The following is a 111200-nucleotide window of genomic DNA, read 5'->3' as shown; positions in this document are numbered from 1 at the left end:
CAATGGGACAGCTTCTCGCGTTGGTTATCGTGGCCGTCGTCGTCATCGGCGTGGCCAAGCTGGTGCGCATCGTGCCGCAAGGCTACGAGTGGACGGTGGAGACGTTCGGCAAGTACACCCGCACGCTGAGTCCCGGGCTGCATTTCCTGATCCCGATCTACCAGGCGGTCGGGCGCAAGATCAACATGATGGAGCAGGTGCTGGACGTGCCCAGCCAGGATGTGATCACCAAGGACAACGCGGTGGTGCGCGTCGACGGCGTGGTGTTCTACCAGGTGCTGGACGCGGCCAAGGCGGCGTATGAGGTGGCCAACCTCGAAGGCGCCGCGCTGGCGCTGATCATGACCAACATCCGCACCGTGCTCGGTTCGATGGACCTGGACGAAAGCCTGAGCCAGCGCGACGCGATCAACGCCAAACTGCTCGGCGTGGTCGACGAGGCGACCCACCCGTGGGGCGTCAAGGTCAACCGCATCGAGATCAAGGACATCTCGCCGCCGCGCGACCTGGTCGACGCGATGGCGCGGCAGATGAAGGCCGAGCGCGAGAAGCGCGCCAACATCCTCGACGCCGAGGGCTTCCGCCAGGCGGCGATCCTCAAGGCCGAGGGCGAGAAGCAGTCGGTGATCCTCGCCGCCGAGGGCGAAAAGGAAGCCGCGTTCCGCGCCGCCGAGGCGCGCGAGCGGTCGGCCGAGGCCGAGGCGAAGGCGACCACGATGGTGTCCGAGTCGATCGCCAACGGCAACGTCAACGCGCTGAACTACTTCGTCGCCAACAACTACGTCGAGGCGTTGAAAGAGATGGCCAAATCGCCGAACCAGAAGATGCTGCTGCTGCCGATCGAGGCCACCGGCATCCTCGGTTCGCTGGCCGGCATCGCCGAGCTGGCGAAGGAGTCGCTCGGCCAGCAGCAGAAGCCGGTGGCGATCCAGCCGCCGCTGCGCTGAGGGCACGCCGATGTGGGAGCTTTCGACGCATTACCTGTGGTGGATCCTGGCGCTGCTGCTGATCGCCGGCGAGCTGCTGCTGCCCGGCTATTTCCTGCTGTGGATCGGCCTGGCGGCTGCCGCGATGGGTGTGGTGCTGTGGGTCGATCCGACGCTGGGCCTGCTGGCGCAGGCGATTCTGTTCGGCCTACTCGCGTTTGCCGCGTGCGTCGGTTACGCGCGCTGGCTGCGGCCGCGGCTGGAACGCCGCGCTCCGGGCGGCGAACGGCTGAACCGCCGCGCCGAGCAGTTGATTGGGCAGCGCTACGAGCTGGTCGAGCCGATCGTCAACGGCCGCGGCAAGGCCCGCGTGGGTGACGGCCAGTGGCTGGTCAGCGGGCCGGACCTGCCGCTGGGCACCACGGTGGAGGTAGTCGCGGTGGAAGGCACCACGCTGCAGGTGCGCGCCGCGGCATGAGCGCGGGCGACGCCATCAGTCCGCAGCAGTTCGCCACCACCGCGCCGGCCACGCGCATCGCGTTCGTGCTGGAACTGGCGCGGCGGTTGCACCAGTACGGCACCTCGGCGCCGCGGCTGGAAATGGCCATCGCCGGCGCGGCGCAGCGGCTGGGGCTGTCCGCCGACGTCTGGTCCAGCCCCACCGCGATCATCATCTCGTTCGCCGACCTGGCCCAGGGCGAGGAAGGCGTGGCGCAGACCACCCAGGTGATGCGGCTGGCGCCGGGCGAGGTGAACCTGGAGCGGCTGTGTCAGGCCGACGACATCGCCGACCGCGCGATCGCCGGCGAGCTGGGCCTGCGCGAGGGTTTCCGCCGGCTGCGCGAACTGGGCCGGCCCGACACGCGGCGCGAGAAGATCGGCTCGATCGCCAGCTACGGCCTGTCCGCGGCCAGCATCGCGGCGCTGTTCCTGCACAGTTCCTGGGTGGACCTGGTGGTGGCCGGCGTGATCGGTGCGGTCATCGGCTGCATCACCCTGCTCGCGGCCAGCCGGCCGCGGCTGGCGGTGGCCAGCGACGCGATCTGCGCGCTGGTGGCGACCACGGTGGCGATCGTGGTGAGCGCGTTCGTGGTGCCGCTGGCGATCAAGTCGGTGGTGCTGGCCAGCCTGATCATCCTGGTGCCGGGCATGTCGCTGACCAATGCCGTGCGCGAGATTTCCAGCGGGCACCTGGTGTCCGGCATGGCACGCATGGGCGGCGCCATGTCGACCCTGCTCAAGCTCACCTTCGGCACCATCGCGGCGACCCAGTTGTGCGCCGCGGTGGGCATCACGGCGCGCGATTTCGCGCTGCCGGCGTTGCCGACCTGGACCGATTACCCGGCCCTGCTGGTCGCGGCGATCGCGTTCGCCATCCTGTTCCGCGCGGCCCGACGCGACTGGCCGGTGGTGATCGTGGCAGTGGTGGTGGGCTACCTGGCCACGCGCTGGGGCGGGGCGATCTCCGGCTCGCTGCCGGGCGCGCCGGTGGGCGTGTTTCTGGGCGGCCTGCTGCTGGGCGCGCTGGCGAACGTCTACGCGCGCTTCGCGCATCGCCCGGGCGCGGTCATCCGCGAGCCGGGCATCCTGCTGCTGGTGCCGGGTAGCGTGGGCTTCCGCAGCGTGTCGTTCCTGCTCGAGCGCGATGCCACGCTGAGCCTGGACACCGGTGTGCTGCTGGTGACCCTGCTGGTCTCGCTGGTGGCGGGGCTGATGTTCGGCGACCTACTGGTTTCGCCGCGCCGGTCGCTGTAGGAGCGCACCCTGTCCACGAGGGACTTCCTTCGGTCGTGCGCGATGCCTTTTGCCACGTCAACGAAAAGCCTCGCGCACAGGCTGCGCTCCTGCAAGAACGGCCGGCCATGCCGGCAGCCCGCACAAAAAAACGCCGGCGCAAGGCCGGCGCTTTCTTGTGCGGACGGCGGGCAATCAGATCGCCAGGTCCTTTTCCTTCTTGCCGGCCTTCAGCGCATCGTTGAACCAGTGCGGGCGCTTGCCGCGGCCGGACCAGGTCTGCGCGGGGTTGGCCGGGTTGCGGTATTTCGGCGGAACCGTTCCGGTGCTGCGCTTGGCCTTGCCGCGCGTGCTGCCGAAGATGTCTTCGAAGGCGTAACCCTCGGCCTTGATCAGTGCATGCACTTTCTCGCGCAGCTTGACGACCTTTTCCTTGCGCAATTCATTCTGGCGCAACTGGGCCTTGCTGATCAGGTCGTTGAGCTGGTTGTGATTGAGGTTCTTGATATCGACGGCCATGACGGACTCCCGGTAAGTGTCGGCAATAAAAAACAGGGTGCTGGTCGGGCTATTATCGAAGCGGTGCCCGGCAGGTGGAATCGGCTGCAGTGGCGATTCTCGCTTATTTGCGGAATATTTGTAAAGCGAACGGCGTCACGTGAAATGCGTATTCACATTATCGCCAGTTAATGGCGTGGCGGGTTTTGAATTAGCCTGTTCGACTGGTTCAGGCATCGGCCTGGCAAAGCAACGGCCGCACTGGGGCGGCCGTTGCAGTTAATGCCGGGAGGTGGTTTCAGCCGAGCAGGGCAAGCAACTCGTCCTCGGTCAGGGAGCGGCTTTCGCTGTCGCCGCGGGCGCGGTATTCCAGTGTGCCCGCGGCGAGCCCGCGCTCGCTGACCACCACGCGGTGCGGGATGCCGATCAGCTCCATGTCGGCGAACATGCTGCCGGCGCGCACGCCGCGGTCGTCCAGCAAGGCTTCGATGCCGCGCTGGCGCAGCGCCTGGTACAGCGCTTCGGCGGCCGCGCTGACGGCGGGCGCGTTTTTCGGGTTGATCACGCATACCGCCACGCGCCACGGCGCCATGGCTTCCGGCCAGAGGATGCCGGCCTCGTCGTGACGCTGCTCGATCGCGGCGGCGACGATGCGACTGACGCCGATGCCGTAGCAGCCCATGGTCATCACCTGCGGCTTGCCGGTTTCGTCCACCACGGTGGCGCCGAGCGCCTCGGCGTACTTCGTACCCAGCTGGAACACGTGGCCGACCTCGATGCCACGGGCGATGTGCAGCACGCCGCTGCCGTCGGGCGACAGGTCGCCTTCGACCACGTTGCGCAGGTCGGCGACGCGGGTGATGCGAGCGTCGCGCTCCCAGTTCGCGCCGGTGCAGTGCGTACGGTCGACGTTGCCGCCGCAGACGAAGTCGGCGAGCACGGCCGCGTCACGATCGACGATCACCGGGATCGATGCCGGCAGGCCGACCGGGCCGATGAAGCCGGGCCGCGTGCCGGTGGCGGCAAGGATTTCATCCTCGCTGGCGAGCACCGACTCGCCCGGCAACTCGGCCAGCTTGCCGGCCTTGACCTCGTTGATCTCGTGGTCGCCGCGCAGGCACAGCGCGACCAGACCGTCGCGACCGCGTACCAGCAGGGTCTTCACGCATTGCCGCGGGCTGAGCTGGAGGAAGCCGGCAATGTCGTCGATGGTCTTCTGGGTGGGCGTGTCGACCCGCTGCAGGGCGGCGGCCGGCGCAGGGCGTGCCGCGGCCGGTGCCAGCGCCTCGGCTTTCTCGAGATTCGCGGCGTAATCGGAGCCGTCGGAAAACGCGATCGCATCCTCGCCGGAATCGGCCAGCACCTGGAATTCGTGGCTGGCATTGCCGCCGATCGCACCGGTATCGGCCTGCACCGCGCGGAAGGTCAATCCCAGACGGGTGAAAATGCGCACATAAGCCTGGTACATCGCCGCGTAGGTTTCGGCCAGCGAATCCTGAGTCAGGTGGAACGAATAAGCGTCCTTCATCAGGAATTCGCGCGCGCGCATCACGCCGAAACGGGGGCGGATCTCATCGCGGAACTTGGTCTGGATCTGGTAGAAGTTGATCGGCAGTTGCTTGTAGCTTTTCAGCTCGTTGCGGGCAAAGTCGGTAACCACTTCCTCGTGGGTCGGGCCGTAGCAGAATTCCTGGCCCTTGCGGTCCTTGATTTTCAGCAACTGGCCGCCGAATTTCTCCCAGCGGCCGGTTTCTTCCCACAATTCCCTCGGCTGCACCGACGGCATCAGCATTTCGATCGCGCCGGCGCGGTCCATTTCCTCGCGCACGATGGTTTCCACCTTGCGCAGCACGCGCAGGCCCAGCGGACTCCAGGTGTACAGGCCGGAGGCCAGCTTGCGGATCATGCCGGCGCGCAACATCAGCCGGTGACTGGCGATTTCGGCGTCGGCAGGGACTTCCTTGACGGTGGCCAGGTGAAATTGGCTGAGGCGCATGCGGCTGGTTCCGGCGTGATGAAGACGTCCATTGTAGCGGCCTGCCGGTGCTGTCGCAGGCCGAGCCGGCACCGCCTGGCGCAGGCTCGGCGGTGTCGTCGCGGCTTACCGGACCTGCTGGCAGAACTGGTCGTAGTTCGCCTGCGCCGAGGCGATCTGCTGCTTGCGCTGGGCGTCGTCGAGCGCGACGGTCTTGCCGTTTTGCTGCATCACCACCGGACCGCCGCCCTGCAACGCGGCGAGATTGGTTTTCAGCGCCGCGCACATCTTGTCGCGGTTTTCCGGCGTGTTGGCCACCGGCCTGGCCGGTTCGGCCGGGGTCTCGCTGCCGGGCGCCGTTCTGGCGGTGGCCGGCGCGGCCAGTGGTTCCACCGTGCCGGTGGTGGTCACCTTCTGATACTTCGTGCCCTGTGTCGGTGGCGCTTCGGCGTAGTGCACGGTGCCGCTGGCATCCGTCCACTTGTAGACCTGGGCGGCGGCCAGCGGGGCAAGCAGCAGCAGCGCCACGGCAATCAGCGAACGATGCATGGTGTTCTCCATTTCGCGGGGATATGACGGTTCACCTTGTTATCACTCCGGCGTGCCGGACTCAAGCAGCCGATGGTTTACACTGCGCGCATCCCGTCACGGTCTTGATTCATGAGCGAGCCACCGCCCGTACGCCCGCCTCGTCACCGGGGTATTTACCTGCTGCCGAACCTGTTCACCACGGGGGCGATGTTTGCGGGTTTCTACGCGATCATCGCCAGCATCGGCGGCCGTTACACCGAGGCGGCGGTCGCGGTATTCATTGCCGCGCTGCTGGACGGCATGGACGGCCGCGTGGCGCGCATGACCGGCACCCAGACCGAATTCGGCGTGCAGTACGACTCGCTGTCGGACCTGGTCAGCTTCGGCCTGGCGCCGGCGCTGGTGATGTATACGTGGTCGCTGTCCACGCTGCGCGATTTCGGCCCGCTGTGGGGCAAGCTGGGCTGGGCCGCCGCGTTCATCTACGCCGCCTGCGCCGCGTTGCGGCTGGCGCGCTTCAATACCCAGGTCGGCGTGGCCGACAAGCGTTACTTCCAGGGGCTGGCCAGCCCGGCGGCGGCGGCGGTGTGCATGTCGTTCGTGTGGAGCGTGGACAAGTTCGGCCTGGCCGGCAGCGATTTCTGCTTCATCACGCCGGTGATCGCGATCGTGGTCGGCCTGCTGATGGTCAGCCGCTTCCGCTATTTCAGCTTCAAGTCGCTGCCGATGGGCGATCGCCAGCGGGTGCCGTTCGTGTGGATGGTGGTCGCGGTGCTGCTGCTGGCCTTGCTGATCCTGGACACGCCGCGCGTGCTGTTCGCCGGCTTCACGCTCTATCTGTTGTCCGGCCCGGTATGGACCATCTGGAGCCTGGCCACGCATCGGCGCCGGGTGCGGCGCAGCGCGGCATGAACGCGGCGGCATGCCAGCACGCCGATGCCGGTCATCGCGCCCGCGTGCTGCGCGCGCTGGGCGTGACGCCGTGGCAGCGTCGGACGACGCCGGCGGCGATCGCTGCGGCTGCGCCGGAATCCGTCGCTTCCGCGGCCCTGGACGCGGTGGCGGGCACGCGCTGTGTGGTGGTGTTGCCGCAGGGCTGCAGCGCGCGCGAACTCGACTTGCTCGGTCGCGCGTTGAGTGCATGCGGCGCCGCGCTGGCGCGTGCCGCGCGGGTCACGGTGAGCGGCGGCCAGCTGGCTGCCGGCGTGCCCGAGGCCCGCGCCTACCTGGTGCTGGGTGAAGCCCAGGCGCATGCGCTGGGCCGTGCATTGCCGGCGGCGGTGATGCACCAGGCGCAGATCGTGCTGGCCGACGAGCCGGCGCTGCTGCTTGCCAGTGCCGGCGCCAAACGGCGGCTGTGGAACGCGCTGCGCAGCGTGCGCCGTGCACTGGCCGCTGCGAGCGGCTGAGCGTCATGGTCGCGGTGATCAAGCCGGTGATCCAGGTGCGCGGCATGCGGACCGAGGACCTGGACACGGTCAGTGCACTGGAAAATGCCTCCTACGAGTTTCCGTGGTCGGCGGGCATCTTCAGCGACTGCCTGAAGGCCGGTCATCCGTGCTGGGTGTTGTGCGTGGACGAGGCGATCGCCGGCTACGGCATCCTGTCGACGGGCGCCGGCGAGGCGCACGTGCTGAACCTGTGCATCGGACCGGACTGGCGTGGCCGTGGCCTGGGCCGCCACCTGCTGGGCCGGCTGCTGGACATCGCGCGCTGGAACGGCGCCGGGCGGGTATTCCTCGAGGTGCGCCCGTCGAACCCGCTGGCGAAGGCGCTGTACGAGTCGGTGGGCTTCCGCGAGATCGGCCGCCGGCCGCGCTACTACCCCGCGCGCCACGGGCGCGAAGATGCGATCGTGATGGTGCTGGAGCCGCAGCTCCCCTAGCGTGGGCGTCCGGCGGGGCGCTGCAACCCGGCTTGCCATGCGGGCGGGATGGCGGCGGGTGTTAGCATGCAGCCCGCGTTCCGCACCGGGTGTCGTCCATGCAAGAGCAGTTTTCGACCGACTGGTTCCACCACAACATCCCGCATTGGGAGCAGTGGCTCGCTTCCTTGCGCGGCAAATCCGGCCTGCGCGCCCTGGAGATCGGCAGCTTCGAGGGGCGTTCGACCCTCTGGCTGTGCGAGAACATTCTGACCGCCACGGACAGTTCGATCGACTGCCTGGATTTCTTCCAGGTCGATCCGGTCTATGGCGACTACCACGCCCGCTTTCGTGCCAACACGGCGGCCTGGCGCGAACGGATCCGGGAGTTCCAGGGATCGAGCTTCGACTCATTGCGGCGCGTCGAAGGTCCCTACGACATCGCCTACATCGACGGGTGGCATTCCGCCTTTGGTGCACTGGCTGACGGCGTCATGGCGTGGCCCCTGCTCAAGGTTGGTGGCGTGATGATCTTCGACGACTACCTATGGGTGCCGCCGAAGCTGGGGCCGCCACCGCGTCCAGGCTGGTTGGCGCGCAAGTGGCTGCGCTGGTCGGGTCGCCAGTGGCGGACCGAGGGACTGAAGAAGCAGATCGAAAGCGTGAAGACCGAAACGCCCAAGCTCGGTGTGGACGGGCTGCTGGCCACGCTGGACGGCTATTACGAATTGCTGGGCATCAGCAACCAGCTGGCGGTGCGCAAGACGCGCGACTTCTCGCCCGGGCAGGTCGGCCACGACACCTGAGGTCCGGGCGGGCGGCGGGAAGCAATCCGTTGCAGCCGCCCGCGCGTCACCGAGCGGCAGCAACGAGCCCGCCGCCTGCTCAACCCAGCTTCTGCGCCTGCTCGCGTAGCGCGCCCAGTGTGCTGTTCCAGTCAGCGACGCGCTGGCGCTCCTGCGCGACCACCTCGGCCGGTGCGTTGGCGACGAAGCTGGCATTGCCGAGCTTGCCTTCGCACTTCCTGATCTCGACTTCGATGCGGGCGATTTCCTTGGCCAGCCGCGTCTTTTCGGCGCCGAGGTCGATCAGCCCGGCGAGCGGGATCAGCACGCGCAGCGTGCCGACCACGGCGGCGGCCGCGGCGGGTTCCGCAGCCCCGGCTTCGATCCACCACGGCGCTTCGGTGCGGGCAAGGAAGGCGATCTGGGCAGCGAACTTCGCCACGCGGGCACGGTCGCCGGCGTCGCCGCCGGCAAGCAGCAGCGGGATCGTCTTGCCGGGCGAGATGTTCATTTCGGAACGGATCTTGCGGACGCCCGAAAGCACGTTCTTGAACCACTCGATTTCGGCTGTGGCCGCGTCGTCGGCAACGATGTCTTCGGCACGCGGCCACGGTCGCTGCATCAGGCTGCCTTCGCCGAGGCCGAGCATCGGCGCCACCGACGCCCACACTTCCTCGGTGATGAACGGGATCACCGGATGCAGCGCACGCAGCACGCTTTCCAGCACCACCAGCAAGGTGTGGCGGGCCGAGGTGGCCGCCGCGGTGTCGTCGCCGTTCAAGGCCGGCTTCGACAGCTCCAGGAACCAGTCGCAGTACTCGTTCCAGACGAATTCGTACAGTGCCTGCGCCAGCAGGTCGAAGCGGTAGCTGACGAAGTGCTGCTCGACCTCGCCCAGCGTCTGCTTGAGGCGGGTGAGGATCCACCGCTCGGCTTCGGTCACCGGCGCACCGGCCGGTGCGGCGATCGCGCCTTCCGGCAGGTTCATCAGCACGAACCGCGCCGCGTTCCACAACTTGTTGCAGAACGCCTTGTAGCCTTCGGCGCGCTTGATGTCGAAGTTGATGGTGCGGCTGTAGCTGGCCAGCGCGGCGAAGGTGAAGCGCAGCGCGTCCGTGCCGATCGCGGGGATGCCGTCGGGGTAGTCCTTGCGGATGCGCTTTTCCACTTTGGCGCGCACCTGCGGGATCAGCAGCGACCGGGTGGATTTCTCCACCAGCGGTTCCAGCGCGATGCCGTCGATCAGGTCCAGCGGGTCCAGCGTGTTGCCCTTGGACTTGGACATCTTCTGGCCTTCCGCGTCGCGCACGATGGCGTTGATGTAGACCTCGCGGAACGGGATGCGGCCGGTGAAATACTTGGTCGCCATCACCATCCGCGCGACCCAGAAGAAGATGATGTCGAAGCCGGTGACCAGCACGGCACTGGGCAGGAAGATCTGGTCCTGCTCCCAGTTCGCGACGATCTCGCCGCGCTCGTTCTTGACCGGGCCGTTCGCCGGCCAGCCCAGCGTGGAGAACGGCCACAGCGCGGAGCTGAACCAGGTGTCCAGCACGTCGTCGTCCTGGCGCAGCGCACCGACCGGCGCGGTGCCGGCGCTGGCGCGCGCATCCGCCTCGTCCTCGCCGACGAAGATGTTGCCCGCCTCGTCGTACCACGCCGGGATGCGGTGGCCCCACCACAGCTGGCGGCTGATGCACCAGTCCTGGATGTTGTCCAGCCATTGCGTGTAGGTGGTCGCCCAGTTCTCCGGCACGAACTTGATGTCGCCGTTGCGCACGGCGTCCAGCGCAGGCTGGGTGATCGCCTTGCGGCCGCCGGGACGTCCATCCTTCTGCACGTCCGAAGTCAGATCGACGAACCACTGGTCGGTCAGCATCGGCTCGATCACCGCGTCCGAGCGCTGGCTCACCGGCACCTGCAGCTTGTGCGGCTTGGTTTCCACCAACAGGCCGGAGGCTTCGAGGTCGGCCAGCACGGCCTTGCGCGCGTCGTAGCGGTCGAGGCCGCGGTATTTCGGCGGCGCGTTGTCGTTGACCTTCGCATCCAGCGTGAAGATGGTGATCGGCGGCAGCTGGTGGCGCTGGCCGATCGCGTAGTCGTTGAAGTCGTGCGCCGGGGTGATCTTCACGCAGCCGGTACCGAAGTCCTTGTCGACGTAATCGTCGGCGATCACCGGAATCTCGCGATCGGTCAGCGGCAGCTTCAGCGTCTTGCCGACCAGGTGCGCGTAGCGCTCGTCCTCCGGGTGCACGGCCACGGCGACGTCGCCCAGCATGGTTTCCGGCCGGGTCGTGGCAACCACCAGGCTGTCATCGCTGCCGGTGACGGTATAGCGGATCGACCACAGGTGGCCGTCGCGCTCGACGTTGTTCACCTCGAGGTCGGAAACGGCGGTGCCCAGTACCGGATCCCAGTTCACCAGCCGGTTGCCGCGATAGATCAGTCCCGCGCGGTACCAGTCGATGAACACCTTGCGCACCGCGGCCGACAGCCCCTCGTCCATGGTGAAACGCTCGCGCGACCAGTCCGCGGCGGCGCCGATGCGGCGCATCTGGTTGGTGATGGTGGAGCCGGACGCTTCCTTCCACTGCCACACCCGCTCGACGAACGCGTCGCGGCCAAGGTCGTGCCGGGTCTTGTCCTCGGCCGCGAGCTGGTTCTCCACGATCTTCTGGGTGGCGATGCCGGCGTGATCGGTGCCGACCTGCCACAGCGTGTTGAAGCCGCGCATGCGGTGGTAGCGCACCAGCATGTCCATCACCGTCTGCTGGAACGCATGCCCCATGTGCAGCGTGCCGGTGACGTTCGGCGGCGGCAGCAGGATGCAATACGGCTCGCCCTGGCCCGACGGCCTGAACGCGCCACTGGCTTCCCAGCGTGCGTACCACGTCGACTCGATCCGGGCGGGTTCGAAACTCTTGTCCATCAGGGGACTCGCAATGGCGCGCCGTGGCCGGCGCGTGAGGGTAGAAGCAAAGAGGGCAATTGTACGGGGCGGGCGGCTGGCTGCCAAAAGCCCGCCCAGCCGCTCAGGGCAGCAACTCGATGCCGAAGCGGCGTACCAGCAGGGCGAACAGGCCAAAGCAGGCCACGGTGATCAGCACGCAGGCGAGCAGGGTAGGCCAGAAGCCGAGACGCGGCAGCAGCGCCGGGAAGGCCAGGAACATCGGCAACGTGGGCACCACGTACCAGAACGTGTACCAGGCGTGGTTGGCGATCTTCGCCGGCGATTGATGTTCCAGCTGCAGCCAGATCAGGGCCAGCACGGTGACCAGCGGCAGCGCGGCGATCAGGCCGCCGAGGCGATCGCTGCGCTTGGCTGCCTCCGAGACGATCACCACCACGGCGGCGGTGATCAGGTACTTGCTGACGAGCCAGGCCATGCGCCGCTCCTCCGCTCAGGCGCCGCGCAACGCGCGCCCGTAAGCATGCACTTCATCGACCAGCACCTTCAGGTGCTCGGGATCCACTTCCGGCGTGATGCCGTGGCCGAGGTTGAACACGTGGCCGGGGTGGTTGCCGTAGCTGTCCAGCACGGCACGGGCCTCGCGGCGGATCACTTCGGGACTGGCGCGCATCACGGCAGGGTCGAGGTTGCCTTGCAGGGCGACCTTGCCGGCCACCGCACGGCGGGCGTCGGCGAGGTCGATGGTCCAGTCCACGCCGAGCGCGGCGCAGCCCGAGTCCGCCATCTCGGCCAGGTGCATGCCGGCGCCCTTGGAGAACAGGATCACCGGCAGCTCGCGTGCGGTCGGGTCGGCCTTCAGCGCGGCCACGATCTGCGCCATGCTGCGCAGCGAGAATTCGCGGAACGGTGCCGGGCCGAGCAGGCCGCCCCAGGTGTCGAAGATCATCAGCGCCTGCGCACCGGCTTCGGCCTGCGCGATCAGGTAGGCGGCGACCGCGCGGGCCAGCGTGTCGAGCAACTGGTGGGCGAGCTTCGGCTCGTTCCAGCACATCGCCTTCAGCGTGGCGAAGTCGCGCGAACCGTGGCCTTCGACCATGTAGCAGGCCAGCGTCCACGGGCTGCCGGAGAAGCCGATCAGCGGCGCGCGGCCATGCAGCTCGCGGCGGATCAGCCGCACCGCGTCCATCACGTAGCGCAGCTCGCCGTCCATGTCGGGCACGGCGAGTTTGTCGATGTCGGCCGCCGTGCGCAGCGGGCGCGCGAACTGCGGGCCCTCGCCGTGGGCGAACGACAGGCCCAGGCCCATCGCGTCGGGGATGGTGAGGATGTCGGAGAACAGGATCGCCGCATCCAGCTCGAAGCGCTCGAGTGGCTGCAGGGTCACTTCGCAGGCGTATTCGGGATGCTGCGCCAGGCCCAGGAAGCTGCCGGCGCGTTCGCGGGTGGCGCGGTATTCGGGCAGGTAGCGGCCGGCCTGGCGCATCACCCAGATCGGCGTGGTGTCGGTGGGTTCGCGGCGCAGTGCGCGCAGGAAGCGGTCGTTCTTCAACACGTCGGTCATGTCAATCAGCGTCCGTACGGGCCTTCCAGCCCCTGGGCAAACATCAGGCGGAAGCCACGCTTGAGCTGGGCGTCGCGGGCTTTCTCGAAAGCGGCGACGGCCTCGTCGCGCTCCAGGAACTGTTCGCGCTTCATCGTGGCGCGGCCGCCCTGGGTGCCCGATTCGCGGTACAGCGTCCAGCCGCCGAGCAGGTCCTGTTCCAGCGTGATCTGGACGTAGCGGGGTGCGTCGGCACTGCCGGGCACGGTTTGCAGGTAGAGGCGCATGGGTTCCAGGGTGCAGCACGAACAGGCGCGTGGCCGGACGACACAGTTTATAGGATTTGCGCGCAGACACCCGCGGCCCGCCCGGGCCATGGCGTCACACGCGGCGATTCATCCCGCGTCTTGCAGCACGGCCAGTACGTCGGCCTCGTGCACGCCGCCGACGATCTCGGCCCGGCCGATGCCACGCCACAGGATCAGCCGCAAGGCGCCGGCGGTGTTCTTCTTGTCCAGCCGCATCAGTGCCAGCAACTGCGGCGGATCCACCCCGGGTGGGATCGCCACCGGCAGACCGAGGCTTTCCAGCAGGCGCTGCAGGCGGGCGGTAGCGGCCGCGTCGCTCATGCCGAGGCGCTCGGACAGCCGGGCGGCCAGCCGCATGCCGATCGCCACGCCCTCGCCGTGCAGCAGGGCGGTGTAGTGGCCGGCGGTTTCCAGGGCGTGGCCGAAGGTGTGGCCGAAGTTGAGCAGCGCGCGTTCGCCTTGCTCGGTTTCGTCGCGCGCAACCACGCCGGCCTTGTAGGTGACCTTGCGCGCGATCGCTTCCATCACTGTGGCGGGATCCCGCGCGGCGAGTGCGGCGGCGTGCCGTTCCAGCCAGGCGAAGAACGGCTCGTCGCCGATCGCCGCACCCTTCACCACCTCGGCCAGGCCGGCGCGGTATTCGCGCTCGGGCAGGGTCGCCAGGGTGTCGATGTCGGCGATCACCGCGCGCGGCTGGTGGAACGCGCCGGCGAGGTTCTTGCCGACCGGCAGGTTCACGCCGGTCTTGCCGCCGACCGAGGAGTCGACCATCGCCAGCAAGGTGGTCGGCATCTGGATGAAGTCGATGCCGCGCATCCAGCACGCCGCGCTGAAGCCGGCCAGGTCGCCGACCACGCCGCCGCCCAGCGCGATCACGCAGGCGTCGCGGGTGGCGCCGAGTGCGCCCAGTGCTTCCAGCGCGCGGCCCACGTTGGCGAACGTCTTGTGCATCTCGCCGTCGTCGAGCAGGAACGACGACCAACGCAGCCCGTCCAGCCCCGCCTCGATGCGCGGCAGGTACAGCGGCGCCACCGTGGTGTTGCTGACCACCAGCGCGTGCCGGCCGCGCAGCATCGCGCGCCAGCGCGCGTGGTCGCCGAGCAGGCCGGCGCCGATCCACACCGGATAGCTGCGCTGGCCGAGGGCGACGGTGATGGTCTGTGGTGTGGAGTCGTTCATGCCGTCTGCCTGGGGGCCGCGCCGCGGCGCTGCCAATGGTGGTCGATCAGCGCGATGCAGCGTTCGCCGGCGGTGGCGACGCTGCCGTGCTCGCCGGGTACCGCGAGATCGGCCAGTTCGCGGTAGAGCGGCTCGCGCACCTGCGCCATCGCCTGCAGCCGCTCGCGGCGGTCGGGTACCGCCAGCAGCGGGCGGCGGTGGTCGCGCTCCAGCCGTTCCAGTTGCTGTTCGATCGTGGTCTGCAGCCACACCACGTAGCCGCGCTCGCGCAGAAGCTGCCGGTTGGGGGCGGTGAGCACCACGCCGGCGCCGGTGGCCAGCAGCACGCCGGCGCGACGGCTGCATTCGTCCAGCAACGCACTCTCGCGCTGGCGGAAACCCGCCTCGCCCTCGATCTCGAACACCCTGTTCACGTCCACGCCGCAATGACGCTCGATCTCCTGATCGAGATCGACGAAGCTCAGGCCATAATGCGCGGCAAGCCGTCGCCCGATCGAGGTCTTGCCGGCACCGGTGGGACCGATGAGGAACAGGTTGGACGACGGGTTCATGGGCAGATGCTAACAGGGCAGGTCGGCCCGGGCAGCGCAACGGGAGGATGGTGGTGAGCGAACGTGTCCTGCTGGCCGGGTGCGGCGATCTGGGCGAACGCGTGGCGCAACGCCTGCGCGCGCGCGGCGACGAGGTCTGGGCGCTGCGGCGCCGGCCGCCGGCGCGCGGCGGGCACGGCATCCACTGGCTGCGCGGCGACCTGGCCGATCCGGCCAGCCTGCATGGACTGCCGGCCGGGATCACCCGGCTGGTCTATCTGCCGGCGCCGACGACGCGCGACAAGGCGACGTACCGCGCGATCTTCGTCGATGGCCTGCGCCACCTGCTCGACGCGCTCGATACCCGCAAGCTGGCACAGGTGCTGTTCGTCTCGTCCAGCGCCGTATACGGCGAGCACGACGGCGACTGGGTCGACGAGACCACCGCGACCGACCCGCCGGGATTCAACGGTGCGGTGCTGCTCGAAGCCGAGCAATGGCTGGCGCAGCAGCCGCTGCCGGCGACCGTGCTGCGGCTGGCCGGGTTGTACGGGCCGGGCCGGCTGCAGCTGATCGAGCGGCTGCGCACGGGGCAGGCGCGGGTGCCGCGCGAGACGCCGCACTGGGCCAACCGGATCCACGTCGACGATGCCGCCGCGGCGATCGTGCACCTGCTGGGCCTGAAGTCGCCGCAGCCGTTGTACCTCGGCGTGGACGACACGCCGATGCCGCTCGACGAACTGTATGACTTCCTCGCCGTGCTGATCGACGCGCCGCTGCCGGCCGAGGGCGCGGCGCCGACCGGCGTGGGCAGCAAGCGGCTGAGCAACGCCCGGCTGCGCGCCAGCGGCTGGGCACCGCAATGGCCGGATGCGCGCGAAGGCTACGCCATGCTGCTCGACGGCTGAACCATCCACCGAAGGAGAACCGCCATGGCCAACACCGTTCCGCATCACCAGGTCAGCACCGCCAACGAGATTCCCGGCTGCCGCATCGTGCGTTCGCTCGGCATCGTGCGCGGCATCACCGTGCGTTCGCGCAGCGTGGTCGGCAACCTCGGCGCGGCGCTGCAGACCATCGTCGGCGGCAACATCTCGATCTATACCGAGCTGTGCGAGAAGGCGCGCGAGGAGGCGTTCGAGTTGATGTTGCGGCACGCCGCCGCGATGGGCGCGAACGGCGTGGTGGCGATGCGCTACGACGCCAACGAGGTGGCCCAGGGCGTCACCGAGGTGCTGGCCTACGGCACGGCGGTGCAGGTGGAAGCGTCAACGTGAGGTGATTTTGCAGTGCGGCTTGCCCCCGCGGACGGCGGCGGAACAGACTCGGGTTTCGGGGCGGGGGAGCGTCGCGTGCCGCTTGCACGATTCCACCGGAGATTGACGCCATGTCGGTAGCCAAGGTCATCGAAATCAATGCCTCGTCCAGCAAGAGCATGGAAGACGCCGTGCAGCACGGCCTGAAGAAGGCCGCCGAGTCGGTGAAGAACATCAAGAGCGCCTGGGTCAACGAGATCAAGGCGGTGACGAAGGACGACGGCACGATCACCGAGTGGCGCGTCAACATGAAGGTCAACTTCATCGTCGACTGAGCGCCCCGCACCGGCGGAGTCGACGCAACGCACGCTTCGCCGGTATCCGGCTCAGCCGTGGCTGAGGCCGGTGACGTGGCGGTCGTCGTCGTACTCCACGCAGGTGTCGGCCAGCGCCGGCAGAGTGGCCAGGGCGTGCCGGCTGAGTCGCTCGAAGTGCGCCAGGAACCGCTCCATCGCGCTCGCGTCCATCGCCAGCGGCGCGTGCCGCGCCAGCAGTTCCTGTTCCTGCTCGCCGCGCCAGCGGCGCACGATCTCCCAGCTCGGCGCCTGCAGCACGATCAGCGCGTCGAACTTGCGCCACAGCGGCTGGTAGCCGCGCAGCTGCTTGTTGACCCAGTGCCGCCAGCTGCTGTCGGGATCTTCGCTGCGCTCCAGTTCGTTGACCGGCCGGGCCAGCGCGGCCTGCAGCTGCGGCCGGATGCCCAGCGCCCAGCCTTCCACGATCACCAGCTTCGGCGGCCGCGTGGTGCGCGGCCAGCGCGATGGCGGGAAGCGGGTGTCGCGGCCCTTGTCGAAGCGCGGGTGCGATACCGGCAGCTTGTCCGAGGCGTGCGGCAGGGCGGCCAGCACCGACATCAGCAACTCGATCTCGTGCGTGCCCGGTACGCCGCGGCTGCGCAGCAGCGGGTGCACGTCGCGCGCCAGCGCCTCGCGCTCGCTGCGGGCGTAGTAGAAGTCGTCCAGCGAGAGCACCTCGGTGGCCCAGCCGCGGGCCTCGGCCTGCGCTTTCATCACCCGCGCCAGGGTGCTCTTGCCGCTGCCCTGCAGGCCGGACAGGCCAATGATGTACGGGCGGCGCGAGCGGGCGATGCGCCCGGCGTACTGGTCGAGCAGGTGGCCGGCGAGGGCCTCGTTCTGCAGGTCGGCGTGGGACGTCATCCGCGGCACACCGTGGTTCCGGGAGGGATTTCCGCCACCGGCAGGCCGCGGCGGCGGAGCTTGGTGCCGGTGGGCATGTCGCTGCCCTCTTCACGTTTCGTGGCGGAAGATGGCGTCGCCATCCGGGCCGGTCGGGTACTGGAGGGATGGGGCATTGCACTATTATCGGTCGGATTCATCCGCGCCATGATGGCGCGTGTCGGCCACGATGCAAAAGGAAAGTTTCAGACACCATGCTCAAATTCGAAATTCTAGACACCTTCCAGCGGCTGCTGGAGGAAGCCAGGGCCAGTGGCGACCGCGAACCGACCGCGATGAACCTGGCCACCGTGGACGGCTCCGGCCGGGTCGCCTCGCGCATCGTGTTGCTCAAGGGCGCCGACGAGCGCGGCTTCCGCTTCTACACCAATTACCAGAGTGACAAGGGCGGCCAGCTGGAGGCGCATCCGCAGGTGGCGCTGTGCTTCCACTGGAAGCAGCTGCGCGAGGGCGTGCAGGTGCGCGTGGAAGGCGTGGCGCGCAAGCTGCTGGCGGAAGAGTCGGACGCCTACTTCGCCAGCCGCCCGCGTGGCAGCCAGATCGGCGCGTGGGCTTCGCTGCAGTCGCAGACCCTGCCTGACCGTGACACGTTCGAGCAGCGGGTGGCGCGCTACGAGCAGCAGTTCGACGGCCTTGAGGTGAGCCGGCCGCCGCACTGGGGTGGTTTCGTGGTGGAGCCGGACATGGTCGAGTTCTGGTACGGCGCCGAGTTCCGCCTGCACGAGCGGGTGCGCTGGGACCGCCACGGCCAGACCTGGACCAGCCGGATGCTCTACCCGTGACCCGCGCGCTGCCTGCCGAACACGTGGCGCAGGGCAGCTTCACCGTGCACACGCGCGGGCGCGGTTTCAGCGAGATCACTACGGAGGTCGGCGACGCGGTGGCAGCCAGCCACGTGCAGACCGGCATCGCGCACGTGTTCACGGCACATACCAGTTGTTCGTTGCTGATCAGCGAAAATGCCGACCCCACGGTGCGCGACGACCTGGAGCGCTGGTTCGCGCGCGCGGTGCCGGACGGCGACGCGATCTTCCGGCACGACGCGGAAGGCCCGGACGACATGCCGGCGCATGTGCGGTCGATCCTCACCGGGGTCAGCCTCAGCGTGCCGGTACACGGCGGCAAGCCGATGCTGGGCGCCTGGCAAGGCATCTACCTGTGGGAACACCGCCTCGACCCGCACCAGCGCAAGGTGGTGGTGACCGTGCTGGGGAATTGAGCGCATGGATCACGCCGCAGCGGCTGCCGCTTTGTCCGATCACTTTCCGCAACGCATCGTTTGCCTCACCGAGGAGCCGACCGAGGTGCTGTACGCGCTCGGCGAGGAGCGGCGCATCGTCGGCATTTCCGGCTTCACCGTGCGACCGCCGCGCGCACGCAGGGAGAAGCCGAAAGTCTCGGCGTTCACCAGCGCGAAGATCGGCGAGATCCTGAAACTCGCCCCCGACCTGGCGATCGGTTTCTCCGACATCCAGGCCGACATCGCGCGCGAGCTGGTCAAGGCCGGCGTCGAGGTATGGATCAGCAACCACCGCAGCGTGGACGGCATCCTGGCCTACATCCGCCGGCTCGGCGCACTGGTCGGCGCGCACGAAAAGGCCGAGGCCTACGCGCTGCGCGCCGAGCGCCATCTCGCCGAGATCCGCGCTGTGGCCGCGCGGTTGCCGCGGCGGCCGAAGGTGTATTTCGAGGAGTGGGACGAGCCGATCATCACCGGCATCCGCTGGGTCGCCGAGATCATCGACATCGCCGGCGGCGACGACTGTTTCCCTGAACTGGCCCGCGAGCCGCTGGCGAAACAGCGCATCCTGCCGAACGGCGACGAGGTGGTGCGGCGTGCGCCGGACATCATCCTCGGTTCCTGGTGTGGCAAGCGCTTCCGCCCGGAGAAGGTGGCGGCGCGGCCGGGCTGGGACACGATCCCCGCCGTGCGCCACGGCGACCTCCACGAGATCAAGTCGCCGATCATTTTGCAGCCGGGGCCGGCCGCGCTGTTCGACGGGTTGGACGAGATCCATCGGATCATCGCGAAATGGGCGCTGCGCTGAGCCTTCCGCTTCCTGGTTGCTGCAGGATTGCAACCTGTGCGCGATGCTCTTGCTTCATTCAAGGCGAAGAGTTTTAGAGCAAAGAGCTTTCGTCTGCCTGCGGCAGCCGAGTTACTTTCTCTTTGCGTGGCCAAAGAGAAAGTAACCCAAGAGAAAGGCCACCCCTGCGGGGCCTTTCCTCCGCCCACCCGCCGCGCCATAGGGGCCCCGGGTAGAGCAGCGTGCTCCCAGCGCGCACTCTTCAGAGGAGCCAGATCAAGAGCAGGAGCGAAGCCACAGCAACGCGACGCTTTGCTGTGGCTGTTGCTTGTCAGCTTCATCACCGAGTGCGGGCCATGATGGCCCGCTGCTCTACCCGGGGTCCCTTGCGCGGCGGTGAGTCGGGAACGACAGGCCGCACAGCGGGCGAGTCCATGGATGGACTCGCCTTTTCGCGCGGGCACGATGCCCGCTCGAAAAGCCCGGCCCCGGCTCACGGACTTGCCGGGCAGGAGGCCCGGCAAGCGCCAAGCGGGGTGGCCTTTCTCTTTGGTTATCTTTCTCTTTGGCCACGCAAAGAGAAAGTAACTCGGGCGCCGAAGGCGCACGAAAGCTCTTCGCTTCAAAGCTCTCATTCCACGAACGGACAATCGTCCGCTACACAGCGAGGAAAACTCAGGCGCCCATGGCCAGTCGGGCACCGAGGTCAATCAGCGGGGCGGCGATCAGCAGCCGCGCCAGCAGCAGCACGATCATCACCGCCATCGGCGCGAAGTCGATCTGGCCGGCGATCAGCCTGCCGTGCAGCGGGCGCAGCAACGGGGCGACGATGCTGCCGGCCAGCTGCAGCATGGGGTGGCGGCGGTCCACCGCGAACATGCTCAGCAGCGACCAGCCGAAGATCAGCACCAGATAGCACAGCAGCACGAAATCGAGCAGTTCGGCCAGCGCCAGCACGATCAGTCCGAGCGGGTGCGGCATCGCGCCGAGCAGGGCGAACAGCAGCAGGCGCTTGAGCAGCATCGCCAGCCACGCCAGCAGCAGGGCGGCCAGGTTGATCCGGCGCCAGTTCGGCAGCACGCGGCGGATCGGCGCCAGCACCGGGTTGGTGGTGCGGTAGACGAACTGGCTCAGCGGGTTGTGGAAGTCCGCGCGGCAGGCTTCGGCGGCCGCGCGCAGCAGCAGCAGCGCGGCCACCGCATCGAACGCCAGCTCGATCAACATGGACAGCGCATTCAGCAGATAGCTCACGGCAGTTGGTCCAGTTCGGCGGCGAGTTCCACACCGCGGCGGGTGGCGGCGGCGACGGCGCGGGCGACGATGTGCGGCAGGCCGTCGGCGGCGAAGCTTTCCAGCGCAGCCTGGGTGGTGCCATGCGGCGAAGTGACGCGCTGGCGCAGCGCGGCCGGGTCCTCGCCGCCCTCGACCAGCATGCGGCCGGCGCCCAGGCAGGTCTGCGCGGCGAGCGCGCGTGCGGTATCGCGCGGCAGGCCCTGCGCCACCGCGGCAGCTTCCAGCGCCTCGACCAGGGCGAAGAAGTACGCCGGGCCGGAACCGGACAGCGCGGTGACCGTGTCCATCAGCGCCTCGTCGTCGATCCAGCGGGTGATCCCGGCGGCATCGAGGATGTGCTGCGCCTGCGCCTTCTGCGCCGGGCTGACCCGGTGGTTGGCGCACAGGCCGGTGGCGCCGGCGCCGATCAGCGCCGGCGTGTTCGGCATGCAGCGGACGATCGGCAGGCCGCTGCCGAACCAGCGCTCCAACTGGTCCAGCCGCACGCCGGCGGCGATCGAGATCAGCAGCGGCCGGTGGCGCTGCAGGATGTCGCGCAGGTCGGCATGGATCGCCGGCATCACCTGCGGCTTCACCGCCAGCAGGATGACCTCGGCATCCGCCACGGCCAGCCGGTTCTCGGCGTAGCAGGCGATGCCGAAGTCGCGGCCCAGCGCCTGGCGCGCCTCGGCCAGCGGCTCGGCCACGCTGAGGGTGGCCGGCGCCACGCCGGTGTTCAGCAGGCCGCCGATCAGGCTGCGCGCCATGTTGCCGCCGCCGATGAAGGCAAGTCGTGTCATGCAGGGCTCCTCGTCCGTCCAGACCACGTACCTTACCGGAGCCGGCGCGACGGCGACGGATTTTGCCGGATGGGCTGTCGGCGACAGCTCGCCGCAGGCAGCCTGGTCGGATCGGCTGGCGATTTTTCGACCGGGTGCGCAAACCGGGTCGACAGTTTGCGCGTGGGCGGTGGAAAGACTGGCCGCACAGCCGCTTGCGCGAGTAGTATCGACGCGGCTACAGGGGGGCTGCGGGTAGTTCGTCCAGGTGGTGTCGTGGCACCGGATGCCATGCGCTTCGGCGCACCACGCCTGCGAATGTCATCCGACCCCGGATGTGGCATACGCATTCATGCCATCCAGACGATCGGTTGAGGGGAAACGACTTCATGGACATTGCCGAACTGCTTGCCTTCTCGGTGAAGAACAAGGCCTCGGACCTGCACTTGTCCGCCGGGCTGCCGCCGATGATTCGCGTCGATGGCGATGTCCGCCGGATCAACATCCCCGCGCTCGAACACAAGCAGGTGCACTCGCTGATCTACGACATCATGTCGGACAAGCAGCGGCGCGACTACGAGGAGTTCTACGAGACCGACTTCTCGTTCGAGATCCCCGGGCTGGCGCGCTTCCGCGTCAATGCGTTCAACCAGAACCGCGGCGCCGGCGCGGTGTTCCGCACCATTCCCTCCGAGGTGCTGACGCTGGAGGACCTGGGTTGCCCGCGCATCTTCAAGGAGCTGATCGAGCAGCCGCAGGGCCTGATCCTGGTGACCGGCCCGACCGGCTCGGGCAAGTCGACCACGCTGGCGGCGATGGTCGACCACATCAACAAGAACGAATACGGGCACATGCTCACGATCGAGGACCCGATCGAGTTCGTGCACACCTCGCAGAAGTGCCTGGTCAACCAGCGCGAGATCCACCGCGACACGCTCGGCTTCAACGAGGCGCTGCGTTCGGCGCTGCGCGAGGATCCCGACTACATCCTGGTCGGCGAGTTGCGCGACCTGGAGACCATCCGCCTGGCGCTGACCGCGGCGGAAACCGGCCATCTGGTGTTCGCCACCGTGCACACCAGCTCGGCGGCGAAGACCATCGACCGCATCATCGACGTGTTCCCTGCCGGCGAGAAGCCGATGGTGCGTTCGATGCTGTCCGAAAGCCTGCGCGCGGTGATCTCGCAGTCGCTGCTGAAGAAGGTCGGCGGTGGGCGCATCGCGGCGCACGAGATCATGGTCGGCATCCCGGCGATCCGCAACCTGATCCGCGAGGACAAGGTGGCGCAGATGTACTCGTCGATTCAGACCGGCCAGCAGTTCGGCATGCAGACGCTGGACCAGTGCCTGCAGGACCTGGTCAAGCGCGGCCTGGTGACGCGCCAGCAGGCGTCCGCCTACGCCAAGAACAAGGACAGCTTCAAGTGAAGCCGGGAATCGGAAACGGGAAGCCGCGAATCGCTGAAGAGCGGAGGGCCGCGCCTGCCTTCGGCCTGAACGTGCTGGCTCCCGCAACCGGTTTGCGGCATGCGTGGGTTTCTCGATTCCCGATTCTCCATTTGCGACTGCCGGGGTAGTGCCATGAGCGACTTCGATTTCACCTCATTCCTGAAGCTGATGGTGCACAAGAAGGCCTCCGACTTGTTCATCACGGCGGGCGTCGCCCCCTCGATGAAAGTGCAGGGCCGGATCGTGCCGATCACGCAGAGCCCGCTCAGCGTGCAGCAGGCGCGCGACATGGTGCTCAACGTGATGACGCCGGGCCAGCGCGAGGAGTTCGAGAAGACCCATGAGTGCCAGTTCGCGATCTCCGCGCAAGGCGTGGGCCGTTTCCGCGTGTCGTGCTTCTACCAGCGCAACTGCGTGGGTATGGTGCTGCGCCGGATCGAGTCGAAGATCCCCACCATCGAGGAACTGACGCTGCCGCCGGTGATCAAGCAACTGGCGATGACCAAGCGCGGCATCATCGTGTTCGTCGGCGCCACCGGCTCGGGCAAATCGACCTCGCTGGCGTCGATGATCGGCTACCGCAACCAGAACTCGACCGGTCATATCATCACGATCGAGGACCCGATCGAGTACGTGCACAAGCACGAAGGCTGCATCATCACCCAGCGCGAGGTCGGCATCGACACCGACAGCTGGGACAACGCGCTGAAGAACACCCTGCGCCAGGCCCCGGACGTGATCATGATCGGCGAAATCCGCACCCGCGAGGGCATGGACCACGCGATCGCCTTTGCCGAAACCGGTCACCTGGTGCTGTGCACGCTGCACGCGAACAACGCCAACCAGGCGATGGACCGCATCCTGCACTTCTTCCCCGAGGACCGCCGCCAGCAACTGCTGATGGACCTGTCGCTCAACCTGAAGGGCATCGTGGCGCAGCAGCTGATCCCCACGCCCGACGGCAAGGCGCGCCGGGTCGCGGTGGAGATTCTGCTGGGCACGCCGCTGGTGCAGGACTACATCCGCCAGGGCGAGATCCACAAGCTGAAGGAGGTGATGAAGGAGTCCACTCTGCTCGGCATGAAGACCTTCGACCAGAGCCTGGTCGAGCTGTACCACGCCGGCGAGATCAGCTACGAGGACGCGCTGCGCTACGCCGACAGCTCCAACGAGGTGCGCCTGCGCATCAAGCTGGCCCAGGGCGGCGACGCGCATACCCTGTCGCAAGGCCTGGAAGGCGTCGAGCTGGAGGAAAGCCGCGACGCGCAGAACTTCAGCAGCAATTTCCTCAACCGCTGAAGCGGCTGCCCCGGCAAAAAAGGCGCCTGCGGGCGCCTTTTTTGCGCTTCGCCGGTGCATCGCCGGCTACTTCTCCGCGGGCGGCGTGCCGCCGACGGTCAGGCCGCTGGCGTCCACGCTCTTCACGCCCTTGACGCGCTGGGCGACACGTTCGGCGTGCTCCTTCTGGGCCTGCGAGGCGACCGTGCCGCTGAGCGTGACCACGCCGTCGTGGGTCGACACCGAAATGTCGGTGGCCGGGATGCCCTTGGTCGTACCGAACTCGGATTTCACCTTGGTGGTGATCCAGGCGTCGGCCGCCTTGTCCGGCACGGTCTGGTTCTCGGAGGACTGCTGCATGCGCGCACCGGCGTCCTGGGCAGCGACCTGGCCGAACGGGATGGCTGCGAAGGCGAACACGAGGGTGGTGGCATACAAGCTGTGGCGGATCGTGGAAGTGCGCATGGCGATCTCCTTGGTGGGATGACGATGCCCGCCGGCCGGAGCGACAGGCGGATGCGGTCATCGCCATGGCAACAGCCGGGCCGTGAACGCTGCGTAGCTTGCGCGGGCACCGGTTCAGCGCGGGATTACGGAGGCGAAAGGCAGGTCACGGCGATGTTGCCATCGCGTTGGATGTCGTGCGTTGCGCATGAAAAGCCGGGGCGCCGCTGTGCCCCGTTCTACGCGGAAGTATGGGGATCGAACAAGGACGAGGCGCCGTCAGCGCGTCGGCTTGGGGGAAGGCGGCTGCCGAGCGGCGTCAAAAAGAAGAAAGGGCGCCGGTCGGGCGCCCTTGCCTTGGTTCCTGTATCAATCAGAACGTCAGATTGAGACCCAGACGCACCGCTCGGGGCGAACCCGGCATGATGTTGTTGTTGCTGTGGGCCGTCGCGTAGTACTTCTTGTCCAGCACGTTCTCGACATTCAACTGCAATTTGAAGCTGCTGCTGACGGTGTAGAACACTGCGGCATCCACCCGCGTGAAGCCCGGCAGGACGACGGCGTTGTCGGTCGACACGAACACCTTGTCCTGATAGACGGCTCCGAGGCCTACGCCCCACTGCGGGTTGAAATCAAGGCGGTTCCAGATCGAAGCCGAGTTGCGCGGCACCTGGCCGAGCTCTTTGCCGTTGGTTGCGCCCGGGGTCTGCACCTCACTGTTCTGATGGGCGTAGCCGGCCATGATCTGCCAGGAATCGGTGACCCGGCCGGCCAGGCCCAACTCGACGCCCTTGACCTGCTGGCCGTCGACCAGGATCTGCTGCGCCGGGTTGTTCGGATCCACGATCGCGACGTTCGTGCGGTCGAGGCGATAGATCGCGGCGGTCGCCGACATGCGGTCGTTGACGTCCCACTTCGCGCCGATCTCGACGTTTTTGAAACGCTCCGGGGCGAGGTTGCGATTGGTGGCCGTCAGCGACGCCAGCTGCTCGCCAGCGCGCGGGACGTAGGCGATGGAGTAGCTCGTGTACAACGAAACGTTTTCCTGCGGCTTGAAGATCAAGCCCGCCCGTGGCGAGAGCAGGTTGTCGCTGCTGGACAGCTCGACGCCGTTGCGGTTGTTGTGCAGGGTGACATCGACGCGGTCGAAGCGTGCGCCCAGGATGGCCTTCCACTTTGGGGAGAACTCGATCTGGTCCTGGACGTAGGCGCCGGCTGTCTTGGCCACGCTGCGGTTGTCGGCGTCGCTGGCGACCTGGCGGAACACGACCGGGCCGGCGTAGATCGGGTTCTGGATCGTGACGAAATCGCCCCGTGCGTCGGGGCCCACCGCCGGGAAGAATGCCGTGTTGCGGAAATTGTCGGTTTCCTGGCGGTTGAGTTCGAGGCCGACGAGGAATTCGTGACTGAGCGAGCCGGTCCCGGCCGAGAAGGTCAGGTCGGTCTGGTTCTGGAAGTTCTTGCGGCCGGTCAGATTGTTGTAGCCGCTGATCGCGACGCGGCCGCTGGCTGCCGTGTACGCGCCGGGGAATACGTTCTGGTAGAACTTCTCGTAGTCGGCGATGCGCGTGGTGTTGGTGAGCCTGGCGCCGCCGCTGAAGTCGTGCGCAATCACCGAGTTCAGCGCATCGATGCGCACCCACATCGGGCTGTCGGACGGCTTGCCGAAAAAGGTCGAGCTGCCGGTCGGCAGCGGACGGCCGAGCAGCGGCAGTTGGGACGGGATGCCGCGATCGGTCACGCGGTCGTCCTCGAAATGCTCGTAGCCGAACGCAAGCGTGGTGGCGTCGCTGGCGCGGATCGTCAGGGTCGGGTTGATCGCCCAGCGCTCGACATGCGCGAAGTCGCGATAGCTGTCCGCGTTCTCGTACATGCCCGTGACCCGGAACGCCACAGATTCCTTGACCACGTGGTTGAAATCGCCGGTAACGCGGCGACCGTCCCACGAGCCCAGTGTGAGATTCAGGCTACCGGCATCGGTCCAGCTGGCCTGCTTGGTGACGCGATTGATCAGTCCACCGGAACCGCCGCGGCCGAAGATCATGCCGCTCGGACCCTTGAGGACTTCGACCCGCTCGACGTTGTACAGATCCCGGTAGTACTGGACGTCGTCGCGCACGCCGTTGAGGAAGAAGTCGGCAGTGGAGGTGTTGCCGCGCAGGATCGGCGCGTCACGGTGGCCTTCGCCCTGCGCCATCTGCACGCCGGGCACGTAGCGAACGACATCGCCCATGGTCTGCATCGACTGGTCGCGGATCAGGTCGTCGGTGACGACCGTGATCGACTGCGGCACGTCCAGCAATGGCGTGTCGGTCCGGGTGGCCGTCGCGCTGCGTTTTACGTCATAGCCCCGGTACTCGCCCTGGACTTTCACGGTACCCAGCGTTTTGACATCGCGGGCCGTGTCCGCGGCCGCCGCATCAAGCGCCATCGCAGGGGCCGCGTATGCGGCAGCCAGGAGCGGCAGGCCGTACAGGGCATGGCGGATGGCGCGAGCGACAGCACTCGTCGAGGGGCGCGAGAGAGAACTCATTGAGATGCTCCGGAAGGGATGAAAGGCAGGTTCAAGCGGGGATGAAGACAAGAATGATTCGTATTAAGATGCGCGCTGTGATGTCGGATTTTTGTCGGAGACAGCCCGCTGGCGGGTCCCCGGTGTCCCACGTGTGCTCTTGTCTGGCCCGGCATTCCGGCCTGCTTCTTCCTGGCCCTCTCGCCTTTGGATACCCATGCTCAGTCGGTTATTGGTCGTCGAAGACAACCACGGTCTGGTCTCGAACCTGTTCGCGTTCTTCGAGCCGCGCGGCTATACGCTCGACGCAGCGCCCGATGGCGTTGTCGGCCTGCAATTGGCGCAGACGGGCAACTACGACGCGATGGTCCTGGACTGGACGCTTCCGCGCCTGGAGGGCAAGGAAGTCGCCCGGCGGCTGCGTGCGTCGGGGTCGGACCTGCCGATCCTGATGCTCACCGTGCGCGACGAACTGCCCGACAAGCTGGCCGGTTTTGGCGCCGGCGTGGACGACTACCTCACCAAGCCCTTTGCCTTCGACGAACTCGCTGCGCGAGTGGAAGCGTTGATAGCGCGGTCGCAGGGCCGTGTTGCCGGCAAGACATTGCGAATCGGCGACCTGAGCTTCAATACATCGACGCAGGAGATCGATCGGAACGGAACGGCACTTCAACTCAACGCCAGCTGCAAGAAGATACTGGCGCTGTTGATGACAGCCAGTCCCCTGGTCGTCGCCCGCGGCACCCTGGAGTCCGCGCTGTGGGGCGACAACCCGCCGGATTCCGACTTGTTGCGCTCGCATGTCTATGACTTGCGCAAGGCCATCGACGGACCCCACGAAAACAAGTTGATCCAGACGGTGCCGAAAATTGGCTATCGGATCATTGCTTCGGAGGCCATTGATGGGTAGGGAGACCAGCCTCAAGCAGCGGATGGTCAGCGGCATCGTCATCTACAGCCTGTTCCTGACCCTGGCGCTGTTGGCGTACGGCTACCTCGTCAACGAGCGGGCCGAGACATTGGTCTGGGAATCCCTGCTCAATACGGAGCTGGACCATTTCCTGGAACGTCACCGACTCGACCCCGACTACCGGTGGAACGACTCCGAGACCTTGACGCTCTACGGCACGCTGGTGGGGCACGAGCCGCCCATCGAATTCCGTTCGCTCGATGTCGGGGTGCATGACGAGGTCGTCGTCGGCAGCAAGGAGTTCGTCGTCCTGGTGCGTGCGATCGGAGGAGACCATGCGGTCCTCGCGCTGAACATATCGGGCATGGGATCCAGCAGATCGGGTCTGAATGCGCTTGTCATCGGTTCAGCCGCCGCCATGGTCGCGCTCTTGACCTTTGCCACCGCCATGGGCGTTGGACGGCTGACCAAGCCACTGGGCGATCTGGCTCGTCGCATCGTCGACCTGAGGCCGGCGATATCCGGCCAGAGGCTGGTCATCGCCGAGGGCGAATCCGCCGAGATCGGTGTGGTGATGAGGGCGTTCAATGACTATCTCGGACGGATGGACCAGGCCGTGGAACGCGAAAGAACGTTCCTGAATATGGCCAGCCATGAACTGCGCACGCCAGTGGCGGTAATCCGCAGTTCGACCGAACTCGCTCTCTCGCAGCATGACATTTCCGCAATGACGCAGCGTTACCTGCAGCGCATCCGCCAAACGGCCGAAGGCATGGACGAGCTGCTGGCCCTGGTCCTGGTCCTGGCGAAGGACCCCGTGCGATTGCTGAAACATTCCGAAATGACGGACCTGGGTGCATTGATTCCGGAGATAGTGAACGACCACCGCCCCCTGATGAGCGGCAAGGCTTTGGCGTTTGAAATAGGGACATTGCCGAGCGTCTGGATCGAGGCACCGCCGCAGATCGTACGGGCAGCCATCGGAAACTTGATTCGCAACGCGATCGAGAACAGCGATGCCGGCACGATTCGGGTGAGCCTGGAGCTGCCGGCCCAGGTCGTCATTTCCGACCCCGGCCATGGAATGACGGCGGTGGAGATCTCCCGCGTCTATTCACGGCACGCCAGGGAGATTGGACTGGGCCGCGATGGCATCGGTTTGGAACTCATAGGACGCTTGTGCGAGCACCTGGGCTGGACGCTTGAACTGACTTCGGGCGGAGGCACTGGCACGACGGCATCGCTGGCTTTTGCGCACTAGGGACGCCCTGATCCACCCAGCTGTTTCAGGGCATTGCCGAGACGAAGAAGGGTGCCGGTGGTGCAAGGGCCGCGTTCGACGCCGGGCGCAGCGCATGAAAAAGCCGGGGCGCCACAGCGCCCCGGCTTCCCGTCGGGTACCGGCGCCTACTTCAGCGCGGTCTGGCTGGTGATCACCATGCCGCCGTTGTCCACGTGCATTTCGGCGTCGATGCGGTCAACGCGTTCGGCCTGGGATTTCATGGCAGCGAACTGGGCCTTGGAGCGGGCCAGTTCGGCGGCGGTCTCGGCGGCACTGTCGCCCGAGTCGTCGATCGACGGCTCGTCGCTCTTGCCGATCGCCGCGGTGGCGGCGGCCAGGCTGTCGATCTTCTGCTCCATCAGCTGCAGCCAGCTCAGGTACATCGCGCCGCTGATGTGCATGCGGGCCATCCGGCCGGCGTCGCCGATCGGGTCCTTCAAAGTGTCGCTCAGGCGCGTGTCCTCGCCGGCACCGATGCCGAAGGCCAGTGCCTTCTCGCCCATGGCCACCCAGGCCGGCTGGCCCAGCATGCCGGTCGCGTCCTTCGGCAGCGGCAGCGGCTTGCCGTCATGGCTCGGTTTCAGCGCGACCAGCGCGGGCACCATCATCTGGCCCATCGCGAACAGGCCGTCGGGATTGCCGGTGCCGATCAGCACGCGTCCGCTGAACGTGGGCAGGCCGGCGTCCTTGCCCGCTACCAGCGAATCCAGCGCGATGCGCAGACCGAGCATGTCGCCGAACGGCGGGATCGCCGCCTTCTGCATGGCCGGGCCGAGCTTGGCGAAGCTGTCGTTGAGATCGGTCAGCGAGGGGCAGCTGAATGGCTTGGCGGCCACCGCGTCGGCCTGGGCTAGCCAGAACGTGCGTGCCTCGGCGACCGGCAACGCCAGGCTCAGGTCGAACGGCGCGGTGCCGCTGCCGCCCAGTCCGGGCAGCGCCACCTTCAGCCCGGCGAAGGCGTTGCTGATGTCGTCGGCCAGCGCGACGTCGAAACGCACGTCCTGGTGTTTCGTGTCCAGCCTGGTGTAACCGAAGCTCATGGCGGGGACCCGCGCGGCGATGCGCGCGGCATCGGCGCCGCAGCTCGGCGAAGTCTGCAGCTGGGTGGCGACCGGCTCGCCGGTCTTGGCCGCGATGGCTTCGGCGTGCGCCTTCTGGATCGCGCTGATCAGCGGGTCCTTGCCGCTGATCGCCAGCGGCAGCGCGCGGGTCAGGTCCAGCTCGCCGACCAGCCACTTCTGGTAACCCTTGGCCCTGGCCAGCGTCTTCAGTCGGCCATCATCCTGCAGGCTCTGCGGCGGCCGATCCAGCCCTAGCGCCTGGCGCAACAGCGCCGGCGAGGCATCCGCCGGCAGCAGCGCCGCCACCGCCTGCTTGTTGACCGTGGCCAGCACCACCTCGGTGCCGGAGGCGGGGAACGCGTACTTGCGGTAGCTCTGCTTGTCGACGAGGGCGACATCGAGCTTCTTGCCGTAGGCGGTTTCCAGCCGGCCGACGAAACCCTCGAAGGCGCCCGGATCGTTCAGCTGGAAGCGCAGCACCGGGGCCAGGCCCAGGCCGTAGAACGCGGAGTAGCCCTTGAGGTTCAGGCCGGCACCCTGGGCGAAGCTCTCGATGGTCTTGCCGTTGAATTCGGTGCGCAGCGCGTGCAGCAGTCGCGCGCCGTCGGGATCCTTCCTGGCCAGTCGCTCGGCGCTGGCATCGAGCTGGGCCAGCTGGGACGGCAGCTGCGCATCGGCCTGGGCGAGCAGGGCGCCGCGGGTGGCGTCGTCCATGATGTCGAGGTTGGCCACCACGTACGGCGTATCCGCCGGTACGAAAGCCAGCGGTGCATCCTTGTCCTTGTGCCCGCAGGCCGCCAGCATGACGCCGGCGAAACCCAGCGCGATGTATCGCGTCGTCGATCGCATGGTGATCCCCAGTGTGGTGAGTGGTGCGCCGGCCATTATGCCCGCTTGCCCGGGGCGCTGCCGTGGCTGGCGGCTGGCTGCCGCCGGCCCGGCGAGGCGGTTCAGCGGGCCAGCACTTCGTTGAGCACGGCCATGCGCACGAACACGCCGTTGCCGACCTGTTCGAGGATGCGCGACTGCGCGCCGTCGGCCACGTCGGAGGCGATCTCGATGCCGCGGTTGATCGGGCCCGGGTGCATCACCAGGCAGCCCGGGGCGGCCAGGCCGAGACGCCGCCGATCCAGCCCGTAGTGGGCGAAGTACGCCGCCTCGTCCGGCAGCTCGATGCTGGCCATGCGCTCCTTCTGCAGGCGCAGCATGATCACCGCGTCGACGCCCTCGATCGCCTCGTCGAAGTTGCCGTAGCGGCGAATCTGCGGCGCTTCGTCCGCCGGCAGCATCAGCTCGGCCGGCCCGCACAGGCGGATTTCCTTCACCCCCAGCGCGGTGAACGCGTTGAGGTCCGAGCGGGCCACCCGCGAATGCTTGATGTCGCCGCAGATGAGCACGCTGAGCTTGTCGAAGTCCGGCCGGTGCTGGCGGATGGTCAGCGCGTCCAGCAGGCCCTGGGTGGGGTGCGCGCGGTTGCCGTCGCCGGCGTTGATCACCGAGACCCCGCTCATCGCGTGGCGCACCAGCATGTCGGGCGTGCCCGACTGCTTGTGGCGCACGACGATCGCGTCCAGGTGCATCGCCTCAAGCGTGTGCAGGGTGTCGAACAGTTCCTCGCCCTTGCTGGTGGAAGACAGTCCGATGTCGAAATTGATCACGTCCGCGCCCAGCCGCCGCGCGGCCAGCTCGAACGAGGTGCGGGTGCGCGTGGACGGCTCGAAGAACAGGTTGAGCACGGTGCGCCCGGCCAGCACGTCGAGCTTGCGGGTGCCGTGCGCGCAGGCATCGCGCAGGGACTCGGCGCGGTCGAGCAGGCGCTCGATCGTCTCGCGCGGCAGGTTTTCCAGGGAGGTCAGGTGGCGCAGGCGAGGGCTCATGGCGGCGGGTCTGGAGGTGGAAGGGAGAAGTCCGGTCAGCGACCGGGAGTGTCGGCCGCCGGCGTGTCGGCGCCGGCAAGCCAGCGTTCAAGGATGACCGCGGCCGCTTCGGCGTCGATGTCGGTAGCGTCGCGGCGGCGTTTGAGCCCCACCGCGCGGGCAGCGGCGAACCGCTGTGCAGCTTCCTGCGAGCTGTGCCGTTCGTCGACCAGCACGACCGGCAGGCCGTAGCGCTGCTGCAACTGCACGGCGAACTGGCGGGCGCGGCGGCTGGCGGGCTGTTCGGCGCCGTCCAGGGTCAGCGGCAGGCCGACCACCAGGGTGTCGGGCTGCCACTGCTGGCGCAGCGTGTCGAGGCGGGGCCAGTCCGGATTGTCGTCACGCACCGCGAGGGTGGCCAGCGCGCGGGCGCTGGCGGTGTAGGTATTGCCGATCGCCACGCCGGTGATCCGACTGCCGACGTCGAAGCCGAACACGCAACTCATGCGTGACCCGCGTAGCCGGACAGCTGGCGCGGGTCGACCCCGACCAGCCCGGCGGCGGCGCTCCAGCGTTCCTCCAGCGGGGTGTCGAACACCACCCGGCCGCAGGCCTCGGCGGTGAGCCACGCGTTCGCCATCAGTTCCTGTTCCAGCTGGCCGGCGTCCCAGCCGGCGTAGCCGAGCACCATGATCGCCTGGCGCGGGCCTTCACCGGCGGCCATCGCCACCAGGATGTCGCGCGAGGTGGTGACCGACCAGTGCTCGTTGATGCGGTAGCTGGAATCCCAGTCGCCCGGCTCGCGATGCAGCACGAAGCCGCGCTCCTGCTGCACCGGGCCGCCGATCAGCACCGGCGCGTCCGCCAGTTCGCTGTCCTGGCATTCCAGCTTCATCTGCGCCAGCACGTCGCCGAAGCGATACTCGGACAGCTGGTTCACCAGCAGGCCGACCGCGCCGTCCTCGTCGTGCTGGCACAGCAGCGCCACGCCGTGCGAGAACGGCGGATCGGCCAGGTTCGGCATGGCGATCAGGAAGTGCCCGGTGAGGGTCGAGGGCTGCACGGCGGTCATGCGCGCATTGTAAGCGCAGCGCACGCCGTGCGCAGGCATCCGTCGCCTTCGTTCAGCGTGTCTGCAGCACGTTGTCCGGCTGGAAGCGCCAGGTGCGGGTGATGTTGAGCTCGTCGATGCGTTCGGCGCTCCTGGGCGCCGGCGGGAACGGCGCGGCCAGGCGCACGATGCGCTCGGCGGCGGCGTCCAGGATCTTCTGGCCGGAGCTCTGGATCACCTCGATGCTCTTGATGCTGCCGTCGAGGTCGAGCACCACGGTGAGCAGCACGTCGCCGTGCAGGCCGCGGCGACGGGCCTCCTCCGGATAGTTGAGGTTGCCGACCCGCTCGACCCGGTCGGACCAGCCGCGCATGTAGGCGGCGTACGCGTATTCCCGCGTGCTGGCAGTGAGGTATTTCACCTTCGGCCGCTTGGCGTAGTCCACCTTCTTCTTGCGCAGTTCGGCGGCCAGCTGGGCGATCGCCTGCTGGCGCTTCAGTTCGGCGGCGGTCGGGGTCTGTTCGTGTGGGGCGACCTCGGTCTGCGCGGTGTCGCTGGTCACGCGGAAATCGCTGGCGCCGCGGGTGGTGACCATGCGTGTCGGGGTGGCCTCGCGTGGCCGCGGCGTGGCGGCTTCGACCGGCTGCGCGGCGATGCCGGGGTCGGGCCGCGGGATCGCGCCGGAAAACAGGTCCGACGGCCGCGCCGCGCGATCGCTGCGACCGCCGCCGGTGTTGTTGGCCTGGGCCAGGAAGTCCGCCTTGTCCGGTGCCTGCTGGTTGGCCACGTTGACCAGGGTGACGTCCAGCGTGGGCAGGCTGGGCGTGGGCTTCACGAAGTGGAAGGTGATGCCCAGCAGCAGCACGCCATGCAGCAGCAGCGAGAACAGCAAGGTGGCGCCGATCGGGTCGGGCGGCGAAGGGACGGTTGCGGTGGCGCTCACGCTCGACGGTTTCCGGTGACGTGCTGTTCGATGACGTCGAACAGCTGGCCGGCAATGTTAAGCCCGAACTGCGCGTCCAGTTCGCGCACGCAGGTCGGGGATGTGACGTTGATCTCGGTCAGGTAGTCGCCGATCACGTCCAGCCCGACGAACAGCAGGCCGCGCCGGCGAAGTTCGGGCGCTACCTGGCTCACGATCCAGCGGTCGCGCTCGGACAGCGGCACGCCGACGCCGCGCCCGCCCGCGGCCAGGTTGCCGCGGAACTCGTCGCCTTGCGGAATGCGCGCCAGCGCGTACGGCACCGGCTCGCCGTCGATCACCAGGATGCGCTTGTCGCCGGCGCTGATCTGCGGGATGTACCTTTGCGCGACCGTGAATTGCCGCCCTTCGCCGTGGGCATCGCCGCCAAGCAGGGTTTCCAGCATCGAATTGAGGTTGCCGTCGCCGGTCCTGGCCCGGAAGATGCCGCGCCCGCCCATGCCGTCCAGCGGCTTCAGCACCACCTCGCCGTGTTCGGCGGTGAACCGGCGCAGTTCACCCGCATCGCGCGAGACCATCGTCGGCACGATGCACTGCGGGAATTCCAGCGAGAACAGCTTCTCGTTGCAGTCGCGCAGCGAGCGCGGGTCGTTGACCACGGCGACGCCGCCGCGCTGAGCCGCTTGCAGCACCATCGTGTCGTAGATGAACTGGGCATTGACCGGTGGATCCTTGCGCATCAGCACCACGTCCAGTTCGCGCAGGTCGCGCCAGGACGCCGGGCCCAGCGTGTACCAGCGCTGCGGGTCCTCGCGCACGTCGAGCGGGGCGATCCGCGCCCACGGTTCGCCGTCGCGCAGGGCCAGGTCGCCCTGCTCGAAGTAGTGCAGCGAATGGCCGCGGCGACGGGCTTCGAGCAGCATCGCGAAGCTGGTGTCCTTGGCTGCCTTGATCGCGCCGATGGGGTCCATCAGCACGCCGACCGAAAGGGTCATCATGGTTCTCCGTGGGTGACGCGCCGCGGGGCCGGCATGCGTCGCAAGGCCGTTATAGCAGGCCGATATACTAAGGCGGCGGCTGCCGGGGCTGTCGAATTGCGACAAGGCCGGCAGACCTGCGCTGTCGCCGGTGGCCAGATGGTGCCACTATGGGTCACCCGGCAGCGGCAGCCGGTGGCGCGGCGATTATTGCTTGACAGTCTTGGCGGGCAGGCAGTAAACAGCAAAGTCACTGGATTCACCGTCTTAGAGCGGTTGTTGTTGGCCTTTTCGACATTTTTTTACATGCATACCATCCGGCATGGCTGTTGCATGTCTTGTTGACTATCCTGAGCTCGGGCGGGCCGCAGGGGGAGTGAGTGAATTTGAACATGAGCGCTAACGAGTTGGACGGTCTGAAGGTCATGGTGATCGACGACTCGAAGACCATCCGCCGCACGGCGGAAACCCTGCTGAAAAAAGAGGGTTGCGAGGTGCTGACCGCCGTCGACGGCTTCGAGGCACTCGCCAAGATCTCCGACCAGAAGCCCGCCATCATCTTCGTCGACATCATGATGCCGCGGCTGGACGGCTACCAGACCTGCGCGCTGATCAAGAACAATCCGCAGTTTCGCGCCACGCCGGTGATCATGCTGTCCTCCAAGGACGGCCTGTTCGACAAGGCGCGCGGCCGCATCGTCGGCGCCGAGCAGTATCTGACCAAGCCGTTCACGCGGGACGAACTGCTTGGTGCCATCCATCGCCACGTCAGCACGGTATCGAGCCACTGACTGCAGATTCCGAGGGGGACCAGTGGCCACCATTCTCATCATCGACGACTCGCCGACCGACGTGCGCGTGTTCACCACGCTGCTTGAGCGGGCCGGGCACCAGGTCGTTGCCGTCAGCAGCGCCGAGGAGGGCATCGAGCGCGTGCGCACCGACATGCCCAACCTGGTCATCATGGACGTGATCATGCCCGGCATGAACGGTTTCCAGGCCACGCGTACGCTCACGCGCGACCCGAAGACCCAGAACGTGCCGATCGTGATGATCACCACCAAGTCGATGGAGACCGACCGCGTCTGGGGGCTGCGCCAGGGCGCCCGGGCGTTCATCACCAAGCCGGTGAACGAAAAAGAGCTGCTGGCGTGCATCAACGAATTGCTGCCGAGCGAGAAATGAACCCGTACGTCAACCGCACCCCGTTCGAGATCCTGGCCCGTTACGAGCGACTGTCGCTGGCGCATGCGTCGGATACGCAGGACAAGCTGGAAGCGCCCGGGTTGTGGCGCGGCATCGGTTTCCGGGTCGGTTCGCGGCTGCTGGTCAGCGGCATCGACGAAATCAACGAATTGCTGGCGGTGCCGGTGCTGACCCCGGTGCCCGGCACCCAGCCGTGGCTGCTGGGCGTGGCCAACGTGCGTGGCAACCTGGTGCCGGTGATCGATTTCGGCCGCTTCCTGTTCGGCGATCGCACCCAGCACACCGACCGTACCCGCCTGCTGGTGGTGCGCCAGGGCGGCGGCAACGTGGCGCTGCTGGTGGACGAGGTGTTCGGTCAGCGCACGGTGGACGAAGAGCAGCGGCGCGAGGCGGGGCGCGAGGAAGATCCGCGACTGGCCCGTTTCGTCGACAGCCGGGTAGGCGAGCAGCAGTTGGCCGTTTTCAGCATGAACCGGCTGGTGCGCGCACCGGACTTCCGGCAGGCCGCGGCCTGACATCGGGGCAGGGCCGCAGTGACATGAAGGGCCGGCGCCCGCGTGGGCCGGAAACGTGGGACAAGCATTCCCTGGCCGGTACCCACTGCGCGGGGCCGGCAGCGTAATCAGTTAGACGGATGAGGTGAACATGAGCACTACAGGGGGCGTCAGCAGGGAACGCGGTTATACCGCACTCATTGTCCTGCTGCTGATTGCGATCGGTTTTGCGGCGCTGGACTTTTTCCTGCTCAACCAGAAGAACGGCGAGGATCGCCAGGCGATCGCGCTGACCACGCAGATCCAGGTGCTGTCGCAGCAGACGGCGAAGTTCGCGCTGGAATCGGCAGACGGCAACACCGACTCCTTCAAGGAGCTCGAATCCACCCGCAACGCGATCGACTCCGCCGTGCAGCGACTGGACAAGGGCGACCCCAAGAGCGGCATGCAGCCGTATTCGGACAACAACGCCACGCCCGCCGGCCGTGCGGTGAGCGCGCTCGACGCTTCCTGGAAGCAGCTCGATGCCGACATCGGCAAGATCCTCTCCAACAAGGCGGTGGTGCTCGACTCCGGCCAGCGCGCAAGTACCCTTTCGCAGCAGATGCCACTGCTCAACTCGAGCATGGAGCAGGTGGTCAACATCCTGCAGCAGCGCAACGGCAGTTCCGAACAGATGCTGGGCACCTCGCGCCAGATGCTGTCCGCTGACCGCATCATCCGCCGCGTGCAGGAAGTGCTGCAGGGCGGCGACAGTGCCCAGTCGGCGGCCGATGGCCTGTCGCGCGACGCGCAGCTGTACGGCAGCGTGCTGAAGGGCCTGATCGAGGGCAACCCCGACAGCGGCGTGCGGCCGATCAACGACGCCAATGCGCGCAAGATCCTCACCGACATGGACGCCAGCTGGGCCCAACTGGCCGACCCGGTGGCCAAGCTGGTCGCCGCCGCCGGCAACATCGCCGACGTGAAGCGCGCGGGCAACCAGGCCTCGCTGGATTCGCAGACCGTGCTGCTGCGCGCGAACGACCTGTCCGAGCAGATCGGCAAGCTGCCGCTGCGCCGGCTGTTCCCGAACGTGTGGTGGGGCCTGCTTGGTGCGATCGCCGCGGTGGCGTTCGCCCTGCTGCTGGTCATCACCCTGGTGCGCGACCAGCGCCGCCGGTTCGCCCAGAGTACCGAGCTGAACCAGCGCAACCAGGAGGCGATCATGCGCCTGCTGGACGAGATGGGCTCGCTCGCCGAAGGCGACCTGACCGTGAAGACCACGGTGTCGGAGGACATCACCGGCGCGATCGCCGACTCGGTGAACTACGCCATCGACGAGCTGCGATCCCTGGTGACCACCATCAACGAGACCTCCGAGCAGGTGTCGTCCTCGGCGCAGGAAACCCAGACCACCGCCCGCCACCTGGCCAACGCGGCCGAGCAGCAGGCGCAGCAGATCAGCACCGCGACCTCGGCGATCAACCAGATCGCCAGCTCGATGGATGATGTGTCGAAGAATTCCGCCGAGTCGGCCGACGTGGCCGAACGCTCGGTGAAGATCGCCTCCCACGGCGCCGAAGTGGTGCGCGAGACGATCTCCGGCATGGACTCGATCCGCGACCAGATCCAGGAAACCTCCAAGCGCATCAAGCGCCTGGGCGAATCCTCGCAGGAGATCGGCTCGATCGTGGAACTGATCAACGACATCGCCGAGCAGACCAACATCCTGGCCTTGAACGCGGCGATCCAGGCGGCCTCGGCCGGCGAGGCGGGCCGCGGTTTCGCGGTGGTGGCGGACGAAGTGCAGCGACTGGCGGAGCGCTCGACCAGCGCGACCAAGCGCATCGAGACGCTGGTGCAGACCATTCAGTCCGATACCAACGAAGCGGTGAACTCGATGGAGCAGACCACCGCCGAAGTGGTCGCCGGTGCGCGCCTGGCCGAGGATGCCGGCAGCGCGCTGGGCGACATCGAGCGCGTGTCGCACGACCTGTCCGCGCTGATTCAGAACATCTCCACCGCGGCGCGCGAGCAGTCCGCGGCGGCAACCGATATCTCGGTATCAATGAACGCAATTCAGGAGATCACTTCGCAGACCTCGCAGGGCGCGAGCCAGACCGCCGACTCGATCGGTACGCTGGCCCAACTGGCGAGCGACCTGCGGCGATCGGTGGCGCACTTCAAGCTGCCGGGTTGACATCGGCCGGGCCGGTTGCCGGCCCGATTGAGCAAAGCACAAGACAGGGGGCAGTCTCGGTGGTTGCAGGATGCTTGCGTTGTGCAACCGTTGAGAGAGGCGCATGAGACTTCAAGACCACATCGATTTCACCACGCTGCAGTGGGTCAAGCCGGAGCTCGACGACACCTTGTCGATCGCCCGCGAGGCGCTGGAGTCGTACGTCGACAACCCGGGCAAGCGCGACTACATGCGCACCTGCGCGGATCACCTGCACCAGGTGCAGGGCACCTTGCGGATGGTCGAGCTGTACGGCGCGGCGATGGTGACGGCAGAGATGGAGGCGCTCGCCATCGCCCTGCTGGGGGATCACGTCACCTATCGCGAGGAAGCCTACGCCGCGCTGATGCGCGGCCTGATGCAACTGCCCGACTACCTGGAACGGCTGTCCAGCGGCCACCGCGACGTGCCGGTGGTGCTGCTGCCGTTGCTCAACGACCTGCGTGCCAGCCGCGAGCAGGAACCGCTGCCCGAATCGGCGATGTTCCACCCGAACCTCGATGCGTTCCTGCCGGAGCAGGCGCCCGCGGCGATGAGCGAAGCCTACGCCGAGGCGCATCGCGGCGAACTGGTGGACCTGCGCCTGCGCTTCCAGCAGCAGTTGCTGGGCTGGTTCCGCGGGCAGAACGCCGCGCAGCAGCTGGTCAACATGCGCAAGACCCTGCTGGCGATCACCGCGCGCTGCCATCACGTGCATGGCCGGCGCCTGTGGTGGATCGCCGCCGGCGTGCTGGAAGGCCTGGAGCAGGGCGCGCTGAAGGGACAGGCCGGCGAAATCCGCCAGCTGATCGGCAAGGTCGACCGCCACATCCGCCTGCTGATCGAGCAGGGCGAGGACAGCCTGCGCGGCGGCGAAGCGGACGACGTGGCCTGCAAGCTGCTCTACATCGTGGCCCAGGCCAAGCAACGCAGCCCGCAGATGGAGCTGTTGCGCGGCACGTACGCGCTGGACGGCCTGCTGCCCGATGCCGGCGAACTGGAACACGCCCGCGGCTCGATGGCCGGGCACAACCGCGCACTGCTCGATTCGGTGTCGCGCGCGCTGAAGGACGACCTGCTGCGCGTCAAGGAGGCGCTGGACCTGTTCCTGCGCCAGCAGAACGGCGATCCGGCGCAGCTGGCCGCGCAGGGCGAAGTGCTCGAGCGCGTCGGCGACACGCTGGGCATGCTGGCGCTGGCGGTGCCGCGCCGGGTAGTCACCGAACAGCGTCGGGTGCTCGACGAGATCGCCAACCGCATGCGCGCGGCCGACGAGGAGACCCTGCTCGACGTGGCCGGCGCGCTGCTGTACGTCGAGGCGTCGCTGGACGACCACATCGAAAGCCTCGGTTCCGAGGAAGAAGCAGGCACGAACGACGCCATGCCCAGCCTGCCGCGCAGCGAAGCGCTGGGCGTGGTCACCACGCTGATGCAGGAGGCGATCGCCAACACCGGCAGGGTCAAGGACGCGATCGTCGCGTTCGTCGAATCCGGCTGGGAGCATGATCGCCTGGCCGGCGCACCGGCGCTGATGGAAGAAGTCGCCGGCGCCATGCACATGCTGTCGTCGCCGCGCCCGGCCGAGCTGGCCCAGGGCGTGGGCCGTTTCATCGGCAACGAATTGCTGGATGACCGGCGCGTACCGAGCGGCGCACAGATGGACCAGCTGGCCGATGCGCTGGCGGCGCTGGAGTACTACCTGGAGGCGGCGCGCGAGCATCGCGGCGGACTGGAACACATACTCGACGTGGCCGAGCACAGCCTCGGCCTGCTCGGCTATTGGCCACTGCCGTCGGCACGCGCGGCGTCTGCCGCGCCGACGGCACCCGAGGCAGCGCCGGTCGAATCCGCCGCTGCGGGCGAGCAACACCCCGAACTGTCCGAGTCCGTCAGCCTGCTGCCGGGCGAGGACCTGGGGCAGCTCTTCGTCGGCGACAGCCATACCCCCGCCGCACCCACCCACGACCTGGACGGGCTGCGCCTGGCGCAGACCGAAACCACCGCGCCGACCGCCCTGGATCACTCCGCGGCCGACGCGTCGGGCGAGGACTGGATCGAGATCGAGGAGGAGGTGGTCGAGCAGGTGCCGGTGCGCGACGCGCTGGCGGCGAACACCAGCTTCAACGTCAATGCCGAGGGCATCGACGACGACATCCGCGAGATTTTCCTGGAGGAGATGCAGGAGGAAATCGACAACCTGCGCAGCGCCGAGAAACTCTGGCTGGCCGATCCCGCGCAGATTTCGTCGCTGGTCGGCATCCGCCGTTCGTTCCACACGCTGAAGGGCTCGGGCCGGTTGGTCGGTGCCGGCGTGCTGGGCGAGTTCGCGTGGAAAGTGGAGGACATGCTCAATCGCGTGCTGGACAACACCATCCAGCCGGACGACAACGCGCAGGCGCTGGTGCGGCATGCGATCGATGCGCTGCCGCAATTGCTGGCCGCGCTCAAGGGCGAGGGCGCACCGGGTGCACCGCTCGGCGCGATCATGCATACCGCCGAACAGCTCGCGGCGGGCAACCCCGCGCGGGTGGAGGATCACGCACCGCGGGCGATGGAGACGGTGCGCCGCGTGGTGCGCCGGCGCGTGCCGCGGATCGACACGGCGGCCGAGGCCATACCCACGGCAGGTCTGACCGACGCGAGTGCCGCATCCGTCACGCCGGAGCCGGCCGAGTCCGTGCAGGCCATGGCGATGCCGGTGATGCCGCCGGTGGATCCGGTGCTGCTGGAGATCCTGCGCAGTGAAGTGGCGCAGTACCTGCAGACCATTCGCGCCGCGATCCAGCGCAGCGACGACGAGTTGCCGATCGGCGAGGAACTGCTGCGCGCCGTGCACACGCTGCATGGGGCGATCGCGATGGTCGACATCCCGCTGCTGACGCAGCTGCTGTCGCCGCTGGAAGGCCTGTTCAAGCGTCTGCGCGCCGCCAACCTGCCGCTGTCCTCCGAGGGCCTGCGCCTGCTGGGCCAGGCGGTCGACGCGGTCGACCACGTGATGGGCCAGTTCGACGCGGTCGAGCCGCAGCTGCCGGACGCCGATGCGCTCACCGCGCAGATCACCCGCATGCGCGACCGCTATCCCGAATCGAAGGTGGCGCACGTCGTGTTCGAGCCGCAGGCCGAAGAGGCCGAGTCGGCAGAAACCACCGACACGATGGACAACGTCGACGCCGAGCAGGCGATCATGGCCGACTCGCTGGAAGCCGGCATGGCCGAGGTCGCGGCGGCACGGAACGAAACGGCATCCGCCGACGTGCCAGCCGACACCGACGAAATGTCGGACATCCATCCGGATGATGCGCGCCACGCCGAGCTGACTGCCGAACTGGTGGCGGCACTGGGCGCCTTTGAGCCCGAGCAGACCGTCGCCGAAAAGCTGGCGGCCGAGCAGGCCGCGGCGGCGCAGGTCGCAGCGGAGAANCTGGCGGCCGAGCAGGCCGCGGCGGCGCAGGTCGCAGCGGAGAANCTGGCCGCCGAGCAGGCCGCGGCGGCACAGGTCGCAGCGGAGAAACTGGCTGCCGAGCAGGCCGCGGCGGCGCAGGTCGCAGCGGAGAAACTGGCCGCCGAGCAGGCCGTGGCGGCACAAGCCGCAGCGGAGAAGCTGGCCGCCGAGCAGGCCGCGGCGAGCCGTGCGACGGAGGAAGCGGATGCCGCGACGCCGCCGGAGCCCACGTATGCCCTGGCCGGTTCCGGCCAGATCGACGCCGACCTGCTGGAAGTCTTCATCGACGAGGCACGCGAGATCCTCGACCACGCCGACGACGTGCTGGCCCAGTGGCATGCCGAGCCGGCCGAACTGGCGCACGTGCCGGAGCTGCAGCGCGACCTGCATACCCTGAAGGGCGGTGCGCGCATTGCCGGCCTGGCTGCGATGGGCGATCTCAGCCACGCGATCGAGACCCTGCTGGAGAAGCCGATCCGCGATACGTCGAAGACCGGGTCGCTGATCGCCGCGCTGGAGGCCAGCTTCGACCAGTTGCACGCCCTGGTGCAGCAGGTGGCACAGGATCGGGCGATTGATTACCCGCGGGCGATGATCGACCAGCTGCTGGCGCTGGCCGGCGAAACGACGCTGGCCGACGACCTGGTGCCGATGGCGGCCGCGATGCCGGCGCCGGTTGCGGCCGCGCCGTCGCCGGCGGTTCCCGCGGCAGGTGAGCTCGGGCTGCCCGAACTGATGCCGGAGACGGAGGAGGAAGTGCGCTCCTCGCAGGAGCAGATCCGCGTTCGCGCCGACCTGCTCGACAATCTGGTGAGCCATGCCGGCGAAGTGGCGATCTACCGTTCGCGGCTGGAACAGCAGGTCGCCGGCTACCGCTTCAACCTGGTCGAACTGGAACAGACCGTGGCGCGCCTGCGCAGTCAGCTGCGCATGCTGGAAATCGAGACCGAGGCGCAGATCATCGCGCGCTTCCAGCGCGAGCATCGCGAGGCGGGCATGGCGGCGTTCGATCCGCTCGAGCTCGACCGCTACTCGCAGCTGCAGCAATACTCGCGTGCACTGGCCGAGTCGGTATCCGATCTGGTGTCGATCCAGAACATGCTGGACGAACTGACCCGCCAGGCCGAGACCCTGCTGATCCAGCAGTCGCGGGTCAGTACCGAACTGCAGGACGGCCTGCTGCGCACGCGCATGCTGCCGTTCGACACGATGGTGCCGAACCTGCGCCGCACGCTGCGCCAGGCCGCGCAGGAGCAGGGCAAGCACGCCCAGCTCCACGTGGACGGCGCCCACGGCGAAATGGACCGCAACCTGCTCGACCGCATCAAGGCGCCGTTCGAGCACATGCTGCGCAACGCGATCGCGCACGGTATCGAGACCCCGGCCGAACGGCGCAAGGCCGGCAAGCCGGTCGAGGGCGCGGTGAACATCACGGTCGCGCGCGAGGCCACCGAAGTGGTGATCCGGGTCAGCGACGACGGTCGCGGCCTGAACCGCGAGGCGATCCGCAAGCGCGGCGTCGAACGCGGCCTGCTGCGCGCCGAGACCCGGCCGACCGACAACCAGCTGCTCTCGCTGATCACGCAGACCGGCTTCTCCACCGCCAGCCAGGTGACCCAGCTGGCCGGTCGCGGCGTCGGCATGGACGTGGTGGCGAACGAGATCAAGCAGCTAGGCGGTTCGCTGTCGATCGAGTCCGAAGAAGGCAAGGGGACCACCTTCGTCCTGCGCCTGCCGTTCACCCTCGCGGTGACCCAGGCCATCCTGGTGCGCATCGGCGAGGCCACGTTCGCGATCCCGATGACCTCGGTGCAGGGCGTGGCGCGGGTCAATCCGGACGATCTGACCGCGCTGATGGCCGAGGACGAACCCTCGTTCCAGTACGGCAACGAGGCGTACGGCATCCACGACCTGGCCGAATTGCTGGGCCTGCCGCCGGGCCTGCCGACCGAGGACGAGCAGCAGCCGCTGCTGCTGACCCGCGCCGGCGACCTGCGTGCGGCGATCCGCATCGACGCGGTGCTCGGTTCGCGCGAGATCGTGGTCAAGTCGGTCGGCCCGCAGATCAGCTCGGTGCCGGGCCTGCTCGGCGCGACCATCATGGGCGATGGTTCGGTGCTGATCATTCTCGACCTGGCGCCGCTGGTTCGCCACGGCATGATCCGGCGCGAACAGCGCCTGGCCGAAGGCCTCAGCGCGGTCCAGGCGCCGGTGGTCGAGGAAGTGGCGACGAAGCCGCTGGTGATGGTGGTGGACGACTCGATCACCATGCGCAAGGTCACCAGCCGCGTGCTGGAGCGTCACGAGTACGAGGTCAGCACGGCGAAGGACGGCGTCGATGCACTGGAGAAACTGCACGAGCGCGTGCCGGACCTGATGCTGCTGGACATCGAGATGCCGCGCATGGACGGTTACGAGCTGGCGACCCACATGAAGGCCGATCCGCGGTTGCGCGAGGTGCCGATCATCATGATCACCTCGCGCAGCGGCGACAAACACCGCCAGCGTGCGTTCGACATCGGGGTGGACCGCTATCTCGGCAAACCGTACCAGGAGGCCGAGTTGCTGGTGCAGATCGGGGAGGTGCTGGAACAGCGTGCAGTGGAGCCGGTTCATGACTGACACGGCTCCTGCGGTGGCCCTGCTGTTCGACGACACCGAACTGGGCAGCCAGTTGCGCGAGGCGCTGCACGAGCGCGGCGCCCGGATCGTGCACGAAGGCGGCGTCGCCAGCCTCAGTCGCGAGTTGCTGCAGCAGGTCGGCGTCGACGTGCTGGTGGTCAACCTGGACGACAGCGCGGACGACGCACTCGATCGCCTCTACGAGGTGATCGACGCCGATCGCCCGCGAGTGGTCTTCAACGACGCGCAAGCCAGCCGCGCGCTGGTCGGCTGGGATCGTGCCCGCTGGGCGCGTCACCTGGCGGTCAAGGTACTGGCGGAGGGCGACATCGACCCGCCGCGACCGGGCGGCGCCCCCGGCGTCGAGGCGCCGGCGCAAACGGCGGCGGTCGAACCCGTCATGGCGGCCGATCCCGGCACGGCAGCCGATCCCGGCACGGAATCCGCTTTTCCGGCGCATGAGGACCCCGACGGTCAGCGCGGGCAGATCGCGGCGGCGGAATCGGAAAGTCTGGCGGCGGAGCTGGAAGCGCTGCTGGCCTCCGGTGAACTGCCGGCCGATGACGACGTGTCAGCTGGTCCGGGCCTGCGTTTCGTCGACGACGAGGAGCCGCCGTCCCTGCATGACGGGAACTTCGGTGCGCCGCCGGCGGCGTTCCAGGCGGACCCTTCGCCATTGTCGTCGCTGACCGACGCCGCGGTCGCCATCGCGCCGGCTTCGGCGGCAGCGCCGGCAGCGGCCGTCGGCGCAGCGCCGGTGGACGCTCCGGAGGGCTGGGCGCTGGTCGACGACGATGCCGCGCCGGAGACTCCGGAAAGGCTTGATGCCCAGGTGTTCGGGATCCAGAAGCTGAGCGCTGCCGACTTTCTTGCGCCCGATGTCGAGGCGGTCGCCGCCGACGTCCAGCCGCGCATGAGCCTCGAACTGGTGTCGATGGAGGAAGCCATCGCGCCGCAGGCGTACGTGCACGAGCACGAACATGAACACGAGATGGTGCTGGACGACCTCAGTGGCGCATTGAGCAAGGTGGTGCTGCTCGGCGCCGCCACCGACGGCATCGACGCGGTATGCACCTTTCTGGCCGCGCTGCCGGCGTCGACCCGGCAGACCTTCCTGCTCACCCAGCATCTGGGCCGGCAGTCGGATGCGTCGCTGGTGGCGGAGTTTTCCGCGAACTGTGCGCTGCCGGTGCGACTGGCCAAGTCCGGTCGCGCCAAGCCCGGCGAGGTGCTCTTGGTGCCGGCCGGGCAGCAGGTGCGGTTGCGCCGTGACGGCAACATCGACCTGCAGGCGAACGACGCCGATGCGCCGCCGGAGCCGTCGATCGACGCCAGCCTGACCATGGCCGCGAATGCGTTCGGCCGCGACGCGCTGGCCATCGTGTTCGCCGGGCGCGGCAACGACGCCGTGGCCGGCGCGCAGGCGGTCCACGATCGCGGCGGGCAGGTCTGGGTGGAGTCGTCATCCGGCGAGCATTTCGCCGACATGGTCAGCGGCATCTTTGCCGAACGACTGGTCAGTTTCTCCGGTACGCCGTCCGAGCTGGCGGCGCACCTGATCGAGGTGTTTCCATGAGTGATCCGCTGCCGCGTGAAATCCGCTGCGTCCTGGTGCCGGTAGGCAACCTGCGCCTGTTGCTGCCCAACGCCACCATCGCCGAGGTGATCACCCAGAGCACGCCCGAGCCGGTGGCCGGTGCGCCTGCCTGGCTGCTCGGCCGGATCGCCTGGCGCGGCTGGCGCGTGCCGCTGGTGTCGTTCACCGAACTGGCCGGTACCGAGGAAGGCGACGCCGAGCTGAGCGTGCGCGTGGCCGTGCTGAAGGCGCTCGGCGGCCATCCGAAACTGCCGTTCATCGCCGTGCTGACCCAGGGTTTCCCGCGCCTGACCACGCTGAACGCGGAGCTGATCATTCCCACCCACGACGGCAAGCCGCTGCCGCCGGGCGTGCGCGCGCACGTGCTGGTACGCGACGATGTGGCGATGATCCCCGACCTGGAATGGATCGAGGCCACCCTGCTGGAACTGCTCGATGCCGCCGAGCCGGCGGCATCGGTGGCATCGTCCGGTTCGTTCGATTCGGAAGACTGAAACCCCGCCAGGCGGCGCGTCTAACCGTCGCCGTGCAGCGCCTGCAGCGCCGCCAGCGCGGCCAGCCCCGCCGTCTCGGTGCGCAGGATGCGCGGCCCCAGCCGCAGGCCCTCGAAACCGGCGGCGCTGAGTGCGTCGACATCGCGTTCGCCCAGGCCACCCTCCGGGCCGACCACCAGCAGGCCGCCGGCCGGGCCGAATTGCAGCTGGCGCGGCGAGCGGTCGGCTTCCGGCAGCAGGGCCAGGCGCAGCGTGCCGTCGTCGGCCAGACTGCCCAGCCACGCCGCCAGCGGCAGCGCCGGGGCGACCTCGGGCAGGCGTGCGCGGCCGCTTTGCTCGCAGGCGCTGGCCACCACCGCACGCCAGTGCGCCAGCCGTTTTTCCGCGCGGGCCGCGTCCAGCCTCACTTCCGAGCGTTCGGTCAGCAGCGGCACGATGCGCGCCACCCCCAGCTCGGTCGCCTTCTGCACGATCAGGTCCATCTTCTCGCCGCGGGCGACGCCCTGGGCCAGGGTCAGCGCCAGTGGCGACTCGTTCCGCAAGGCCTGCTTGGACTCGACCCTGACGGCCACCTCGCGCTTGCCCACCGCGAGGATGACCGCGGCGTAGTCGTGGCCGTCACCGTTGAACAGGGTGAGCGGGTCGCCGGGGTTCATGCGCAGCACGCGCCCCACGTGTTCGGCGGCTTGTGGCGGCAGGTTCGGTTCGGCGTAGACGACGAGCGGCTGGTCGACGTGGATACGGATCGTGCGCATCGGAGCGGGTTGGGTCTGGACGGCCGCCCAGCATAGCGCGGCTCACGCCTGCCATGCCCGCGGATGAACGGGCGTGAGACCGCCGGGCGCCGCCGCTTGCTCCTGTTGCCGCGTCGTATCAACATGGATCGCACTCCCCATGCGCGCTCGCCGCATCCGTATCTGCGAGCCGGAGGCTCCATGTCCAGGTTCGTTTTCGTTTCCGCCATGCTGCTGGCGGGCAGCGGCGCAAGCACCATGCTGCTGGCACAGGATTCGCCGAATTCGCCGCCCTCCGCTGCATCATCCGGCCAGCAACGGGCCGCCCGAGCGGACGACCACAACTGCATCCGCGAGACCGGCAGCCATATTCCGGCGAAGAAGGGACAGTGCCTGCCGGTGAACGGACGCAGCTACAGCCAGCAGGACCTGCAGCGCACGGGCGAGCCCGAACTGGGCCGGGCGCTGCAGAAGCTCGACCCCCGCATCACGGTCCACGGGCACTGAGCCGCGCCGGGTTCAGTCCGCGACGGCGCGCTCGATCCCGGCGATCGCGGTGTCGACCAACTGGTCGATCTCGGCTTCGCTGACCACGTAGGGCGGCATGAAATACACCACGTTGCCCAGCGGGCGCAGCAGCGCGCCGTGCTGCAGGCCGTGCAGGTAGACGCGCAGGCCACGCCGCTCAGCGGCAGGGTACGGTCGCCGGCTGGCCTTGTCGGCGACCAGCTCGATCGCCGCGATCAGGCCGGTCTGGCGCACGTCGGCAACGTGCGGGTGCGCGCGCAGCGGCTGCAGCCGGCGGGCCAGGTGGGCGGCCAGCTGGCGGTTGTGTTCCAGCACCGGTTCGTCGCGGAAGATCGCCAGCGTCTCCAGCGCGACCCGGCAGGCCAGCGGGTTGCCGGTGTAGCTGTGCGAATGCAGGAACGCCTTGCCGGCGTTGTATTCGGCGTAGAACGCCTGGTAGACCACGTCGCGGGTAAGCACCGCCGACAGCGGCAGGGTGCCGCCAGTGAGCCCCTTCGACAGGCACATGAAATCCGGCGTCACCGCCGCCTGTTCGCAGGCAAACAGCGTGCCGGTGCGGCCGAAGCCCACCGCGATCTCGTCGGCGATGAAGTGCACCGCGAACTCGTCGCACAGCGCACGCAGGCCGCTGAGGTAACCGGGGTGATACATGCGCATGCCGCCGGCGCATTGCACCAGCGGCTCGACGATCACCGCACAGGTTTCGTGTGCGTGCCGTTCCAGCAGCGTGCGCAGCTCGCCGAGGCGGCGTTTGGCCGTCTGTTCCGGTGACTCGCCGGGTTCGCCTTCGTACGCATCCGGCGACGGCGCCAGGAACGGCGTCAGCAGCAGCGGTGCGTAGGTCTTGCGATACAGCGCCACGTCGCTCACCGACAGCGCGCCCAGTGTCTCGCCGTGATAGCTGCCGGTCAGCGCGATGAAGCGGGTCTTCTCGCCATGGCCCTGGTTGAGCCAGTAGTGGAAGCTCATCTTCAGCGCCACCTCGATCGCCGCCGAGCCGTTGTCGGCGTAGAACACCCGATCCAGCCCGGGCGGCGTGATCCGCACCAGTTCCTCGGCCAGTTCGATCGCCGGTTCGTGGGTGAAGCCGGCGAAGATCACGTGCTCCAGCGTGCGCGCCTGCTCGGCCAGCGCGGCGGCGAGGCGCGGGTTGGCGTGGCCGAACAGGTTGGTCCACCACGAACTGATGCCGTCCAGGTAGCGCCGGCCGTCGGCGTCGATCAGCCAGGCGCCTTCGCCGCGCACGATCGGCACCATCGGCACGCTCTCGTGGTCGTGCATCTGCGTGCAGGGGTGCCAGACGTGTCGCAGGTCGCGCGCGGCGAGCGCGGCGTTGCCGCTTGCGGAGTTGTTCATCCGGCTATCATCGACGCTGCACGACGGGCGCTCAAGCCCGCACATCGCTCATCCCGGGAATCGATGCTTGAAGCCACTGCGTAAATGCCTGATCGGCCTCGGTGTGCTGGCGCTGGCCGCCGCCGTGCTGCTGTGGTTCCTGCCGGCACGCTGGGCGATGCCATGGATCGAGCCGCAACTGCACGGACTGCAGCTGCAGCAGGTGCAGGGCACGTTGTGGCATGGCCGGGCCGACGAGGTGGTGGCCGCCGACGGACAGGCGCTGGGGCGACTGCAGTGGCGATTGTCGCGTCGGGCCCTGCTCGGCCAGGTGCGGCTGCAGTTGCAGTTCGAAGGGCCTCGACTCGCGTTTTCCGGCGGAGTGCGGCGGCTGCCGGACGGCCAGGTCGAGGTGAGCGACGCGAGCGTGCGTGCGGAGCTCGCGGCATGGACCCATGCCGCGATGCCGCCATGGGGGCAGCCGCGCGGCGAACTGCAAGTGGCGATCGGCCACGCCCTGCTGCAGGGCGGCTGGCCCATGCAACTGCAGGCGCAGGCGCAATGGCCGCAGGCACTCATGCACACGACGCAGGACGGCGACGTGGCGCTGGGCATGCTGCAGGCACAGGCGAGCGCGCAGGGCGGGGTGATCCGCGCGCAACTGCACGACGACGGCCGCGGCCCGCTGCATGCCGACGGCAAGCTGCAGCTGAGCCCGCTCGGCTGGCGACTGGACGCGACGCTGCGCGCCCGACAGACTGACCCGGCCCTGCGCCGCTGGCTGGCCAGGCTGGGTCCGCCGGCGGCCGACGGCAGCGTGCGCCTCCAGCGCCGCGGCGGACTGGCCGGCAGCGCGCCGGCCCCATCCACGAACTGAAGGACGCGAGACGAGCATGAATCCGGATATCGCCGCCACGGCCCTGACGGCCGCACGCGAGGCCGCCGCCGCTGCCGCCGAGGTGATCGAACACTACTGGCGGCGCGGCGTCGAGGTGGAACTGAAGTCCGACGCCACGCCGGTGACGATCGCCGACCGTGAGGCCGAGCAGGCGATCCGGCGGGTTCTCCAGATGGCGCTGCCGCAGGCGTCGATCTACGGCGAGGAGTATGGCCTGGACGGCGAACGCGGCGGCCTGCTGTGGCTGGTCGATCCGCTCGACGGCACCAAGAGCTTCGTGCGCCGCACGCCGTTCTTCTCCACCCAGATCGCGCTGATGGACGGCGACGAGCTGGTGCTCGGCGTGTCCAGCGCGCCGGTCTACGGCGAGACGATGTGGGCCAGCGCCGGCAATGGCGCCTGGTTCGAGGGCGAGCGCGTGCGCGTGGCGGACACGGCGCGCCTGGCGCAAGCCTCGATCTCCACCGGCAACGTCAAGACGCTCACCGGTGACAGCCGCTGGGACGCATTGGGCGCGCTGATCCGCGACAGCAACCGGATCCGCGGCTACGGCGATTTCTGCCACTACCACCTGCTGGCGCGCGGCAGCCTGGACCTGGTGATCGAGTCGGACGTGAACATCCTCGACATCGCTGCGCTGGCGGTGATCGTGCGCGAGGCCGGCGGCGTGTTCACCGACCTGGACGGCGCGCCGCCGACGCTGGACACGACCAGCGTACTGGCCGGCACGCCGGCGATCCATGCACAGGCCCTGCAGCGCCTGCGGCGCTGAACGGCAGAGGTTAGAATCGCCGGATGCGCAAACTACCGATCATCCACGCCACGCGCGACGTCAGCGACAGCCACTTCCTGCACGTCGAGCAACTCGACCTGGAATTCTCCAACGGTGCGCGCCGCACCTACGAACGCCTGAAAGGCAGCGGCCTGGGCGCGGTGATCATCGTGCCGATGCTGGACGACGACACCGTGCTGCTGGTGCGCGAGTACGGCGGTGGCGTCGGCCGCTACGAGCTGGGTCTGCCCAAGGGCCGGCTGGACCAGGACGAGACCGCCGAGCAGGGCGCCGAGCGCGAGATGAAGGAAGAGATCGGCTACGGCGCACACAAGCTCAAGATCCTGCACAACCTGTCGCTGTCGCCGTCGTACATGACGCACATGGCGCACGTGGTGCTGGCGCAGGATCTGTACCCCGAGAAGCTGGTCGGCGACGAGCCGGAAGAACTCGAAGTGGTGCCGTGGAAGATGTCCGAACTGCATACCCTGCTTGGCCGCGACGATGTCACCGAAGGGCGTTCGATTGCCGCGCTGTTCATGGCCCGCGAGTATCTCGCCGGGCGCTTCTTGCGCACATGAGCATGCCGCCCGGAACCATGCCGCCCGAGCTGGCCCGACAGGTCGGTGCGATCGCCCGTGCCGCCGGCGCGGCGATTCTCGACGTCTACCACGGCGACTTCGCGGTGCAGACCAAGGCCGATGCCTCGCCGCTGACCGCTGCCGACCTGGCCGCCCAGCAGGTCATCATGGCCGGTCTGGCGGCGCTCGAACCGGTGCTGCCGGTGCTGTCGGAAGAAGCGAAGGCCTTGCCGTGGTCCGAGCGCCGGCACTGGCCGCGCTACTGGCTGGTCGATCCGCTCGACGGCACCCGCGAGTTCATCAAGCGCAACGGCGAGTTCACCGTCAACATCGCGCTGATCGATGACCACCGCAGCGCGCTGGGCGTGGTGCTGGCGCCGGTCAGCGGCGAGCTGTATGTCGCCGCGCAGGGGCAGGGTGCTTGGCTGCAGACGCAGGCCGAGGCACCGTGGCAGCGCATCCGCAGCCGCCCGCTGGGGCAACCGGCGCTGGTGGCCGGCAGCCGTTCGCACGGCGGCGTGCAGGGCGACGTGCTGCAGCAACTGGTCGGCGACGACTACCAGCTGATACCGCTGGGCTCGTCGCTGAAGTTCTGCCTGATCGCGCGTGGCGCGGCGGACCTCTACCTGCGCCTGGGCCTCACCAGCGAATGGGACACCGCCGCCGCGCAATGCGTGCTGGAGGAGGCCGGCGGCGCGGTGCTCGACCTGGCCGGCCAGCCGTTCCGCTACAACCGCGGCGAGTCGCTGCTGAACCCCGAGTTCGTCGCGGTCGGCGACACCACGATCGACTGGACCGCGCGGTTGCTGGCGCCATGAGCGACTCGCCCCGGCACAGCCTCGACGACTTGCTCGCCATCATGGCGCGCCTGCGCGATCCCGAGCGCGGCTGCCCGTGGGACGTGCAGCAGGATTTCGCCTCGATCGCGGCCTACACCATCGAGGAAGCCTACGAGGTGGCCGACGCGATCGACCGCCGCGACTGGCCCGACCTGCGCGACGAGCTCGGCGACCTGCTGCTGCAGGTGGTGTTCCACGCGCAGATGGCCTCCGAACGGGGCCTGTTCGATTTCGCCGACGTCGCCCACGCGATCAGCGCGAAGATGCTGCGCCGCCACCCGCACGTGTTCGGCGACGTGCGCTACGCCGACCTGGCGGCGCAGATGCAGGCATGGGAGGCGATCAAGACGGCCGAGCGCGCGGACAAGGGCGAGCCGGCCGACGCCAGCGCATTGGCGGGCATCTCCAGCGGCCTGCCGGAATGGAAGCGCGCGCAGAAGCTGCAGCAGCGTGCCGCGGCCACCGGTTTCACCTGGCCCGATCCCGCGCCGGTGCTGGCCAAGCTGGCCGAGGAAGTGGACGAGGTACGCGCGGAGTTCGCCAACGGCGCCGATCCGGCGCGCCTGCAGGACGAGATCGGCGACGTGCTGTTCGTGATGGTGAACCTGGCGCGCCATGCCGGGGTCGATTTCTCGCAGGCATTGCGGCATGCCAATGGGAAATTCGAACGGCGTTTCCGCCGGATGGAGCAGCTGGCCACGGCCGACGGCGCGGCATTTGGCAAACGCACGCTGGGCGAGCAGGAACAGCTGTGGCAGCGCGCCAAGCAGGGCGAGGGCAACCACTGAACGACGCGGTGGCCGGGGTCACCGCGTCGTCGTGGCTCTGGCGATCGAACTTACTTCGCCGGCGGCGCCGCCTCGCCAGCGCGCTGCTGCCAGGCGGCGCGCATCTTCTCACGCTCGGCACGCCTCTTCGCCTCGTTGGCCAGGTTTTCGTCCAGCCCCTTGCGCAGCGTGGCGATCGCCTGGTCGACGTTGGCCGGCTGCGCCTGCAGGCGGGCCAGGCGCTGGTAGACGTAGTCGCGCACGCGCGGATCCTGCGACCTGGCCAGCACGTCGTTGTAGATCGACGCCATCTCCTTGCTGCGGCCGGCCTGCATGTACAGCCGCTCCAGGCCGTGCAGGTCGCCGATCACGCCGTTGCGCTGATGGTCGAAGCGGTGCATGCGCATGCCGTGGTCACGGTCGCTGTGATGCGCGCGCAGGTCCTTGCCGGCCATCGCGGAGGGTGCCGGCGACGGTGGGGGTGGCGTTTGCTGGGCCATGACGAGCGCGCTCGATCCGGCGATCAGCACGGCCAGCGCGGAAGCAAGCAGGGTTTTGCGGTGCATGGCGGTCTCCTCGGTAGGTAAACTGGAAAACGCGGCCGATGCCGGCACGTTGACTGGCCGGTTCATGCATGCCGTCATGCTTGCAACCTTTCTGCCGCCGGCTGCATCCCAGCTGGGTCGACCACCCCAAGGAGAGTTCCATGCGCCGTCTTTTTACCGCAGCCCTGCTGCTCGCCCCGTTCGCCGCGTTTGCCGCCAACCCGTGCAAGTACGAAGCACCACGCAACCTGCAGCTCGACCTTGCCGGCGTGCGCAGCGTGCAGATCGACGTGCACAGCCAGGACCTGCACCTGACCGGCAGCGCCAGCGCCAGGGGCCTCACCCTCACCGGCCGCGCCTGTGCCTCCGAGCAGGCGGCGCTGGACAAGCTGCAGGTGACCCAGCGGCGTGAAGGCGACCAGTTGCTGATCGACATCGGCGACACCGGCAGTTTCAATTTCAGCCTGTTCGGCGGCAGTAACTATTCGAGTCTCGAGGTCACCGTGCAACTGCCGGCGAACCTGCCGGTCACCGTGCGCGTGGGCTCCGGCGACGCCGACGTCGGCGGCGTGCAGCAACTGCAGACCAGCGTGGGTTCGGGCGACCTGCACGTGCGCCAGGTATCCGGCAAGTTCGGCACCAGCGTGGGTTCGGGCGACGTCGACGCCACCGACGTCGGCAGCCTGGAGCTGGGCTCGGTGGGCTCCGGCGACTTCAAGGCCGATGGCATCAAGGGCGACGCCCGCATCGGCAGCATCGGTTCCGGCGACGTCACGCTGCGCAACGTCGGCGGCAGCGTGCGCGCCGATACGCTGGGCTCCGGCGACCTGAGCGTGAACGGCGTCGGCGGCGATTTCAGCCTCGGCGCCAAGGGCAGCGGCGACGTCAACCACTCCGGTGTGAAGGGCAAGGTCAGCGTGCCGCACGACGACGATTGAGCGCAGCCGTCAACCCAGCCAGCGCCAGGCCAGATACACCAGCGGCGCGCACACCAGCAGGAACGGGATCGACACCAGGTGCAGCAGCCGCAGGCCATGCGGCTGCTTCGCCAGGCGCAGCGCGATCAGGTTCGCCAGCGAACCGATCGCCACGCCGAAGCCGCCCACGTTTACCGCCACCGCCAGCGCGATCGCGTCGGGCGTGCGTTCGAGCAGCAGCACCGTCGCCGGCACGTTGCTGATCAGCTGCGAGGCGACGATGCCGCTGGCATACAGCGTCAGCGGCTGGCCGAAGTCGAGCCGGTCCAGCGCCTGGTGCACCAGCGGCAAGTTCGCGAAGTGGCCCAGGCCCAGGAAGATCGCGGCGAAGGTGAGCAGCAGCAGCCAGTCGATCCGCGCCAGGCTCGATCGCGCCAGCAGCGCGAACAGCGCCAGCAACAGCAGCGCGCCCAGCGGAGCCTGGCCGTATTCCATCAGCAGCACCATGCCGAGCAGCGCGGCCATCGAGCACGTGCCGAGACGGTTTGAAGCCACCACGCCGTCGATCCGTTCCGGGCTCAACGCCACGCGATCGCGCGGCAGCCACAGCAGCGTGAACGCCGCCACCAGCACGAACATCACCGCCGCAGCCGGCAGCATGGCTGCCGCGAAATGCAGGAACGGCAGTTGCGAGTGCTGCCACAGCAGCAGGTTCTGCGGGTTGCCGATCGGGCTCAGGGTGGAACCCGCGTTCACCGCCAGCGCCTCCAGCACCACCATGCGCAGCACCGGCAGGTTCGAGACGGCGCCGATCGCCAGGGTCAGCGGCACGATCAGGAACAGGCTCACGTCGTTGGTCAGCACCATCGACAGCAGCGCCGTCGCGGACACCAGCAACAGGCCCAGGCCGCGCAGCGAATGCGCGCGTGCCACCATGGCCACCGCCGCGTGCTGCACCAGGCCGCTGTCGCGGATGCCCTGGATCGCGATCAGCAGGCCCATCATGCCGGCCAGGGTGGGCAACTGCAGCCAGCGCCGGTAGCTCGCCAGCGGTTGCGGATCGAGCACCGCCAGCGCGATCGCCAGCGCCGCGAACAACCACAGCAGCCATTCCTCCTTGAGGCGCTGTCGTGTGCGGCTTGCAATCATCGGGAAGTCCGGTGGGGCGTCGACGTACTTTATCAGCCCGTCCTTCGATGCCGGCTCAGCCCTCGCGCAACAACCGCATCGGCGGCGTGCGGCTGACCTTGCGGGTGCCGGCCAGGCCCAGCAGCATCACCACCAGTCCGGCGCCGACGGCACCGCCGACCAGTGGCCACAGCGGCGGCACGAAGTGCTCGATGTGGAACACCGCCTGGCCCAGCCACACGCCGGCGCCGGCGGCGCCGAGTGCGGCGGTGAGGCCGGCGACCAGGCCGAGCAGGGCGAACTCGCAGGCGGCGGCCACGCGCAGCTGCGCGCGGCGTGCGCCCAACGTGCGCAGCAGCGCGGCTTCGTGGCGGCGTTCGGCGGCGCTGGCGGCCAGCGCGGCGGCCAGCACCAGCGCGCCGGCGAGCAGGCTGAAGCCGAGGATCCAGCGCACCGCGTTGCCGACCCGGTCGACGATCTCGCGCACGCGGTCGAGCAGCGAGTCGACGTCGACCAGGCTGAGGTTGCTGTAGTCGCGCGACAGTTGCGCCAGTCCGGTCGCATGCCCGCGCGGCAGGTGGAAGCTGGCCAGCCAGGTATGCGGCAGCTCGCTGGCGTGGGCCGGGTCGAGCAGCAGGAAGAAGTTGACCCGGAACGAACTCCAGTCGACCTTGCGCACGCTGCTGACCTTCGCATCGATGCGGCCTTCGCCCACGTCGAAGCGCAGCGTGTCGCCGATCTTCAGCGCGAACATGTCGCGCCACATGGTGTCGATCGAGACCTCGGCCTGCGCCGGCTGCGCGCCGTGCCACTGACCGGCGATCACCTGATTCGACGGCGGCAAGGCATCGGCCCACGACAACCGCAGCTGACGGTCGGTCCAATCCTTCGCGCGTTCGTCGGCGAAGGCGAGCTGGTCGATCGGGCGGCCGTTGATTGCGGTGAGTTTGCCCACCGCCAGCGGCAGCATGTTGAGCTGGTCGCCGCCGACGGTCACCAGCGCCTGCGTGAAACCAGCGCGCTGGTCGTCCTGCAGGTTCAGCGCGAACCAGTTCGGCGTATCCGCCGGCAGCTCCTGGCGCCAGCCCTGCAGCAGCGCCGGCGCCACGATTGCCAGCAACAGCAGCGCGCACAGGCCCAGGCTGAGCGCGGTGGCCTGGATCACGCTCAGCGCGGGTCGCCGCGCCAGCGCGGCCAGGCCCAGCCGCAATGCCGGGTGCGCGCCCGGTGCAATGCGCCGGGCCAGCCACAGCAGCGCTCCGGCCAGCAGCGCCGCGATCAGCGCCACGCCGAGCAGACTGGCGGCGAGGATGCCGGCCAGGGTGAGCGAGCTGCTCTGGCTCCAGATCAGGCCCAGCGCCACCAGCGCGGGGATCAGGTACAGCGCATCGAAACGCCGCACCCGCCGCTGCATGCTCTGGCGAAATACGGCAACAGGGGCGACCTCGGCCAGCCGCGCCAGCGGCGGCAGCGCAAAGCCGACCAGCACGGCAATGCCCATCGCGGCGGCGGCGAACGACGGCGCCAGCGGCAGCACGGTCGGTACGTTGCCGAACAACTGGCTGGCCAGCAGCCAGGCCAGCTGCGACAAACCCAGCGCGAGCAGCATGCCGAGTGCGGTGGCCGGCACGGCGAGCGCGCCCAGCGTACCCAGCAGCAGGCCCAGCACGCGCCGGCGCGGCGTGCCCAGCGCACGCAGCAGCGCCACTTCGGCGGTCTTGCGCCGCGCGTAGCGCTGCGCGGACAGCGCGATCGCGATGCCGGCGAGCAAGGCTGACAGCAGGGCGGTGAGGCGCAGGAATGCGCCGGCGCGATCGAATGCCGTGCGCATGCGCTCCTGGGTCTGCTCCGGCGTGATCAGTTCGGCGCCCTGCGGCAGCGCGGCCGCCTGCGCCCAGTCGCGCCAGGCCTGCACGGCGGCCGGCGCGCCGGCCAGCAGCAGGCGGTGGCGGGCACGGCTGCCGGTGCCGAGCAGGCCGGCCTGCTCGGCGTCGGCCAGACTCATCAACGCGCGCGGCGCCAGCGCCAGCAGCTCGCCGCCGTCGGGCTGGCGCAGCAGTTCGGCGGCGATGGTCAGCTCGCGGCCGCCGAGTTGCAGCGGCTGGCCGACCTGGAGGCCCAGCGCCACCAGGGCACGGTGGTCGAGATAGACCTCGCCCGCGGCTGGGGCGTGGCCGTTGCGCGTGCGGCCGGCGGCGTCGCGCAGCTCCAGCTTGCCGCGCAGCGGATAGTGCGCATCGACCGCCTGCACGTCGAGCAACTGGGTCTGCTCATGGGCGAACGCCACGCTGGGAAAGCTGGCGGTGCGGGCGAGCTGCAGGCCGTCGCGACGCGCGCGCTCGGCGAATACCGGCGGCAGGGCCTGTGGCGACGATACGCCGATGTCGCCGCCGATCAGTTCGGCGGCGCTGGCCAGCATGCCGCGCTCGATCCGCGTCGCCAGCGTGGCGACCACGCCCAGCGCGACCACCGCCAGCACCAGCGAGGCGGCCAGCGTGCGCAGTTCCGGCAGATGCCATTCGCGACGCAGGCTGCGCAGGGCAAGCAGCAGCATCTTCATGCCGGCACGTCCGTGCCGGTCGAGACGACGCGGCCTTCCTCCAGCTCGATCCGGCGGTCGCAACGCGCGGCCAGGGCCGCGTCGTGGGTGACCAGCACCAGGGTGGTGTGGTGGTCGCGGTTCAGTGCGAACAGCAGGTCGCAGACGTGGTGGCCGGTGCGCTGGTCGAGGTTGCCGGTGGGTTCGTCGGCGAACAGCACGCGCGGGCGGTGCACGAACGCACGGGCGATCGCCACGCGCTGCTGCTCGCCGCCGGACAACTGGGCCGGATAATGCCGCCGCCGCGCGTCCAGGCCCACCGCGTCGAGCGCGGCGCGGGCGCGCTGGCGCGCATCGCTGCTGCCCTCCAGTTCCAGCGGCAGCATCACGTTCTCCTCGGCGGTGAGCGCGGGCAGCAGGTGGAACGACTGGAACACGAAGCCGACCAGGCGCCGGCGCAGGTCGGCGCGGGCCTCCTCGTCCAACTGCTGCAAGGCATGGCCGTCCAGCGCGATGCTGCCGCCGTCCGGCGTGTCCAGCCCGGCCAGCAGGCCGAGCAGGGTGGTCTTGCCGGAACCGGAGGCGCCGACGATGGCGAAGCTCTCGCCCGGCTGCACCTGCAGGCTGACCTGGCTGAGGATTTCCAGCCTCCCCTCGGGACCGTTGACCGACTTGCTAACATCGCGGGCTTCAAGAAGCGGCCGGGAAGAATCACTCATGCGTCAGTGCCTGTGGTGGCTGGTTTTTCTGTGCGGCATCGGCAGCGCCCAGGCGGCGGCGCCGAAAACCGTGCTGGTGCTGGGTGACTCGCTGTCCGCCGCGCACAACATCCCGGTCGAGGCCGGCTGGGTGCATCTGCTGGATGCGCGTCTCAACCAGATGGTACCGAAGTGGCGCGCGATCAATGCCAGCATCAGCGGCGAGACCTCGCTGAGCGGGCGCCACCGCCTGCCGGCGCTGCTGGCGACGTACCGGCCGGCCGTGCTGGTGCTGGAGCTGGGCGCCAACGATGGCCTGCGCGGCCTGCCGCTGCCGGCGCTGCGCGACAATCTGGACGCGATGGTCGTGGCGGCGCAAAAAGCGAAGGTGCGCGTGCTGCTGGTCGGTATCGAGCTGCCGGTGAACTACGGCCCGCGCTACCGCGACGGGCTGCGCGCGGTCTATGCGGAGCTGGCGCAAAGCCGCCACGTCGCGCTGGTGCCGTTCCTGCTCGAAGGCGTGGCGCTCGATCCGGCGCTGATGCAGGCCGACGGCCTGCATCCGGTGGCTGCCGCCCAGCCGCGGGTGCTGGATACCGTGTGGAAACCGCTGCGGCCGCTGCTGCGCTGAAACCGAATCGGTTCTGAACCGCCGGCGCCGTTTTCACGCGGCCGTCACTTGCGCACCGGTTAGCTCTTCACGTATGTGAAGGCACGGAGGTAAGGACAATGACGGTACATGACGAACAGGCGGGCCTGATCCTGCTGGTCGAGGACAACCGCCAGATCGCCGAGATGGTCGGCGAATTCCTGGAGCGGCGCGGCTACTCGGTGGATTACGCCGCCGACGGCGTGAGCGGGCTGCACCTGGCGGTGTCCAACAGCTATGACGTGCTGGTGCTGGATCTGATGCTGCCGGGCCTGGACGGGCTGGAGGTCTGCCGCAAGCTGCGCCGCGAGGCCAAGAAGGCCACCCCAGTGCTGATGCTGACCGCCCGCGACACGCTGGAGGACAAGCTGATCGGGCTGGAGGCCGGCGCCGACGACTACCTGGTCAAACCGTTCGAGGTGCGCGAGCTGGAGGCGCGGCTGCGTGCGCTGATCCGCCGCGACCGCCGCCAGGTGTCCACCGAGGTGCTCAGCGTCGGCGACATGATGCTGGACACCGCCACGCTGCGGCTGACCCGCGACGGCCAGGAACTGACCGTGTCGCCGATCGGCCTGAAGCTGCTGGCGATCCTGATGCGCGAGTCGCCGCGGGTGGTCAGCCGGCGCGACATCGAGCGCGAGATCTGGGGCGACACACTGCCCGATTCGGACACCTTGCGTTCGCACCTGTACAACCTGCGCCGGGTCATCGACAAACCTTTCGCGCGGCCTTTGCTACACACGATCCACTCGGCGGGCTATCGTCTTGCGGATCTTGAGTCGGAAGTGGCCTCTTCGCCCCAGACGGCCTGATATCGACACGGCGCATACAGGTGGGCGCACGCAGGTAATGGATAGCAGGGTCAACGCAATCACGTTTCGTGTGGGGGCTTTCCGCCGGCGCATCGCGTGGGTGTTTGCCCTGCAGTTCTTGATCGTGGCGATCGTCTGCGTCCTGGGCATCTACAACGTGGCGCACACCGCGGTGGTGATCGCGGTGATCGTGCTCACCACCGCGCTGGCCTGGCTCGCCATGCGGCGCGAATGGCGTCCGGTGCGTGCGCTGGCCCGGGTGGTGAGCCGTTGGGATGGCCAGTTGCTGGATCCGGAGTCGCTGCACCTGGAGCAATTGTCCGCCCATGCCGATGCCGACGTGGCTTCGCTGGCGCGGGGGCTGCACGGTTTCGCCACGCGCCTGGCCAGCTACAACCAGCGCGAGCGCAATTTCACCCGCGACGCCAGCCATGAGCTGCGCAGTCCGCTCACGGTGATCAAGATGTCGGTGGACATGCTGGCCGAGGAGGAAGGCCTCAGCGAATTCGGCCTGCGCTCGGTGCGCCGGATCAAGCGCGCCACCCGCGAGATGGAGGTCCTGGTGGATGCGCTGCTGATCCTCGCGCGCGAGACGGGCAGCGCTGCCGACGAGCAGTGCTTCGTCGTCAACGACGCGTTGCACAGGGAACTGGACTTTGCCCGCGAGCTGCTGATCGGTCGGCCGATCGAACTGCTGCTGGAGGAGCCGGCGCGCTTCGCGCTGCAGGGTTCGCCGCAGGCATTCTCGGTGTTGTGCTGGCAGTTGATCCGCAATGCCTGCCAGCAGACCGAGCAGGGCAGCGTGGTGGTCAGCGTGCTGCCCGGCAGCATCAGCGTGCGTAACCGGATCACCTCGCAGGCGCCCGGCAGCGGCTACCCGGTTCGCGCCCGGGGTGCCGACCGGCACGGCTTCGAACTGGCCATAGCGCAGCGCATCAGCGAACGCTTCGCCTGGCCACTGGAGCTGCAGGCGGGCCAGGGTCAGGAAAACATCGCCCGCATCCGCTTCCCGCATCCGCTGCCGGCCGACGTGCCGGAGCGGAGTTTCAGCGAATCGTAGGAGCGCAGCTTGTGCGCCGGGTGCGCTCCTGCACCGGCGTCAACCGGCCGGCAGCGCCACCGCGAACGCGCAGCCGGTCTTCGCCTTCACTTCGTCCAGCGTCACGCCGTCGTTGAGCTCGATCAGGGTCAGGCCCTTGCCTTTCTCCACGGAGAACACGCACAGGTCGGTGATGATCAGGTCCACCACCTGCTTGCCGGTGAGCGGCAGGTCGCACTGGCTCTTGACCTTCGGCGAGCCGTCCTTCGCGGTGTGTTCCATCAGCACCACCACGCGCTTGACGCCGCTGACCAGGTCCATCGCGCCGCCCGGACCCTTGACCATCTTGCCCGGCACCATCCAGTTGGCCAGGTCGCCGGTGCAGGACACTTCCAGCCCGCCGAGAATCGACAGGTCGATGTGGCCGCCGCGGATCATCGCGAACGACTCCGCGCTGGAGAAGAAGCTGGAGCCGGGCAACGTGGTGATGGTCTGTTTGCCGGCGTTGATCAGATCGGGATCGAGCTGGTCCTCGGTCGGGAACGGGCCGATGCCGAGCAGGCCGTTTTCCGACTGCAGGGTGACGCTGACCCCATCGGGGATGTAGTTCGCCACCATGGTCGGGATGCCGATGCCGAGGTTCACGTAGAAGCCGTCGCGCAGTTCCTTCGCGGCGCGCCTGGCCATCGCCACGCGGATCGGGCTTTCCTTGCCGCCGGCCACGCCGGCGATGGTGCGGAACTCGATGCGCTTCTCGTACTTCGCGCCCTGCACGATGCGGTCGACGTAGATGCCCGGCACGTGGATGTTGTTCGGGTCCAGCTCGCCCACCGGCACCAGCTGCTCCACCTCGGCCACGCAGACCTTGCCGCAGGTGGCGATCATCGGGTTGAAGTTGCGCGCGGTTTCGCGGAACACCAGGTTGCCGTGCGCATCGCCCTTCCAGGCCTTGACGATCGACAAGTCGGCGGTAATGGATTCCTCCAGCACGTATTCCCTGCCGTTGAAGACCTTGGTTTCCTTGCCCTCGGCCAGCTTGGTGCCGAACGCGGTACGCGTGTAGAAGCCGGGAATGCCGGCGCCGCCGGCGCGCAGCTTCTCGGCCAACGTGCCCTGCGGGGTCAGGTGCAATTCGAGTTCGCCGGCCAGCACCTGGCGCTCGAACTCCTTGTTCTCGCCGACGTAGGAGGCGTACACGCGCTTGACCTGGTGCGTCTTCAAGAGCGGGCCCATGCCGAAATCGTCCACGCCGGCGTTGTTGCCGACGATGGTCAGGCCCTTGGCGCCGGCTTCCAGCAGCGCGCCGATCAGGTTCTCGGGGATGCCGCACAGGCCGAAGCCGCCGGCGGCGATCGTCATGCCGTCGCCCAGCAGGCCGTCAAGGGCTTGCGCCGCGCTCGGATAAACCTTGTTCATCGCTGTGCCTTCCTCAGGGAGAGTCAGCTGCCAAGGATACGACGGTTTGGCCCGAGCCGGCCTTGTACCAAGGTCGCAAGCCCGCCAGTGCGACCGCCTGCCCGGGCTTGACGGCATCATTTACGCGTGTAAACATTACAATCACTTACACGCGTAAACGGTGACCCATGGCGATCAGCGAAGCCGAGGCGGTGGTGATGGACGTGCTGTGGCGCGAGGCGCCGCGCACGGCCGAGGAGATCCTGGCCGAAGTCGGTCCGGCACAGCGCTGGCAGGAAGGCACGGTGAAGTCCCTGCTCAACCGCCTGCTCCGGAAGAAGGCCGTGCATGCCGAGCGCGACGGTCGCCGTTACCTCTACACGCCGCTGCTGACGCGCGAGCAGTACGTGCAGCAGGAGAGCAAGGGCCTGCTCGACCGCCTGTTCGGCGGCCGCGTGGCGCCGCTGGTGGCGCACTTCTCCGAGCAGCGCAAGCTGTCGAAAAAGGACATCGCCGAACTGCGCAAGCTGCTCAAGGAGCTCGACGATGAGCAGTGTTGAGCTGACCGGAATCGACTGGCTCGGACGCGGCTGGCTGCTGATCCTCGCCTTCACCGCCGCCGCGCTGATGGCGGCCGCGCTGCGCCGGCCATGCCGCCGTCTGTTCGGCGCCGAGCGCGCGTTCCAGCTGTGGCTGCTACCGCCGCTGGCGCTGCTGGCCAGCCAGCTGCCGCATGCGACAGCAGCACCGGCCGTGATGTTGTCGCCGGTGGTGGTTGCGATCACCTCGGCAGCGACCGCGTTGCCGGTGTACGCCGCTGGACCCAGTGCGACCGACTGGCGCGTGTGGACCATGCTGCTGTGGCTGTTGGGCAGCATGGCCAGCCTGTTGCAAGCCGTTCTCGCGCAGGCGCGTTACCGCATGCGGCTGCGTGGCGCCACGAGCGTTGTCGATGCGCAGTCGCGCTGGCCAGTGCTGCGTGCGCCCGGTGCGGATGTCGGTCCCGCCCTGATCGGCGCCTGGCACGCGCGCATCGTGCTGCCGGCGGATTTCGAGCAGCGCTACGACGCTGGCGAACGCGCGTTGATCCTGGCCCACGAGACCGCCCATGCGCGCCGCGGCGACGGCTGGTGGTGCCTGCTCGCGCGAGTCCTTGCTGCGCTGTTCTGGTTCCACCCGTTGGCATGGTGGGCACTGGCCGCGCTGCGTCACGACCAGGAACTGGCCTGCGACGCCGCCGTGCTGCGCGAGCACGGCGCACAACGGCGCAGCTATGCGAATGCGATGTTGAAGACCCAGTCGGCCGCGTTCGCGCTGCCGGTGGGGTGCACGTGGTCCCCTCGCCATCCACTCACGGAGCGTATTGCCATGTTGAAACTGCCTTCACCGAACCGTTGGCGTCGGAACACCGGAATGATCGCCGGCATTGCCGTCGCCATCCTGGTGGCCGGCTCGGTCTATGCCGCCAGTGCGCCGCAAGGAGAGCGCCCGGCGTGGGAAGTCCAGGCAGACCATGCGACCTGGAAGGTCCGGGGTCAGGAGTATCAGTTGGACATGCAAGTCGAACTTTCAACCGACGCTGGTCACGAGCGTCATGCGGAAAATGTGGCCCTGGCGCTGTGCATGGCGCCGGGCAAGGCAGCGATGGCAAGCGTGGGGACCCTGAGGGTGGAAGCGACCACCGTGCCCGCCGGCGATCGGCAGGTGCGTATCGACCTTGCCGTGGGCAATACAGGTGAGTCGCCGCTTGCGCATAGCCAGCTGCTTGGCGCGCTTGGTCATAAATTGCACGCCGCCGGCACGGGGGGCGACGGCAAGCATGCGTATGTCATCGACGTTACGCCGCAGGCTGGCTGCCCCGCACGGGCGGTTGCCGAAGCTTCCCCGGTCAAGGTCACCGGGCACGTCACGAACAGCACGGCGCGTGCCGTGGCGGAATCGATAGCGGCGAAGGCGGGCTGGACGCTCGCCAATCCGGAGGCGCTGGGCCATGCTCCGGTCACGTTGTCGTTCAACGACATGCCTGCGGGCACGGCGATGCAACGGGTGGCCGACCTTGCCGGCATGAAGCTGGTGCTGGATGGCGAGCGGGTGCGCTTCACGCCCAGGTGACCAACCGCGTCCCGGTATACTCATGCTGTTGTCCGGGAGAACACCCACGTGAGACCGCACCATCTGTTCCTTGCCCTGGCCACCCTCGGAATCACCGGCATGAGCCACGCCGCCGTTTCACCCGTGCTGGTGATCCATGGCGGCGCCGGCGTGATCAAGCGCGACATGACGCCGGCGAAGGAGCAGGCGGTGCGCACGGCGATGGCCCACGCGCTGCAGGATGGCTACGCCCGGCTCAAGGCGGGCGGCAGCGCGCTGGACGCGGTGGCCGCGGCGATCACCGTGCTGGAGGACGATCAGAACTTCAACGCCGGCAAGGGCGCGGTGTTCACCCATGACGGCAGCAACGAGCTGGACGCGGCGATCATGGACGGCAACACGCTGCGTGCCGGCGCGGTGGCCGGGGTCGAACACGTGAAGAACCCGATCCTGCTGGCGCGCGCGGTGATGGAGCAGTCGCCGCACGTGATGCTGTCCGGCACGGGCGCCGAAGCCTTCGCGAAGGAGCACGGCATCGCCCTGGTCGATTCGTCGTACTTCCGCACCGAAGCGCGCTGGCAGCAGTTGCAAAAGGCGTTGAAGGAGGACGCCGCGAAGCAGCCGCACGCGGACGTCGAGACGGCCAAGCACTTCGGCACGGTCGGCGCGGTGGCACTGGACGCGCAGGGCCGCCTCGCTGCCGGAACCTCCACCGGCGGGATGACCGACAAGCGCTGGGGCCGCATCGGCGACTCGCCGATCATCGGCGCCGGAACCTACGCCAACAGCGGCTGCGCCGTGTCCGGCACCGGCTGGGGCGAGTTCTACATCCGCACGGTGGCCGCGCACCAGATCTGCATGAAGGTCACCCAGATGCGCGTGCCGCTGAAGCGCGCCGCCGCCGAGGTGATCAACCAGGAAATCCCCTCGATGGGCGGCAACGGCGGCGCGATCGCGCTGGATGCGCAAGGCCACATCTCGATCCCGTTCAACACCGACGGCATGTACCGCGGCTGGATCGGCGCCGACGGCGTGCCGCACGTGGCGCTCTACGGCGACGAGGACGACGGCACCGCGGAGTTGCCGGCGCCGGCGCCGGCCGATAGTGTCGCGCAGCCGTAGGTCGCACCACCGCCGCTGTTGCCGTAGGAGCCCGCTTGCGGGCGATGCTCTTTCGGGATTCGGGAAGGCATCGCCCGCAAGCGGGCTCCTACGGAAGCTTGCGCAGCTGCGCGGGTGTCAGCGCGCCGCTGATGCCGCGCCGGCTGCCGTCCGCGCGGATCACCAGCACGCGCGGCGTCTCGCCGCCCCAGTGCGGGTCGAGCAGGAAGTTGGTGCGTTCGGGCGAGGCTTCGGCGTAGGCACGCGCGGGATAGCCGTCCATTTTCATGCTGCGCAAGCGTGCCTCGATCGTCTGGCGCAGCTCGATGCTGTCCGTCGTCACAGTGACCAGTTCGATGTTGCCAGGATCGGCGCGTTGAACCCTGGCCAGCGCCTCGAGGTTCGGTTCGCAGTAGGCGCAGTCGAGCGACCACAGCGCAAGGATGCGCGCGCCGTGCGCCGGCGGCTGCAGCAGCGCGGGAACGTCGGCGGCCGCCAGCGGCTGCAGCGAGCCGGCGCTGGCCAGCGCCGGCAACCACAGGGCGAAGGCGAGCAGCAGGCGTTTCATTGCGGCAGCTCGACGAGGCGGAAACTGGTGGCGGTGTTCCACGCCACGAACGCGCGGCCCTGTTTCAGCAGCAGCTGCGGCGAGCCTGCCGCGCCGCTGCTGCGGGCGATTTCGCGGGGCGCGTCGAAGTGCGCGCCGTTGTCGGACGAGCGGCGCAGCATCAGCGTATAGCCGTCCGCACTTACCTGGTTCCAGGCCACCCACACGATGCGGCCGTGCACGGCCACGTCCGCGTGGCCGGCACCGGCGCCGGCGATCGCCAGCGGATGCTCCGGCGCGTGGCCGGGATCGAGCTGGCCGTACCAGATCGTGGGCTGGCCCTTGGCTTCGTACCACACGGCGTGACGGGTACCGTCGCCGCCGATCGCCAGGCCGGGACCATGGTGCGGGCAGCCGGCGATCTGCCAGTCGCTGAAGGTGGCACGGGCGACCGGGCTGGTCTGGCCGTCCGTGCGCAACACGGCATACGCGTGGTCGCGGATGTTGTCGCCGTAGATGCTGCGGAAGAACGCGGCGACTTCGCCAGCGGGCATGCGTGCCAGCGCGATGCGGCAGCATTCGCAGCTCTGGTCGACGAGCTTGCGCTCGGCCACGAAGCTCTTGCCGCCATCGTCCGACCAGCTGTAGTAGATCGCGGCGCCCAGGTACGGCTTGCCGTGGGCATCGGCGGCGAGCAGGTCGCGCTTGTCGATCCAGGCGACCACGATGCGGCCCTTGTCGTCAACGGCGAGCGCATCGAAGCGATGGGTGATCTCGGCACGGTCGCGGTGCACGGTCAGCGGTTCGCTGAAGTGTTCGCCGCGATCCAGCGAGCGGGCGAAGCGCACGAAGCCGGTCCACGGCGCGGCGCGCGGTTGCGACCAGCTTACGTAGATTTCGTCGTGCGGGCCGAACGCGAGCTTCGGGCGGTTCTCGCCTTCGGCGTAGATGCTCTCGGCCGCGGCGTTCACCTCGACCGGCGCACTCAGCGTGCGGCCGTCGTCATCGGAATGGCGCAGCCGCACGTGGCCGTCGGCCGCGTCCACCAGCCACAGCCGGCCGTGGCTGTCGAACGCGGTGCTGGCGCCCAGCTCGGGGCCTTTCGGCATCTCCATGCGCATGCCGTCGTGCGCGAACAGCGTGGGCGACAGCAGGCAGAACAGGGCGATCAGCAGGTAACGCATGGCGGTTCCTCACAGCTCCCAGTGCAGCTCGCCGAACCAGGTACGGCCGGCGTAGGGATGGTAGACCCAGTACTGCTCGTTGGTGAGGTTGTCGACGCCGAGCGCGGCGGTCCAGCCTGGCGCGAACTTCCAGCGCAGCTTCGCGTCGGCCACGGTGAAGCGGCTCACCGCGCCGTAGCCGTCCACGTAGTCGCTGTTGTCCAGCGTGCCGTACTGGCGGCCGGAGTGGCGGATGCCGAGCGAGGCATCCCATTGCGGCGCGAAGCGGTAGTCGGCGAACACGCTGGCGCGGACTTTCGGAATGCGCGGGAAGGTCTTGCCGTTGGCCAGCGGGTACTGGCGGTCCTCAAGCGTCTTCGCATGGTTGAAGGCGAGGCTGGCCTGCAGGTCGAGGCCATCCAGCCAGAGGTCGGTGAGGGCAAGCTCGCCCTCGATGCCGCGGCTGCGCATCCTGTCGATGTTCTGCACGCTGGTGACGGTGGGGGTGACGGTGATGTCGGTCTGCGAGTACAGCGAATCGGCGATGCGGTCCTGGTACAGCGAGACGCGCCAGTGGCCGTGCGCCAGGTGGCGGGTCAGGGTGAGGTCGGTGGACTCGTCGGTCTCGGGCTTCAGCGCGGGATTGTTGTTGACGATCGCGTTGGCCGACAGGCTGCCTTGGAACAGTTCGGTCACGGTCGGGTAGCGCACCGCCTTGCCGTGGGCCAGGCGCAGCTCCCAGCCGTCGGCGAGGTCCCAGCTCAGCGCCGCCTTGGGCGAGAAGTCGGTGCGCCGGCGATCGGCGTAATGCACGGCGTTGACCGCATTCGCGCGCAGGCCGCCGTAGGCGCGCCATTGCTCCAGCCGGCCGCCCACGGTCAGCGCCCAGGCGTCGGCGAAGCTCCACACGTCCTGCAGGTACAGCGCGCGGGTCTGCGTGCGGCCGGCGAACGCGCTGACCTGCGCACCGTCGGCATCGCCGCGCCAGTCGCTGGCGCTGCGCACGCGGCTGTCCAGTACGTAGCGGTCGCCATGCGCGCCGGCGTACAGCATGTGGCGCTCGCCGAGCGGCCCGGAACTGCGCAGGTCCAGCGTGTCCCAGCCGGAACCGGCCTTGTCGGCGATCGTGCCGGGCCCGCCCGTGGGCACGCCGGGTTCGGCCAGGTTGGCGGTGGCCGCCTGCGAGCGCAGGAAGTCGTAGTGGCTGGCCACCGCGGTCCAGCGCCAGCCGTTGTCGAGGTGGCCGTTCAACTCGACGCCGTACAGCAGGTGGGTGTCGCTGGCCGAGGAGGGCGCCAGGCCGCTGGCCGGCAGGGTCCAGGTCTGTCCGGCCGCGCTGATCGCGCCGCCGGTGACCGGGTGGCCGGCAGCATCGCGGATCAGGCTGCGGGTGCGATCCTCGGCGCGATTGTGCCACCAGCCTACGGTGAACAGCGCGGCAACCTGTTCGTTGATGTCCACGCCGACCTTCAGCTTCGCCTGGTCCTGCACCGTGTGTTCGATGCTGTTGGCGCCGTACACCAGCCGCGGCGAGCCGTTCGGGTTGCGGTCCGGTACGGCGCCGCTGACCGGCACCGCCGCGGCCGCATTGCCGCCGGCCTTCGCGGTGGCGTATTGCATCGGCTGGCCATGGTTGTCGAGCCGGCTGAATTCCAGCAGCCAGCTGAAGCGCCCCTGTTTGTCGCCCAGCGTGGCGGCAGCCTGATGGCCGTTGTAGTGGCCGCCGGCGCCGTACGCGTCGCGGTAATCCTGGCTGAAGAACTGGGTGCTCACGCTGGCCGTCAGCTGCTGCGGCAGCACGGTGTGGACCAGCACGGTGCTGCCCAGCGAGTTGCCCGGGTACAGCGCGGAATACGGTCCATAGAGGATGTCGACGGCGCCGATTTCCTCGGGCGCCACCATGCCCCAGCGCGGCGCGCCGTCCCAGCCGTTGGTCATCAGGTTGGAGAGCAGCAGGCCGTCGGCGTAGACCAGGCTGCGCGCGCTCTGCAGGGTGCCCGCGTTGCGGCCGCTGATCACCGCGTTCGGATCGCCGATGTAGCGCTTGCGCACCATCATGTTCGGTGCGTACTTGAGTGCGTCGGCGCTTTCGGTGAGGTTCTGCTGCTGCAGCTTTTCCCGTTTTAGGCGGACCTGCACGCTGGGCGTTTCCATCACCATGGTGTCGCTGGCGTGTACCGAGATCGGGGCGAGGGTGGTGGCGGGGGCGGGTTCATCGGCGGCCAGCAGCGAGCTGGCGGACACGGCGAGTGCGACTGCACAAAGGCCGAGGGGTAGGGTGTTCAAGACGACACTCTGGATGGGGGTCTAGGGTTGCAAGGATAGTCCGCTGCCGTGCGCGCGACAGATGGCGCGTTGTCGCAGCGAGGGCGGCGATGGGACGCATGGGCACGGCGAAAGGTGCCCGGCGCGCTCCTGCGAATGCGGTCTAGTCTTCCCGGTCGGGGCGTTCGCGTACCGGGTGCTTGCTCAGCTTGCGCTGCAGGGTGCGGCGGTGCATGCCGAGGCGGCGGGCGGTCTCGGAGATGTTGCCGTCGCATTCGGTCAGCACGCGCTGGATGTGCTCCCATTCCAGCCGGCGCAGCGCCAGCGGCTGTTCGGGCGCGTCCGGCAGGTCGCCGTCGCTGTCGCTCTCGTTGTCGCCGTCGAGCAGGGCGCGCACCACGGCGTCGGCGTCGACCGGCTTGGCCAGATAGTCGTGGGCGCCGCGCTTGATCGCCTCCACCGCGGTGGCGATCGAGGCGTAGCCGGTCAGCAGCAGCACGCGGAGGTCCGGCACCAGAGTGTGCAGCTCGGGAATCAGGCGCAGGCCGTTCTCCTCGCCCAACTTCAAGTCGAGCACGCAGTAGCGCGGGCTGTGCCGCCGCGTCAGCGCCCGCGCCTCCTCGAAGTTGCTGGCGGTGATGACTTCGAAGCCGCGCGAGCCGAGCGCGCGCGCCAGCACACGCAGGAAGGTGGTGTCGTCGTCGACCAGCAGCAGCGGGCGGGCCGTGGCGGCATGAGGCAACTCGGTCATCGGCGGTGTTTCCTGGAAGTGGATCAGGCGCCCATTCTTGCCGGAAGCGGCGGCACTTGCACGTCCGGCAGGTTATCTCTCGGCGATCACCGCCAGTGGCAGGCGCAGACAGACCTCGGCGCCGCGCGCGGTATTGCTGGCAATCAGCTCGCCGTTGAGCCGCTCGGCCGTGGCTTCGGCCAGGGCCAGGCCGATGCCCAGCCCGGTCTGCTTCCGCGAGTAGCCAAGCAGGGTCAGCTCGCCTTCGGTGTCGAAGCCGGGGCCGTGGTCGCGCACGCTCAGCTGCAGCCACTCGCCGTCGCGCGAGACGTGCAGCGCCACCGCGTTGGAATGGTTGATGGCCGAAGCGTCGGCGGCGTTGTTGAGCAGGTTGAGCAGCGCGTGACGCAGGCCTGGCGGGGTCCGCAGCACGATCCGGGCGACGTCCTCGTCCAGCGGCAGGGTCACTTCGGCTTCCGGCCGCAGCAACTGGAAGCGCTCCAGGCAGCCGTGGATGAACACCGCCACCGTGAGCCGTTCCGGCTCCTGCGACAGCTGCGCCTTACCGAAGGCGACCATCTCGCGAAGGATCGTGCGGCAGCGGTCGACCTGGCTCTCCAGCAGCGCCAGGTCCTCGGCCAGCGTCTCGTCGTCGGCATGCTCGCGGCGCAGTTCGGGCAGCAGGGTGCGCATGGTGGACAGCGGCGTGTTGAGCTCGTGCGCCGCACCGGCGGCCTGGGTGGCGATGGCCAGGATGCCCTCGTCGCGCAGCGCGCGTTCGCGCACGCGCTGCACTTCGAGCTGCTGCAGGCGCAGGACATGCGCCAGTCGGCTGATGAAGAAACTCAGCAGCAGCGCCATGATCACGAAGTTCACGCCCATGCCGACCACGTGCAGCGTGAACCGGCTGGGCGAATCGGCGGCCATCGGCAGCGGCAGCGGCACGTACGAGTAGAGCAGGCTCACGTAGGCGACGCCGGCCAGCGCGGCCACCGTCAGTACCGCCCGGCCGGGCAGCGCCGCCGCGCTGAGCGCGATCGGCACCAGCAGCAGGGTGATGAAAGGGTTGCTGGCGCCGCCGGTGAAGTACAGCAGGTAGCCCAGCACCAGCGTGTCGAAGGCGATGTGGCCGACCGCCTCCCATTCGCGCAGCGGCCACGGCTGGGTCAGCCGCCACGCGGCGAACACCGAGAACACCGCGAGCAGGCCGATGCCGAGCAGCAGCGGCAGCAGCGGAATGGCCAGCTGCATCCACCAGGCGCACACCAGCACGGCGGCGCTCTGGCCGGCGATGGCGCAGATCCGCAGCCAGGCCAGCGTGCGCGTCAGCGCAAACAGGCCGATGCGTTGGGTGGATCGGTGCGGCATGGCGATCTTCCGGGCTTGCTGAAAACGGCGTGCCCGCCGCGCCGTGCGCGACGGGCACGGCGGCTCACGTCGGCGTGTTGAATTCCTCGCTGCGCACGGGCGGCAGCGGGTTGTTGGCGACGGAGTCGGAATGGCTGCTCGACAGCTTCTTCATCAGCGGCAGCATCGCCAGCGCGATCACCGTGCAGGCCACGCCGGCGAAGCCGAGCTTGTTGAACAGCGCGGTATAGATCGGCAGCGACACCAGCGGATCCTTGATGTCGGTCGGGATGCTGGCGAAGTTGGCCACCACGCTACCCAGGTACTGCGAGATGCCCGAGGCCACATAGTAGGCGCCCATCATGAAGCCGCCCATGCGCGCCGGCACGTAGCGCGCGATCATCGCCAGGCCGAGGCCCGACACCAGCAGCTCGCCCAGCGAATACAGGCCGTAGCCCCACACCATGATCCACGACGAAACCTGGCCGTTCACCGCGAAGCGGGCACCGACGCCGTAGATGAAGAAGCCGATCGCCACGGCGGCGAAGCCCCAGGCGAACTTGGCCGCCACCGACGGATTCTTGCCGACCTTGCCCATGGTGTTGTAGGCGAGCACCAGCACCGGGCTCAGCAGCACGATCCAGATCGCGTTGAGCGACTGGAACTGCTCGGGAATCCAGTTGAACAGATGCAGGCCGAACAGGCCGAACGAGAGGTCGACGTTGCGCTGGGCGAACAGGTTCAGCGAGGTCGACATCTGCTGGTAGAAGATGAAGAAGAAGATCGTCTGCACGGTCAGCACCAGCGCGGCGACCAGGCCGGCCCGCTCGTGCGGCTCACTGCTGCGGATCAGGTGCACGAAGATGCCCAGGATCACCACGCCGGCGGCGTACACGCACCATTGGGCGACCGTCTGGTCCTGCAGGATGAAGGCGGAGACGAACACCATGCCGATCGCGGCCAGCAGCACGGTGCCGAGGCGCTTGACGTCGACCGGCTTGTCGTCGGCCGGCGAGCCGATGTGCGCCAGCGTGCGGTGCATCAGCGTGTAGTTGACCAGGCCGAGCACCAGGCCGACCGCGCAGACGCCGAACGCGGTGTGCCAGCCCCAGGCGTCGCCGTATTTGGCGCCCACGTAGTCGCGGATCCACGGCGTCAGCAGCATCGAGATGGTCGAGCCGATGTTCACCGCCATGTAGTAGATGGTGAACGCGCTGTCGATCTTGGTGTCGTCGCCCTCGTAGATCTTGCGCACCAGGTTGCCGGCGTTCGGCTTGAAGAAGCCGTTGCCGACGATGATCACGCCGAGCGCGACGTACAGGAAATAGGCGTTGTTGGTCGGAATCCACAGCATCGCGTAGCCCAGCGTCAGCACCACGGCGCCGAGCAGCATGGTGCGGCGGGTGCCGATCAGCTTGTCGCCGACCCAGCCGCCGATCGCCGGCGTGGCGTAGATCAGCGCCGCGGCGGCGCCCCAGATCAGGTTGGCCTTGCTGTCTTCAAAGCCGAGCTTCTTTACCATGTAGGTGACCATCAACACCTGCATGCCGTAGAAGCCGAAGCGCTCCCACATTTCGATCAGGAAGACGGTGCTGAATGAGCGCGTCTGCGAGACGGGCGGGTTCTGGGTTGCCATAGGTTTTCCGTACGAGATTCGAACCGTGGCGCATGCGGGCACGCGCCAGTGCCATGCGGCCCATGGACGGACCACAACCGACGAAGCGTAACCCATTCGCCATCAGGGCGTAGCTGCACTGCGGCAAGACACCGAAGCTGCGGCGGGCGCCCGCTGCCGGCGCTTGTGGCATCATCGGCCGCTCGAACCGGCCTGTTCCAGGGAGTCTTGCCGTCCATGTCCATCGCATTGATACCGCCGCGGCGCTTGCGGTCGGCCGGGCGGCGCCGCTGATGGCCGCCGAGGGTTTTCGCGGCCCGAAACAGGTCTGGAACGCGTTTCTGTGGTCGATGAAGGGGCTGCGGGCCGGCTGGCGGCACGAGGCCTCGTTCCGGCTGGAAGCGTGCCTGGCGGTGGTGCTGATCCCGCTCGGCCTGTGGCTGGGCCATGGCGGGCTGGAGAAATTCGCGCTGATCCTGGCGCCGATGCTGGTGTTGTCGGCCGAGCTGCTCAATTCGGCGATCGAGGCGGTAGTCGACAAGGTCAGCCCGGAGTTCAACGAGCTGGCCGGACGGGCCAAGGACATGGGTTCGGCCGCGGTGTTCGTGCTGCTGGTGCTGGTGGTGCTGAGCTGGGGCTTGATCCTCGGTCCGCGCCTGTTCGGTTAGCGCGCGCGTTCACCCCGTGCTGACACGATTGCGGCAAGCGGCATGGGATGATGGAATGGCCTTCCACCGGATCGGAGCGATGCCATGAAACTTCTGCGCAACCTCGTGCTGTTGCTGCTCGCCTTCGGCCTCGGCGGCTGCGGCTACAACGCCATCCAGAAGCAGGACGAGGCAGTCAAGGCGGCCTGGTCCGAGGTGCTGAACCAGTACCAGCGCCGCGCCGACCTGGTGCCGAACCTGGTCAACACGGTCAAGGGCTACGCCCAGCACGAAGAGAAGGTGTTCACCGAGGTCACCGAGGCGCGCGCCAGGGTCGGCAGCCTGCAGGTCAACGCCGATTCGCTGAACGATCCGCAGAAGCTCAAGCAGTTCCAGGCCGCGCAGGGCGAGCTGGGCAGTGCGCTGTCGCGGCTGATGGTGGTCAGCGAGAACTACCCGCAGCTGAAGGCCGACGGCCTGTTCCAGAACCTGCAGGCGCAACTGGAAGGCACCGAGAACCGGGTCACCGTGGCGCGCAACCGCTACGTGCAGGCGGTGCAGGCATACAACGCGATGATCCGCACCTTCCCGAACAACATGACCGCGAAGATCTTCGGCTACCAGGTCAAGCCGAACTTCACGGTCGAGAACGAACAGGCGATCTCCACCGCGCCGAAGGTGGATTTCGGCACCACCGCGCCGGCGCCTGCCGCGACGCATTGATGATGCCCGGGCGCTTCCCGCGCCGCTGGCTGCTGCTGGCGCTGCTGCTGCCGGTGCTGCTGCACGCGGCCGCTGCCGTGCCGAAGCTGGCACGGCACGTCACCGATCTCACCGGTACGCTGAGCGCGCAGCAGGTCGACCAGCTCGACGCACAGCTGGTGGCGCTGGAACAGGCCAAGGGCGCGCAACTGGTGGTGCTGATGGTCGGCAGCACCGGCGAGCAGGACATCGAGAGCTATTCGCTGGCAGTGGCCGAGGCGAACAAGGTGGGCCGCAAGGGTACCGACGACGGCGTGCTGCTGCTGATTGCGAAAGACGATCGGCATGTACGCATCGAGGTGGGTTACGGCCTGGAAGGCGCGATTCCCGATGCGGCCACCGCGCGGATCATTCGCGAATACATCGCCCCGAAGTTCCGCAGCAACGATTACTTCGGCGGCATCAGCGACGCGGTCGGTGCATTGACCCAGCTGATCAACGGCGAAGCGCTGCCGCCGCCGGTGCAAGGCGCTCCCGAGCGTGGCCGCCCCGGCCTCGATCTGCAGAGCGGCCTGATGATCGCCGTGTTCGTGGCACTGTTCCTGCGCGGCATCTTCGGCCGCACTCCGGCGCTGGTCAGGGGGCCGCTGGGCGCCGTGCTGGTCGGCGGCTTGCTGTGGCTGCTGATCTCGATGGGCGCCGGCATCCTCGGCGCGCTGGTCGGCGGCGTGCTGATGCTGCTGCCCGGCGGCGCCGGCCGCTCGATCGGCGGCGGTGGCTGGGGCGGCTTCGGTGGAGGCGGCTGGGGTGGCGGCAGCGGCGGCGGAAGTTTCGGCGGCGGCGGCTTCAGCGGCGGCGGCGGCAGCTTCGGCGGCGGCGGTTCTTCGGGGAGCTGGTGATGGCGCGCATGCGGCGATTGTGGGCGAATCTATGCGGTAGCTGGTTCCAGCTGTCGCGGCGCTTTCCGCCCGCACTGCTGGACGAGATGGCCGCGGCGATTGCCGCCGGCGAACGCCACCACCTGGGCGAGATCCGCTTCGCGGTCGAATCGCGGCTGGCACCGCTGGCCGTGCTGGAGGGCCTCGACGCCGCGGCCCGCGCGCGCCAGGTATTCGCCCAGTTGCGCGTATGGGACACCGAACACAACAGCGGCGTGTTGTTCTACGTGCTGATGGCCGAGCATCGCATCGAGATCGTCGCCGACCGCGGCATCGCGGCGAAGGTGGCGGCGCACGAATGGGCGGCGGTCTGCGCCCGCATGCGCGAAAGCTACGCCGCCGGGCAATGGCGCACCGGCAGTCTCGACGGCATTGCCGCTGCCAACGCCTTGCTGGAACGGCATTTCCCCGGCGACGGCGGGCCCCGCCGCGACGAACTGCCGGATCAGCCGGTACTGCTCTGATACCTGCCGGGCGTGTCGCATGCACACTGCTCAGCGTTCCGCGGGAGCAGGCCGGGCGTCGGTCGACCCTGATGGATGCCGCACAAAAAAAAGGGCCGGCAGATGCCGGCCCCTTGGTCCACGTCGCGATGCCTAGAACATCTTCCACTCCAGCTCGGCGAAGATCGAGCGACCGTAGCCGTTGTAGTTGAAGCCGTCGTAGTACGGGTACGAGGTGTAGGTGCTGTCGCGCGGCGGCCGCTTGTTGAGCAGGTTGTTGGAGATCAGCGATACCTTGACCTCGTCGTTGACCTGCAGCGCCACGCTGGCGTTGTAGGTGATTCGCGGGCCGACCGTACCCGTCTGCTTGAAGTTCATCGTCGGCCCCTCCCGCAGACCGTACAAGGTCGCGCTCAGCGGTCCCTTGCTCCAGTTGATGGTGGCGCTCTCGCGATGCTTGAACTCGCGCGGGAAGGTGCGGTAGGTCAGCAGATCGAGGGTCGGATCGCCGGGATACTGGCGATAGGTGTGGTCCAGGGTGACGTTGTAATCGGCGCCGAACGTGAAGTCGCCCGCCTGACCCGCATCCCAGCGGTACTGGGCGCCGGCGGTGATGCCGGTAACCCGTTCGTTGGAAATATTGATCGGATAGGTGTGGACGCTGTTGATGCCGGACTGCAGCGGATTGGACGGGTTGTTGCGGTCGACCAGAGCCAGCGCCTCGACGCAGCGGGGCGAGTTGATGTCCACCGGCGAGCCGCCCACGGTATGGCCGATCCGGCAGTCCGCCTCCAGCGACATGATGCCGTTGATGCTGCGCTGGGACACTTCGTCGCTGATGGTGATCCGGTAGTAGTCGGCGTGGATGTTGAACTTGTCCGATGGCGACCAGACGATGCCGCCGGTCAGCGACTTGGCGGTGATGTTCTTCAAGTCCTTGTTGCCGGCCTGCGTGCCGAATACCTGCTCGTTGTTGTAGCTGCAGGTGTCGACGTCGAAGTTGTCGCCGTTGGCCAGGCGGCAGCGGTAGTAATCGACCACGTTGGTGTAGAAGCCGCTCTCTCCCTGGAACAGGCCCGCCATGTCCGGAGCACGGAAAGCGGTGGCGTAGGTGCCGCGGATCAGGAGCGTGTCGATCGGGCGCAGTTCCAGGCCGGCCTTGTAGGTGACCTTGGAATCCGTGCGGCCGGCGGCCTTGTAGGTGTCGTAGCGCAGCGAGGTGCTGGCGGTCAGCCAACTGGTAATGGGCAGGCTCAACTCCGTGGCGGCGGCGTAGCGATCACGCTTGCCGGTGCCCTGGGTGCCGGTCAGTCCCCAGAAGTAGCCGTCGATCAGGCGCTGGTCGGTGGGGTTCTCCCATTTCTGGTCGCCGTACTGCAGCAGTACGGCGAGGCCGGCGGAGCCGCCGGGTAGATCGAACAGATTGGTGTTGGTAACCGTGCCGGTCACTTCCTGGGTGTACGTGTGCGAACGCGTACGAATCTGTTCGCTCAGCGAGCGATAGGTTGCCGGCGACATGAGCGAGTAGAAACGATCGAGATTCAGGTTGTATGCCGGGTAGGCATCGAACACCGGATCCCAGCCCACCTGGTCGCCGAGGAAGTAGTTGTCGACCTTGTTGGCCACCAGGTGCAACTGGCGGGTGGTGATCACGTTGTCGGAGCGGTGGTAGTAGGCGTCGTAGCCCCAGTCGGAGTCGCCGAACGTGCCGCGGAAACCCATGTTGGCCACGTAGGAGCGATTGAGGTCCTTCTCGTTGGCGAGGTTGCCGATGCCGGCGGCCGAGCTGTCGATGGTGTACTGGGTCGAGACAAACGTGCCGGGGCCGTCCAGCGCCGAGCCGTTGTCGACATTGTTGGCGTAGATTGGGCCGAGGTCCACGCCCGAGCCCCACCAGGTGTAGTTGGAGCCGACGTAGTAGTCGGACTTGGTCACGTTGTAGAGCGCGTTCGCGTAGAACTGGGCGCTCGGCGTGATGTCGTAGGAGAAGTTCAGGTAGCCGGTACCTGCCTTCGAGCCGTTCATGATGGTGGAGTAGGCCGGCGAGTTCGGGCTGCCGCAGAAGTGGCCGCGGCCGGCCGCGTCGGTGGCGTACACCGTGGTGTTGCCGAAGCCGGCAGCGACGCGGTCGCAGCTGGCCTGCCCGCCCGGCACGAAGAAGCGGTCGGTGCCGATCTGGCTGTGGAACAGATCCTGCAGCAGGTAGTCCAGGGCCGGGCGCGATGCGCCGGCCGGCAAGCCGGGGCGGTCATTGTTGGAGTCGAACCAGCGGCGCTGGTAGCGGTAGATCGGGCGCTGGTTGCGCAGCTCCACGCTGTAGGTCAGCTTGGCCTTCTCCCAGTCGTGGCCACCGGTCAGCTGGAAGCGCTGGCTGCCGCCGCCGCCCTCGCTGAAGCCGCCGCCGCGCAGATTCATGGTGACGCCTTCGACGTGCTGCTTGAGGATGATGTTGACCACGCCGGCGATCGCGCTGGAGCCGTAGATCGCGGACTGGTTGCCCGGCACGATGTCGATGTGGTCGACCATCGCCATCGGGATGGTGGCGATGTCCACGAAGTTGCCCGAGCCGTTGTACAGCAGGGGGTAGTCGGCCATCGGCTTGCCGTCGATCAGGAACAGCGTGAAGCCGGGATCGAGGCCGAGCAGGCTGATCGTCTGCGCACCCTGGGTGAAGCCGCCGGAGAACTGCGCGCCCTGCACCGAGCCGGTGGCTTGCGGTAGCGCCTGCAAGGCCTCGGCGACAGTGGTGAAGCCTTGCTTGGTGATCTGTTCGGCGGTGATCTGGATGGTCGGCGTGGCCGTTTCGATCTGTGCGCGCGGCAGCAGCGAGCCGGTTACCTGGATGCCTTGCAGCTTGGTGGCCTCTTTCTTGTCGGCCTTGGTGTCCTGCTGGCTGGCCTGTGTAGTGGCTTGGTCGGCTTGACTGTCGGCCTGGTTTTGCGCGTGCGCGGAGCTTGCCCACAACGGCAGTGACAGCGAGGCGCAGATGGCGCCTGCAAGAAGCTTGCGGTGCATGAATTTCCCCTTTTGTGTGGCAGAAATGCCTGCGGCCTCCCCAGGCGCAGGTATTTGGCGGGATTTCCTCCGCCGTCCTTTTGTGACGCCATGCCCGAGACCGGGCAGGCGCGCACGGTCTCGACCATAACGTAAGGTTCACGTGCCCGCAACAATTTGCAGATGCCCTTCGCCGAGCGGTTTTGGCCGCTTGGTCGGGGCTTCTCCGGCGGTGGTGCGGGTGCAAAAAAAGCCGCCTTGCTCGAAGGCGGCTTTTCGGATGGCCGGCGAGGCGCGGGCTTGCGTCAGTGCGCGCCCTTGCCGATGTGCCTGTCGAGGAAGGCCTGCAGTGCCTCATAGAAGGCGATGTTGTTTTCCTCGCTGTAGAAGCCGTGCTGCTCCTTGTCGCGCACCAGCCATTCGTACGGCTTGCCGGCCTTGTCCAGCGCCGCACGCAGTTCGGTGGCGTTCTCGTAGGGTACGCGCGGGTCGTCCTTGCCGTGGATGATCAGCACCGGGATGTTGAACTTGTCCAGGTGATAAATCGGCGAGATCGCGCGGATGGTGTCGTCGTCGGTGCCGATGGCCTGCATGAAGTAGTTGCGGCCGCCGGCCGAGCGGCGGGTGTCGCTGCGATGCAGCTCGATGGCGTAGTCCGATACGCCGGCGTAGTCCACCGCGCACTTGAACATGCCCGGTGCACGGATCGGCGCCATCAGCGAGGAGTAGCCGCCGAAGCTGGCGCCGAACACGCACACGCGCCGCGCGTCGGCGTAGCCCTGCCTGATCGCCCAGTTCACGCCGTCGATCAGGTCCTGCTGGATGCCGCTGCCGAATTGCTTGTAGCCGGAGTGCTCGAAGTCGGTGCCGCGGCCGCCCGAGCCGCGGTAGTTGACCTGCAGCACCGCATAGCCGCGATTGGCCAGGAACTGCGACCAGGGGTCATAGCCCCACGAGTCGGCCACGCCGATCGGCCCGCCATGCGGCAGCAGCACCAGCGGCATCGGCTTGCCGGCGCTGTTGGCCGGCATGGTCAGGAAGCCGGCCAGCCGGGTGCCGTCGCTGGCGGTGAAGTTGATCGGCTGGCGCGGCACCATCTGCTGCGGGTCGATCCACGGCTGGCTGCGGAACAGCGGCTGCAGGTTCATGCTGCTGCGATCGAACAGTGCGTAGGTGCCGGGGTCGCGGTCGCTGTGCGCGCCGATGATCAGCTGCATGCCGTCCTGGCTGGCGCTGGCGACGGTGAGGAACTCGTCCGGGAACTTGGCCGCGAGAGCCTGGCTGATCTGCGTGTAGATGCTGTCGTCGAGGTACTGGATACGTGGTTTGCCGGCACCGAACACCACGCCGTAGGGCTGGTACGGATAGGGCGTCCACAGCACGTCGTCCACCGCGGCGAAATCGTCGCCGACCAGCACCTTGCGCGCGCTGCCGTCGAGGTTGCTCACCACCAGCTGGTCGGGGCCGCCGTCGGCGCTGTACAGCGAGTAGAGGTGTTTGCCGTCGGCGCTGATGTGGATCGGCACCAGGTGCTTGCCGGTGATGCTGGCCGGGAGCTTCTGCCACGGGCTGTCGGCATTCTCGCGGCGGTAGACGTCGATGCGGTAGGGGTCGTCCTGGTTGCTGCCGTAGGCGAAGCGGGCCACGTCGTCGTGCAGCACGAAGCTCATGCCGGCCTCGTCGATCCGGCCCATCAGCGTGGCGTGGCCGCTGTCGGTCTCGACGTCGTAGATCAGGCTCTGGCCGCTGTCGCGGGAGCCGCTGCTGGCATGCGTGCGGAACGGGCTGACGCTGATGTAGACATGGCCGTTGAGCTGGTGCGGCGTGCCGGCGATGAAGCCGGCACCGCGTACCATGCTCAGGATGTTCATGTTCGTGCCCTTGGTGTCGCGCACGCGCCAGCTGTAGAGCACGCGCTTGTGCGAGCCGTCGAAGTCGACAGCCACCACCTCACCGGTGCCCTGCGGCGCCTCGAGCGTGCCGCTTTCCTCGCCCAGCCCCATCACCAGGCGCGTGTTGCTGACCCAGGTGATGCCGATGGGCAGGGTGCGCGGGGCCATGTTCAGGCGACTGACCGGCTTCAGGTCCGGCAGCGCCAGCACGCCGAGCTGGTAGCTGCCATCTTCGTTGTGGACCGACACGGCCAGGTGCTTGCCGTCGGGCGAAATCACCGGATGGGTCAGTGGCGGGTGCCGCGCGAAATCCCGGTAGGGAATTTCGCTGGTGTGGGCGGCCACGGGCGCGAGCAGGACGAATGCCGCGCACAGTATCAGCCGATGGATATGCTTGATGATCATGGTTGCTCCTTGGCAAGGTTCTGTCCGATGACTATCGCGTCCCTGACGCGCCGGGGCCGATGTTTTTCTCCAGGAAAGCCTGCAGCCGGTTGTAGAACTCGATGGTGTTCTTCTCGTCGTAGAAGCCGTGGCCCTCGCCCGGCTTGCTCAGCCACTCGTACGGCTTGTGCGCGGCGTCGAGCGCGGCGCGCATCGCCTTGGCCTGCGCGAACGGCGCACGCTTGTCGTCTTCGCCGTGGACCAGCAGCACCGGTACGTCGATCTTGTCGGCCAGCTTGTCGGGCGAGTTGGCGTCGAGGTCGGCGTCGTCCTTGCCGATGACCGTGTTCAGGTAGCTGCGGCCTGACTTGCTTTCGCGGACATCGCCTTTCTTGTACATCATCTTCAGGTCGTAGATGCCGGCGTAGCCCACCGCGCACTTGAACAGGCCCGGCGCACGGATCGTGGTCATCATCGCCGAGTAGCCGCCGAAGCTGCCGCCGTAGACGCAGATGCGCTGCGGGTCGGCATACTTCTCAGCGATCGCCCACTTCACGCCGTCGATCAGGTCCTGCTGGATGCGGGTGCCCCATTTCAGGTAACCGGCCTCCTTGAAGTCCTCACCGCGGCCGCTGGATCCGCGGTAATTCACCTGCAGCACGAGATAGCCACGACTGGCGAGGAACTGGGCGCCGTTGTCGTAAGACCAGTCGTCCTGCACGCCGATCGGGCCACCGTGCGGCAGCAGGATCATTGGCAGGTTGGTCTGGCTGGCGCCCTTCGGAATCGTCAGGATCGCTTCCAGCTCCATGCCGTCGCTGGCCTTGAAGTGCAGCGGACGACGCTCGGCCATCCTGGCTGGATCGATCCACGGCGCCGTGGCGAACAGCTTGAGCACCTTGTAGTGGTGCGTATCGATCAGGTAGTAGGTTCCCGGATCGCGGTCACTGCTGACCTCGAACAGCACCTTGCCGCCATCCTCGCTGGAGTCGATGAAGTGGACGTAGTCGCCGGGGAATTTCAGGCTCAACGCGCGATGCAGTTTTGCCATGGGCAGGTTCGGATCGAGGTAACTGACCTTGGGCACGCCGGTGGCCGGTGCCGTGGCGAACGGCTGGTACGGCCAAGCCGTCCATTCGATATCGCCGATGCTGCTGAAGCCGTCGCTGGCGAGCACCTTGCGGTTGTCGCCGTTCTCGTCCTGTGCCACCAGCACAGTCGGACCGCCGCCAGCGTTGTACTCGGCGTAGATCCCTTGTTTGTCCGGGGTGAAAAAGATCGGTGTGAAGCTGCCGCCAACCTGGGCGGGTGTCATCTTGGCCCAGCCTGCTGCCTGCTGCTGGTAGACGACGTAGTCGTAGTTGTCGTTGCGCCCGTAAGCAAAGTGGGCCTTGCCATCGGCACCGACCATGAAACTCATGCCGCCGACGCTGATCTGGCCGATCAGATGACGGGTGTTCTTGCCTGCGTCAACGTCGTACAGCGTGCTGGTACCGGTGTTCTCCCAACTCTGCGTGCTCATGTAGAAGTGGCCATTGGCTGGCAGTGGCTTGCTTTCGACGAAGCCCCATCCCCGATCGGTGCCACGCGTGGCGGCACGCGAGCCGTACCTCAGGCTGTCGCGGCCGTAGAGATAGTCCTGATTCCTGCCGTCCAGATCGGTGGCGATGACTTCACCGGTCAGGAAAGGCTTGTCGATCGAGCCGTACATCTTGCCTTTGTCCACTACCAGCCGGGTATTGCTGACCCAGGTGATATCGGCGGCAATCTCGTATTTCGGCAGGCGCAGCATGCTCACCGGCTGCTTCATGTCGTCCACCTTGTAGACGGCCAGCATGTGCGAATCGCCACCGGGGTCATTCATGTTCACGGCGAGGTACTGCCCATTCGGCGAGAGCCGCGGCATCGTCAACAGCGGGTGACGCGCGAAGTCCTCCACCGGTACCAGATCGGCCGCTACGGCCGCGGCGGGCAACAACAGACAGGCAGCGGACAGCATGGTCCGCGCAAGACAGCAAGACATCGGTTTTCTCCCCTGAAGCTCCATGCAATAAGTCCGGCCGCCTGGAGCAAGGTGGTCGGGCTGGATGCGGACATCCCCCGGCGGGGCGGATGCGCGATCCTCGTCCAAACTCCCCAGTGCGGACGATCAGCGGGGATTCTAGTGGTTGCGAAAGCCGTGACGGAAGAGGCCGCCGCCCGTTCCGGCGTCCCGCTACACTTGACCTTTGCCTGTCAGCGCGGTCGCCATGTCCCAGCCTTACGTCGTCGATTTCGATCCCGTCGCCTTCCACCTCGGCCCGATCCAGGTGCACTGGTACGGCCTGATGTACCTGCTCGGCTTTTTCTTCGTGGCGGTGCTGGGCGAATACCGTCGACGGCAGGGGCGCCTGCCGGTCAGCCGCGATGCGCTGGGCGACCTGCTGTTCTACGGCATGCTCGGCGTGATCGTGGGCGGGCGTGTGTGGTACATGCTGTTCTACGTCGACATCGACTGGATCTGGACCGCGCCGCAGACCCTGTTCAAGGTGTGGGATGGCGGCATGAGCTTCCACGGCGGCCTGCTCGGCGTGCTGGCCGCGGGCTGGTGGTGGTCGCGCAAGCAGAAGCTGCACTTCTTCGACACCATCGACTTCGTGGCGCCGCTGGTGCCGCTCGGGCTGGGCCTGGGCCGGCTCGGCAACTTCATCAATGGCGAGCTGTGGGGCAAGCCCAGCGACGTGTCGTGGGCGATGATCTTTCCGCAGGCGCCGGACCGGCTGCCGCGGCATCCCTCGCAGCTGTACGAGATGCTGCTGGAGGGCGTGCTGATGTTCGTGGTGCTGTGGCTGGTCTCGCTGAAGCCGCGGCCGCGTTACCTCGTATCCGGCCTGTTTGCGCTGCTGTACGGCTGCTTTCGCTTCGCGGTGGAGTTCGTGCGCGTGCCCGATGCGCAGCTCGGTTACCTGTTCGGTACCCAGTGGGTGACGATGGGACAGATGCAGTCGCTGCCGCTGATCGCAGTCGGGCTGGTACTGCTGGCGATGTCGCGTCGCGCACCCACGCTGCCGCTGGCTGCGCGCGGCTGAGTTCTTCGTAGGAGCCCGCTCGCGGGCGATGCTCTTCTCGCTATACATCGAAAGCATCGCCCGCAGGCGGGCTCCTACAACGCCGGGCGGTCAGAAGTTGCGGTCGCCGCCGAGGATGTCGCCCAGGCCGCCGAGAATCGATCCTTCGCCGCGGCGCTGGCCACCGCCCTGCGGCGCCGCCGCCAGCATGCGCCCGGCCATGCGCGAGAACGGCAGCGACTGCAGCCACACCGTGCCCGGCCCGGTCAGCGTGGCCAGGAACACGCCTTCGCCGCCGAACAACATGCTCTTGATGCCGCCGACGGGCTTCACGTCCATGCTCACCGTGTCGTGGAAGGCGACCACGCAGCCGGTGTCCACGTCCAGCCGCTCGCCGGCCTTCAGCTCACGCTGCACCACGGTGCCGCCGGCGTGCACGAACACCCAGCCGTCGCCTTCGAGCTTCTGCATGATGAAGCCCTCGCCGCCGAACAGGCCGGTGAGGATCTTGCGCTGGAAGAAGATGCCCAGCTGCACGCCGCGCGCGCCGGCCAGGAACGCATCCTTCTGGCAGATCAGCCGGCCGCCGTGGTCGGACAGCTTCATCGCCATCACCGTGCCGGGGTAGGGCGCGGCGAACGCCACCTTGGCCTTGCCACTGCCAGCGTGGGTGAACACCGTGGTGAACAGGCTCTCGCCGGTGATCACGCGCTTGCCGGCGGAGAGCAGCTTGTCCATCAGGCCGCCGCCGCTCTGGCCGCCGCTGGAGCCGTCGCCGAATACGGTGTCCATCTGCACCGCGGCTTCCTTGTACATCAGCGCGCCAGCCTCGGCGATCGCGCTTTCGCCGGGGTCCAGCTCGATCTCGACGAACTGCATGTCGGTGCCGACGATGCGGTAGTCGATCTCGTCGGCGCGGCCGCCACCCATCGCCGGCGGGATCGGCGGCGGCGCCAGCGGCGTGCCGCCGAATTCGGCCACGCTGCGGATCGGCTTCCATTCGGTGAAACCTTCGCGCCAGCAATAGCCGTCCGGCTGGCGCTGTGCCTGCGCCCGCGCCGCGGCGTCGTCGAGCGGGCCGATCCGGTCGGTGTTCTTGCCGTAACTGAAAAACCACTGCGCCATGGTTCATCTCCTGCTGGAAAGGCCCGAGTCTAGGCCGGGAAAGTGCGCTGCGGGAGTGACCGTTGTCATGCCCCACGGGCTAGAATCCTCCGATGCGCGCCTATCTCGACCTGCTCCGCCACGTCCTCGACCACGGCACCGAAAAGACCGACCGCACCGGCACCGGCACGAAGAGCGTGTTCGGCTGGCAGATGCGCTTCGACCTCAACGAAGGCTTTCCGCTGGTCACCACCAAGAAGCTGCACGTGAAGTCGATCGTGCACGAGCTGATCTGGTTCCTGGGCGGCGACACCAACATCGCCTACCTGAAAGAACACGGCGTACGCATCTGGGACGAGTGGGCCGATGCGAACGGCGAGCTTGGCCCGGTCTACGGCCGGCAGTGGCGCGCGTGGCCCACCGCCGACGGCGGTGCGGTCGATCAGATCGCCTGGGTGGTCGAGGAGATCCGGCGCAACCCGGACTCGCGGCGGCTGATCGTCAGTGCCTGGAACGTGGGCGAGTTGCCGAAGATGGCGCTGATGCCCTGTCACACCATGTTCCAGTTCTACGTGGCGGACGGAAAACTCAGCTGCCAGCTGTACCAGCGCTCCGGCGACATCTTCCTCGGCGTGCCGTTCAACATCGCCAGCTACGCGCTGCTCACCCACCTGATCGCGCAAGTCTGCGGCCTGGGCGTGGGCGACTTCGTGCACACGCTGGGCGATGCCCACCTGTACAACAACCACCGCGAACAGGCGCGCCTGCAGCTGACCCGCGAGCCGTTGCCGCTGCCGCGGCTGCAGCTCGATCCCGCGGTGCGCTCGGTCTTCGATTTCCGCTATGAGGACATCGCGATCGAGGGCTATCAGTCGCATCCGGCGATCAAGGCCGCCGTGGCCGTGTAGCCGCGGCGCAGGAATCTGCGAGGCCGGCATCTCGGCGTTGCCGCCTGTTAAGATCGGGCGTCATCGGCGGCGCCGCTCGCGGGCGCCGGCCGTCCCACTGACCATCCAGCCTTCCAAGGATTTGCCATGGCCATTTCGCTGATTGCCGCACTCGACGAAAACTTCGCGATCGGCCGCAAGGGCCAGTTGCCCTGGCACCTGCCCGATGACCTGCGCTGGTTCAAGCAGCTGACCACCGGCAAGAATGTGCTGATGGGCTACAACACCGCGCTGTCGATCGGCCGCGCGTTGCCGGACCGGGTCAACCTGGTGCTGACGCGCCGTCACGAGGCGCCGTATCCGGGGCAGATCACCGTGCGCTCGATCGAGGAGGCGCAGGCGCGTTGCGACAACACCGGCCTGATCGTGATCGGCGGCAGCATGGTGTTCGCCGAAGCGCTGCCGCGCGCGCGCCGCATGTACCTCACCTGGGTGGCCGCTGCGATCGACGGCGCCGACGCGTTCTTCCCCGGCGTGCACTTCAGCGAGTGGACCGAGGTTTCCCGCGTGCACCACAAGGCCGATGCAGAGCACGCCTACGACTTCGACATGGTCGAATACCTGCGCAGCGCCTGATGCCTGCTTCCGTGTCGTGCGCGGTCATGCACGTGATGGCCGGGCTGCTGCTGGATGCCGACGGCCGCGTGCTGCTGGCGCAGCGTCCGCCCGGCAAGCATCTGGCCGGGCTGTGGGAGTTTCCCGGCGGCAAGCGCGAACCGGGCGAGGCGCCGGTGGCGGCGCTGGCGCGCGAACTGCGCGAGGAGCTGGGCGTCACGCTGCAACACGCCGAACCGCTGGTCGCACTGCCATGGAACTATGGCGAGCGTGAGCTGCTGCTCGATGCCTGGCGGGTCGATGCGTGGGCCGGCGAGCCGCGCCCGCTGGAAGGGCAGACGTTGCAATGGCAGTTCCCCAGCCTGGTGGACATGGCGATCCTCACCCCGGCGGATCGGCCGGTCCTGCAAGCCCTGCTCGACATGCGCGACACCTGACCCTGTAGGAGCCCGCTCGCGGGCGATGCTCTTGCTCTTGCTCCTGCTTTCGCGAGTCCCGAATCCTGAATCCCGGCTTTCAACAGACGAACGTCTGGTCATCCCGGCCTTCAAAGCATCGCCCGCGAGCGGGCTCCTACCGGGCGGGCGCCAGGGCCAGGTAGCGTCGGTGCAGGTCGGCGACGGCCTGGTCCAGCGCACTTTCGTCGCCGCTGTTCTCGATCACGTCATCGGCCACGGCCAGGCGCTCGGCGCGGCTGGCCTGGTGCGCCAGCATGCGGCTGGCGAGGGTTTCGTCGATGCCGTCGCGCTCGATCAGGCGCGCGAGCTGCACCGCTTCGGGAGCGTCGATCAGCAGCACGCGGTCGACCCAGCGATAGTGCTCGATGTTCTCGGCCAGCAGCGGAATCGCCAGCAGGCAATACGGCCCGCGTTCGGCCAGCGCGCGCTCGTGCAGCCATTGGCGCACGCGCGGGTGGATGATGGCTTCCAGCGTTTTTCGTGCCGTCGGGTCGGCGAATACGTGACGGCGCATCGCCGCGCGATCCAGCCGGCCCGCATCGTCCAGCACCCCGGCGCCGAACGCGTCGACTACCGCAGCCAGCCCCGACGTGCCCGGCTCGATCACCTCGCGGGCGGCCACGTCGGCGTCGTGCACATGCACGCCCAGCGCCTCGAAGCGCCGCGTCACCGCCGTCTTGCCGGCGGCCACGCCACCGGTCAGGGCAATCACCAGCGCGCGTGGCCGCGCGTTCACCGCAGGCCGGTCAGTTGCATGTAACCCTGCAGCAGGTCCGCGCCGGCCACGAACCAGACCCAGCCGGCGGCGGCGATGAACGGGCCGAACGGCATCGGAATCTCGCGCTCATGCTTGCGCAGCGCGATCAGGGTGCCGCCGACCAGCGCGCCGATCAGCGACGACAGCAGGATGACCGGCAGCAGCGCCACCGGCCCCATCCATGCGCCCAGCGCGGCGAGCAGCTTGAAATCGCCATGGCCCATGCCTTCCTTGCCGGTGAGCAGCTTGAACGCCCAGTACACGCTCCACAGGCTGAGGTAGCCGATCGCGGCGGCCAGGATCGACGCCGGCGCGGTGACGAACATCGGCAGCAGCGACAGCAGCAGGCCCAGCCACAGCAGCGGCAGGGTGAGCTGGTCGGGCAACAACTGGGTGCGGAAGTCGATGCCGGACAGCGCGATCAGCGTCCAGGTCAGCGCCAGCCCCGCCAGCGCCGCCCATGACGGCCCGAATTTCCACACGATCACCGCGCTCAGCACGCCGCTGAGCAGTTCCACCAACGGGTACTGGATCGAAATCTCCGCCCGGCAGTAGCGGCAGCGCCCGCGCAGCAGCAGCCAGCCAAGCAGCGGAATGTTGTCCAGCGCTGACAACGGGTGCTTGCAGTGCGGGCAATGCGACGGCTCGCGCACGATACCCGGCGGCAGCGGCACGGCGTCAGCCTGGAGCTCCAGCACATCCCACGCCTCCTGCCGCCACGCTGCCGCCATGCGCGCTGGCAGGCGCAGGATCACCACGTTGAGAAAGCTGCCCACCAGCAGGCCGAGCACACCGGCCAGGGCGATCCACAGGGCAAGGGGAAGTTCGGGCATGCGTCGGCCTTGCTCTAAAGCCCCTCTCCCGTCGGGAGAGGGGTGGGGGTGGGGGAGAGGGTGCGGTGCCGAGCGAAATTCAAGATCGCCTCAAGCACTGCTCCGGTTTCCTGCAATACCTGATTGTCCCAGAATCTCAGCACAAACAGGCCCTGGCGCTGCAGTGCCTGTGTACGGATCGAGTCGCTTTGCTCATCGTGCTGTGAACCGTCCAGCTCGATGACCAACTTGAGCTCATCGCAGTAAAAGTCCGCGACGTAGGGCGGCATGGGATGTTGGCGGCGGAACTTGAGTCCATCCAGGCGCCGGGCACGCAGGTGGTACCACAGCTCGTGCTCTGCGTCGGTGCCGGAGGTTCGCAGCGACTTCGCCGTATTGAGCGTGTGCGTGGGTAGCGGTGGCTTGGGGTTCATCGCTCGATCGTACCCTCTCCCCCACCCCTCTCCCGAGGGGAGAGGGGCTCCAAAGCAGGTGCGGGTTTTCTGAAAGCCCCTCTCCCTTAGGGAGAGGGTGCGGGGTTGCCGCGATGCTCGATTCCCCAAGCATCAGCAACGTCAGGAATCAGAACGTGCCGGCGAGCTTGAAGATCGGCAGGTACAGCGCGATCACCATGCCGCCGACCAGGGTGCCCAGCACCACCATGATGATCGGTTCGAGCAGGGTGGACAGGGTGTCGACGGCGTTGCTGACTTCCTCCTCGTAGAACTCGGCAACCTTGAACAACATGTTGTCCAGCGAGCCGGATTCTTCGCCGATCGCGGTCATCTGCACCACCATGTTCGGGAACAGGTTGGTCTGTTTCATCGCCAGCTGCAGCTGGTGGCCGACCGAGATGTCCTCGCGCATCTGCTTCACGGCATCGCCGTAGACCACGCTGCCGGTGGCGCCGGCCACCGCGTCCAGCGCCTCGACCAGCGGCACGCCGGCGCGGAACGTCACGCCCAGGGTGCGGGCGAAGCGGGCGATCGCCGAGTTGCGCACGATGTTGCCCATCACCGGCATCTTCAGCGCCATGCGGTCGAGGAAGTGGGCGAACTTCACCGAGCGCTTCTTGGCGACGACCAGCGCGACCACGCCGCCCACGGTCACGCCGACCACCAACAGCCAGTAGCTCTGCATGAACTCCGAGGCACTGACCAGCAACTGGGTCGGCGCCGGCAGCTGCGCGCCGGCATCCTGGAAGGTCTTGGCGAACACCGGCACCACGAACAACAGCATGATCAGGCAGACCAGGAACACCACCACCAGCACCATCATCGGGTAGAACAGCGCCTTCTTGATCTTCTTCTTGATCGCTTCCGTGCGCTCCTTGTAGGTGGCCACGGTGTCCAGCACGGTATCCAGCACGCCGGAGGTCTCGCCGGCGTGCACCAGGTTGCAATACAGCTCGTCGAACTGCACCGGGTAGCGCGCCAGCGCCTCGTGCAGCGCCGCGCCGCCCTCGATGTTCTGCTTCACGTCGAGCAGGATGTTCTTGAAACGGATGTTCTTCTGGCCGTCGGCGATGATGTCGAAGGACTGCACCATCGGCACGCCGGAGGCCATCATGGTGGCGATCTGGCGGCTGAACACGGCCACGTCGCCCGGCTTGACCGTGCTGCCGGTGGCGCCGAACAGCGGCTTGGCGCGCTCGCGCACGGTCTGCGGGTTCATGCCCTGGCGGCGCAGTTCGGCCTTGACCAGCGAGGCGTTCTTCGCCGGCATGTCGCCTTTCATGCGCTTGCCGCGCTTGTCCAGCGCCACCCACTCGTAGGTGGTCAGCTTGCTGACTTCGGCGCGCTGGGCCCCGAGCTCGCGCGCCTTGTTGATGTTCGTTGCGGTAGCCGTGGCCATGCGCATCTTCCCCCAGTGGACCAGTCCCGGAGCCGCCCTATGCGGGCGGCAGACAGTATTTGTGCAGCTTATGCCATTTTTGCGGCGTCAAACCGTGGCGTCGGACGCAAGTTCGGTGCAAAAGGGATCCCATATCCGCCGCTCATTCCTTGGTGACGCGGTCGATCTCGGTCAGGCTGGTCAGCCCCTGCTTCACCTTCAGCAGGGCCGACGCGCGCAGGTCGTTGATGCCGGCGGCCTTGGCCACCTCGGCGATCTGCAGCGCGTTGCCGCCTTGCAGAATGATCTTCTGGATATCCTCCAGCATCGGCATCACCTGGTAGATGCCGACACGGCCCTTGTAGCCCTCGTTGCAGCCGTCGCAGCCGCCGGCTTCATAGATGGTCAGCCCCGCGTCGATGTCGGCCTGGGTGAAGCCGGCGTCCAGCAGCACCTTGGGCGGCAGCTCGATCGGCTTCTTGCAGTCGTGCAGGCGCCGCGCCAGGCGCTGGGCGATGATCAGGGTCACCGACGAGGTGATGTTGTACGGCGCGATGCCCATGTTCATCAGGCGCGAGATGGTCTGCGCCGCGTCGTTGGTGTGCAGGGTGGACAGCACCATGTGACCGGTCTGCGCCGCCTTGATCGCGATCTCGGCGGTCTCCAGGTCGCGGATCTCGCCGACCATGATCACGTCCGGGTCCTGGCGCAGGAACGAGCGCAGCGCGCTGGCAAAGGTCATGCCGCGCTTCACGTTCTGCTGCACCTGGTTGATGCCCTCGACGCGGATTTCCACCGGGTCTTCCACCGTCGAGATGTTGCGCTCGGCGGTGTTGAGCATGTTCAGGCCGGTGTACAGCGACACCGTCTTGCCCGAGCCGGTGGGGCCGGTGACCAGCACCATGCCGTACGGCTTATGGATCGCATCGACGTAGAGCTTCTGCTGGTTCGGCTCGTAGCCCAGCTTCTCGATGCCGATCCTGGCCGAGGAGCCGTCCAGGATGCGCAGCACGATCTTCTCGCCGAACAGCGTCGGCAGCGTGCTCACGCGAAAGTCGACCGCGCGGGTCTTGGACAGGTTGAGCTTGATGCGGCCGTCCTGCGGCACGCGCTTCTCGGCGATGTCCAGCTGGGCCATCACCTTGATGCGCGAGGAGATGCGGTTGGCCATCTTCATCGGCGGGTTGGCCACCGCCTTCAGCATGCCGTCCATGCGCAGGCGCACGCGGTACTGCGTCTCGAACGGCTCGAAATGGATGTCCGAGGCGCCGCGGCGGATCGCGTCGACCAGGATCTTGTTGACGAACTTCACCACCGGCGCGTCGTCGTTCGCGTTCGCATCGACGCCGCTGCTCGACTCGCCCTCGTCGTCGCCGCCCTCGATGTCCAGCTCGTCCAGCTCGCCCCCGCCCATCTCGGGCATGGTGTTGCGCATGTTGTTGAGCAGGGTTTCGATCACTCGCTGCAGCGAGCCACGCTCCACCAGGATCGGCTCCACCATGCAGTTGGAGTGGAACTTGATCTCGTCCAGCGCATGCGACTGCATCGGGTCGGCGATGCCCACGTACAGCCGCTTGCCGCGGCGGAACAGCGGCAGCGCCTGGTGCTTGGTGATCAGCGCCTCGCTGATCAGGTCCAGCGGCATCGTGGCCGGGTTCAGCGCGGCCACGTCCATCATCGGCATGCCGAATTCGGCCGAGGCGATCCGGGTCAGTTCGGCGCTGTCGACCAGGCTGCGGTCCAGCAGCCAGGCGCCCAGCGTGGCCTTCTGCTGGCTGCTGTCGGCCATGGCCTTGCGTACCACGTCCTCCGGCATCACGCCTTCGGAGACCAACCGGCGGGCCATGCCGGACAAGCCCGCAAGCGACGGCTGTAATTGAGATGACATAACCTACTCGACCTTGCCCCTGTATGTTGTTGAATCTACCGCAGTCCGGCGCGCAGGTCACCCATCGTTGGTGGGCAGGGCCGCACAGGTTGACGCAGTGCGCAAACCCACCTCGCGGGCCCGCTTGCCGTATCGGTCAAGACATCCCGCACGGCCCCTCTCCGTTTGAGCCAGGGACACCAAGCCGGGCCCTCCCTGCGCAGGAACCCCATATCCGGTCCCTCCCCCTGCGTGCAGGAACCCCATATCCGGTCCCTCCCCCTGCGTGCAGGAACTCCATATCTGGTCCCTCCCCCTGCTTGCAGGAACTCCATATCTGGTCCCTCCCCCTGCTTGCAGGGGGAGGCCAGGAGGGGGTAAAGCTCTTGATCTCTCGTCCGGACGCAACCCCACCAACCCTCCCCAGCGACCATGGGAAGTCCTTTGAAGGGCGAGCAGGGGAGGAAGCAGCGGGTAGAGCGAGCGCTGCCCGCCGCTCTCGCCGGAATGGTGTTGCCGACAAGGCAATCACTAGGCCCGGTTCCTGGGTGATCCGCGCATCTGCACGGTGCAAGCACGGCCGATGCGCCCGGCTACCTTGATCGCGCATCTCTAGCTCCTTACAATGATATAAGGAACTCGAAGGAGAAGGCCATGACCACCGCCAGCGTTACCAGCAAGGGCCAGATCACGATTCCGGTTGCCGTGCGTGAGGCCATGCATGTGCGTGCCGGGGATCGGGTGGAATTTGTGGAAATCGAGCCTGGCCGGTATGAGTTCATCGCTGCCACGCGCTCCGTGAGCGCACTCAAGGGCATGTTCGGCAAAGCGCGCAAACCGGTGTCGATCGAGCAGATGAACGCCGCGATCGCAGCGGCGGGTGCGGCGGCGAAATGATCGGCCTGGATACCAATGTCCTGGTGCGTTACATCATGCAGGACGATACGACGCAGTCGGCCAAGGCCTCGGCCTTGCTCGACGCGCTGACCGTCGAGGCGCCGGGCTGGATTTCGATCGTATCCGTGATCGAATTGGCCTGGGTGCTGGGTGCGGCGTATGGCCTGGACCGCGCGCAGCTCACCGAAGCACTGGAAGCCCTGCTACGCACCAAGGAGTTGATAGTGGAGCGTGCGGAGGTCGTCTGGAAAGCAGTGCGCGTTTACCGCAACTCCAAGGCAGATTTTGCCGACTGCCTGATCGCATGCACCGCTACGTCCGCCGGCTGCGAACACACCATGACGTTTGACCGCGGTGCCGCCAAACATGCCGGCATGAGCCTGATCACCTGACGTCTGGCCGGATTGCCTGACGGGCACCTCGAATAACTCGGTTTTTGTTCGTCATCCCGGCGAAAGCTGGGATTCAGCGACTCCAAGCCCTTGAACAGCCAAGGCACTGGATTCCAACTTTCGTTGGAATGACGGACGTTCGAGGGTTTTCGAAGTTACTTGACGCGATAGGGTAGGCGCCCCGCTGCCCAGCCACCGCGCTGGATGAAGCCCTCAAAAAACCCAACCCCTTCTGCAACCTGCGCCCGGCCTTCACGCTATGATCCCCGCTCCACCCGGGGGAGCCGCCTGTTGAACCGCCTGAGCATCATCCTTCCCGCCAAGAACGAGGCGCCCGCGCTGGCCGCACTGCTGCCGCGCCTGCGCGCCGCCCAGCCCGAGGCCGAGCTCATCGTGGTCGACGACGGTTCCACCGACGACACTCGCCGCATCTGCAAGGACAACGGTGTCACCTGCCTCAGTTCGCCGTACTCGATGGGCAACGGCGCGGCGATCAAGCGCGGCACCCGTGCCGCCAGCGGTGACATCCTGGTGTTCATGGACGGCGATGGCCAGCACGACCCGGCCGACGTCGCCCGCCTGCTCGACCAGTTGAACCGCGGCTACGACATGGTGGTGGGCGCCCGCGATTGGGGCAGCCAAGCTGGCGTCGGCCGCGGCATCGCCAACACCTTCTACAACTGGCTGGCCACCAAGATGACCGGTCACCCCGTGCTCGACCTCACCTCCGGCTTCCGCGCCGTGCGCGCGGACAAGTTCCGCGAGTTCCTGCACCTGCTGCCGAACGGCTTCAGCTACCCCACCACCAGCACCATGGCGTTCTTCCGGAGCGCCTACCCGGTCGCCTACATTCCGATCAAGGCGGCACAGCGTGTCGGCAAAAGCCACATCAAACCCCTGCGCGACGGCGTGCGCTTCCTGCTGATCATCTTCAAGATCGCCACGCTGTATTCGCCGCTGAAGCTGTTCGTGCCGGCGAGCGGCCTGTTCTTCCTGCTCGGCTGCGCCAACTACGCCTGGACCTTCGCGCACGAAGGTCGCCTCACCAACGGCAGCACGCTGATGTGGAGCGCTGCGGTGATCGTGTTTCTGATCGGGCTGGTGTCGGAGCAGATCACGGCGCTGACGTATCGCCGAGATGCTTGACTCACAGGGGCTGCGCATCCTGCTCGTGACCCGTAACCTGCCACCGCTGGTCGGCGGGATGGAGCGACTCAACTGGCACATGGCCGATGAGTTGTCCAAGGCAGCGGATGTGCGTGTGATCGGCCCATCCGGTTCCGCCGCCATGGCCCCTGCAGGTGTCATCGTGCGCGAGGCACGGTTGCAGCCACTGTGGAGGTTCCTGCTGCAGGCTCGGATGCTGGCACGACGCGAGGCGCGGGCTTGGAAGCCTGACATTATGTTGGCGGGTAGTGGACTCACCGCGCCCATTGCACGGTCCGCCGCTCGGTTGTGCGGGGCGAAGACCTGCGTGTATGTGCATGGTCTCGACGTGGCGGTGAGGCACCCCGTCTACCGCGCCATCTGGTTGCGCGCGATCCGCAGCGCGGATCGCGTCATTGCCAACAGTCACGCTACGGCCGAACTTTGTCGCAGTGTCGGGGTCGACCCCGCGCGCATCGCTATCGTGCATCCCGGAGTCGATTTGCCCGTCGAGGCTGCCGACAAGGTCGAGCAGGGATCGGAACCGTCATCCCGGCGGAAGCCGGGATCCAGTGCCTTTGCGTCTAGCCTCGTTGTGTCTGGGGGCGCAGCGCGGTTTCGCCAGGCGCACCGCCTCGGTGATCGCCCCCTGCTGTTGTCGGTCGGCCGCTTGTCCACTCGGAAGGGACTGCGCGAGTTTGTCAGCCACGTCTTGCCACGCATCGTTGCCGCGCGACCGAAAGCATTGCTGCTGGTCGTCGGCGATGCGCCAAGGCAGGCGCTGCACGCCGAGGCGCAAACGCCGGAATCCATCCGCGCCGCAGCCAGGGTCGCAGGCGTCGATGGGCACCTGCTGTTCCTCGGCACTATTACCGACTATGCCAAACTCGGCGCGATCTATCGTGCGTCCGACGTGCACATCTTCCCGGTGCGAGATATTCCCGGTGACCCGGAAGGCTTCGGCATGGTGGCGGTCGAGGCCGCCGCGCATGGTCTGCCCAGCGTGGCGTTCGCCACTGGCGGCATCGTCGATGCCGTGGCCGAGGGGCGCTCCGGGTATCTGGTGCCACCCGGCGATTATGCGGCCCTGTCCGATGCGATCATCGCCGCCTTGGCCGAGCGCGAAAGCCTGAGATCATCGTGCGTCGAGTTTGCACGTCGATTTGCGTGGCCGGAGTTCGGCATGCAGCTACAGCACCATCTGCACTCCATAATGTCAGCCACTTCTACCTCCAGCCCGCGATGACCGTACCACGACCTCAACGCCTGCCCCACGTTGCGCTCGATCTGGTCTCGCGTGATCGGGAAGCGCTGAAGATCGAGTGGCTGCTGGACCTGGCCGTTCGCCGGCAGCCGCTGCGCATTCTGGATGGCGTTGGTTACCGCATCTGCACTGAGGTGCTGCGCGAAACCGTGGCCATTGAACAGCCGCGCGTCATGCTTGCGCGGTGGCTTGGCATGGTGCCCGATAGGTGGCTGAAACCGTTGCGGGAGATCACCTCGAACTTGATTTATCGCCATAGTTGGCGCGGAGCATGACTTCCGTGAACACAAAAAACACCACGCTGGCGACGGTCACGGTCACGTTCAATCCCGACTTGGCACTGCTGGATGCGCAGTTGCGTACCTTGCCCGTCGATTGCACGAAGTTCATCGTGGACAATGCATCGCGGCCTGATGTGTTCGCCCGGATCGATACACTGGCAGCTCAGCGGCCGGACGTCAGGATCCTGCGCAACGATGCCAACCTTGGGTTGGCCGCAGCGGTCAATCGTGGCGTGCACGCGGCAGCGAGTATGTCTGCACCCGCGACATTTGTGCTGTTGCTGGATCAGGACAGCGAACCGCAGCCTGACAGTGTTGCGACGTTGATGCAGGGTTTTCAGGGTCTTGAAACCAGCGGTCGCCGCGTCGGCTGCGTCGGTCCCACGTTGCGTGATCCACAGACAAAGCTCACGCACGGATTTCACCAGTGCACGCGCTGGCGCTGGAAACGAGCATACCCCGCAGTGGATTCCAGGGAACCGGTACCGTGTGCCAACCTCAACGGTAGCGGTACGCTCGTGCGGACGGCATTGTTCGAGCAGCTCGGGGGGCTCGATGAATCCTTTTTCATCGATCACGTGGATACGGAATGGGCGTTTCGCGTGTTGCATGCCGGCTACGGACTGTGGGGCATCCCGAACGCGGTATTCGATCACCGGATGGGCCAGACCAGTATGCGATTTTGGTGTTTTGGATGGCGGGTGTGGCCATCACGTTCGCCGTTGCGCCACTACTATCTGTTCCGCAATGCCGTAACGTTGATGCGACGCTCGTACGTGCCGCGTGTCTGGAAGTGTTGGGCGGTGGTCAAACTCACCATTACCGCCGGCGTTGCGCTGCTTACTTTCCGCAACGCCAAGGCACAACTTTCACACATGCTGCGAGGCGTGCACGATGCGCTCGCCGCAAGCCCAGGGAGGGAATGTGACCAGCAGCAGTGACGTCGTTGCGTTGGTGTTGCATTTTCGTACGCCGCAAGCAACGTTGGCGTGTCTCGACGCCTTGCATGCCGAAGGCGTCCGACGAGCGGTTGTCGTGGATAATTCCGAAGATGCCGGCCGCTCGGTAGGGGCGATGGCAACGGGCATCGCACGCCTGGAGGCAACCGGATTCGTGATGGAGTGGTTGAGTCCGGAACGAAATCTGGGGTTCGCGGCTGGCGTGAATCACGGCCTGCGGCATATTCGTTCGCAGCGGCATTCCCCTGTACTACTGATCAATTCCGATGCCCGGTTGGCAGCGGGCGCGATGCAACGGTTGGCCAGTTGCCTGTGCGATGCGCCTTTGGCGGTACCGACCGTTGTCGAGGACGGTCCGCAACACATGACTCGGCCGCTGATAGGTTACTACCAACGTGTATTCGCACTGTATTTGCGGCACGCGCATGCTGGAACCGTCGAATACCCAAGCGGATGCTGCCTGCTGCTTGGGGCAGATACCGATTATGAAGGCCTATTCGATGAGGACTTCTTCTTTTACGGGGAAGACGTCATGCTGGGTGCATGCCTCGCGCAGCGAGGGTTACGCGCAACTTGGGTGCAGGACGCTCTCGTCCAGCATGCGACTTCGACCAGTGCACGGAATGGCTCCTTGTTCTACGAATATCACATGGTGCGCGGACACTGGCTACTCGCACGAAAACTTGCCCATAATCGTCGGGAGCGGGTGTTGTTCTTGTTGGCGCGTTGCTGCTCGCTGCCGATGCGAGCCTTCATTCGCAGTGTGCGCTTACACTCCCTGTGGCCGTGGCAGGGTCTCTGGATGGCGACTGTGGATGTGTTGTTAAACCGTTTCCGTGATCTCACTCCTGCATGCAAACGATAAGCGCTTTTGCTCCGCTTCAGTCAGTAGTTCAATAGTAGGATAGAGTTAGAATGTTACTGCTACTTGGCACCCAATTTGCCGGGTAAGCAATCTCCAAGTTTGCCGAGCTCTGCATCCCGAATCGCTTGCCTCAGCAATCTGAACCGGCGTATGCGCTGATATCGGACAGCGATAATCAACGCGGCCAGTAAATATAGAGACCGATTGAGACGGTAAAGCAACGCATTTCCTTTGAACGCAGTAAGTGCGAGCCAGTTTCGATTTCTTGCCTCAAAATAAACCCGATGATCATCGAGATAACAAATTCTGCGAAGAAGATTGGAGGTGGTCTCTCCTGCTGCGCTCCACGGTGGCTGCAGGTCGTCGATTCGAGCCTCAGGCACGAGCATGATTCGGAATCCGTTTCTGGAGAGGCGTGCGGTCCACTCCATGTCATCGCCGTACAGATGCAGCGACTCCATCGGCAGCTCACCGGTGTTGAAGACCGCACGCGGCAAGAGTAATCCGCCGTAAACAGTCCACGCGAGTGGAATCAGGCCACTTGGGTCTATTTCCAGCAAGGGTGGGGATCGCAATCGCCTGAGGATGTTGATTAAGTTGAAGCCGATGCAACTTCCCCTCGCAGGATGTCTTTGCCACTGGGTAGGGTCGATTCGTTGCATCTCGGGTAGTGATGGCCGACGGCATGCCAGCAGCGTGGGGATGCTAATGCCTGTCAATCGATACGCTTCCAGCAGTTTCCCGAAACAATCGGGCGCGGGTAAATTGTCGTCATCTAATAGCCAGACGGCATTGCACGACGGATCGCAAAAGGCTGCGCGAATTGCTTCCGAGTAGCCGCCAGCAGATCCTATATTGTGGGTGAAGTTGCGTGAGTCGATCTTGGTGCGACCCCGCAATGCATGGGATTGGATCGTATTTAGGACAGATTGGCTGACGCAGTTGGCAATGACGACAATGCGCTCGATACCTAACGATTCAAGGCGATCAAGAACAAGCCCAAGCTCACGTGACCGGTTGCCGTAGGCGAGCACCGCTACATGGATATTTTTTTGACTCGTGCTCATGACGATGCTTTTTTCGCCAACATGACCAAGTCGCTGCAGGCTCGGAAATCCCGCCATGCTGCGAGCTCAAAGTACATGCCTCGGATCTTGTCTCGGAGTGGTGCGTGCTTGACCCCGAGATACACCGAAGGGCCAGCCTCTCCGCGCATGAGTGCAGCGCTCCCAAGTGACTGGCTGTAGTCGTGGAAGCCGCGCTTATGAAACTCAATTGAGGCGAAACCGTGATACTCGAATAATCTGCGGAGTGTTGATGGCGAGAACATGAGCAAGTGCTGTGGGGGGTGCAGATTTCCGTAGTTGATACCGAAGTGCGCGTGCATGAGTGAGTCGAGATTGGGTGTTCCAATCCAGACAGTTCCACCGGGCTTGAGCCAGTGATGGATCCGGGAGACGAATGCGTGCGGATCATGCACGTGTTCTATCACTTGGTTGGAGGTAATAACATCAAAACTTTCCGGCGGGAGATCGGCACAGTCGTAGGTGGTGCAGTGAACTTCCAAACCATGCTGCCTTCCTATGGATGCTGCCTGTTTGTCTGGTTCGAGGCCTAGGACGGCCCACCCTGCCGCACGGGCGTTGATGAGAAATTCGCCGTTCCCGCAGCCGATATCAAGCAATCGCTCGCAGGGTGAATGGGGTGGCGGCAGGTGGCGTGCATGCTGATCTTGTTCCCACCGGATCGGTGCGGGTAGGAGGTACATAGCCCAGTATCCCCAGGCCGGAGCCGGCTGCAGCTTGTAGCCATAGCGGCGGTTAAGGTAACCGTTGCGGATGCAATCGCGTAGATTGCCCAGTATGCCGGTTCGCTTGGGCTTCAGCGCAGGGGCATGCGTGCTGTAGTTCGCATAGGCCAAGCCGATCGTTTGGCGGGTGGGCCGTGGTGCGAGGTAGCCTAGGCCACAATCGGTGCAGCGATGCAACGACCAACTCCCGGGTGCGCCGAATAGCCTGTCCGTCAAACCGACATGTAGGAGTGTGCGGTGGCGGCTGCCGCAGAGAGGGCAAGCATCGACGGCTTCTATCCCATCTGCTGGCCAGTCACTGGCCTTATTTGGCGTGATGGTGGCATTAATATTCATGTGTGGGTGAGTAACGTGCAGGGACGGTGAAACAACGGTGGTTAGGGCAATTTTCCGGCTTACGACGGCGGTGGATGCTGACGCATGGAACAGCGACCACTACAACCACAACCCCATCGGCAAGGAGGGGGCTCGACCCGCGCGCTGCCTGTAGCGCCCTCGCTGACCTAAGAAACCACTATGATCCCTAATTCTTATCACGGCGTTGGGTGCAATAGCGGTAGCCAGAATATACGATTTCTAGTCGGCGCCGTGCAGAACCAGTACAGAATCATGATAGACGCTGAATCTTTACGATCAGGCCAATCCCCACTGCGGCCATCAGCCACTCGGACAAGGCTAACGCGAGTGGCATGCCAACCGTGCCGACCGTTGTCGCGAGGATACTTGCCGCCACCACTAGCACTGTTAGTCCGGCTATTTCATATCCGACGCGCAACCATGGCTTGTCCAGTGTGACGAGCACCGTGCCGGCCGCCAGGCGCAGCGTTATCCCGGGTATTGCCAGGCACAACCATTGAATCATGGTGTCGAGGCCATGGTATTTCGCGCCGAAGATCCAGTCGAAGCAGGGCGCGATCAGCCGCATGATGCTGGCCAACACAAGGCCATAGGCCAGCGCCGCTCCGAAGACCCAGCGCAGCAGGTGGGCGGTGCGCTTCGGCTGCGCCCGCCCTTCGCGGAACAGACGAGGAACTGCGGAAAGCACCATCGCCACAACAGGTAGCGTAGCCGCGCCAATTACTCGCGCACCTGCGGAGTAAAGCCCAGCCATGGCAAGTGGGAGCAGCTTGGCGGCCAGGGTCTTGTCGAGCTCTCCTGGACCATTGCTGGTGAAGTTTGAAGCTGCATAGCCTGCGGTATGCCTCAATTCGCGTTGACTGGGCAGTCGCCAGTGGCGAACTGGAGGCCAGCAGTCGCGAGTTATCATGGCTGCGAAGCCAAGCGCGACCAATGATGCGGCGAAGTAACCCGCGGCATACGCCGCCAGTGGGTTGGCGGGTGCCAGCATGAACACGGCCGCAGCTGTGATGAGACGCAGTGCCAGCGGCAGGACTTGCATCAACTGCGAGCGCGCCACCTGACCCATTGCCAGCCGTTCGGCGATCGGAAGGCCGTAAAGCGGTTGCATTAGCAGTTCCGTGACGCCGATGGCGATCAGGGCAGCCATTGGAATGCCGGTTTCAGGCAGCGCCAGCAGCACGGTGGACAAGTAAATGCCGAGCAACACGCAGCCGCAGATTGTCGTAATCGGTATGGCGTATGCGAGTATGTCGTGCCGACTGGAACGGTCGGAGGATACGGATTTGATCAGTACGACATGCGTACCGAAGGTCGACAGCGTGCCCAGAATCACCGCCAGCGCACTGACGCCTGCAAACGCGCCAAACTGCTGCGGCCCCAACATGCGCGCGACGATCAACAACGTGCCGGCTTGGACGACAAGCCGCATTCCGAGCACAAATGTGGTGCGGATCGTACCTCTCGCAATCGGGCCGCGTAGGATCTCAAACCGCATGGGGGTTACTCTGCACCGATGTGACGCAGCCGACTGCACCGCGGCACAAACAAATTCCCTGTGCTGGATGAGCAGTGTAGCCTTGCACGGTGAGTACCGGCGCCCTGCCGGCAAACCGCTGCGCATTGCACGGCACTACTGGTTTGCGCGGGTGCGTCCGTACGCGATCGGAGGGTACGATGATGGTGTGGCGCCTATGGCGGTGATGGCACGACAACACTATTGTGGCTCTCCTGTGTCGCGTGCGTTTCGTCGCTGTCAGACAGGCCGTTGCTACAGGCAAATTTTCTCATCGTGGCATTTGTTGGCGCAGGAATTTCACCAAGAGTGCCGATAGCCTAGCGCATCGTCAGTCCATTTGAGGCGGTGTCATGGCGAGGCGCTCTGTTAGACCGAAAATCACCCGCCGGATTCTGTTGGCACCAGCGCCCGCATGCTTGCAATATCGCGCTCCAACCTGCCGCCGGTATTGAGTGACTGTAGCGCCGCAATTTGTTTCTCCACCTCTGCATAGCGTCCTTGGGCCGCCAGCATGCGCGCCAAGGTGATGTGGTAGGCGGGTTCGCCTGGCGCGGTGGTAGTGGCATCCGAGAGCATCTGTAAACCCAACGCATGCTCGTTGAGCACATTCCACGCGTAGTCTCCATAGGTAGCCAACAGTCGGGCGCTTGGGTGTGGATGCGACAGTGCTGCAAGAAACGCCTCGGTCATATGTTGCTTGGGCAGATCGCAGCGTTCCTCACGGGCGCAGCGAGTTAGCGCTCCCAGCGAACTTTCGTCCTGCACGCCAGGCTTATGCGCTCTGAGCTTGGCAATCATGCTGTTCCACCACGCCTCCTTGATCGGCAGCCCCATGCGCGCGTTCATGAAAATCAGCGCCTGTTCCGGAAGAATCGATGAGTTCGGCAGTGCAGCCGCGTTTTCCAGCGGTACGTAGGCAAGCCGGGTGAACGGCGAAGCGGGATCGTAGTGCGAGTAGATGATGTAGGTGCGGCCCAGTTCGTATTGGGCACGCGGCGACTGCGGGGCGCGCGCGGCGAGATCTTCTGCCAGGCGCAGCGGGTTGCCCCAGGCGCAGGCGGTGAGGGCGGTCAGGACGGTCCAACAGAGTATCAGTCCGGTCAGCAACGCATATCGCGGCAGGGGTAGCAGGGAGTCTCGCGGTACGGCGAGCAGTGGCACGATCGCCAGCAGCAGGCCGAAGCTGGCGAAGTAGTTGCGGTGCTCGTAGATCAGTTCCAGCGGAAGGATGGTGCCAGTGAGCAACTGGCAGCCGAGGAACAGGGCGATGCCGAGCGCCGCCAATGGCCTGCTCCGGCGCAGCCACAGCATCAATGCGATCAGGGCGGCAAGAAAAGCCATGCAGACCAGCGTGCTCCAGGGGGAGAGCAATCCGGTCGAAACCTGGAAGTCGTCGTGATAGAACGACAGCGCGCCCGGCGTGGGCAGCAGGATCCAGGCGATGTAGTCGACGACGATGCGCGCTTCGCTGAGCAGGCGGGTGCCTAGGGTGAAATCGCGAGCAGCCCAGGTTTCTGGCCTCAGCACACCGGGCAGCAACCAAGCCAGCCCCACCACCATGGGCAAGGCGAGTACTAGCAGGAACAGGCCGATTATGCGCAGGTCGGCGCGTTGCGGCGACGACGCGTCATGCTGCGCCTGTATCGGCCTGCCGAAACGGAACAGCGTCCATTCGACCAGGAGTGCATACAGGGGAAGCATCACCGCGGTTTCCTTGGCGAGGATACCGAGGACTGTCGGTATCGTGATGCTCGCTGCGCACAGGATCAAGCCCCGCCAGGTTCCGCCGCTCGCATGATCCGTGAGGTACCCGAGCATGCGGCGGCGACCTGTCACGTAGCCGAGCAACCCCAGCAGCACGAACAGGTTGGCCATGCTTTCCATGCGCTGCACGACATACAACACGGCGGTGAGGTTGATCGGCAACAGCATCCAGCCGGTAGCGATCAGTGCGGCAATGAGCGGGGTGCGCGGATGCCGACCGGAGGGATCAGATCGCAGCAGCGCCATCGAGAGCAGATACACCAGCCAGCCGTTCAGCAGATGGATCAGCAGGTTGGTCAGCTTCATCCAGTACGGATCGATGCCGGTTGTCAGGTAGTTGACGGCAAAGCTGAGCGACGACAGTGGTCGCTTGAACTCGCTGGCCGGCGAGGCCAGCGCCGCACCGACCAGCGAGGGAAAGCTGGCATCGTGCGGTTGTACGCCCTTGTTGTCGACGATGTTGGGGTAGTCGTCGAACAGGAAGCCGCCGGATAGTCCCGGCCAGTAGACGGCCAGAGTGATGGCGAAGGCGCCAAGTAGCGTCAGGAGGCGCCATGGCGAGCGGCGAAGGAGGTCCATCAATCTGGAGTGCCTGCTGGAGAAGTATGGCGGGAAGTATTCATGGAGCCTGCTCTGGCGTCGAGCGCGAGTTGTCGGCGCAGGTGATCCAGCTCGTGGGGCCAGTAGTGCTGGTGTTCGAGCACCCATGCGTGCAGCCATGGCATGCCGAAGCCGGGTTTCGTGACGTTCCCGCTGACCGCTTCGTAGTGGTCGAGCAAGCGCAAGCCGTGTGACGGGTAGCCGGCGGCGCCTAGGGTCGCGGCGGCTTCGAGGGCTATGCCGGGCCGCACCTGCAGGTCGAGCGCGCGGGTGAAATCGGCCAGAGCCGCATCCGGCCGACCCTGCGCGAGCGCGATCTTGCCACGCAGGTAGGTCAGATCCTGTCGGGGGCCAGCGGCGGACAGCTTCGGATTCTCCAGCCCGGTGTCGATCAGTTCCAGCAGGCCTTGGAGGGTCAACCCGGGGCATTCGCCGGAGATCGTCACGGGCAGTGTGCGCTCGAACCAGTGGGTGAACAGGGTGCCGGTATTCGGCGTGCCCTGCATGGCGAGCTTCGCTGCAGCAAGATCAGTAGCCGTGATGCCGCCGACCATGCAGCGCGCGCCGATCAGGTTGAAGGCAAGCTGCACCTGACTTGGCTGACCCACGAGCAGTTTTTCCAGGCGTTGGATGGCCGCTTGCGGTTGCCCGGCCTGCATCTCGATCTGCGCGGCATTGGTCTGGGCACGTGCCGAATCGGGATTGATTTTGGCCCAAAGGAGTGCTTGGCTGTGCACGTTGCCCCATAGCTCGGCGCGGGCGTGGGTCATCCAAGCCAAGCCCAGCGGCAGCACCAGCATTAAGGCGACCTTGAGCAGGCGGAGGCTGCGTATATCGGCCAACCACAGACCAAGTGGCCAGAACATCAGCAGGGCAGGTAAGTAGTTGCGATGCTCGAAATAGAGCTCCAGCGGTATCGAGGTGGATTCCAGCAACTGGCCCGCGAAGTAGAATAGCATCGTCAAGGCGAGTGCGGGATATCGCCGGCGTTGCCGCCAAGCCAGCCCGATCAGGACGAACACGGCCAATATGGCGGGTAGCGTGGTGATTGGCTGCAGCCACGAGGTCGAGGCGACGTACTGGTCGTTGAACAGGCCACTGGAGAATGGGCGCGGCAGCCACAATAGCTGGAGGTAGTCCAGCAGCACGCGCGGTTCAGTGAGCAGGCGCTGGCCAATGCTCCACGGACGGAATCCCACCGGGCCGCCGGCCAGCACGCTGTGGAGGCCGGTCCAAGACAGATAGCCGAGGATGATGAGCGAGGGAGCGGTGCCGCATGCAAGCAAGGCTAGCCGGTGTGTCTGTCGTGCTCGGCCATGTTGCACGGGGTGGCGCGGCGCAAGCACGACGGCCTCAATCAACAGGGCGAATATCGGCAGCAGCACGCCGTTGGCCTTGGCTAGCATCCCCAATAGCGTGAAGCCACCCAGGCCAAGAACGCTCCACGCCATGCCTGCCGCGGTTTTGCCTTGGGTCAACAGTTGGCGACCATGCAGCCAGAGCAGCAGGCCGACGAGAGTGCAGGTGGCTGGCAGCATTGCCTCGCGCTGTACAATGTACAGCGTGGTGGAGACCAGCAGGGGATGCAACAGCCAGAGGGCGGTTCCCAACAGGGCGGCTGTTCGGCTTTGCCGTTCATCGTGACCCAGCAGGCGACCTAACTGAGCCAGCAAAGCGTAGAGCAAGATTCCGTTGATCAGGTGGAAGATCAGGTTGGTACGTTTGAATGGGAACGGACTTGCAGGCCAATTTTGTGCATCGAGCAGAAACGTCAGTAGCGTCAGTGGGCGGCCTGTGGGATCGGCAGTGCCGGAAGTGATGTAGCGCAAAAAGGCAAGCCAATCATCAGTGGGGCCAGTAACGCCCAATGCGGGTAGGTTGGCGAAGTCGTCGAACAGAAAACCGCCGTGCAGGCCGGGTGAGTAAGCAACCCAAGTCAATCCCAAACCTAACAACAGGAGCAGGGAAGGAGCCAAAAAACGACGGTGCATCGTATTTCCTGAAAAAAGAAGGGCCGCGCATGGCGGCCCTTCTACGCTGGCGATGTCTGTCGCCGATTACTTGCGGCACGAAGTTGGCAGGTACTTCTGATCGACCGTCGACCCAGTGCAGGTCCACTTGATCGACCCGGACTGGGTGATGGGGGAGAGCACGAAAGTCTTGGAGCTGGGCAGGGCTGTCACGTTCGCCTTCGGGCCACCGAACGAGGCAGTGATGACGCCACCCACAACCTCAACTTTGCTGACGTACTGTCCGTTGATACTTTGGGATTGCGCCAAACCGATACTGGCGTTCTTGGCATTGGTCAGGGCGCCGCGGTTCGAGTAGAACTCGGCAACGGCCGTCTTGGCGCCGTCGGTCAGCACCGCGCCCTCGGACACCTGCGTACGGATCAGGTAATCCTGGTAGGCAGGGATGGCGATCGCGGCGAGGATCGCGATGATCGCGACCACGATCATCAGTTCGATCAGGGTGAAGCCCTTCTGCATCTTCTTCATGGTGGTTCCTCTGTTTTGGTTAGCTAACCGTGTGATGCCCCCTGAGCCCCAGTCCCTTTATCCCCCTAGGCGGGATCGGACCCCATTCGCATGGTCGGAACGACCAGGAAGCTCGCGGCAAAGTCAAGCAGCATGTATGCCACGTTTGCCGCAGGTGTATTCCCTCACACCTGTAGGCGCTTGGATTGTGCCCGTCGTCACGAAAGCCCGCAAGCAGTGCCGATGATGCCCTGTGGATCCAAAAATTGTGACCCAAGTGCTGCGTTGCCCGGCGTGTCCCGAACAGGCCAAAAGTGACGTTGATTGTCAGTTTGTGTGCGCTGTGGCGATTCGAGCCTATGGCTACCTGCGGCAGGAAGAGGGCAAGTACTTTGGATCCAGCGTACTGGCTGAGCACGTCCAGGCGATGCTGCCTGCATGGGTGATGGGCGAAAGCAGCAGGTATATGCTGCCGCCGTTGATATGGGTGTTGGCTTTGGCTCCCTGGTAGAGCACCTTGATGGCACCACCCGTCACGTCCACACTGGATACGTAATTGCCCCCAATCGATGTGTTTTTGGCCAGGCCCGCCGACTGGTTGTTAGGCGGGAACCGCCCGGTGTTGGAGATGAAGTCCCACACCGCGGACTTAGCCCCGTCCGCCAGGCTCATGCCCTCGGTAACCTGCGTCCGGATCAGGTAATCCTGATACGCCGGAATGGCGATGGCGGCCAGGATCGCGATGATCGCCACGACGATCATCAGTTCGATCAAGGTGAAACCGGCGGAAATGCGCTGGCGCAACATGGTGGACTCCCCTGTGAGTACACCGGGGACAGGCACGTTTTGTACCAAATGTGAAAACGGAGTGTGCGGCGCATCACAACGGTGCGTTCGGCCGTATGGTCCATGCCCCGGTAGCCCGGTCGCGGCTTGCTTGCGTCCCGGCAGGCCGGCGCTTTACCGTCACCGCTTTGACCACCCAAGGGGATACCCCATGAAACCTCTGATTGCCGCGCTGCTGCTCGCGCTGGTGGCGGTGCCCGCGATGGCGGGTGACGTCGTGGATACCAGCTTCGTCAAGGCCGAGGGGGCGCATGCCTTCAACGTGCGCGACCTGGTGATGATGGATCGGGTCGGCGACCCGCAGCTGTCGCCGGACGGGCGCTACGCGGCGTTCGGCGTGCGCAGTACCGACTACGCGGCGAACAAGGGCGTCAACGCGGTCTACGTGCTGGATCTGGCCAAGGGCGGTCAGCCGGTGAAGGTGGTGGACAAGGGCGGCTCGGCGCGCTGGTCGGCGGACGGGCGCAGCCTGTATTTCGTGGCGCCGGCCAAGGGTGTGGCGCAGCTGTGGCGGGTGGATCTGGGCGGCAAGGGCGGTTTGAGCCTGGCCAAACATGCCGTGCCGGTGCAGGTCAGTCATGGCGTGCTGGATCTCGGCGGCTACAAGCTGTCGCCGGACGGCAAGCAGGTGCTGCTGTCGTACGAGGTGTTCACCGACTGCGCCACGCTGGCCTGCACGCAGCAGCGCCTCGACGCGCGCGCCAAGGACAAGGCCAGCGGCACGCTCTACGACAAGCTGTTCGTGCGGCATTGGGATACCTGGGCCGACGGTCGGCGCAACCAGCTGTTCGTGACCCGCTTCGACGGCAAGGGCCAGCTGGCCGGCGAGCCGAAGCGGCTCAGCCGTGGCATCGACGGCGACGTGCCGAGCAAGCCGTTCGGCGACGAGGGCGAGTTCGGCTTCGCGCCGGATGGCAGGACCGTGTATTTCGACGCGCGCATCGCCGGCAGCAGCGAGCCGTGGTCGACCAATTTCGACGTGTACAGCGTGCCGGCCGACGGCTCGGCCGCACCGAAGAACCTCACTGCCGAAAACAAGGCGTGGGACGCGTACCCGGTGGCCTCGCCGGACGGCAAGACGCTGTACTACCTGGCGATGAAGACGCCGGGCTTCGAGGCCGATCGTTTCGCGATCATGGCGCTGGACCTGGCCAGCGGCGCGAAGCATGAGGTGGACCCGCAGTGGGACCGCTCGCCCGGCGGCCTGGCGCTTTCCGCCGACGGCAAGACGCTGTACGCCACCGCCGACGACAACGGCCAGCACCCGCTGTTCGCGATCGACGCGGCCAGCGGCAAGGTCAGCCAGCTGGTCGGTGAGGGCACGGTGGGCGGCTTCTCGCTGGCCGCCGGCAAGCTGCTGTTGACCCGTGACGACCTGAAGCGGCCGGCCGATGTCTATCTCGCCGTCGCCGACGGCAGCGGCCTGAAGCAGGTCACCCACTTCAATGCGGCGGACCTGAAGAACACGACGATGGGCGACGCCGAGTTCTTCACCTTCAAGGGCTGGAACAACGAGACCGTGCAGGGTTACGTGGTGAAGCCGGTCGACTACCAGTCGGACAAGACCTACCCGGTCGCGTTCATTATCCACGGCGGCCCGCAGGGCGCGATGAGCAACGGCTGGAGCTACCGCTGGAACCCGCAGACCTATGCCGGCCAGGGCTTTGCGGTGGTGACGGTGAACTTCCACGGCTCCACCGGCTACGGCCAGGCGTTCACCGACTCGATCTCCGGCGACTGGGGTGGCAAGCCGCTGGAGGACCTGAAGCTGGGCTGGAAAGCCGCGCTGGACAAGTACAGCTTCCTCGACGGCGACCGCGCCTGCGCGCTCGGCGCCAGCTACGGCGGCTACATGACCTACTGGATCGCCGGCGTGTGGAACCAGCCGTGGAAGTGCCTGGTCGACCACGACGGCGTGTTCGACACCCGCGCCATGTACTACGACACCGAGGAGCTGTGGTTCGAGGAGCGCGAGAACGGCGGCACCCAGTACGAGCACCCGGAGAACTACGAGAAGTTCAACCCGCTCGACCACGTCAAGGACTGGCGTGTGCCGATGCTGGTAGTGCACAGCGCCAAGGATTTCCGCATCCCGATCACCCAGGGCCTGGGCGCGTTCACTGCCATGCAGCGTCGCGGCATCCCCAGCCAGTTCCTGACCTTCCCCGACGAGAACCACTGGGTGCTGAAGCCGCACAACAGCGTGCAGTGGCACGACGCGGTGAACGCCTGGCTGAAGCAGTGGACGGCCAAGGACGCTCCAAAAGCCGCCTCGCATTGAGCCGGTTCGCATGATGAAAACGGCGGACTCCGGGCCGCCGTTTTTTTGTGCCTCCCTGCAAGGTGGGGGAGGGAGCACGGCTCTTGCGGTGGTGCGGGCTTTTGGTTCCTCTCCCTGCAAGGCAGGGGGAGGTTAGGAGGGGTAGCTCCGGGCTGGCGAG

General features: G+C 67.0%; 102 protein-coding genes. 53 read left to right on the top strand and 49 right to left on the bottom strand.

The features are described from left to right. Positions 1-2 precede the first annotated feature (2 nt). The 3 genes from RHOOR92_RS0116950 to RHOOR92_RS0116940 are packed head-to-tail and all read left to right on the top strand — an operon-like array spanning position 3 to position 2681. Positions 3-947: an SPFH domain-containing protein gene (locus RHOOR92_RS0116950; RefSeq protein WP_027490787.1), complete on the top strand. Its 945-nt coding sequence runs from the start codon at positions 3-5 to the stop codon at positions 945-947. A gap of 10 nt (positions 948-957) precedes the next feature. Further along, positions 958-1404, top strand: coding sequence for an NfeD family protein (locus tag RHOOR92_RS0116945; protein WP_007507104.1), 447 nt, complete (start codon positions 958-960; stop codon positions 1402-1404). Continuing rightward, on the top strand, positions 1401-2681 hold the full coding sequence (locus tag RHOOR92_RS0116940) for a threonine/serine exporter family protein (RefSeq protein ID WP_007507102.1): 1281 nt from the start codon (positions 1401-1403) through the stop codon (positions 2679-2681). Before RHOOR92_RS0116945 ends, RHOOR92_RS0116940 begins: the two co-directional genes overlap by 4 nt. 174 nt (positions 2682-2855) lie before the next feature. Here the strand turns inward: RHOOR92_RS0116940 and RHOOR92_RS0116935 are convergent, their stop codons facing one another. From RHOOR92_RS0116935 to RHOOR92_RS0116925, 3 genes are all read right to left on the bottom strand, one after another. Next, entirely contained in the window at positions 2856-3179 is a 324-nt protein-coding gene (locus tag RHOOR92_RS0116935) for an H-NS histone family protein (protein WP_027490786.1), read from the bottom strand. A 277-nt stretch (positions 3180-3456) separates the two neighbouring features. Further along, a complete protein-coding gene (locus RHOOR92_RS0116930) occupies positions 3457-5154 on the bottom strand; it encodes a proline--tRNA ligase (RefSeq protein ID WP_027490785.1) in 1698 nt (565 codons plus the stop codon). A gap of 105 nt (positions 5155-5259) precedes the next feature. Continuing rightward, a complete protein-coding gene (locus RHOOR92_RS0116925) occupies positions 5260-5682 on the bottom strand; it encodes a DUF4124 domain-containing protein (protein ID WP_037115705.1) in 423 nt (140 codons plus the stop codon). A gap of 111 nt (positions 5683-5793) precedes the next feature. On the opposite strand from RHOOR92_RS0116925, the gene RHOOR92_RS0116920 reads away from it, so the two are divergent. From RHOOR92_RS0116920 to RHOOR92_RS0116900, 4 genes are all read left to right on the top strand, one after another. After that, complete coding sequence (locus tag RHOOR92_RS0116920; RefSeq protein WP_027485720.1) at positions 5794-6576, top strand: phosphatidylcholine/phosphatidylserine synthase; 783 nt, start codon at positions 5794-5796, stop codon at positions 6574-6576. Then, positions 6573-7073, top strand: coding sequence for a hypothetical protein (locus RHOOR92_RS18905; protein ID WP_037115703.1), 501 nt, complete (start codon positions 6573-6575; stop codon positions 7071-7073). Before RHOOR92_RS0116920 ends, RHOOR92_RS18905 begins: the two co-directional genes overlap by 4 nt. A 5-nt stretch (positions 7074-7078) precedes the next feature. Then, complete coding sequence (rimI, locus tag RHOOR92_RS0116905; protein ID WP_007507090.1) at positions 7079-7549, top strand: ribosomal protein S18-alanine N-acetyltransferase; 471 nt, start codon at positions 7079-7081, stop codon at positions 7547-7549. A gap of 98 nt (positions 7550-7647) precedes the next feature. Then, complete coding sequence (locus RHOOR92_RS0116900) at positions 7648-8334, top strand: class I SAM-dependent methyltransferase (RefSeq protein WP_027490783.1); 687 nt, start codon at positions 7648-7650, stop codon at positions 8332-8334. Between the two features lie 79 nt (positions 8335-8413). On the opposite strand, the gene RHOOR92_RS0116895 is transcribed toward RHOOR92_RS0116900, so the two are convergent. The 6 genes from RHOOR92_RS0116895 to RHOOR92_RS0116870 form a co-directional block, all read right to left on the bottom strand. Then, a complete protein-coding gene (locus RHOOR92_RS0116895; RefSeq protein WP_027490782.1) occupies positions 8414-11242 on the bottom strand; it encodes a valine--tRNA ligase in 2829 nt (942 codons plus the stop codon). A 103-nt stretch (positions 11243-11345) separates the two neighbouring features. After that, positions 11346-11699, bottom strand: a complete 354-nt coding sequence (locus tag RHOOR92_RS0116890; protein ID WP_007507085.1) for a DUF3147 family protein — start codon at positions 11697-11699, stop codon at positions 11346-11348. A 15-nt stretch (positions 11700-11714) separates the two neighbouring features. Further along, positions 11715-12785: a uroporphyrinogen decarboxylase gene (gene hemE / locus RHOOR92_RS0116885; RefSeq protein WP_015446984.1), complete on the bottom strand. Its 1071-nt coding sequence runs from the start codon at positions 12783-12785 to the stop codon at positions 11715-11717. A gap of 5 nt (positions 12786-12790) precedes the next feature. After that, a complete protein-coding gene (locus RHOOR92_RS0116880; protein WP_007507081.1) occupies positions 12791-13051 on the bottom strand; it encodes a WGR domain-containing protein in 261 nt (86 codons plus the stop codon). A gap of 108 nt (positions 13052-13159) precedes the next feature. Further along, the gene (gene aroB, locus RHOOR92_RS0116875) at positions 13160-14251 is read right to left on the bottom strand and encodes a 3-dehydroquinate synthase (protein ID WP_015446985.1); all 1092 of its coding nucleotides are present in this window, start codon (positions 14249-14251) and stop codon (positions 13160-13162) included. Next, on the bottom strand, positions 14248-14802 hold the full coding sequence (locus RHOOR92_RS0116870; RefSeq protein WP_015446986.1) for a shikimate kinase: 555 nt from the start codon (positions 14800-14802) through the stop codon (positions 14248-14250). The genes aroB and RHOOR92_RS0116870 overlap by 4 nt, the downstream gene beginning before the upstream one ends. Positions 14803-14855: 53 nt before the next feature. On the opposite strand from RHOOR92_RS0116870, the gene RHOOR92_RS0116865 reads away from it, so the two are divergent. From RHOOR92_RS0116865 to RHOOR92_RS0116855, 3 genes are all read left to right on the top strand, one after another. Further along, on the top strand, positions 14856-15689 hold the full coding sequence (locus RHOOR92_RS0116865; protein ID WP_015446987.1) for an SDR family oxidoreductase: 834 nt from the start codon (positions 14856-14858) through the stop codon (positions 15687-15689). 24 nt (positions 15690-15713) lie between these two features. After that, positions 15714-16058, top strand: coding sequence for a YbjQ family protein (locus RHOOR92_RS0116860; protein ID WP_007507073.1), 345 nt, complete (start codon positions 15714-15716; stop codon positions 16056-16058). Positions 16059-16168: 110 nt separating this feature from the next. After that, positions 16169-16372 carry a dodecin family protein gene (locus RHOOR92_RS0116855; protein WP_015446988.1) on the top strand — a complete coding sequence of 68 codons (204 nt, stop codon included), beginning with the start codon at positions 16169-16171 and terminating at the stop codon, positions 16370-16372. Between the two features lie 51 nt (positions 16373-16423). Here RHOOR92_RS0116855 and RHOOR92_RS0116850 read toward each other — a convergent pair whose 3' ends face one another. Further along, on the bottom strand, positions 16424-17254 hold the full coding sequence (locus tag RHOOR92_RS0116850) for a kinase (protein WP_015446989.1): 831 nt from the start codon (positions 17252-17254) through the stop codon (positions 16424-16426). Positions 17255-17487: 233 nt separating this feature from the next. On the opposite strand from RHOOR92_RS0116850, the gene pdxH reads away from it, so the two are divergent. Genes pdxH through RHOOR92_RS0116835 form a run of 3 tightly spaced genes read left to right on the top strand, consistent with a single transcriptional unit; the run spans position 17488 to position 19341 of the window. Beyond that, positions 17488-18075, top strand: coding sequence for a pyridoxamine 5'-phosphate oxidase (pdxH, locus tag RHOOR92_RS0116845; RefSeq protein WP_015446990.1), 588 nt, complete (start codon positions 17488-17490; stop codon positions 18073-18075). Next, positions 18072-18512: a secondary thiamine-phosphate synthase enzyme YjbQ gene (locus RHOOR92_RS0116840; protein ID WP_015446991.1), complete on the top strand. Its 441-nt coding sequence runs from the start codon at positions 18072-18074 to the stop codon at positions 18510-18512. The genes pdxH and RHOOR92_RS0116840 overlap by 4 nt, the downstream gene beginning before the upstream one ends. A 4-nt stretch (positions 18513-18516) precedes the next feature. Next, positions 18517-19341: a cobalamin-binding protein gene (locus tag RHOOR92_RS0116835; protein WP_037115662.1), complete on the top strand. Its 825-nt coding sequence runs from the start codon at positions 18517-18519 to the stop codon at positions 19339-19341. A gap of 654 nt (positions 19342-19995) precedes the next feature. On the opposite strand, the gene RHOOR92_RS0116830 is transcribed toward RHOOR92_RS0116835, so the two are convergent. Further along, complete coding sequence (locus tag RHOOR92_RS0116830; RefSeq protein WP_007507063.1) at positions 19996-20571, bottom strand: YggT family protein; 576 nt, start codon at positions 20569-20571, stop codon at positions 19996-19998. Next, entirely contained in the window at positions 20568-21392 is an 825-nt protein-coding gene (gene proC / locus RHOOR92_RS0116825; protein ID WP_015446993.1) for a pyrroline-5-carboxylate reductase, read from the bottom strand. The genes RHOOR92_RS0116830 and proC overlap by 4 nt, the downstream gene beginning before the upstream one ends. 368 nt (positions 21393-21760) lie before the next feature. Here proC and RHOOR92_RS0116820 point away from each other — a divergent pair, with 368 nt between their 5' ends. Both RHOOR92_RS0116820 and RHOOR92_RS0116815 read left to right on the top strand, forming a co-directional pair. Further along, positions 21761-22798: a type IV pilus twitching motility protein PilT gene (locus RHOOR92_RS0116820; RefSeq protein ID WP_007507061.1), complete on the top strand. Its 1038-nt coding sequence runs from the start codon at positions 21761-21763 to the stop codon at positions 22796-22798. 153 nt (positions 22799-22951) lie between these two features. Beyond that, entirely contained in the window at positions 22952-24118 is a 1167-nt protein-coding gene (locus RHOOR92_RS0116815; RefSeq protein ID WP_015446994.1) for a PilT/PilU family type 4a pilus ATPase, read from the top strand. A 66-nt stretch (positions 24119-24184) separates the two neighbouring features. On the opposite strand, the gene RHOOR92_RS0116810 is transcribed toward RHOOR92_RS0116815, so the two are convergent. Both RHOOR92_RS0116810 and RHOOR92_RS0116805 read right to left on the bottom strand, forming a co-directional pair. Beyond that, positions 24185-24562, bottom strand: a complete 378-nt coding sequence (locus RHOOR92_RS0116810; protein ID WP_015446995.1) for a BON domain-containing protein — start codon at positions 24560-24562, stop codon at positions 24185-24187. 352 nt (positions 24563-24914) lie between these two features. Continuing rightward, on the bottom strand, positions 24915-27125 hold the full coding sequence (locus tag RHOOR92_RS0116805) for a TonB-dependent siderophore receptor (protein ID WP_231378422.1): 2211 nt from the start codon (positions 27123-27125) through the stop codon (positions 24915-24917). Between the two features lie 145 nt (positions 27126-27270). Between RHOOR92_RS0116805 and RHOOR92_RS0116800 the strand changes: the two genes are divergently transcribed. Together RHOOR92_RS0116800 and RHOOR92_RS0116795 are read left to right on the top strand one after the other, a co-directional pair. Continuing rightward, positions 27271-27963 (top strand): response regulator transcription factor, encoded by a 693-nt coding sequence (locus RHOOR92_RS0116800; RefSeq protein WP_015446997.1) that lies wholly within the window; start codon positions 27271-27273, stop codon positions 27961-27963. Then, positions 27956-29224 (top strand): HAMP domain-containing sensor histidine kinase, encoded by a 1269-nt coding sequence (locus RHOOR92_RS0116795; RefSeq protein ID WP_007507056.1) that lies wholly within the window; start codon positions 27956-27958, stop codon positions 29222-29224. Before RHOOR92_RS0116800 ends, RHOOR92_RS0116795 begins: the two co-directional genes overlap by 8 nt. Positions 29225-29370: 146 nt before the next feature. Here RHOOR92_RS0116795 and RHOOR92_RS0116790 read toward each other — a convergent pair whose 3' ends face one another. The 6 genes from RHOOR92_RS0116790 to gshB all read right to left on the bottom strand — a co-directional run bounded on the left by RHOOR92_RS0116790 (position 29371) and on the right by gshB (position 35130). After that, on the bottom strand, positions 29371-31155 hold the full coding sequence (locus RHOOR92_RS0116790; RefSeq protein ID WP_027490778.1) for a hypothetical protein: 1785 nt from the start codon (positions 31153-31155) through the stop codon (positions 29371-29373). A gap of 101 nt (positions 31156-31256) precedes the next feature. Then, positions 31257-32183, bottom strand: coding sequence for an aspartate carbamoyltransferase catalytic subunit (locus RHOOR92_RS0116785; protein ID WP_015447000.1), 927 nt, complete (start codon positions 32181-32183; stop codon positions 31257-31259). 35 nt (positions 32184-32218) lie between these two features. Beyond that, positions 32219-32668, bottom strand: coding sequence for a Holliday junction resolvase RuvX (gene ruvX, locus RHOOR92_RS0116780; protein ID WP_015447001.1), 450 nt, complete (start codon positions 32666-32668; stop codon positions 32219-32221). Continuing rightward, positions 32665-33234 carry a YqgE/AlgH family protein gene (locus RHOOR92_RS0116775; protein WP_027485856.1) on the bottom strand — a complete coding sequence of 190 codons (570 nt, stop codon included), beginning with the start codon at positions 33232-33234 and terminating at the stop codon, positions 32665-32667. Before RHOOR92_RS0116775 ends, ruvX begins: the two co-directional genes overlap by 4 nt. Before the next feature lie 52 nt (positions 33235-33286). Next, positions 33287-34156, bottom strand: coding sequence for an energy transducer TonB (locus RHOOR92_RS0116770; RefSeq protein WP_007507051.1), 870 nt, complete (start codon positions 34154-34156; stop codon positions 33287-33289). Beyond that, entirely contained in the window at positions 34153-35130 is a 978-nt protein-coding gene (gshB, locus tag RHOOR92_RS0116765; RefSeq protein ID WP_007507050.1) for a glutathione synthase, read from the bottom strand. The genes RHOOR92_RS0116770 and gshB overlap by 4 nt, the downstream gene beginning before the upstream one ends. A gap of 362 nt (positions 35131-35492) precedes the next feature. On the opposite strand from gshB, the gene RHOOR92_RS0116760 reads away from it, so the two are divergent. From RHOOR92_RS0116760 to RHOOR92_RS0116730, 7 genes are all read left to right on the top strand, one after another. Next, on the top strand, positions 35493-35903 hold the full coding sequence (locus RHOOR92_RS0116760; RefSeq protein WP_274378359.1) for a response regulator: 411 nt from the start codon (positions 35493-35495) through the stop codon (positions 35901-35903). A 22-nt stretch (positions 35904-35925) separates the two neighbouring features. After that, positions 35926-36297 carry a response regulator gene (locus RHOOR92_RS0116755; protein WP_007507047.1) on the top strand — a complete coding sequence of 124 codons (372 nt, stop codon included), beginning with the start codon at positions 35926-35928 and terminating at the stop codon, positions 36295-36297. Next, positions 36294-36833 carry a chemotaxis protein CheW gene (locus RHOOR92_RS0116750; protein WP_007507045.1) on the top strand — a complete coding sequence of 180 codons (540 nt, stop codon included), beginning with the start codon at positions 36294-36296 and terminating at the stop codon, positions 36831-36833. The genes RHOOR92_RS0116755 and RHOOR92_RS0116750 overlap by 4 nt, the downstream gene beginning before the upstream one ends. A gap of 130 nt (positions 36834-36963) precedes the next feature. Beyond that, positions 36964-38994 (top strand): methyl-accepting chemotaxis protein, encoded by a 2031-nt coding sequence (locus tag RHOOR92_RS0116745; RefSeq protein ID WP_007507043.1) that lies wholly within the window; start codon positions 36964-36966, stop codon positions 38992-38994. A 103-nt stretch (positions 38995-39097) separates the two neighbouring features. Continuing rightward, positions 39098-45076 (top strand): Hpt domain-containing protein, encoded by a 5979-nt coding sequence (locus RHOOR92_RS0116740; protein WP_027490777.1) that lies wholly within the window; start codon positions 39098-39100, stop codon positions 45074-45076. Beyond that, positions 45069-46652, top strand: coding sequence for a chemotaxis protein CheB (locus RHOOR92_RS0116735; protein ID WP_007507038.1), 1584 nt, complete (start codon positions 45069-45071; stop codon positions 46650-46652). The genes RHOOR92_RS0116740 and RHOOR92_RS0116735 overlap by 8 nt, the downstream gene beginning before the upstream one ends. Then, entirely contained in the window at positions 46649-47167 is a 519-nt protein-coding gene (locus RHOOR92_RS0116730; protein WP_007507036.1) for a chemotaxis protein CheW, read from the top strand. The genes RHOOR92_RS0116735 and RHOOR92_RS0116730 overlap by 4 nt, the downstream gene beginning before the upstream one ends. Positions 47168-47187: 20 nt before the next feature. On the opposite strand, the gene RHOOR92_RS0116725 is transcribed toward RHOOR92_RS0116730, so the two are convergent. Continuing rightward, positions 47188-47922, bottom strand: coding sequence for a 16S rRNA (uracil(1498)-N(3))-methyltransferase (locus tag RHOOR92_RS0116725; protein ID WP_007507033.1), 735 nt, complete (start codon positions 47920-47922; stop codon positions 47188-47190). A gap of 180 nt (positions 47923-48102) precedes the next feature. Here RHOOR92_RS0116725 and RHOOR92_RS0116720 point away from each other — a divergent pair, with 180 nt between their 5' ends. Beyond that, positions 48103-48408 carry a hypothetical protein gene (locus RHOOR92_RS0116720; protein WP_015447005.1) on the top strand — a complete coding sequence of 102 codons (306 nt, stop codon included), beginning with the start codon at positions 48103-48105 and terminating at the stop codon, positions 48406-48408. A gap of 12 nt (positions 48409-48420) precedes the next feature. Here the strand turns inward: RHOOR92_RS0116720 and RHOOR92_RS0116715 are convergent, their stop codons facing one another. Beyond that, positions 48421-49785 carry an adenosylmethionine--8-amino-7-oxononanoate transaminase gene (locus RHOOR92_RS0116715; protein WP_007507028.1) on the bottom strand — a complete coding sequence of 455 codons (1365 nt, stop codon included), beginning with the start codon at positions 49783-49785 and terminating at the stop codon, positions 48421-48423. 67 nt (positions 49786-49852) lie between these two features. Here RHOOR92_RS0116715 and RHOOR92_RS0116710 point away from each other — a divergent pair, with 67 nt between their 5' ends. The 5 genes from RHOOR92_RS0116710 to mazG are packed head-to-tail and all read left to right on the top strand — an operon-like array spanning position 49853 to position 53642. After that, positions 49853-50641, top strand: coding sequence for a type II secretion system protein N (locus RHOOR92_RS0116710; RefSeq protein ID WP_015447007.1), 789 nt, complete (start codon positions 49853-49855; stop codon positions 50639-50641). Positions 50642-50657: 16 nt separating this feature from the next. Beyond that, positions 50658-51434, top strand: coding sequence for an inositol monophosphatase family protein (locus tag RHOOR92_RS0116705; protein WP_007507024.1), 777 nt, complete (start codon positions 50658-50660; stop codon positions 51432-51434). A gap of 23 nt (positions 51435-51457) precedes the next feature. Next, positions 51458-52015 (top strand): ADP compounds hydrolase NudE, encoded by a 558-nt coding sequence (gene nudE, locus RHOOR92_RS0116700; RefSeq protein ID WP_007507022.1) that lies wholly within the window; start codon positions 51458-51460, stop codon positions 52013-52015. After that, positions 52012-52833 (top strand): 3'(2'),5'-bisphosphate nucleotidase CysQ, encoded by an 822-nt coding sequence (gene cysQ, locus RHOOR92_RS0116695; RefSeq protein ID WP_015447008.1) that lies wholly within the window; start codon positions 52012-52014, stop codon positions 52831-52833. Before nudE ends, cysQ begins: the two co-directional genes overlap by 4 nt. Further along, complete coding sequence (gene mazG, locus RHOOR92_RS0116690; protein ID WP_007507018.1) at positions 52830-53642, top strand: nucleoside triphosphate pyrophosphohydrolase; 813 nt, start codon at positions 52830-52832, stop codon at positions 53640-53642. Before cysQ ends, mazG begins: the two co-directional genes overlap by 4 nt. Positions 53643-53692: 50 nt before the next feature. On the opposite strand, the gene RHOOR92_RS0116685 is transcribed toward mazG, so the two are convergent. Beyond that, the gene (locus RHOOR92_RS0116685) at positions 53693-54187 is read right to left on the bottom strand and encodes a hypothetical protein (protein ID WP_015447009.1); all 495 of its coding nucleotides are present in this window, start codon (positions 54185-54187) and stop codon (positions 53693-53695) included. 140 nt (positions 54188-54327) lie between these two features. Between RHOOR92_RS0116685 and RHOOR92_RS0116680 the strand changes: the two genes are divergently transcribed. After that, entirely contained in the window at positions 54328-55104 is a 777-nt protein-coding gene (locus RHOOR92_RS0116680) for a DUF4097 family beta strand repeat-containing protein (RefSeq protein ID WP_027490776.1), read from the top strand. A gap of 9 nt (positions 55105-55113) precedes the next feature. On the opposite strand, the gene RHOOR92_RS0116675 is transcribed toward RHOOR92_RS0116680, so the two are convergent. From RHOOR92_RS0116675 to RHOOR92_RS0116665, 3 genes are read right to left on the bottom strand one after another with little or no spacing between them, the layout of a single operon-like run. Further along, positions 55114-56232, bottom strand: a complete 1119-nt coding sequence (locus tag RHOOR92_RS0116675; protein ID WP_015447011.1) for an SLC13 family permease — start codon at positions 56230-56232, stop codon at positions 55114-55116. Between the two features lie 55 nt (positions 56233-56287). Beyond that, entirely contained in the window at positions 56288-58771 is a 2484-nt protein-coding gene (locus tag RHOOR92_RS0116670) for an FtsX-like permease family protein (RefSeq protein ID WP_027490775.1), read from the bottom strand. Continuing rightward, complete coding sequence (locus RHOOR92_RS0116665; protein WP_027490774.1) at positions 58768-59469, bottom strand: ATP-binding cassette domain-containing protein; 702 nt, start codon at positions 59467-59469, stop codon at positions 58768-58770. Before RHOOR92_RS0116665 ends, RHOOR92_RS0116670 begins: the two co-directional genes overlap by 4 nt. On the opposite strand from RHOOR92_RS0116665, the gene RHOOR92_RS0116660 reads away from it, so the two are divergent. From RHOOR92_RS0116660 to RHOOR92_RS0116650, 3 genes are all read left to right on the top strand, one after another. Then, positions 59468-60079, top strand: a complete 612-nt coding sequence (locus RHOOR92_RS0116660) for an arylesterase (protein ID WP_027490773.1) — start codon at positions 59468-59470, stop codon at positions 60077-60079. The two genes, RHOOR92_RS0116665 and RHOOR92_RS0116660, sit on opposite strands and share 2 nt — an antisense overlap. 98 nt (positions 60080-60177) lie before the next feature. Beyond that, complete coding sequence (locus RHOOR92_RS0116655; RefSeq protein ID WP_027485863.1) at positions 60178-60909, top strand: response regulator transcription factor; 732 nt, start codon at positions 60178-60180, stop codon at positions 60907-60909. Positions 60910-60946: 37 nt separating this feature from the next. Beyond that, complete coding sequence (locus tag RHOOR92_RS0116650) at positions 60947-61969, top strand: HAMP domain-containing sensor histidine kinase (RefSeq protein WP_027490772.1); 1023 nt, start codon at positions 60947-60949, stop codon at positions 61967-61969. 39 nt (positions 61970-62008) lie between these two features. On the opposite strand, the gene RHOOR92_RS20070 is transcribed toward RHOOR92_RS0116650, so the two are convergent. After that, a complete protein-coding gene (locus tag RHOOR92_RS20070; RefSeq protein WP_027490771.1) occupies positions 62009-63364 on the bottom strand; it encodes a 3-oxoacid CoA-transferase in 1356 nt (451 codons plus the stop codon). Between the two features lie 167 nt (positions 63365-63531). Here RHOOR92_RS20070 and RHOOR92_RS0116640 point away from each other — a divergent pair, with 167 nt between their 5' ends. From RHOOR92_RS0116640 to RHOOR92_RS0116630, 3 genes are all read left to right on the top strand, one after another. After that, positions 63532-63903 (top strand): BlaI/MecI/CopY family transcriptional regulator, encoded by a 372-nt coding sequence (locus RHOOR92_RS0116640; protein ID WP_027490770.1) that lies wholly within the window; start codon positions 63532-63534, stop codon positions 63901-63903. Continuing rightward, positions 63890-65455 (top strand): M56 family metallopeptidase, encoded by a 1566-nt coding sequence (locus tag RHOOR92_RS0116635; protein ID WP_027490769.1) that lies wholly within the window; start codon positions 63890-63892, stop codon positions 65453-65455. The genes RHOOR92_RS0116640 and RHOOR92_RS0116635 overlap by 14 nt, the downstream gene beginning before the upstream one ends. A 99-nt stretch (positions 65456-65554) precedes the next feature. Next, complete coding sequence (locus tag RHOOR92_RS0116630; RefSeq protein ID WP_037115698.1) at positions 65555-66556, top strand: isoaspartyl peptidase/L-asparaginase; 1002 nt, start codon at positions 65555-65557, stop codon at positions 66554-66556. An 88-nt stretch (positions 66557-66644) separates the two neighbouring features. Here the strand turns inward: RHOOR92_RS0116630 and RHOOR92_RS0116625 are convergent, their stop codons facing one another. The 6 genes from RHOOR92_RS0116625 to RHOOR92_RS0116600 form a co-directional block, all read right to left on the bottom strand. Further along, on the bottom strand, positions 66645-67103 hold the full coding sequence (locus tag RHOOR92_RS0116625) for a hypothetical protein (RefSeq protein WP_027490767.1): 459 nt from the start codon (positions 67101-67103) through the stop codon (positions 66645-66647). Continuing rightward, on the bottom strand, positions 67100-68266 hold the full coding sequence (locus tag RHOOR92_RS0116620; RefSeq protein WP_027490766.1) for a sialidase family protein: 1167 nt from the start codon (positions 68264-68266) through the stop codon (positions 67100-67102). The genes RHOOR92_RS0116625 and RHOOR92_RS0116620 overlap by 4 nt, the downstream gene beginning before the upstream one ends. Positions 68267-68275: 9 nt before the next feature. After that, positions 68276-70531: a TonB-dependent receptor gene (locus RHOOR92_RS0116615; protein ID WP_027490765.1), complete on the bottom strand. Its 2256-nt coding sequence runs from the start codon at positions 70529-70531 to the stop codon at positions 68276-68278. 142 nt (positions 70532-70673) lie between these two features. After that, positions 70674-71261 carry a response regulator transcription factor gene (locus tag RHOOR92_RS0116610; RefSeq protein WP_007506991.1) on the bottom strand — a complete coding sequence of 196 codons (588 nt, stop codon included), beginning with the start codon at positions 71259-71261 and terminating at the stop codon, positions 70674-70676. 72 nt (positions 71262-71333) lie between these two features. Continuing rightward, positions 71334-72608: an ATP-binding protein gene (locus RHOOR92_RS0116605; protein WP_007506990.1), complete on the bottom strand. Its 1275-nt coding sequence runs from the start codon at positions 72606-72608 to the stop codon at positions 71334-71336. A 64-nt stretch (positions 72609-72672) separates the two neighbouring features. Continuing rightward, the gene (locus RHOOR92_RS0116600) at positions 72673-74223 is read right to left on the bottom strand and encodes an oligopeptide:H+ symporter (protein ID WP_027490764.1); all 1551 of its coding nucleotides are present in this window, start codon (positions 74221-74223) and stop codon (positions 72673-72675) included. A gap of 272 nt (positions 74224-74495) precedes the next feature. Here RHOOR92_RS0116600 and RHOOR92_RS0116595 point away from each other — a divergent pair, with 272 nt between their 5' ends. The 4 genes from RHOOR92_RS0116595 to RHOOR92_RS0116580 all read left to right on the top strand — a co-directional run bounded on the left by RHOOR92_RS0116595 (position 74496) and on the right by RHOOR92_RS0116580 (position 76953). Continuing rightward, positions 74496-74870 carry a diacylglycerol kinase gene (locus RHOOR92_RS0116595; RefSeq protein WP_027490763.1) on the top strand — a complete coding sequence of 125 codons (375 nt, stop codon included), beginning with the start codon at positions 74496-74498 and terminating at the stop codon, positions 74868-74870. Positions 74871-74954: 84 nt separating this feature from the next. Next, positions 74955-75572 carry a LemA family protein gene (locus RHOOR92_RS0116590; RefSeq protein ID WP_007506983.1) on the top strand — a complete coding sequence of 206 codons (618 nt, stop codon included), beginning with the start codon at positions 74955-74957 and terminating at the stop codon, positions 75570-75572. After that, positions 75572-76450 (top strand): TPM domain-containing protein, encoded by an 879-nt coding sequence (locus RHOOR92_RS0116585; RefSeq protein ID WP_027490762.1) that lies wholly within the window; start codon positions 75572-75574, stop codon positions 76448-76450. Before RHOOR92_RS0116590 ends, RHOOR92_RS0116585 begins: the two co-directional genes overlap by 1 nt. Then, on the top strand, positions 76450-76953 hold the full coding sequence (locus RHOOR92_RS0116580; protein ID WP_007506979.1) for a TPM domain-containing protein: 504 nt from the start codon (positions 76450-76452) through the stop codon (positions 76951-76953). The genes RHOOR92_RS0116585 and RHOOR92_RS0116580 overlap by 1 nt, the downstream gene beginning before the upstream one ends. 132 nt (positions 76954-77085) lie before the next feature. On the opposite strand, the gene RHOOR92_RS0116575 is transcribed toward RHOOR92_RS0116580, so the two are convergent. From RHOOR92_RS0116575 to RHOOR92_RS0116565, 3 genes are all read right to left on the bottom strand, one after another. After that, positions 77086-79947: a TonB-dependent receptor gene (locus RHOOR92_RS0116575; RefSeq protein WP_037115659.1), complete on the bottom strand. Its 2862-nt coding sequence runs from the start codon at positions 79945-79947 to the stop codon at positions 77086-77088. Positions 79948-80231: 284 nt separating this feature from the next. After that, the gene (locus RHOOR92_RS0116570) at positions 80232-82223 is read right to left on the bottom strand and encodes a prolyl oligopeptidase family serine peptidase (protein ID WP_027490760.1); all 1992 of its coding nucleotides are present in this window, start codon (positions 82221-82223) and stop codon (positions 80232-80234) included. 31 nt (positions 82224-82254) lie between these two features. After that, on the bottom strand, positions 82255-84225 hold the full coding sequence (locus RHOOR92_RS0116565) for a S9 family peptidase (RefSeq protein ID WP_027490759.1): 1971 nt from the start codon (positions 84223-84225) through the stop codon (positions 82255-82257). A 226-nt stretch (positions 84226-84451) separates the two neighbouring features. Between RHOOR92_RS0116565 and lgt the strand changes: the two genes are divergently transcribed. Continuing rightward, complete coding sequence (lgt, locus tag RHOOR92_RS0116560; protein WP_027490758.1) at positions 84452-85270, top strand: prolipoprotein diacylglyceryl transferase; 819 nt, start codon at positions 84452-84454, stop codon at positions 85268-85270. Positions 85271-85360: 90 nt separating this feature from the next. On the opposite strand, the gene RHOOR92_RS0116555 is transcribed toward lgt, so the two are convergent. Further along, positions 85361-86374: a TIGR00266 family protein gene (locus tag RHOOR92_RS0116555; protein ID WP_027490757.1), complete on the bottom strand. Its 1014-nt coding sequence runs from the start codon at positions 86372-86374 to the stop codon at positions 85361-85363. A gap of 92 nt (positions 86375-86466) precedes the next feature. Here RHOOR92_RS0116555 and RHOOR92_RS0116550 point away from each other — a divergent pair, with 92 nt between their 5' ends. From RHOOR92_RS0116550 to RHOOR92_RS0116540, 3 genes are all read left to right on the top strand, one after another. Beyond that, the gene (locus tag RHOOR92_RS0116550; RefSeq protein ID WP_027490756.1) at positions 86467-87261 is read left to right on the top strand and encodes a thymidylate synthase; all 795 of its coding nucleotides are present in this window, start codon (positions 86467-86469) and stop codon (positions 87259-87261) included. Positions 87262-87387: 126 nt separating this feature from the next. Beyond that, positions 87388-87876, top strand: coding sequence for a dihydrofolate reductase (locus RHOOR92_RS0116545; protein WP_015447031.1), 489 nt, complete (start codon positions 87388-87390; stop codon positions 87874-87876). Then, positions 87876-88292, top strand: a complete 417-nt coding sequence (locus RHOOR92_RS0116540) for an NUDIX domain-containing protein (RefSeq protein ID WP_027490755.1) — start codon at positions 87876-87878, stop codon at positions 88290-88292. Before RHOOR92_RS0116545 ends, RHOOR92_RS0116540 begins: the two co-directional genes overlap by 1 nt. 136 nt (positions 88293-88428) lie before the next feature. Here RHOOR92_RS0116540 and coaE read toward each other — a convergent pair whose 3' ends face one another. From coaE to pilB, 5 genes are all read right to left on the bottom strand, one after another. Then, a complete protein-coding gene (gene coaE, locus RHOOR92_RS0116535) occupies positions 88429-89049 on the bottom strand; it encodes a dephospho-CoA kinase (protein WP_027490754.1) in 621 nt (206 codons plus the stop codon). After that, positions 89046-89903, bottom strand: coding sequence for an A24 family peptidase (locus RHOOR92_RS0116530; protein ID WP_027490753.1), 858 nt, complete (start codon positions 89901-89903; stop codon positions 89046-89048). The genes coaE and RHOOR92_RS0116530 overlap by 4 nt, the downstream gene beginning before the upstream one ends. A gap of 14 nt (positions 89904-89917) precedes the next feature. Next, the gene (locus RHOOR92_RS0116525; RefSeq protein WP_008438584.1) at positions 89918-90316 is read right to left on the bottom strand and encodes an endonuclease domain-containing protein; all 399 of its coding nucleotides are present in this window, start codon (positions 90314-90316) and stop codon (positions 89918-89920) included. Positions 90317-90464: 148 nt separating this feature from the next. Further along, the gene (locus tag RHOOR92_RS0116520; RefSeq protein WP_027490752.1) at positions 90465-91736 is read right to left on the bottom strand and encodes a type II secretion system F family protein; all 1272 of its coding nucleotides are present in this window, start codon (positions 91734-91736) and stop codon (positions 90465-90467) included. Positions 91737-91878: 142 nt separating this feature from the next. Further along, entirely contained in the window at positions 91879-93603 is a 1725-nt protein-coding gene (gene pilB, locus RHOOR92_RS0116515; RefSeq protein ID WP_027490751.1) for a type IV-A pilus assembly ATPase PilB, read from the bottom strand. Positions 93604-94236: 633 nt separating this feature from the next. On the opposite strand from pilB, the gene RHOOR92_RS0116510 reads away from it, so the two are divergent. The 7 genes from RHOOR92_RS0116510 to RHOOR92_RS19410 all read left to right on the top strand — a co-directional run bounded on the left by RHOOR92_RS0116510 (position 94237) and on the right by RHOOR92_RS19410 (position 99386). Then, entirely contained in the window at positions 94237-94479 is a 243-nt protein-coding gene (locus tag RHOOR92_RS0116510; protein ID WP_007513924.1) for an AbrB/MazE/SpoVT family DNA-binding domain-containing protein, read from the top strand. Beyond that, on the top strand, positions 94476-94871 hold the full coding sequence (locus tag RHOOR92_RS0116505) for a type II toxin-antitoxin system VapC family toxin (protein ID WP_007513922.1): 396 nt from the start codon (positions 94476-94478) through the stop codon (positions 94869-94871). Before RHOOR92_RS0116510 ends, RHOOR92_RS0116505 begins: the two co-directional genes overlap by 4 nt. 291 nt (positions 94872-95162) lie before the next feature. Then, positions 95163-96017, top strand: a complete 855-nt coding sequence (locus RHOOR92_RS0116500) for a glycosyltransferase family 2 protein (protein WP_027490750.1) — start codon at positions 95163-95165, stop codon at positions 96015-96017. After that, positions 96010-97263, top strand: a complete 1254-nt coding sequence (locus RHOOR92_RS0116495; RefSeq protein ID WP_027490749.1) for a glycosyltransferase family 4 protein — start codon at positions 96010-96012, stop codon at positions 97261-97263. Before RHOOR92_RS0116500 ends, RHOOR92_RS0116495 begins: the two co-directional genes overlap by 8 nt. Further along, positions 97260-97556: a hypothetical protein gene (locus RHOOR92_RS0116490; RefSeq protein ID WP_027490748.1), complete on the top strand. Its 297-nt coding sequence runs from the start codon at positions 97260-97262 to the stop codon at positions 97554-97556. The genes RHOOR92_RS0116495 and RHOOR92_RS0116490 overlap by 4 nt, the downstream gene beginning before the upstream one ends. Continuing rightward, a complete protein-coding gene (locus RHOOR92_RS0116485; protein ID WP_027490747.1) occupies positions 97553-98503 on the top strand; it encodes a glycosyltransferase family 2 protein in 951 nt (316 codons plus the stop codon). Before RHOOR92_RS0116490 ends, RHOOR92_RS0116485 begins: the two co-directional genes overlap by 4 nt. Continuing rightward, positions 98487-99386: a glycosyltransferase gene (locus RHOOR92_RS19410; RefSeq protein ID WP_196802029.1), complete on the top strand. Its 900-nt coding sequence runs from the start codon at positions 98487-98489 to the stop codon at positions 99384-99386. The genes RHOOR92_RS0116485 and RHOOR92_RS19410 overlap by 17 nt, the downstream gene beginning before the upstream one ends. 59 nt (positions 99387-99445) lie before the next feature. Here the strand turns inward: RHOOR92_RS19410 and RHOOR92_RS19405 are convergent, their stop codons facing one another. The 7 genes from RHOOR92_RS19405 to RHOOR92_RS0116460 all read right to left on the bottom strand — a co-directional run bounded on the left by RHOOR92_RS19405 (position 99446) and on the right by RHOOR92_RS0116460 (position 108720). After that, positions 99446-100453 (bottom strand): glycosyltransferase, encoded by a 1008-nt coding sequence (locus tag RHOOR92_RS19405; RefSeq protein WP_196802028.1) that lies wholly within the window; start codon positions 100451-100453, stop codon positions 99446-99448. Further along, positions 100450-101307, bottom strand: coding sequence for a class I SAM-dependent methyltransferase (locus RHOOR92_RS19400; protein ID WP_196802027.1), 858 nt, complete (start codon positions 101305-101307; stop codon positions 100450-100452). Before RHOOR92_RS19400 ends, RHOOR92_RS19405 begins: the two co-directional genes overlap by 4 nt. A gap of 496 nt (positions 101308-101803) precedes the next feature. Then, positions 101804-103051, bottom strand: a complete 1248-nt coding sequence (locus tag RHOOR92_RS0116480; RefSeq protein WP_027490746.1) for a lipopolysaccharide biosynthesis protein — start codon at positions 103049-103051, stop codon at positions 101804-101806. A gap of 399 nt (positions 103052-103450) precedes the next feature. Continuing rightward, complete coding sequence (locus RHOOR92_RS0116475; RefSeq protein WP_027490745.1) at positions 103451-105415, bottom strand: hypothetical protein; 1965 nt, start codon at positions 105413-105415, stop codon at positions 103451-103453. After that, the gene (locus RHOOR92_RS0116470; RefSeq protein WP_027490744.1) at positions 105415-107427 is read right to left on the bottom strand and encodes a hypothetical protein; all 2013 of its coding nucleotides are present in this window, start codon (positions 107425-107427) and stop codon (positions 105415-105417) included. The genes RHOOR92_RS0116475 and RHOOR92_RS0116470 overlap by 1 nt, the downstream gene beginning before the upstream one ends. 66 nt (positions 107428-107493) lie before the next feature. Further along, complete coding sequence (locus tag RHOOR92_RS0116465; RefSeq protein WP_027490743.1) at positions 107494-107934, bottom strand: pilin; 441 nt, start codon at positions 107932-107934, stop codon at positions 107494-107496. Between the two features lie 342 nt (positions 107935-108276). Next, a complete protein-coding gene (locus tag RHOOR92_RS0116460) occupies positions 108277-108720 on the bottom strand; it encodes a pilin (RefSeq protein ID WP_027490742.1) in 444 nt (147 codons plus the stop codon). Between the two features lie 190 nt (positions 108721-108910). Between RHOOR92_RS0116460 and RHOOR92_RS0116455 the strand changes: the two genes are divergently transcribed. Continuing rightward, a complete protein-coding gene (locus RHOOR92_RS0116455) occupies positions 108911-111040 on the top strand; it encodes a S9 family peptidase (protein ID WP_027490741.1) in 2130 nt (709 codons plus the stop codon). Positions 111041-111200 lie beyond the last annotated feature (160 nt).

This window comes from Rhodanobacter sp. OR92 (assembly GCF_000427545.1).
GTDB classification, from domain to species: Bacteria; Pseudomonadota; Gammaproteobacteria; order Xanthomonadales; family Rhodanobacteraceae; genus Rhodanobacter; species Rhodanobacter denitrificans.
The sequence above is the reverse complement of the archived record's forward strand: the minus strand, read 5'-3'. Positions and strand labels throughout refer to the sequence as shown.

Excerpts from the sequence above, each read along its gene's own strand:
- RHOOR92_RS0116610 (WP_007506991.1), bottom strand. The coding sequence starts at position 71,261 with ATGACCGAGTTGCCTCATGCCGCCACGGCCCGCCCGCTGCTGCTGGTC.
- RHOOR92_RS0116945 (WP_007507104.1), top strand. The coding sequence starts at position 958 with ATGTGGGAGCTTTCGACGCATTACCTGTGGTGGATCCTGGCGCTGCTG.
- RHOOR92_RS18905 (WP_037115703.1), top strand. The coding sequence starts at position 6,573 with ATGAACGCGGCGGCATGCCAGCACGCCGATGCCGGTCATCGCGCCCGC.
- RHOOR92_RS0116590 (WP_007506983.1), top strand. The coding sequence starts at position 74,955 with ATGAAACTTCTGCGCAACCTCGTGCTGTTGCTGCTCGCCTTCGGCCTC.
- RHOOR92_RS0116530 (WP_027490753.1), bottom strand. The coding sequence starts at position 89,903 with ATGCCCGAACTTCCCCTTGCCCTGTGGATCGCCCTGGCCGGTGTGCTC.
- RHOOR92_RS0116580 (WP_007506979.1), top strand. The coding sequence starts at position 76,450 with ATGGCGCGCATGCGGCGATTGTGGGCGAATCTATGCGGTAGCTGGTTC.
- RHOOR92_RS0116640 (WP_027490770.1), top strand. The coding sequence starts at position 63,532 with ATGGCGATCAGCGAAGCCGAGGCGGTGGTGATGGACGTGCTGTGGCGC.
- RHOOR92_RS0116715 (WP_007507028.1), bottom strand. The coding sequence starts at position 49,785 with ATGAACAACTCCGCAAGCGGCAACGCCGCGCTCGCCGCGCGCGACCTG.
- rimI (WP_007507090.1), top strand. The coding sequence starts at position 7,079 with ATGGTCGCGGTGATCAAGCCGGTGATCCAGGTGCGCGGCATGCGGACC.
- RHOOR92_RS0116735 (WP_007507038.1), top strand. The coding sequence starts at position 45,069 with ATGACTGACACGGCTCCTGCGGTGGCCCTGCTGTTCGACGACACCGAA.
- RHOOR92_RS0116900 (WP_027490783.1), top strand. The coding sequence starts at position 7,648 with ATGCAAGAGCAGTTTTCGACCGACTGGTTCCACCACAACATCCCGCAT.
- RHOOR92_RS0116820 (WP_007507061.1), top strand. The coding sequence starts at position 21,761 with ATGGACATTGCCGAACTGCTTGCCTTCTCGGTGAAGAACAAGGCCTCG.
- RHOOR92_RS0116850 (WP_015446989.1), bottom strand. The coding sequence starts at position 17,254 with ATGACGTCCCACGCCGACCTGCAGAACGAGGCCCTCGCCGGCCACCTG.
- RHOOR92_RS0116675 (WP_015447011.1), bottom strand. The coding sequence starts at position 56,232 with ATGATTGCAAGCCGCACACGACAGCGCCTCAAGGAGGAATGGCTGCTG.
- RHOOR92_RS0116725 (WP_007507033.1), bottom strand. The coding sequence starts at position 47,922 with ATGCGCACGATCCGTATCCACGTCGACCAGCCGCTCGTCGTCTACGCC.
- RHOOR92_RS0116795 (WP_007507056.1), top strand. The coding sequence starts at position 27,956 with ATGGGTAGGGAGACCAGCCTCAAGCAGCGGATGGTCAGCGGCATCGTC.
- RHOOR92_RS0116510 (WP_007513924.1), top strand. The coding sequence starts at position 94,237 with ATGACCACCGCCAGCGTTACCAGCAAGGGCCAGATCACGATTCCGGTT.
- RHOOR92_RS0116815 (WP_015446994.1), top strand. The coding sequence starts at position 22,952 with ATGAGCGACTTCGATTTCACCTCATTCCTGAAGCTGATGGTGCACAAG.
- aroB (WP_015446985.1), bottom strand. The coding sequence starts at position 14,251 with ATGAACGACTCCACACCACAGACCATCACCGTCGCCCTCGGCCAGCGC.
- RHOOR92_RS0116930 (WP_027490785.1), bottom strand. The coding sequence starts at position 5,154 with ATGCGCCTCAGCCAATTTCACCTGGCCACCGTCAAGGAAGTCCCTGCC.
- RHOOR92_RS0116670 (WP_027490775.1), bottom strand. The coding sequence starts at position 58,771 with ATGAAGATGCTGCTGCTTGCCCTGCGCAGCCTGCGTCGCGAATGGCAT.
- RHOOR92_RS0116585 (WP_027490762.1), top strand. The coding sequence starts at position 75,572 with ATGATGCCCGGGCGCTTCCCGCGCCGCTGGCTGCTGCTGGCGCTGCTG.
- RHOOR92_RS0116550 (WP_027490756.1), top strand. The coding sequence starts at position 86,467 with ATGCGCGCCTATCTCGACCTGCTCCGCCACGTCCTCGACCACGGCACC.
- RHOOR92_RS0116625 (WP_027490767.1), bottom strand. The coding sequence starts at position 67,103 with ATGAAACGCCTGCTGCTCGCCTTCGCCCTGTGGTTGCCGGCGCTGGCC.
- nudE (WP_007507022.1), top strand. The coding sequence starts at position 51,458 with ATGCGCAAACTACCGATCATCCACGCCACGCGCGACGTCAGCGACAGC.
- RHOOR92_RS0116870 (WP_015446986.1), bottom strand. The coding sequence starts at position 14,802 with ATGAACCCGTCGTCCAACCTGTTCCTCATCGGTCCCACCGGTGCCGGC.
- RHOOR92_RS0116485 (WP_027490747.1), top strand. The coding sequence starts at position 97,553 with ATGACTTCCGTGAACACAAAAAACACCACGCTGGCGACGGTCACGGTC.
- RHOOR92_RS0116860 (WP_007507073.1), top strand. The coding sequence starts at position 15,714 with ATGGCCAACACCGTTCCGCATCACCAGGTCAGCACCGCCAACGAGATT.
- RHOOR92_RS0116685 (WP_015447009.1), bottom strand. The coding sequence starts at position 54,187 with ATGCACCGCAAAACCCTGCTTGCTTCCGCGCTGGCCGTGCTGATCGCC.
- RHOOR92_RS0116895 (WP_027490782.1), bottom strand. The coding sequence starts at position 11,242 with ATGGACAAGAGTTTCGAACCCGCCCGGATCGAGTCGACGTGGTACGCA.
- RHOOR92_RS0116855 (WP_015446988.1), top strand. The coding sequence starts at position 16,169 with ATGTCGGTAGCCAAGGTCATCGAAATCAATGCCTCGTCCAGCAAGAGC.
- RHOOR92_RS0116475 (WP_027490745.1), bottom strand. The coding sequence starts at position 105,415 with ATGGACCTCCTTCGCCGCTCGCCATGGCGCCTCCTGACGCTACTTGGC.
- RHOOR92_RS0116565 (WP_027490759.1), bottom strand. The coding sequence starts at position 84,225 with ATGTCTTGCTGTCTTGCGCGGACCATGCTGTCCGCTGCCTGTCTGTTG.
- RHOOR92_RS0116600 (WP_027490764.1), bottom strand. The coding sequence starts at position 74,223 with ATGGCAACCCAGAACCCGCCCGTCTCGCAGACGCGCTCATTCAGCACC.
- RHOOR92_RS0116745 (WP_007507043.1), top strand. The coding sequence starts at position 36,964 with ATGAGCACTACAGGGGGCGTCAGCAGGGAACGCGGTTATACCGCACTC.
- RHOOR92_RS0116920 (WP_027485720.1), top strand. The coding sequence starts at position 5,794 with ATGAGCGAGCCACCGCCCGTACGCCCGCCTCGTCACCGGGGTATTTAC.
- RHOOR92_RS0116950 (WP_027490787.1), top strand. The coding sequence starts at position 3 with ATGGGACAGCTTCTCGCGTTGGTTATCGTGGCCGTCGTCGTCATCGGC.
- RHOOR92_RS0116555 (WP_027490757.1), bottom strand. The coding sequence starts at position 86,374 with ATGGCGCAGTGGTTTTTCAGTTACGGCAAGAACACCGACCGGATCGGC.
- RHOOR92_RS0116540 (WP_027490755.1), top strand. The coding sequence starts at position 87,876 with ATGCCTGCTTCCGTGTCGTGCGCGGTCATGCACGTGATGGCCGGGCTG.
- RHOOR92_RS0116525 (WP_008438584.1), bottom strand. The coding sequence starts at position 90,316 with ATGAACCCCAAGCCACCGCTACCCACGCACACGCTCAATACGGCGAAG.
- RHOOR92_RS0116480 (WP_027490746.1), bottom strand. The coding sequence starts at position 103,051 with ATGCGGTTTGAGATCCTACGCGGCCCGATTGCGAGAGGTACGATCCGC.
- RHOOR92_RS19405 (WP_196802028.1), bottom strand. The coding sequence starts at position 100,453 with ATGAGCACGAGTCAAAAAAATATCCATGTAGCGGTGCTCGCCTACGGC.
- RHOOR92_RS0116460 (WP_027490742.1), bottom strand. The coding sequence starts at position 108,720 with ATGTTGCGCCAGCGCATTTCCGCCGGTTTCACCTTGATCGAACTGATG.
- RHOOR92_RS0116605 (WP_007506990.1), bottom strand. The coding sequence starts at position 72,608 with ATGCCGCACCGATCCACCCAACGCATCGGCCTGTTTGCGCTGACGCGC.
- RHOOR92_RS0116835 (WP_037115662.1), top strand. The coding sequence starts at position 18,517 with ATGGATCACGCCGCAGCGGCTGCCGCTTTGTCCGATCACTTTCCGCAA.
- RHOOR92_RS0116650 (WP_027490772.1), top strand. The coding sequence starts at position 60,947 with ATGGATAGCAGGGTCAACGCAATCACGTTTCGTGTGGGGGCTTTCCGC.
- lgt (WP_027490758.1), top strand. The coding sequence starts at position 84,452 with ATGTCCCAGCCTTACGTCGTCGATTTCGATCCCGTCGCCTTCCACCTC.
- RHOOR92_RS0116730 (WP_007507036.1), top strand. The coding sequence starts at position 46,649 with ATGAGTGATCCGCTGCCGCGTGAAATCCGCTGCGTCCTGGTGCCGGTA.
- RHOOR92_RS0116505 (WP_007513922.1), top strand. The coding sequence starts at position 94,476 with ATGATCGGCCTGGATACCAATGTCCTGGTGCGTTACATCATGCAGGAC.
- cysQ (WP_015447008.1), top strand. The coding sequence starts at position 52,012 with ATGAGCATGCCGCCCGGAACCATGCCGCCCGAGCTGGCCCGACAGGTC.
- RHOOR92_RS0116470 (WP_027490744.1), bottom strand. The coding sequence starts at position 107,427 with ATGCACCGTCGTTTTTTGGCTCCTTCCCTGCTCCTGTTGTTAGGTTTG.
- RHOOR92_RS0116935 (WP_027490786.1), bottom strand. The coding sequence starts at position 3,179 with ATGGCCGTCGATATCAAGAACCTCAATCACAACCAGCTCAACGACCTG.
- RHOOR92_RS0116705 (WP_007507024.1), top strand. The coding sequence starts at position 50,658 with ATGAATCCGGATATCGCCGCCACGGCCCTGACGGCCGCACGCGAGGCC.
- RHOOR92_RS20070 (WP_027490771.1), bottom strand. The coding sequence starts at position 63,364 with ATGAACAAGGTTTATCCGAGCGCGGCGCAAGCCCTTGACGGCCTGCTG.
- RHOOR92_RS0116680 (WP_027490776.1), top strand. The coding sequence starts at position 54,328 with ATGCGCCGTCTTTTTACCGCAGCCCTGCTGCTCGCCCCGTTCGCCGCG.
- RHOOR92_RS0116890 (WP_007507085.1), bottom strand. The coding sequence starts at position 11,699 with ATGGCCTGGCTCGTCAGCAAGTACCTGATCACCGCCGCCGTGGTGGTG.
- RHOOR92_RS0116465 (WP_027490743.1), bottom strand. The coding sequence starts at position 107,934 with ATGAAGAAGATGCAGAAGGGCTTCACCCTGATCGAACTGATGATCGTG.
- RHOOR92_RS0116545 (WP_015447031.1), top strand. The coding sequence starts at position 87,388 with ATGGCCATTTCGCTGATTGCCGCACTCGACGAAAACTTCGCGATCGGC.
- RHOOR92_RS0116800 (WP_015446997.1), top strand. The coding sequence starts at position 27,271 with ATGCTCAGTCGGTTATTGGTCGTCGAAGACAACCACGGTCTGGTCTCG.
- RHOOR92_RS0116750 (WP_007507045.1), top strand. The coding sequence starts at position 36,294 with ATGAACCCGTACGTCAACCGCACCCCGTTCGAGATCCTGGCCCGTTAC.
- mazG (WP_007507018.1), top strand. The coding sequence starts at position 52,830 with ATGAGCGACTCGCCCCGGCACAGCCTCGACGACTTGCTCGCCATCATG.
- RHOOR92_RS0116785 (WP_015447000.1), bottom strand. The coding sequence starts at position 32,183 with ATGAGCCCTCGCCTGCGCCACCTGACCTCCCTGGAAAACCTGCCGCGC.
- RHOOR92_RS0116495 (WP_027490749.1), top strand. The coding sequence starts at position 96,010 with ATGCTTGACTCACAGGGGCTGCGCATCCTGCTCGTGACCCGTAACCTG.
- RHOOR92_RS0116720 (WP_015447005.1), top strand. The coding sequence starts at position 48,103 with ATGTCCAGGTTCGTTTTCGTTTCCGCCATGCTGCTGGCGGGCAGCGGC.
- hemE (WP_015446984.1), bottom strand. The coding sequence starts at position 12,785 with ATGACCGACGTGTTGAAGAACGACCGCTTCCTGCGCGCACTGCGCCGC.
- RHOOR92_RS0116660 (WP_027490773.1), top strand. The coding sequence starts at position 59,468 with ATGCGTCAGTGCCTGTGGTGGCTGGTTTTTCTGTGCGGCATCGGCAGC.
- RHOOR92_RS0116790 (WP_027490778.1), bottom strand. The coding sequence starts at position 31,155 with ATGCGATCGACGACGCGATACATCGCGCTGGGTTTCGCCGGCGTCATG.
- gshB (WP_007507050.1), bottom strand. The coding sequence starts at position 35,130 with ATGACCCTTTCGGTCGGCGTGCTGATGGACCCCATCGGCGCGATCAAG.
- RHOOR92_RS0116570 (WP_027490760.1), bottom strand. The coding sequence starts at position 82,223 with ATGATCATCAAGCATATCCATCGGCTGATACTGTGCGCGGCATTCGTC.
- RHOOR92_RS0116575 (WP_037115659.1), bottom strand. The coding sequence starts at position 79,947 with ATGCACCGCAAGCTTCTTGCAGGCGCCATCTGCGCCTCGCTGTCACTG.
- RHOOR92_RS0116880 (WP_007507081.1), bottom strand. The coding sequence starts at position 13,051 with ATGCGCCTCTACCTGCAAACCGTGCCCGGCAGTGCCGACGCACCCCGC.
- RHOOR92_RS0116520 (WP_027490752.1), bottom strand. The coding sequence starts at position 91,736 with ATGGCCACGGCTACCGCAACGAACATCAACAAGGCGCGCGAGCTCGGG.
- RHOOR92_RS0116775 (WP_027485856.1), bottom strand. The coding sequence starts at position 33,234 with ATGACCGCCGTGCAGCCCTCGACCCTCACCGGGCACTTCCTGATCGCC.
- proC (WP_015446993.1), bottom strand. The coding sequence starts at position 21,392 with ATGACACGACTTGCCTTCATCGGCGGCGGCAACATGGCGCGCAGCCTG.
- RHOOR92_RS0116620 (WP_027490766.1), bottom strand. The coding sequence starts at position 68,266 with ATGCGTTACCTGCTGATCGCCCTGTTCTGCCTGCTGTCGCCCACGCTG.
- RHOOR92_RS0116810 (WP_015446995.1), bottom strand. The coding sequence starts at position 24,562 with ATGCGCACTTCCACGATCCGCCACAGCTTGTATGCCACCACCCTCGTG.
- RHOOR92_RS0116655 (WP_027485863.1), top strand. The coding sequence starts at position 60,178 with ATGACGGTACATGACGAACAGGCGGGCCTGATCCTGCTGGTCGAGGAC.
- RHOOR92_RS0116595 (WP_027490763.1), top strand. The coding sequence starts at position 74,496 with ATGGCCGCCGAGGGTTTTCGCGGCCCGAAACAGGTCTGGAACGCGTTT.
- RHOOR92_RS0116925 (WP_037115705.1), bottom strand. The coding sequence starts at position 5,682 with ATGCATCGTTCGCTGATTGCCGTGGCGCTGCTGCTGCTTGCCCCGCTG.
- ruvX (WP_015447001.1), bottom strand. The coding sequence starts at position 32,668 with ATGAGTTGCGTGTTCGGCTTCGACGTCGGCAGTCGGATCACCGGCGTG.
- RHOOR92_RS0116630 (WP_037115698.1), top strand. The coding sequence starts at position 65,555 with ATGAGCCACGCCGCCGTTTCACCCGTGCTGGTGATCCATGGCGGCGCC.
- RHOOR92_RS0116455 (WP_027490741.1), top strand. The coding sequence starts at position 108,911 with ATGAAACCTCTGATTGCCGCGCTGCTGCTCGCGCTGGTGGCGGTGCCC.
- pilB (WP_027490751.1), bottom strand. The coding sequence starts at position 93,603 with ATGTCATCTCAATTACAGCCGTCGCTTGCGGGCTTGTCCGGCATGGCC.
- RHOOR92_RS0116940 (WP_007507102.1), top strand. The coding sequence starts at position 1,401 with ATGAGCGCGGGCGACGCCATCAGTCCGCAGCAGTTCGCCACCACCGCG.
- pdxH (WP_015446990.1), top strand. The coding sequence starts at position 17,488 with ATGCTCAAATTCGAAATTCTAGACACCTTCCAGCGGCTGCTGGAGGAA.
- RHOOR92_RS0116490 (WP_027490748.1), top strand. The coding sequence starts at position 97,260 with ATGACCGTACCACGACCTCAACGCCTGCCCCACGTTGCGCTCGATCTG.
- RHOOR92_RS0116635 (WP_027490769.1), top strand. The coding sequence starts at position 63,890 with ATGAGCAGTGTTGAGCTGACCGGAATCGACTGGCTCGGACGCGGCTGG.
- RHOOR92_RS0116665 (WP_027490774.1), bottom strand. The coding sequence starts at position 59,469 with ATGAGTGATTCTTCCCGGCCGCTTCTTGAAGCCCGCGATGTTAGCAAG.